General features: G+C 40.4%; 86 protein-coding genes, 3 tRNA genes, 3 rRNA genes, 1 pseudogene and 2 riboswitches (2 of these 95 only partly in view). Of the genes and pseudogenes, 71 read left to right on the top strand and 22 right to left on the bottom strand.

Features of this window, described 5'->3' with window-relative positions:
* From I7804_RS17170 to I7804_RS17150, 5 genes are all read left to right on the top strand, one after another.
* Positions 1–745 carry the final stretch of a methyl-accepting chemotaxis protein gene (locus tag I7804_RS17170; protein WP_248404289.1) on the top strand. 1,283 nt of this gene lie to the left of the window's left edge, so the window shows 745 of its 2,028 coding nt (coding positions 1,284–2,028); its start codon lies off the left edge, out of view; the stop codon is at positions 743–745.
* A gap of 198 nt (positions 746–943) precedes the next feature.
* Complete coding sequence (gene dapF, locus I7804_RS17165) at positions 944–1,807, top strand: diaminopimelate epimerase (protein WP_248405987.1); 864 nt, start codon at positions 944–946, stop codon at positions 1,805–1,807.
* A gap of 638 nt (positions 1,808–2,445) precedes the next feature.
* Positions 2,446–2,901, top strand: coding sequence for an ACT domain-containing protein (locus tag I7804_RS17160; protein WP_248404288.1), 456 nt, complete (start codon positions 2,446–2,448; stop codon positions 2,899–2,901).
* 112 nt (positions 2,902–3,013) lie between these two features.
* Positions 3,014–4,258, top strand: a complete 1,245-nt coding sequence (locus tag I7804_RS17155) for a homoserine dehydrogenase (protein WP_331477828.1) — start codon at positions 3,014–3,016, stop codon at positions 4,256–4,258.
* Between the two features lie 14 nt (positions 4,259–4,272).
* Positions 4,273–5,592: an aspartate kinase gene (locus I7804_RS17150; RefSeq protein ID WP_110072753.1), complete on the top strand. Its 1,320-nt coding sequence runs from the start codon at positions 4,273–4,275 to the stop codon at positions 5,590–5,592.
* Positions 5,593–5,813: 221 nt separating this feature from the next.
* Here the strand turns inward: I7804_RS17150 and I7804_RS17145 are convergent, their stop codons facing one another.
* Complete coding sequence (locus tag I7804_RS17145) at positions 5,814–6,716, bottom strand: hypothetical protein (RefSeq protein ID WP_248404287.1); 903 nt, start codon at positions 6,714–6,716, stop codon at positions 5,814–5,816.
* A 689-nt stretch (positions 6,717–7,405) separates the two neighbouring features.
* On the opposite strand from I7804_RS17145, the gene I7804_RS17140 reads away from it, so the two are divergent.
* The 4 genes from I7804_RS17140 to I7804_RS17125 all read left to right on the top strand — a co-directional run bounded on the left by I7804_RS17140 (position 7,406) and on the right by I7804_RS17125 (position 12,305).
* Positions 7,406–7,924 carry a DUF6106 family protein gene (locus tag I7804_RS17140; protein WP_248404286.1) on the top strand — a complete coding sequence of 173 codons (519 nt, stop codon included), beginning with the start codon at positions 7,406–7,408 and terminating at the stop codon, positions 7,922–7,924.
* A gap of 97 nt (positions 7,925–8,021) precedes the next feature.
* Complete coding sequence (gene guaB, locus I7804_RS17135; RefSeq protein ID WP_022754957.1) at positions 8,022–9,479, top strand: IMP dehydrogenase; 1,458 nt, start codon at positions 8,022–8,024, stop codon at positions 9,477–9,479.
* 250 nt (positions 9,480–9,729) lie between these two features.
* Positions 9,730–11,424: a glutamine--tRNA ligase/YqeY domain fusion protein gene (locus tag I7804_RS17130; protein ID WP_027203168.1), complete on the top strand. Its 1,695-nt coding sequence runs from the start codon at positions 9,730–9,732 to the stop codon at positions 11,422–11,424.
* 14 nt (positions 11,425–11,438) lie between these two features.
* Positions 11,439–12,305, top strand: a complete 867-nt coding sequence (locus I7804_RS17125) for a DUF2225 domain-containing protein (protein ID WP_248404285.1) — start codon at positions 11,439–11,441, stop codon at positions 12,303–12,305.
* A 114-nt stretch (positions 12,306–12,419) separates the two neighbouring features.
* Here the strand turns inward: I7804_RS17125 and I7804_RS17120 are convergent, their stop codons facing one another.
* Complete coding sequence (locus tag I7804_RS17120; protein WP_248404284.1) at positions 12,420–12,707, bottom strand: hypothetical protein; 288 nt, start codon at positions 12,705–12,707, stop codon at positions 12,420–12,422.
* A gap of 159 nt (positions 12,708–12,866) precedes the next feature.
* Between I7804_RS17120 and I7804_RS17115 the strand changes: the two genes are divergently transcribed.
* From I7804_RS17115 to I7804_RS17065, 11 genes are all read left to right on the top strand, one after another.
* Positions 12,867–13,466 (top strand): TetR/AcrR family transcriptional regulator, encoded by a 600-nt coding sequence (locus I7804_RS17115; RefSeq protein ID WP_051199260.1) that lies wholly within the window; start codon positions 12,867–12,869, stop codon positions 13,464–13,466.
* A gap of 60 nt (positions 13,467–13,526) precedes the next feature.
* Positions 13,527–14,477 carry a carbohydrate kinase family protein gene (locus tag I7804_RS17110; RefSeq protein ID WP_027203166.1) on the top strand — a complete coding sequence of 317 codons (951 nt, stop codon included), beginning with the start codon at positions 13,527–13,529 and terminating at the stop codon, positions 14,475–14,477.
* A gap of 88 nt (positions 14,478–14,565) precedes the next feature.
* The gene (gene malQ / locus I7804_RS17105; protein ID WP_248404283.1) at positions 14,566–16,104 is read left to right on the top strand and encodes a 4-alpha-glucanotransferase; all 1,539 of its coding nucleotides are present in this window, start codon (positions 14,566–14,568) and stop codon (positions 16,102–16,104) included.
* A 275-nt stretch (positions 16,105–16,379) separates the two neighbouring features.
* Complete coding sequence (locus I7804_RS17100; protein ID WP_330369408.1) at positions 16,380–16,919, top strand: CYTH domain-containing protein; 540 nt, start codon at positions 16,380–16,382, stop codon at positions 16,917–16,919.
* A 76-nt stretch (positions 16,920–16,995) separates the two neighbouring features.
* The gene (tig, locus tag I7804_RS17095) at positions 16,996–18,450 is read left to right on the top strand and encodes a trigger factor (protein ID WP_248404282.1); all 1,455 of its coding nucleotides are present in this window, start codon (positions 16,996–16,998) and stop codon (positions 18,448–18,450) included.
* 365 nt (positions 18,451–18,815) lie between these two features.
* A complete protein-coding gene (clpP, locus tag I7804_RS17090) occupies positions 18,816–19,436 on the top strand; it encodes an ATP-dependent Clp endopeptidase proteolytic subunit ClpP (protein WP_022754966.1) in 621 nt (206 codons plus the stop codon).
* A gap of 25 nt (positions 19,437–19,461) precedes the next feature.
* Positions 19,462–20,727 carry an ATP-dependent Clp protease ATP-binding subunit ClpX gene (gene clpX / locus I7804_RS17085; protein WP_022754967.1) on the top strand — a complete coding sequence of 422 codons (1,266 nt, stop codon included), beginning with the start codon at positions 19,462–19,464 and terminating at the stop codon, positions 20,725–20,727.
* 99 nt (positions 20,728–20,826) lie between these two features.
* Complete coding sequence (gene yihA, locus I7804_RS17080; protein WP_022754968.1) at positions 20,827–21,414, top strand: ribosome biogenesis GTP-binding protein YihA/YsxC; 588 nt, start codon at positions 20,827–20,829, stop codon at positions 21,412–21,414.
* An 88-nt stretch (positions 21,415–21,502) separates the two neighbouring features.
* The gene (locus I7804_RS17075; RefSeq protein WP_027203161.1) at positions 21,503–21,796 is read left to right on the top strand and encodes a hypothetical protein; all 294 of its coding nucleotides are present in this window, start codon (positions 21,503–21,505) and stop codon (positions 21,794–21,796) included.
* A gap of 447 nt (positions 21,797–22,243) precedes the next feature.
* Positions 22,244–24,832, top strand: a complete 2,589-nt coding sequence (gene clpB / locus I7804_RS17070; protein ID WP_027203160.1) for an ATP-dependent chaperone ClpB — start codon at positions 22,244–22,246, stop codon at positions 24,830–24,832.
* Positions 24,833–25,010: 178 nt separating this feature from the next.
* Positions 25,011–25,205 carry a DUF4250 domain-containing protein gene (locus I7804_RS17065; RefSeq protein WP_074758059.1) on the top strand — a complete coding sequence of 65 codons (195 nt, stop codon included), beginning with the start codon at positions 25,011–25,013 and terminating at the stop codon, positions 25,203–25,205.
* Positions 25,206–25,538: 333 nt separating this feature from the next.
* Here the strand turns inward: I7804_RS17065 and I7804_RS17060 are convergent, their stop codons facing one another.
* Together I7804_RS17060 and I7804_RS17055 are read right to left on the bottom strand one after the other, a co-directional pair.
* Positions 25,539–26,294: a response regulator gene (locus I7804_RS17060; RefSeq protein ID WP_074758061.1), complete on the bottom strand. Its 756-nt coding sequence runs from the start codon at positions 26,292–26,294 to the stop codon at positions 25,539–25,541.
* Positions 26,295–26,395: 101 nt separating this feature from the next.
* Positions 26,396–29,575 (bottom strand): response regulator, encoded by a 3,180-nt coding sequence (locus tag I7804_RS17055; RefSeq protein ID WP_248404281.1) that lies wholly within the window; start codon positions 29,573–29,575, stop codon positions 26,396–26,398.
* 141 nt (positions 29,576–29,716) lie between these two features.
* On the opposite strand from I7804_RS17055, the gene glmM reads away from it, so the two are divergent.
* From glmM to I7804_RS17030, 5 genes and pseudogenes are all read left to right on the top strand, one after another.
* Positions 29,717–31,105: a phosphoglucosamine mutase gene (gene glmM, locus I7804_RS17050; protein WP_248404280.1), complete on the top strand. Its 1,389-nt coding sequence runs from the start codon at positions 29,717–29,719 to the stop codon at positions 31,103–31,105.
* A 209-nt stretch (positions 31,106–31,314) separates the two neighbouring features.
* The gene (locus I7804_RS17045) at positions 31,315–32,685 is read left to right on the top strand and encodes a replication-associated recombination protein A (RefSeq protein ID WP_248404279.1); all 1,371 of its coding nucleotides are present in this window, start codon (positions 31,315–31,317) and stop codon (positions 32,683–32,685) included.
* A gap of 94 nt (positions 32,686–32,779) precedes the next feature.
* Positions 32,780–33,307: a DUF4364 family protein gene (locus I7804_RS17040; protein ID WP_022754975.1), complete on the top strand. Its 528-nt coding sequence runs from the start codon at positions 32,780–32,782 to the stop codon at positions 33,305–33,307.
* 188 nt (positions 33,308–33,495) lie between these two features.
* A tRNA-Thr gene (locus I7804_RS17035) sits at positions 33,496–33,568 on the top strand.
* 394 nt (positions 33,569–33,962) lie between these two features.
* A pseudogene (locus I7804_RS17030) lies at positions 33,963–35,590 on the top strand (IS1182 family transposase).
* A 188-nt stretch (positions 35,591–35,778) separates the two neighbouring features.
* Here the strand turns inward: I7804_RS17030 and I7804_RS17020 are convergent.
* On the bottom strand, positions 35,779–38,529 hold the full coding sequence (locus tag I7804_RS17020) for a transglycosylase domain-containing protein (RefSeq protein ID WP_248404275.1): 2,751 nt from the start codon (positions 38,527–38,529) through the stop codon (positions 35,779–35,781).
* A 185-nt stretch (positions 38,530–38,714) separates the two neighbouring features.
* Here I7804_RS17020 and I7804_RS17015 point away from each other — a divergent pair, with 185 nt between their 5' ends.
* Entirely contained in the window at positions 38,715–39,371 is a 657-nt protein-coding gene (locus I7804_RS17015) for a YigZ family protein (RefSeq protein WP_248404274.1), read from the top strand.
* A gap of 125 nt (positions 39,372–39,496) precedes the next feature.
* Here I7804_RS17015 and typA read toward each other — a convergent pair whose 3' ends face one another.
* Complete coding sequence (typA, locus tag I7804_RS17010) at positions 39,497–41,347, bottom strand: translational GTPase TypA (RefSeq protein ID WP_027206883.1); 1,851 nt, start codon at positions 41,345–41,347, stop codon at positions 39,497–39,499.
* A 410-nt stretch (positions 41,348–41,757) separates the two neighbouring features.
* The gene (locus I7804_RS17005) at positions 41,758–42,942 is read right to left on the bottom strand and encodes a polysaccharide pyruvyl transferase family protein (RefSeq protein WP_248404273.1); all 1,185 of its coding nucleotides are present in this window, start codon (positions 42,940–42,942) and stop codon (positions 41,758–41,760) included.
* 625 nt (positions 42,943–43,567) lie between these two features.
* Positions 43,568–43,744: riboswitch (Lysine riboswitch) on the top strand.
* Between the two features lie 110 nt (positions 43,745–43,854).
* Between I7804_RS17005 and dapA the strand changes: the two genes are divergently transcribed.
* From dapA to hisA, 3 genes are all read left to right on the top strand, one after another.
* Positions 43,855–44,739 (top strand): 4-hydroxy-tetrahydrodipicolinate synthase, encoded by an 885-nt coding sequence (gene dapA, locus I7804_RS17000; protein ID WP_110072765.1) that lies wholly within the window; start codon positions 43,855–43,857, stop codon positions 44,737–44,739.
* A gap of 134 nt (positions 44,740–44,873) precedes the next feature.
* A complete protein-coding gene (dapB, locus tag I7804_RS16995) occupies positions 44,874–45,635 on the top strand; it encodes a 4-hydroxy-tetrahydrodipicolinate reductase (RefSeq protein WP_027203154.1) in 762 nt (253 codons plus the stop codon).
* A 16-nt stretch (positions 45,636–45,651) separates the two neighbouring features.
* Positions 45,652–46,425, top strand: a complete 774-nt coding sequence (gene hisA / locus I7804_RS16990; RefSeq protein ID WP_248404272.1) for a phosphoribosylformimino-5-aminoimidazole carboxamide ribotide isomerase — start codon at positions 45,652–45,654, stop codon at positions 46,423–46,425.
* Between the two features lie 329 nt (positions 46,426–46,754).
* Here the strand turns inward: hisA and I7804_RS16985 are convergent, their stop codons facing one another.
* A complete protein-coding gene (locus I7804_RS16985; RefSeq protein ID WP_022755461.1) occupies positions 46,755–46,955 on the bottom strand; it encodes a cold-shock protein in 201 nt (66 codons plus the stop codon).
* 280 nt (positions 46,956–47,235) lie between these two features.
* Between I7804_RS16985 and I7804_RS16980 the strand changes: the two genes are divergently transcribed.
* Positions 47,236–47,520 (top strand): YerC/YecD family TrpR-related protein, encoded by a 285-nt coding sequence (locus I7804_RS16980; protein WP_022755462.1) that lies wholly within the window; start codon positions 47,236–47,238, stop codon positions 47,518–47,520.
* 159 nt (positions 47,521–47,679) lie between these two features.
* Here I7804_RS16980 and I7804_RS16975 read toward each other — a convergent pair whose 3' ends face one another.
* Complete coding sequence (locus tag I7804_RS16975; RefSeq protein ID WP_022755463.1) at positions 47,680–48,117, bottom strand: bactofilin family protein; 438 nt, start codon at positions 48,115–48,117, stop codon at positions 47,680–47,682.
* 43 nt (positions 48,118–48,160) lie between these two features.
* Positions 48,161–48,955 carry a murein hydrolase activator EnvC family protein gene (locus tag I7804_RS16970; RefSeq protein WP_248404271.1) on the bottom strand — a complete coding sequence of 265 codons (795 nt, stop codon included), beginning with the start codon at positions 48,953–48,955 and terminating at the stop codon, positions 48,161–48,163.
* Positions 48,956–49,206: 251 nt separating this feature from the next.
* Here I7804_RS16970 and I7804_RS16965 point away from each other — a divergent pair, with 251 nt between their 5' ends.
* From I7804_RS16965 to I7804_RS16955, 3 genes are all read left to right on the top strand, one after another.
* Entirely contained in the window at positions 49,207–49,719 is a 513-nt protein-coding gene (locus tag I7804_RS16965; RefSeq protein ID WP_022755465.1) for an SEC-C metal-binding domain-containing protein, read from the top strand.
* A 446-nt stretch (positions 49,720–50,165) separates the two neighbouring features.
* Entirely contained in the window at positions 50,166–52,004 is a 1,839-nt protein-coding gene (gene thrS, locus I7804_RS16960; protein WP_248404270.1) for a threonine--tRNA ligase, read from the top strand.
* A gap of 307 nt (positions 52,005–52,311) precedes the next feature.
* Positions 52,312–54,372, top strand: a complete 2,061-nt coding sequence (locus I7804_RS16955) for a beta-galactosidase (RefSeq protein WP_248404269.1) — start codon at positions 52,312–52,314, stop codon at positions 54,370–54,372.
* 49 nt (positions 54,373–54,421) lie between these two features.
* Here the strand turns inward: I7804_RS16955 and I7804_RS16950 are convergent, their stop codons facing one another.
* From I7804_RS16950 to I7804_RS16935, 4 genes are all read right to left on the bottom strand, one after another.
* Positions 54,422–54,943 (bottom strand): flavodoxin family protein, encoded by a 522-nt coding sequence (locus I7804_RS16950; protein WP_022755468.1) that lies wholly within the window; start codon positions 54,941–54,943, stop codon positions 54,422–54,424.
* A 150-nt stretch (positions 54,944–55,093) separates the two neighbouring features.
* On the bottom strand, positions 55,094–55,792 hold the full coding sequence (locus I7804_RS16945) for a J domain-containing protein (protein WP_248404268.1): 699 nt from the start codon (positions 55,790–55,792) through the stop codon (positions 55,094–55,096).
* 52 nt (positions 55,793–55,844) lie between these two features.
* Entirely contained in the window at positions 55,845–56,693 is an 849-nt protein-coding gene (locus tag I7804_RS16940) for a DUF5685 family protein (protein ID WP_022756973.1), read from the bottom strand.
* Between the two features lie 17 nt (positions 56,694–56,710).
* Entirely contained in the window at positions 56,711–57,142 is a 432-nt protein-coding gene (locus I7804_RS16935; protein WP_022755471.1) for a Zn-finger containing protein, read from the bottom strand.
* 271 nt (positions 57,143–57,413) lie between these two features.
* On the opposite strand from I7804_RS16935, the gene trkA reads away from it, so the two are divergent.
* Both trkA and I7804_RS16925 read left to right on the top strand, forming a co-directional pair.
* Positions 57,414–58,778, top strand: coding sequence for a Trk system potassium transporter TrkA (gene trkA / locus I7804_RS16930; protein ID WP_022755472.1), 1,365 nt, complete (start codon positions 57,414–57,416; stop codon positions 58,776–58,778).
* 119 nt (positions 58,779–58,897) lie between these two features.
* Positions 58,898–60,349, top strand: a complete 1,452-nt coding sequence (locus I7804_RS16925; protein ID WP_330410445.1) for a TrkH family potassium uptake protein — start codon at positions 58,898–58,900, stop codon at positions 60,347–60,349.
* A gap of 66 nt (positions 60,350–60,415) precedes the next feature.
* Here I7804_RS16925 and I7804_RS16920 read toward each other — a convergent pair whose 3' ends face one another.
* A complete protein-coding gene (locus tag I7804_RS16920) occupies positions 60,416–61,282 on the bottom strand; it encodes a TraX family protein (protein ID WP_248404267.1) in 867 nt (288 codons plus the stop codon).
* A 101-nt stretch (positions 61,283–61,383) separates the two neighbouring features.
* On the opposite strand from I7804_RS16920, the gene I7804_RS16915 reads away from it, so the two are divergent.
* The gene (locus tag I7804_RS16915; RefSeq protein WP_248404266.1) at positions 61,384–62,253 is read left to right on the top strand and encodes an SEC-C metal-binding domain-containing protein; all 870 of its coding nucleotides are present in this window, start codon (positions 61,384–61,386) and stop codon (positions 62,251–62,253) included.
* On the opposite strand, the gene I7804_RS16910 is transcribed toward I7804_RS16915, so the two are convergent.
* The gene (locus tag I7804_RS16910; protein WP_248404265.1) at positions 62,231–62,881 is read right to left on the bottom strand and encodes a trimeric intracellular cation channel family protein; all 651 of its coding nucleotides are present in this window, start codon (positions 62,879–62,881) and stop codon (positions 62,231–62,233) included. The genes I7804_RS16915 and I7804_RS16910 overlap by 23 nt on opposite strands.
* A gap of 263 nt (positions 62,882–63,144) precedes the next feature.
* Here I7804_RS16910 and I7804_RS16905 point away from each other — a divergent pair, with 263 nt between their 5' ends.
* The 5 genes from I7804_RS16905 to I7804_RS16885 all read left to right on the top strand — a co-directional run bounded on the left by I7804_RS16905 (position 63,145) and on the right by I7804_RS16885 (position 68,876).
* The gene (locus tag I7804_RS16905; RefSeq protein ID WP_248404264.1) at positions 63,145–63,771 is read left to right on the top strand and encodes a cyclodeaminase/cyclohydrolase family protein; all 627 of its coding nucleotides are present in this window, start codon (positions 63,145–63,147) and stop codon (positions 63,769–63,771) included.
* A 21-nt stretch (positions 63,772–63,792) separates the two neighbouring features.
* The gene (locus tag I7804_RS16900) at positions 63,793–64,647 is read left to right on the top strand and encodes a bifunctional 5,10-methylenetetrahydrofolate dehydrogenase/5,10-methenyltetrahydrofolate cyclohydrolase (protein WP_248404263.1); all 855 of its coding nucleotides are present in this window, start codon (positions 63,793–63,795) and stop codon (positions 64,645–64,647) included.
* Positions 64,648–64,821: 174 nt separating this feature from the next.
* The gene (gene pyk, locus I7804_RS16895; protein ID WP_022755479.1) at positions 64,822–66,249 is read left to right on the top strand and encodes a pyruvate kinase; all 1,428 of its coding nucleotides are present in this window, start codon (positions 64,822–64,824) and stop codon (positions 66,247–66,249) included.
* 239 nt (positions 66,250–66,488) lie between these two features.
* Positions 66,489–67,703, top strand: a complete 1,215-nt coding sequence (locus tag I7804_RS16890; protein ID WP_248404262.1) for an EAL domain-containing protein — start codon at positions 66,489–66,491, stop codon at positions 67,701–67,703.
* 81 nt (positions 67,704–67,784) lie between these two features.
* Positions 67,785–68,876, top strand: a complete 1,092-nt coding sequence (locus tag I7804_RS16885) for an endonuclease/exonuclease/phosphatase family protein (protein ID WP_248404261.1) — start codon at positions 67,785–67,787, stop codon at positions 68,874–68,876.
* A gap of 95 nt (positions 68,877–68,971) precedes the next feature.
* On the opposite strand, the gene I7804_RS16880 is transcribed toward I7804_RS16885, so the two are convergent.
* Both I7804_RS16880 and I7804_RS16875 read right to left on the bottom strand, forming a co-directional pair.
* Positions 68,972–69,044: transfer RNA gene (locus tag I7804_RS16880), tRNA-Gly, on the bottom strand.
* Positions 69,045–69,087: 43 nt separating this feature from the next.
* Positions 69,088–69,160, bottom strand: a tRNA-Gly gene (locus tag I7804_RS16875).
* A gap of 241 nt (positions 69,161–69,401) precedes the next feature.
* Between I7804_RS16875 and I7804_RS16870 the strand changes: the two genes are divergently transcribed.
* The 5 genes from I7804_RS16870 to I7804_RS16850 all read left to right on the top strand — a co-directional run bounded on the left by I7804_RS16870 (position 69,402) and on the right by I7804_RS16850 (position 77,139).
* On the top strand, positions 69,402–71,003 hold the full coding sequence (locus tag I7804_RS16870; protein ID WP_248404260.1) for an MBL fold metallo-hydrolase RNA specificity domain-containing protein: 1,602 nt from the start codon (positions 69,402–69,404) through the stop codon (positions 71,001–71,003).
* A 231-nt stretch (positions 71,004–71,234) separates the two neighbouring features.
* A complete protein-coding gene (gene thyA, locus I7804_RS16865) occupies positions 71,235–72,272 on the top strand; it encodes a thymidylate synthase (RefSeq protein ID WP_022756030.1) in 1,038 nt (345 codons plus the stop codon).
* A gap of 135 nt (positions 72,273–72,407) precedes the next feature.
* The gene (locus I7804_RS16860) at positions 72,408–74,801 is read left to right on the top strand and encodes an EAL domain-containing protein (protein WP_248404259.1); all 2,394 of its coding nucleotides are present in this window, start codon (positions 72,408–72,410) and stop codon (positions 74,799–74,801) included.
* Between the two features lie 48 nt (positions 74,802–74,849).
* Positions 74,850–75,353 carry a dihydrofolate reductase gene (locus tag I7804_RS16855; protein ID WP_092043874.1) on the top strand — a complete coding sequence of 168 codons (504 nt, stop codon included), beginning with the start codon at positions 74,850–74,852 and terminating at the stop codon, positions 75,351–75,353.
* A 307-nt stretch (positions 75,354–75,660) separates the two neighbouring features.
* The gene (locus I7804_RS16850; RefSeq protein WP_248404258.1) at positions 75,661–77,139 is read left to right on the top strand and encodes a S1C family serine protease; all 1,479 of its coding nucleotides are present in this window, start codon (positions 75,661–75,663) and stop codon (positions 77,137–77,139) included.
* Between the two features lie 538 nt (positions 77,140–77,677).
* On the opposite strand, the gene I7804_RS16845 is transcribed toward I7804_RS16850, so the two are convergent.
* Positions 77,678–78,478 carry a class I SAM-dependent methyltransferase gene (locus I7804_RS16845; protein WP_248404257.1) on the bottom strand — a complete coding sequence of 267 codons (801 nt, stop codon included), beginning with the start codon at positions 78,476–78,478 and terminating at the stop codon, positions 77,678–77,680.
* Between the two features lie 1,014 nt (positions 78,479–79,492).
* Between I7804_RS16845 and I7804_RS16840 the strand changes: the two genes are divergently transcribed.
* From I7804_RS16840 to I7804_RS16830, 3 genes are all read left to right on the top strand, one after another.
* Positions 79,493–81,037: ribosomal RNA gene (locus I7804_RS16840) — 16S ribosomal RNA — on the top strand.
* A gap of 164 nt (positions 81,038–81,201) precedes the next feature.
* A 5S ribosomal RNA gene (gene rrf / locus I7804_RS16835) occupies positions 81,202–81,319 on the top strand.
* A 335-nt stretch (positions 81,320–81,654) separates the two neighbouring features.
* Positions 81,655–84,569, top strand: a 23S ribosomal RNA gene (locus I7804_RS16830).
* The 16S, 23S and 5S rRNA genes sit together here, the layout of an rRNA operon.
* A gap of 165 nt (positions 84,570–84,734) precedes the next feature.
* Here I7804_RS16830 and I7804_RS16825 read toward each other — a convergent pair.
* Positions 84,735–86,288, bottom strand: coding sequence for an alpha-amylase family glycosyl hydrolase (locus I7804_RS16825; protein ID WP_248404256.1), 1,554 nt, complete (start codon positions 86,286–86,288; stop codon positions 84,735–84,737).
* A 377-nt stretch (positions 86,289–86,665) separates the two neighbouring features.
* Here I7804_RS16825 and I7804_RS16820 point away from each other — a divergent pair, with 377 nt between their 5' ends.
* The 17 genes from I7804_RS16820 to I7804_RS16740 all read left to right on the top strand — a co-directional run bounded on the left by I7804_RS16820 (position 86,666) and on the right by I7804_RS16740 (position 109,483).
* A complete protein-coding gene (locus I7804_RS16820; protein ID WP_248404255.1) occupies positions 86,666–87,124 on the top strand; it encodes a haloacid dehalogenase-like hydrolase in 459 nt (152 codons plus the stop codon).
* A 140-nt stretch (positions 87,125–87,264) separates the two neighbouring features.
* A complete protein-coding gene (locus tag I7804_RS16815) occupies positions 87,265–87,546 on the top strand; it encodes a hypothetical protein (RefSeq protein WP_248404254.1) in 282 nt (93 codons plus the stop codon).
* Between the two features lie 77 nt (positions 87,547–87,623).
* A complete protein-coding gene (locus I7804_RS16810; RefSeq protein WP_248404253.1) occupies positions 87,624–88,361 on the top strand; it encodes an adenosylcobinamide-GDP ribazoletransferase in 738 nt (245 codons plus the stop codon).
* A gap of 339 nt (positions 88,362–88,700) precedes the next feature.
* Complete coding sequence (locus tag I7804_RS16805) at positions 88,701–90,131, top strand: zinc ribbon domain-containing protein (RefSeq protein WP_248404252.1); 1,431 nt, start codon at positions 88,701–88,703, stop codon at positions 90,129–90,131.
* Positions 90,132–90,541: 410 nt separating this feature from the next.
* Entirely contained in the window at positions 90,542–92,734 is a 2,193-nt protein-coding gene (locus tag I7804_RS16800) for an alpha-galactosidase (RefSeq protein ID WP_248404251.1), read from the top strand.
* Positions 92,735–92,822: 88 nt separating this feature from the next.
* Positions 92,823–93,851, top strand: coding sequence for a LacI family DNA-binding transcriptional regulator (locus I7804_RS16795; RefSeq protein ID WP_022758431.1), 1,029 nt, complete (start codon positions 92,823–92,825; stop codon positions 93,849–93,851).
* 263 nt (positions 93,852–94,114) lie between these two features.
* The gene (locus tag I7804_RS16790) at positions 94,115–95,560 is read left to right on the top strand and encodes an ABC transporter substrate-binding protein (protein ID WP_248404250.1); all 1,446 of its coding nucleotides are present in this window, start codon (positions 94,115–94,117) and stop codon (positions 95,558–95,560) included.
* Positions 95,561–95,765: 205 nt separating this feature from the next.
* The gene (locus I7804_RS16785) at positions 95,766–96,764 is read left to right on the top strand and encodes a carbohydrate ABC transporter permease (protein ID WP_022758433.1); all 999 of its coding nucleotides are present in this window, start codon (positions 95,766–95,768) and stop codon (positions 96,762–96,764) included.
* Positions 96,765–97,613, top strand: coding sequence for a carbohydrate ABC transporter permease (locus I7804_RS16780; protein ID WP_022755525.1), 849 nt, complete (start codon positions 96,765–96,767; stop codon positions 97,611–97,613).
* Between the two features lie 151 nt (positions 97,614–97,764).
* On the top strand, positions 97,765–99,024 hold the full coding sequence (locus I7804_RS16775) for an AGE family epimerase/isomerase (RefSeq protein WP_248404249.1): 1,260 nt from the start codon (positions 97,765–97,767) through the stop codon (positions 99,022–99,024).
* Between the two features lie 174 nt (positions 99,025–99,198).
* Complete coding sequence (locus tag I7804_RS16770) at positions 99,199–100,371, top strand: glycosidase (protein ID WP_022755523.1); 1,173 nt, start codon at positions 99,199–99,201, stop codon at positions 100,369–100,371.
* Positions 100,372–100,586: 215 nt separating this feature from the next.
* On the top strand, positions 100,587–101,609 hold the full coding sequence (locus tag I7804_RS16765; protein WP_027205091.1) for a glycoside hydrolase family 130 protein: 1,023 nt from the start codon (positions 100,587–100,589) through the stop codon (positions 101,607–101,609).
* 118 nt (positions 101,610–101,727) lie between these two features.
* Positions 101,728–102,912 carry an SGNH/GDSL hydrolase family protein gene (locus I7804_RS16760; RefSeq protein ID WP_248404248.1) on the top strand — a complete coding sequence of 395 codons (1,185 nt, stop codon included), beginning with the start codon at positions 101,728–101,730 and terminating at the stop codon, positions 102,910–102,912.
* Between the two features lie 34 nt (positions 102,913–102,946).
* Positions 102,947–105,244, top strand: coding sequence for a GH1 family beta-glucosidase (locus I7804_RS16755; RefSeq protein WP_248404247.1), 2,298 nt, complete (start codon positions 102,947–102,949; stop codon positions 105,242–105,244).
* Positions 105,245–105,452: 208 nt separating this feature from the next.
* Positions 105,453–106,067 carry a TetR/AcrR family transcriptional regulator gene (locus I7804_RS16750; protein WP_248404246.1) on the top strand — a complete coding sequence of 205 codons (615 nt, stop codon included), beginning with the start codon at positions 105,453–105,455 and terminating at the stop codon, positions 106,065–106,067.
* A gap of 25 nt (positions 106,068–106,092) precedes the next feature.
* Positions 106,093–106,812, top strand: a complete 720-nt coding sequence (locus tag I7804_RS16745; RefSeq protein ID WP_027205095.1) for an ABC transporter ATP-binding protein — start codon at positions 106,093–106,095, stop codon at positions 106,810–106,812.
* A gap of 1 nt (position 106,813) precedes the next feature.
* Positions 106,814–109,483, top strand: a complete 2,670-nt coding sequence (locus I7804_RS16740; protein ID WP_248404245.1) for an ABC transporter permease — start codon at positions 106,814–106,816, stop codon at positions 109,481–109,483.
* A 196-nt stretch (positions 109,484–109,679) separates the two neighbouring features.
* Here I7804_RS16740 and I7804_RS16735 read toward each other — a convergent pair whose 3' ends face one another.
* The gene (locus I7804_RS16735) at positions 109,680–110,048 is read right to left on the bottom strand and encodes a hypothetical protein (protein WP_248404244.1); all 369 of its coding nucleotides are present in this window, start codon (positions 110,046–110,048) and stop codon (positions 109,680–109,682) included.
* Positions 110,049–110,234: 186 nt separating this feature from the next.
* Positions 110,235–110,326: riboswitch (ZMP/ZTP riboswitch) on the top strand.
* Positions 110,327–110,479: 153 nt separating this feature from the next.
* Between I7804_RS16735 and I7804_RS16730 the strand changes: the two genes are divergently transcribed.
* The 5 genes from I7804_RS16730 to I7804_RS16710 all read left to right on the top strand — a co-directional run bounded on the left by I7804_RS16730 (position 110,480) and on the right by I7804_RS16710 (position 114,169).
* On the top strand, positions 110,480–111,190 hold the full coding sequence (locus I7804_RS16730) for an IMP cyclohydrolase (RefSeq protein ID WP_034454226.1): 711 nt from the start codon (positions 110,480–110,482) through the stop codon (positions 111,188–111,190).
* 146 nt (positions 111,191–111,336) lie between these two features.
* Complete coding sequence (locus tag I7804_RS16725; RefSeq protein WP_248404243.1) at positions 111,337–112,515, top strand: phosphoribosylaminoimidazolecarboxamide formyltransferase; 1,179 nt, start codon at positions 111,337–111,339, stop codon at positions 112,513–112,515.
* A 173-nt stretch (positions 112,516–112,688) separates the two neighbouring features.
* Positions 112,689–113,033: a phenylpyruvate tautomerase MIF-related protein gene (locus tag I7804_RS16720; RefSeq protein WP_073388567.1), complete on the top strand. Its 345-nt coding sequence runs from the start codon at positions 112,689–112,691 to the stop codon at positions 113,031–113,033.
* Positions 113,034–113,132: 99 nt separating this feature from the next.
* A complete protein-coding gene (locus I7804_RS16715) occupies positions 113,133–113,543 on the top strand; it encodes a peptide deformylase (RefSeq protein WP_022758447.1) in 411 nt (136 codons plus the stop codon).
* A gap of 98 nt (positions 113,544–113,641) precedes the next feature.
* Positions 113,642–114,169, top strand: a complete 528-nt coding sequence (locus tag I7804_RS16710) for an NUDIX domain-containing protein (protein WP_248404242.1) — start codon at positions 113,642–113,644, stop codon at positions 114,167–114,169.
* Here I7804_RS16710 and I7804_RS16705 read toward each other — a convergent pair whose 3' ends face one another.
* A protein-coding gene (locus tag I7804_RS16705) for an aspartate ammonia-lyase (RefSeq protein WP_248404241.1) crosses the window boundary here: on the bottom strand, positions 114,170–115,343 show its 3' portion. The gene runs 221 nt beyond the window's last position; the window shows 1,174 of its 1,395 coding nt (coding positions 222–1,395); its start codon lies beyond the right edge, outside the window — the gene reads right to left on this strand; its stop codon occupies positions 114,170–114,172.

Here is a 115,343-nt window from a genome sequence, read left to right as displayed (position 1 = left end):
AACAGAAGTATCCGATCTTACAGAAAAGGGACAGGCTGCCAACGGTACTGTAACTAATCTTGTAGAGAAAGCTAAGAACGGTAAAGAAGATATGGAAGCAGTTCAAAAAGGTATGAGTAATATCTCGGCTTCCATGACAGATATGAATGAAGTAGTAGAAGTAGTAAGAGACTCTGCACAGAAGATCAATTCTATTATCGAGATGATCACATCTATTGCAGAACAGACCAATCTCTTGTCACTTAATGCTTCCATAGAAGCTGCACGTGCAGGAGAGGCCGGCAAGGGATTTGCTGTTGTTGCTACAGAGATCGGTAGCCTTGCCACAGACTCTGCTGACTCCACGACTCAGATTGCCAAGATCCTTGAAGAGATAACCCAGCAGATCAATTCCCTGTCAGAGAAGTCTCAGGTCAATATGCAGGAGATCGATACCAATGTTGAGGCGGTGTCCAAAGCCGGCAATACATTCGCAGAGATATTCCAGAGTCTGGATGAGACCAGCGCTACTGTTAACGAGATGATCGACAAGATTGGTAAGGTTGATACTATTGCAACATCTATGGCAGCAATCTCGGAAGAGCAGTCAGCTAGTACTCAGGAAGTAAGTGCAACTGCCGAGAATCTTGCAGAAAGTGCTCAGGCAGTATCAGATAACAGTAAAGGTGTTGATGAAAGTGCAAGTACTGTTACTGAATCCGCCAACTCTATTGAAGGCTATGTAAGGAAGTTCATAATAAATTAAAATAATATATTGCGGTAGTAGCGATTAAATTCGCTATTGCCGCTTTTTTTATTACTTGTATAATATGACGTAAGGAATATGAAGAACAATCTGATCACTACACTGATATGTGGTGATCAGAAGATGGTTCGATTTGGACTTGCCCTGAACAAAATATATTAAAAATAATAAAAGGATGGAAATAATACTATGTCGTTGATTGAATTTACCAAGATGCATGGCGCCGGCAATGATTATATATATATCGATGGAGCCAAAAATGTGATACCTGAAGTTATAAAGCCTGAAGTTGTAAGGAAGTTGTCCGACCGGCATTTTGGTATCGGCGGGGGTGGTGTTATTTTTATAAACCCAATCGAGGGCGCCGATTTTGAGATGGAGATGTACAATGCTGATGGTTCAAGAGGTGAGATGTGTGGCAATGGTATCAGATGCGTTGCCAAGTTTGTTTATGATCATGGCATGACAGACAAGACCAAGGATCTTGCGATAAGTTCTTTTGGAAGGAATCGCTATCTTGATCTTACTGTAAGTGGTGGCAAGGTTACTATGGTAAGAGTCAATATGGGTGCTCCTATATTAGAACCTGCAAAGATTCCTGTAGAAGAGTCGAAGTTTCGTGATAAGGATAGAATAGTGGATTACCCTATACCGATTGAAGACAGGAATTTCAGAATGACCTGTGTATCTATGGGCAATCCTCATGCAGTTGTTTTTGTCACAGATCAGGATAATCTTAGTGAGTTCCCTTTGGAAAAATATGGAAAGAAATTTGAAAACCATCCTTATTTCCCGCAGAGAACCAATACAGAGTTTGTTCATGTAGATGACAGAAAAAATGTACATATGCGTGTATGGGAAAGAGGATCAGGAGAGACTCTTGCATGTGGGACAGGGTGCTGCGCTACAGCGGTTGCCTGCATTTTAAACAATCTTACAGAAGATGAGATTACGGTTCATGTTCTCGGCGGAGATATAATCTGCAGATGGGACAGACAATCAGGCAATGTCTATATGACAGGCCCTGCAGAAACAGTTTTTGAAGGAAGCGTTGAGATCTGAAATATAGATTGCAGGAACATAGCCATATTCAACCTTTGAACAAGCGTGATCAATTTGTATATTGTTAAATTTTTACAAAAAATTTATCAAAATTATGGAAACTTTGAAGTGCCAAAAAGTCTTGATTAGATGCAGATAATCGGTTACATTATAGAAGACGCTTATAGAAGAAAGCACGGATTGATCACCATCGTAGTGTACGGGTTGGGGAACCGGTATTAAGCGATGCAATCAGTTTCAGGACCAGGGAGGTATGAATGTTTATATAATTATCGCCTATGTAGTGGGTGGCGGTATCTATATATAAGTTGCATGGCAGCATGTAATGAATGACGTTTAAAGACCTGAAATACTGACTTACATCACGGGCATGGTGTTGATCTATAAGTTTGAAGGAGCACTTGCGACAGGGAGTTGCAAGATGCTTCTTTTTTTGTAATAGTTTCCTGTATATTCTACTTGAACACTGACTTTCATGTATCACATTCGGTTTTTTGGTCAATATTTATGTATCTTTATGCATTTTAAGAAAATGTTTGGACAATATTTCTGATTGCCTCTGTCACTTTAGTGTGATAGAATATCTTTCATGGACGTACAAATGTCCGCGTAGGACAAACTATCATGTAGGAGATATCATGAAAGAACATTCCGGATATTACATTGTTCAAAGACAGGCTATACCAGAAGTGCTTATTAAAGTCGTCGAAGCCAAGAAACTTCTTGAATCCGGCAGAGTCCGTACTGTTAACGAGGCAGTTGCCAAAGTTGATATCAGTAGAAGTTCTTTTTATAAATACAAAGACGATATATACGAATTCCATGATTCTCTTTCGGGATCCACATTCACACTTACATTTCAGATAGATGATGAGCCAGGACTTTTGTCAGATGTCCTGGGGATCATTGCAAGATCAGGAGCCAATATCCTGACCATTCATCAATCTATACCTATTGACGGAGTAGCATCTCTTTCTGTCAGTCTCCAGGTGATCGATGAAGGTGTTAGCGTCACGGATCTGTCTGCAGCAATAGGCCAAAGGCCCGGGGTACACAAGGTTCAGATAAGCGGACGTGGTAACGGTGTTTCCTAATAACTGTCATCTATTCAATAATTTAAATTTTTTTATATAAATATATCCTTATACAGTTTTTATGTGCTATACTTTCGGATTATAAGGATTTTTTACATTTTTTTGCATAAATATGCGTGGACATCCATGCGGATCAAAGGGAGGCAATATGGCCAAGGCAGCAGTATTAGGTTATGGAACAGTTGGAAGCGGTGTGGTTGAAGTCCTTGATACTAACAGCGCAGAAGTTGAAGCTAGTGCCGGCGAGAAAGTCGAAGTTAAGTATATTCTTGACCTTCGTGATTTCCCGGGAGACAAACATGAAAGTCAGATCGTTCATGATATAGAAGTTATTTTAAACGATCCTGAAATAGATGTTATCTGTGAGACTATGGGTGGCCTTGAACCGGCTTTTACCTTTGAAAAAAGAGCACTTGAGAAGGGTATTAGTGTATGCACCTCCAATAAAGAACTTGTGGCAGCACATGGTCCTGAGCTTGTAAGGATCGCCAAAGAGCACAACTGCTCATATCTTTTTGAAGCATCTGTTGGCGGCGGTATCCCTATCCTTCGTACACTTAATACTTCTCTTAAGCATGAGAAGATTGATTCTATTACCGGAATCTTAAACGGAACAACCAATTATATTCTGACAAAGATGGACAGAGAAAAGATTGGATTTGCAACTGTTTTAAAGGAAGCTCAGAACAAGGGCTATGCTGAGAGAAAACCTGAAGCAGACATTGAAGGATATGATGCATGTCGTAAGACAGCAATACTTGCTTCACTTATGTCAGGTCAGTATGTAAAGTATGAGGATATAGAGACAGAAGGCATTACCAAGATCACTCAGGAAGATTTTGCATATGCAAGAAGCCTTGGAATGTCCATTAAGCTTCTTGGAATGATCAAGAAGAACAATTCCGGCTTTTTTACTATGGTATCTCCATTTCTTATTCCATCAGAGAATCCGCTTGCATTTGTTAATGATGTATTTAATGCGATCGTAGTTCACGGCAATATGCTTGGAAGCACGATGTATTATGGTAAGGGCGCAGGCAAGCAGGCTACAGCCTCTGCTGTAGTTGCTGATCTTATAGATCTTGTGATCCATAAAGGAAGTCATATGGATGTTAACCTTACAGATTCTCCTGCAGACTTATCTGATAACGGAAGCTATGTTCACAGATTTTTTGTAAGGGTTGATGAGAATAGTGAAGATCAGGCCAAAGAGCTCTTTGGATCTTCAATTGAAGTTGTCGAGAGCAAGGACGTATTTGGAGAATTTGCATTTGTTACAGATTTGATCTCAGAAAAAGATTTTAAGGAAAAATATGCGCAGCTCGTGAAAGCAAAGGGATTCCTTCGTGAGCTTTAAGGAGAAGATATAAAATGAAAAAGGTAGTAAAGTTTGGCGGTAGTTCACTTGCCAGTGCACAGCAGTTTGAAAAAGTTGGAAATATTATCAGAAGTGATGAAGGCAGAAGGTATGTTATTCCTTCAGCTCCAGGCAAAAGAAATTCCGGTGACAGAAAAGTTACTGATATGCTCTATGCCTGCTATGCACTTGCAGAAGAAGGCAAGGATTTTAGGGTTAAACTTGCAGAAATAAAAGCACGTTATGATGAAATAATTACAGGTCTTTCACTTGATTTTTCTCTGGCAGAGGACTTTAAGGAAATTGAAGAGAAGTTCAAGAATAAAGCCGGAAAAGATTATGCAGCATCAAGAGGTGAGTATCTTAACGGTAAGATAATGGCTCAGTATCTTGGTTATACATTTGTAGATTCAGCCAGTGTTGTATGCTTTGATAAGAAAGGCGAGTTTGATGCAGAAAAGACCAACGAGAAAATGTCTGCAAAACTTTCTAAAACAGAGCGTGCAGTTATCCCGGGATTCTTTGGTGCTATGCCTGACGGAAGCATCAAGACTTTCTCAAGAGGCGGATCAGATATAACAGGTTCTATTGTCGCTCGTGCAGTTAAAGCTGATGTATACGAGAACTGGACAGATGTGAGCGGATTTATGATCGCTGACCCTCGTATTATAAATAAGCCACAGTCAATCGAGATCATTACATATACAGAACTTCGAGAGCTGGCTTACATGGGAGCATCTGTGCTTCATGAAGATTCTATCTTCCCGGTTCGTAAAGAGGGTATTCCGATCAATATCAGAAATACCAACAAGCCTGAAGATGAAGGAACCTGGATCGTAGAATCAACAGCCAGAAAGTCCAAGTATACTATTACAGGAATCGCCGGCAAGAAAGGCTTCTGCTGTGTGAACATATCCAAGGATATGATGAATTCCGAAATCGGTTTTGTAAGAAAAGTACTTCAGTCATTTGAAGATCATGATATATCCATAGAGCATGTTCCTTCTGGAATTGATACCATGACAGTATTTGTTCATGAGGATGACTTCATAAGTAAGGAACAGGCGGTAGTCAGTGAGATTCACAGACTTGCCAAGCCTGATATGCTTGAAATTGAGTCTGATCTAGGACTTATTGCAGTCGTAGGTCGTGGTATGAAGTCTACAAGAGGTACTGCAGGAAGGATTTTCTCAGCTCTTGCACATGCCAATGTTAACGTCAGAATGATCGACCAGGGATCATCTGAGCTTAATATCATCATAGGTGTTGAGAACAGAGATTTTGAAAAGGCTATAAGTGCTATCTACGATATATTTGTAGAGACACAGTTATGATAGTCCATAAGCCTTGAATGTAGTGGGCTTATGGCAGGTAGGTATATACCTTATAAATACCTACATCCTAATATTGTTAAGAACAATTTGATCAATTGATTCTTATATGCTTATTCCTAAAATGGCACCTTATCCGTGTTGGATGAGGTGCCATTTCGATGAGAAAGTTTGAGTTAAAAGCTGAATTTAAATAGTTTTACGCTGATCATTGCATAGAATTATCAGCTTTCTGAAGGTGCATATTCGCTCAAATATTCGAGGAACTTAATAGCCAGGTCTGTTCTACTGGAGTTTCCTATTATTCCAAATATAGGAACTGATCCTGCATATGTATTAGTGCTTTGCATGAAAGCTGTATCTGATAAGATGATGCCTACAGGAACAGGATCTTCCATACTGTCTGGATCCGGAAGTACGAAAGCCTCTTCTGAAACAATTGAGCTTGGAGATGATATTCCGAGCATATAGCTTATCTCTTCATCGGATATAGTTTCATCAGTAGCTGCAGAATTCGAGCCAGCTACTGAAGGATCATCTTGTGAGCCTTGGCTTTCATTATCTGCGGTGTTTTCTGAAGATGCTTGTTCATATGTTCCGTCTTCAATAGCTTTTAAGATAGCACCGTCTACATAATAGATATAGCCATCATATTTTTTGAGCTCATCTTCTGACATAAGATCACGAAGATCTGTCATATAGCTGTTTCTTGCATACTGCTCAAATACTGACTGATCCGCGATCATAACATCCAGATCACCTGCAGCGGTTATCGCCATGATACGTTCCTGAGTTGACACGTCATAAGTATTGTAAGAGCTTGTGCTAAGAGTCTGATTGGTATCGATAAGAACGTTGTAGCTACTTGTGTCAATTCCGGCGTATCCAGCAAAATCTTCTCCAATTACTTCTCCATCAGGATGCATTGTAGAATTGATCATCATTGCATAGAATCCGTACGGAAGGTTTGAAGCCATATCTCTTATAAGATAAAAAGAAAAAAGTGCGATCACAATAATAACTGCTGTAGGGACCTTATAATAATCCCAGAAATAAGAGGCCATTGCCTTGAATCCTTTTTTTCTTACCTTCTTATGCTGTTTTTTGATATCATCCCAAACTGCCATCTTATACCTCGCAACTACTATTCAGCAGTATATAGTGAACTGCGGAATAATTATTTATATATGAATTTCTATAATATGAATTATTAGAAGCTCTAAAAAAGACCTTTAGTCATAATAAATAAAATATCACTTATGGTCAATTAAAAAAATATGAATTCTTCAAAGGATTATATTCCAGTATCTAAAAACTTCCCACTTGGACTGACCAGCATCCGCAAAGACTTTACAGGGGGGAGGCAGTATATAAATCATTGCCACACTTTTTAATCGTTTTATTAAATTCATGAGCATGATAGATGGAAATTTTTATTCTGTCAGGGGTCTGTCTGTTTGAGCGTAGCGAGTTTCAGACCCTGGAATAAAAATTTTCAGATATCATGCCATGAATTATAAAACGATTAACAGTGTGGCAATGATTTATATACTACCTCCCCCCTGTAAAGTCTTTGCGGATGCTGGTCAGTCCAAGTGGGAAGTGCATGCTGTTATACATACAAATTACATAATAAAAACTGTTTTAAGATCGTTTATTTACAATTTTTATATAAAATTAATCAAAGTACGGCTATATCGAGTTGAAAATGCTTGCAAGTTTGGTTAAAGTAATATATCATTACTGTCAAATATTTTTTTGAACAAATATTCTAAAAATATTTGACAATAAAATATTATTACACGGAGATGCGACGATGAACGAACTGGATTATGTTGAATGTATGGTAAAGAGAAAAACATCACCACTTTTTGTTTTTCTTAAATTTGTATGTATTATTCTTGCTGTTATCAGTGCACTTGGCTTTATGACCGGAATAGGTGCGATTCTTGGTATGATCGTTACACTTGCATTAACTGTATTTTTTGGCTTTATGGCTTTTCTTTGCAACCTTAATTCCAATATTGAGTACGAGTACCAGTATTGTGAGAAGGAAGTTACTGTAGATAAGATTCTTAACAAGAACAGCCGTAAGCGTGTTGGTAAGTTTGAAACAGAGCGTATGGAAGCTTTTGGCCCCATTAACTCTTATCATCTTGACGAATTTAAGAACAAGAACTATCAGGTTCTTGATTTTTCGGATGGTGAAGTTCACCAGCCTGATACAAGATATGCTTTTTACTATGATGGACGTCAGAAGCTTATCATGAATCCTGACGAAAGACTGGTTGCTGCTGTATATCAGGTAGCACCTCGTAAGACATTTAAAGACTGATCACTCTAAGATGCAGGCGCACAGAACTATTGGCACCTGCATCATTCTTAAATAAAGGTAACAATTTAAGTTTATATATAAGAATTAGGAGAATAAAATGGGCAAAATTATCGGTGAAGGAATTACATTTGATGACGTATTACTGGTACCTCAGTATTCACAGGTCATCCCAAATCAGGTTCAGCTTGGAACACAGCTTACTAAGAGAATCCATCTCAACATTCCAATGATGAGTGCCGGAATGGATACAGTTACAGAACACGATATGGCAATTGCCATGGCCAGACAGGGTGGTATCGGTATCATCCACAAGAACATGTCAATTGAACAGCAGGCTGAAGAAGTTGATAAGGTTAAAAGATCTGAAAACGGTGTAATTACTGACCCGTTCTCATTATCTCCTGAACATACACTTGCTGATGCAGATTCACTTATGGCTAAGTTCAAGATCTCAGGTGTTCCGATCACAGAAGGCAAGAAGCTTGTAGGTATCATTACAAACCGCGATCTTAAGTTCGAAACAGATTACAGCCGTAAGATCAAGGAAGTTATGACTTCTGAGAATCTCATCACAGCTCCTGCAGGAACAACACTTGAAGAAGCAAAGAAGATTCTCGGTCAGTCCAAGAAAGAGAAGCTTCCTCTTGTAGATGAGAATTTCAACCTTGTAGGTCTTATAACTATCAAGGATATTGAAAAAGCAGTTAAGTATCCTCTTGCTGCCAAAGACAGCCAGGGAAGACTTGTATGTGGCGCCGGTGTTGGTATTACAGCCAATGTGCTTGACAGAGTACAGGCTCTTGTTGATGCCAAGGTTGACGTTGTAGTTCTTGACTCTGCCCATGGTCACTCACAAAATGTCCTTAACTGCCTTCGTATGATCAAAGAGAAGTTCCCTGATCTTGATGTTATCGCAGGTAACGTGGCTACAGCCAAGGCTACAAGAGATCTTATTGAGGCTGGAGCTGATGCAGTCAAAGTTGGTATCGGACCTGGATCTATCTGTACTACACGTGTAGTTGCAGGTATCGGTGTTCCTCAGGTTACAGCAGTTATGGAATGTTACTCAGTAGCAAAAGAGTATGGTATTCCGATCATCGCTGATGGTGGTATCAAGTTCTCAGGTGATATCACAAAAGCTATCGCAGCAGGCGGAAGCGTAGTAATGATGGGTTCAATGTTTGCTGGATGCGATGAGGCTCCCGGTGCAACAGAACTTTTCCAGGGTCGTAAATATAAAGTTTACAGAGGAATGGGTTCTATCGCTGCTATGGAGAATGGCTCCAAGGACCGTTATTTCCAGGAAGGTGCCAAGAAGCTTGTTCCTGAAGGTGTTGAAGGTCGTGTTGCTTATAAGGGAATGCTTGAAGATACAGTATTCCAGCTTATCGGCGGACTTCGTTCCGGTATGGGATATTGCGGATGTAGTACTATCAAAGAGCTTCAGGAGAATGCACAGTTCGTTAAGATCACATCTGCAGCTCTTCGTGAGAGCCATCCTCATGATATCCATATCACCAAGGAAGCTCCTAACTATTCTGTAGATGATAATTGATCAGTAACGCTGAAAAGGCGATTTACTGTAGATAATAGTAGCATGATTAAAGCGGACGGATGTTTATAAAGCATCTGTCCGTTTTTTCTCACTAATAGCAGGATCTAAAGATATTTGTTTTAAAATGTGTATTGCAAGTTGTTTTCTAAAAGTGACAAACGTGTTATGATAAAATAAGCTATGCATAACTGTTAAGAATATGGTCATGTATGGCGAAATATATTTATAGATAAGGATTGGATAATAGGAAATGGCAGAAGTAGTGAATAGTTCCGAAGAGTCAAAAGAAAATGCTCCTTCCAGGAACTTTATTGAAGCAGAGATTGACAAGGATTTGAAGGAAGGAGTCTATGATCACGTTCAGACGAGATTTCCTCCTGAACCTAATGGATTCCTGCATATAGGACATGCCAAGAGTATCATCATTAATTCCGGTATTGCTAAGGAATATGGCGGCAAGTTCAATATGAGATTTGATGATACAAATCCAACAAAAGAAAGATCTGAGTTCATGGATTCTATCATAGCTGACGTCAAGTGGCTTGGTGCAGACTATGAAGATCGTCTTTTCCATGCATCGGATTATTTTGATCAGATGTATGAATATGCAGTTAAGCTTATCAAAAAGGGTAAGGCTTATGTATCTGAGCTTACAGCTGAGCAGATGCGTGAATACAGGGGAACTCTTACAGAGCCCGGCAAGGATGATCCAAACAGAGACAGAAGTATAGAAGATAACCTTCGTATGTTCGAAGAGATGAAGAGCGGCAGCGTAGAAGATGGCGCTATGACACTTCGAGCTAAGATTGATATGTCATCACCTAACATTAACATGCGTGACCCGATCATATATCGTGTAGCTCATATGACACATGCACGTACAGGTGATAAGTGGTGCATCTATCCTATGTATGACTATGCTCATCCTATAGAAGATGCTATTGAAGGTATAACACATTCGCTGTGTACACTTGAGTTTGAAGATCACAGACCGCTTTATGACTGGGTTGTCAGAGAATGCGAATTTGCTAATCCTCCTCGTCAGATAGAGTTTGCCAAGATGTATCTTACCAATGTTGTTACAGGTAAGAGATATATCAAAAAGCTTGTAGAAGATAAGGTAGTAGACGGATGGGATGATCCTCGTCTTGTTACTATTGCAGCTCTTAGAAGAAGAGGTTATACACCTGAGTCTATCAGGAAGTTCGTAGAACTTCTTGGTGTATCCAAGGCTAACTCTTCAGCTGAGATGGCAATGCTCGAGTATTGTATCCGTGAAGATCTTAAGCCTACTGCTAAGCGTATGATGGCTGTCCTTCATCCTGTAAAGCTTATAATCGACAACTATCCTGAAGGACAGACAGAGAAAGTTACTATTGAATATAACAAAGAGAACCCTGAGATGGGAAGCCGTGAAGTTACATTCGGAAGAGAACTCTATATTGAAGCAGAAGACTTCATGGAAGAGCCTCCTAAGAAATACTTCCGTATGTTCCCTGGCAATGAAGTCCGTCTCATGAACGCTTATTATGTTAAATGCACAGGATGCGAAAAGGATGCAGATGGCAATGTGACAGTTGTTCATGCTGAGTATGATCCTACTACAAGAGGTGGTGACAGTGCTGATGGTCGTAAGGTCAAAGGTACTATCCACTGGGTATCTGCAGCAGGAAGCAGAGACTGCGAAGTTCGTCTTTACGAGAATCTTACAGATGAGGAAAAAGGCGTATACAACGAGGAAGACGGATCACTCAACTTAAATCCTAATTCGATTACTGTGATCAAAAATGCTAAAATAGAAGAAGAGCTTGTAAGTGCACAGAAATATGACAGATTCCAGTTTGTAAGAAACGGATATTTCTGCGTTGACAGTAAGGATTCCAAAGACGGTGAACCGGTATTTAACCGTATCGTTTCACTCAAGAGTTCATTTAAACTCAGTTAAAGGAGTGTGCTGCTATGTCATTATTTTCGGGACTTGAGAAATTCGGATTAGGTAGTCTAAAAGGTGAGAAGATATTCGACAATTCAGAAAAGAAAGTTGAAGAAAAGCCCAAAGAAGAGCCCAAAACAGTATCTGTTGCTGATGAGCTCCCTGAAGAAAAAACTCTGGTTTTTGAAAAGAAGTACGTATGTCCTGTGTGCGAGACCAGCTTTACATCGCTAACAGTCAGAACCGGTAAGGTTCATGTCAAGGAACAGGAGATAGATCTTCATCCTATCTATGATATTATGGATGAGATCAAATATGACATAGTTGCATGTCCGGCTTGTGGATATGCTGCTCTTGCCAGATATTTTGATATGATAACCAAAAGGCAGAAGGATGCTGTCCGCGAAAGGATAAGTCTGAATTTCAGACCTATAAAGCATAAGTATGAAATATATACATATGATGATGCTCTTGAGCGTTATCAGCTTGCACTTGCCAATGCTATAGTCAAGGATGCCAAGGCTTCTGAGAAGGCATATCTATGTCTTAGATATGCCTGGCTTATAAGGCAGATGCTCCGTGATCCGGTAACAATGTCGCTGCCTCATTATGATGAGCAGCGTCAGAAGGAACTTAAGGACGAAGAGAAAGAGCTTTTGAAAAATGCTCTTGAAGGCTTTGTTACAGCTAAGCAGAGTGAGTCCTTCCCTATTGCCGGGATGAATACTATCACGCTTGATTATCTTCTGGCTGCTCTTTATATGGAAAATGAAGATTATACTCCTTCATTGAAACTTATAGGAGAGATTCTTGTATCCAGATCTGCCAGCAATCATACCAAGGAGAAGGCACGTGATCTTAAGGATATGATAGAAGATAAGATGAGGGCATAATCTGTATTAAAATATATTAATGCTATAAGTAAAGTTAAAAATGATTTCAAATAATATAAAAGGCATCCGCTTTGTGCGGATGCCTTTTTGAGACTTTTCATGCAGGTAATAATATTATTTCTCATCATCGAAGAATTCTTCTGTTTCAGATTCAGCGGCTTTTTCCTCTTCTTTATCGTCTTCATTGGAAGCACGATCAAGGTTAACATATCCGCGTTCATTTGATGAGCCTTCTTCTATATCAGCATCATCAAAATCATCGAAATCATCGAAATCATCATCTTCGAGATCATCGTCGAATTCACTGTTCTTCTTGTTGAGGTAATAGTAAATACCTGCAGCGGCTGCAGCTGTAGCAGCACAAAACATTACAAATTTACCGAAACCGTGTGATTTAGACATTGTAAGCCACCTTCCTGTGCCACCGGGCACATTAACTTATTTCTACACGTGATTTTATTTTAATACATTTTGAGCAAATGGAAAAGAGGAAAAATCCTACCAAATTAACAGATTTGTGGCATAATGGTAATATAATTATAGATTTGGGAGATATAAGGCATGGACGATAAGTTTTTTGACCTGAAAAAAGAAAAACAGGACAGAATACTAAATGGGGCACTTAAGATATTTGCCTTGAATGGATATAAGAATGGAAGCACGGATGTGATAGTTAAGGAAGCCGGGATCAGTAAGGGCCTTCTTTTTCATTACTTTGGAACTAAGCAGGAACTTTACCGCTTTCTTCGTGATTATAGTATACGTTTTCTTCAATTGGAGATAAGGAGCAATGTATCTGCATCTGAGACAGACTATTTTACTATCTGGCGTCAGATCATTGCTTCAGAAGAGTCTATCATGGATCAGTATCCGTATATGATTGCTTTTTTGGAGTCTGCAGAAACTGAGACTGATCCTGATACATTTGAACCTGAAGATGAAAAAAAGAAAAGTCGTGATGTATATTCCAAAGCTTTGCAAAATGCAGATTTTGTTCACATAAATCCTGAAGTTGATATCAAGGCTATTGAAGAAATGCTCCACTTTACAAGGAACAATGTTCAAAGAAAACTCATGTTTAAAGATATGATGGATTCGGGAATATATGTACAGCAGGTATCTCACTATTTTGACATGATGGCTAAACTTACATACGTATGATACCGAAAAACATACTATGAGACTATGATCCGAAAACCGCTAATGGTGAAAGGAGTGGCCATGAGTAAAATTGTCATAGCAGGTATAACCCAGTTTGAAACTGTAATCAAGGTTGACAGTATTCCCTTTGACATGAATAGGATGATACACGATTCACCTATTTATGTCGGAGGCGGAGGCGATGCTATGAATGAAGCATTTGCCCTGACCACTCTTGGGGATCAGGTATATTTTATGTCTGTTGTCGGACAGGATCAGAATGTTGAAGTATTCAATCCGCCTGATTTTAAAGTTCATATTAATACGGATTATATACTTCCTGTTATGAAATCAACTCCTTCAGAGATTATCTTTTTTGATAATGATCAGCACCAGCTTATATTCCAGGATCTTAAGGATATAAGGGAAGCCAAGTATGATATGTCAATGGTAAGACCTATCATGGCTGAAGCTGACCTTTTACTTGTTTCTAATGCAAATTTCTGCAGACCTTTCATTCACTATGCTCTTTCAGCCGGCAAGAAGATTGCCCTTAATATGCGCTCATATTCCAAAGAAAAAGAAAAGTATAACGCTGACTTTTTGGAGAATGCAGACATCATCTATATAAGCGATGATACTATTGAAGGTGATCCATATGAATTTATAGATGACTTTGCAAGGCGCTATGATCCTGAGATCATAATCCTGGGTCAGGGCAAAACCGGTCTTATCCTCTATGATAGAGATAGGCATGTCAAATTCCACTACAATTCAGTCAAGACCAATGAAGTTGTCAATTCGCTGGGAGCCGGCAATGCTCTTATTTCCGGCTTTATTCACTATTATCTGGAAACTAAAGACAGCGTCAATGCCATCAAGAATGGACTATTATATGCTTCCTATAAGACAGGATTTATGAGAACCTGCGAAGGCTTCCTTACTCCTGAACAGGTTGAACAGTGGCGTGATCTTATATGGAAGACTCAGTCCGTAACAGATATGTATGGCATTGAAGTTCCTGAGAACTGATTTGGAAAATAATATTTGCAAATATAATGATATGTGATATTATACAAGAAAACGTTTTCCTAAAAATCTGAATGCAGGGGGTCATATAATGTCTAAAAAGACTGAAAAAACATTAAAAACAAGAAGGAGCGGAGTGCTGCTTCCTGTTTCAAGCATTCCTTCACCATATGGTATAGGTACCTTTGGAAAGGAAGCTTTTAATTTTATTGATTTTTTAAGTAAGGCCGGTCAGAGCTACTGGCAGATCCTGCCGCTTGGACCTACAAGCTACGGGGATTCTCCGTACCAGTCTTTTTCTACATTTGCAGGTAATCCTTATTTTATTGATATTGATATTCTTATAGAAAGAGGCTTTTTAAAAGTAGAAGATCTTAAGGGCTTTGACTTTGGCAAGGATCCTTCATGTGTTGATTATGAAAAGCTCTATAAAGGTCGCTTTAAGCTTTTGGAGATAGCTTTCAGAAACAGCGGACTTTCTTCCAAAAGTTCTAATAGTGCAGACCCAGCGTATGTAAAGAGATTTGCATCTTTTATTAAAACAAATGCATGGTGGCTTGATGATTATGCTCTTTTCATGGCGCTTAAAAATGTTCATGATGGTCAGGGCTTTAATAAGTGGCCTGATAATGAAAGATTAAGAGATAAGGCTACTATAGAAAAGTGCATGGACAAATACGATGACGAAGTTAACTTCTATCGCTTCCTGCAATTTGAATTTGCTATTCAGTGGGCAGAAATCAAAAATTATGCTCATCAAAAAGGTGTTGAGATAATCGGAGATATCCCGATCTATGTAGCTTATGACAGCGCAGATACCTGGGCCAATCCCAAGTTATTCCAGTTTGATAAGGATAATGTTCCTCTGGGAGTTGCAGGATGCCCTCCGGATTCCTTTAGTGCTACGGGACAGCTCTGGGGCAATCCTCTTTATGACTGGCCATATCACAAGAAGACAGGCTACGAATGGTGGATGAGGAGAATCAGCCACTGCTTCGAACTTTATGATGTAGTCAGGATCGATCATTTCAGAGGATTTGATGAGTATTATTCTATTCCTTATGGTGATCCTACAGCAGAGTTTGGCCATTGGGAGAAGGGACCTGGATATGATCTTTTCAAGACCATGAAAGATAAGTTTGGCGATAGCCTTCGCGTTATTGCAGAAGATCTGGGATTCCTTACACCTTCTGTATTAAAGCTGGTCCAGAAAACAGGTTTTCCCGGCATGAAAGTGTTACAGTTTGCATTTGACTCAAGAGAGGAGAGTGACTACCTTCCTCACAACTATCCTCACAACTGTATCGTATATACAGGAACTCATGACAATGAGACTACAAGGGGCTGGTATGAGACCTGCAATTCCAAGGACAGAGCTTTTGCCAAGAAGTATCTTGATATTCATACACGTAAGGATATTGCATGGATCTTCATAAGAAGTGCGATGGCATCCGTTGCAGATACCTGTGTTATTCCTATGCAGGATTATCTGAATCTTGATGATAGCGCCAGGATCAATACTCCTTCAGTGCTTGGTGGCAACTGGCAGTGGCGCCTTGGTAAGGATGCATGCACAGACGAACTTGCACAGCGCATGTATGATATGACCAAAACATATGGAAGAATCTGATCTTGAAATAAATATATAGAATGCTTGCCTTAGCGGCGTGGTATCCTCGATGGTTGTACAGGTGGATACCACGCCGCTTTTTACCTAATGTCGCGAGCAAAGCGAGTGACTAATGGTTCAAATTGATGGAGCTCGCGACATCAATTTGGGTTTGAAAGTGGAATACTTTCAAACTTTGACCTTTGCGTAAAGACATTATAAAATCAAATACGGCTGATGAAATGTTTGCAAGCAAAATAAAAAATAGTAACTGATTTTTATAAAGAGGTATATCTATGGGTATGGAAATTGAGAGAAAGTTTACAGTTAGAAAGCTCCCGGATGAGCTGGAAAAGTATGATTATCATTATATAGAGCAGGGGTATCTTAATGTACATCCTGCTATAAGGGTCAGGAAAGAAGATGATCACTTCTATATGACATATAAAGGAGCTGCCGGTGTTGTTGCAAAAAAAGAGTATAATATGGAGCTTGATGAATCTTCATATGATCATCTCCTGAAGAAGGCTGATGGTAATATTATTACTAAGAAAAGATATCTGATCCCAATCAATGAAGATGCATTTTCTAAAGAATATCTTGATACACATGCAGATGATGCCAAGGCTTTTTATGAGGGCGGGATCAAGATAGAGCTTGATATATTTGAAGGTTTTTTTGAAGGGCTTGTAATTGCAGAAGTGGAATTTCCTTCTATTGAAGCTTCAGAAAATTATAATCCGCCTCACTGGTTTAAAGAAGATGTAACAGGGCGTAAAGAATACAGTAATGCTCAGCTTACAAAGCTTGATAAATTTGTTGTGGAAAAAGCTTGACACATGTGGTACAATTCATAAATGGCTGTGTTTATGTTTATTATGCACATATTTTTAAGGAGGATTTATTCATAAAATGAGCGTACAGGTAGAAAAATTAGAAAAGAGCATGGCGAAGCTTACTATCGAAGTTCCTGCAGAAGAACTCGAGAAGGCTATTCAGAATGCTTATAATAAGGATAAAAACAAGATCCAGCTTCCTGGATTCCGTAAGGGTAAGGCTCCTCGTAAGATGATCGAGCGTATGTACGGTGTAGGCGTTTTCTATGAAGATGCTGCTAACGAGCTTATCAACAACGAATATCCTAAGGCTGCAGAAGAGAGCGGTGAGGCCATCGTATCTAATCCTAAGATCGAAGTTGTTCAGATCGAGTCTGGCAAGCCTTTCATTTTCACAGCAGAAGTTGCTCTTAAGCCACCGGTTGGTCTTGGAAAGTATAAGGGAATCAAGGTTTCTAAGCAGGATACAGAAGTAACAGATGCTGATATCGATGCTGAGATCAAGGCTGAGCTTAACAAGAATGCAAGAGTTGTAGAAGTTACAGATCGTGCTGTTAAGGCTGATGACCAGATCACACTTGACTTCGAAGGATTTGTTGATGATAAGGCTTTCGAAGGTGGTAAGGGAACAGATTATCCTCTTACAATCGGTTCAGGTTCATTCATTCCTGGTTTCGAAGATCAGCTTATCGGTGCTGAGATCGGCAAGGAAGTTGATGTTAATGTTACTTTCCCTGAAGAGTATCAGGAGAAGTCACTTGCAGGCAAGGCTGCAACATTCAAGTGCACTGTAAAGGGCATCAAAGAGAAGCAGCTTCCTGAATTAAATGATGAATTCGCTTCAAACGTTTCTGAGTTCGAGACACTTGCTGAGTACAAAGAGAGTGTTAAGAAGAAGCTTGAAGATAGAAAGAATGCAGAGGCTAAGGCTAAGAAGGAAGACGAGGCTGTTAAGGCTCTTATCGATGATTCAGAGATCGAGCTTCCTGAAGCTATGGTTGAGACACAGCAGAGACAGATCGTTAATGATTTCGCTCAGAGAATGCAGTATCAGGGACTTACAATGGAGCAGTATCTCCAGTACACAGGTACAACAGCTGAGAAGATGCTCGAGCAGGTAAGACCTCAGGCTGAAGAGAGAATCAAGAGCCGTCTTGTTCTTGAAGAAGTTGCTAAGGCTGAGAACATCGAAGTTTCTGATGACGAAGTTAATGCTGAGCTTCAGAAGATGGCTGATCAGTATCAGATGGAAGTTGAGAAGGTTAAGGAGATCCTTGGTGAGAATCAGATCAAGACTCTTCGTGAGGACCTTGCTGTACAGAAGGCTGCTGAGTTCATCGTAGAGAACGCTAAGGAGTCTGCTGCTAGAAAGACAACTAAGAAGGCTTCTGAGAAGGCTGACGCTGAAGAGGCTACAGAAGAAAAGCCAAAGAGAACAAGAAAGACTGCAGCTAAGAAGGCTGATTCTGAAGAGACTACAGAAGAAAAGCCAAAGAGAACAAGAAAGACAACAAAGAAGACAGAAGAATAATTCTTTGATTTCTTGAACTTGAAAAAAGTAATATAAAACATAAGATGATCCTCCATAAGTAGACTTCTTTATTTATATCTGCTTGTGGAGGTGATTTTGTATATTTGACTATATAAAAGGTAAAGTCAATGACTTGTAATGACGATATAATAATTGGTTTTATGCTGCTCGTGTACTAACTCATTCATATTTGATCAGAGTACCTGTCTTTAGCATAATTGTCAGTTATAGGTTTCGATTATTACGATTTTATAGTTATTTCATTGATTTAACCCCTTAGAAAGCGTAAACTGATATTGTGATGCTATAGTGCACCATTATTTTTATTTTACTAGTTGACATAAAAAGATTGGAGGACAATTAAAATGAGTTTGATCCCTTATGTCATTGAACAGACAAGCCGTGGAGAACGTTCATATGATATATATTCACGTTTGCTTGAAGACCGTATTATCTTTCTTGGCGAGGAAGTTAATGCTACATCAGCAAGTGTAATAGTAGCACAGCTGTTATTTCTTGAGGCAGAAGATCCTTCTAAGGATATCCACCTTTACATCAACAGCCCCGGTGGAGAGATTACATCCGGTATGGCTATCTATGATACAATGCAGTACATCAAGTGTGATGTGTCTACTATCTGTATAGGTATGGCAGCAAGTATGGGTGCATTCCTTCTTACAGGCGGTGCCAAAGGTAAGCGTCTTGCACTTCCTAATGCAGAGATCATGATCCACCAGCCACTTGGCGGAACTCAGGGTCAGGCTACAGAGATCGAAATTGCTGCTAAGCATATCATCAAGACACGTGAGAAGATGAATACTATCATGGCTGAGAATACAGGCAGAACATACGAAGAGATTGCAGCAGCAACTGAGCGTGATAACTGGATGTCAGCTGAGGAAGCGCTTAAGTTCGGTCTTATCGATTCTGTTGTAACTGCAAGAACACAGTCCGGTGAAGAGAAGGACAAGAAAGATAAGAAATAATTACTATCACTTATAAGGAGTAAGAATGGCAGGTAAAATTTCCGGAGAAATCAGATGCTCTTTTTGCAATAAGACTCAGGATCAGGTCAAGAAGCTTATAGCTGGACCTGCAGGTGTATATATTTGTGATGAGTGCGTTGAGATATGCTCAGATATAATTGAAGAGGAATTTGAAGAAGAGCCGGAAGAGAGCATTGATCACAATATCAATCTCTTAAAGCCGGTTGAGATCAAAGAGTTCCTTGATGAGTATGTTATCGGACAGGAAGAAGCTAAAAAGGTTCTTGCTGTGTCTGTATACAACCACTACAAGAGGGTCACAAGCCCCAGAAATTCTGTCGATGATGTAGAACTTCAAAAGAGCAATATCTGCATGATAGGACCTACCGGTTCAGGTAAGACTTATCTTGCTCAGACACTTGCAAAGATCATTAATGTTCCTTTTGCAATTGCAGATGCGACTACTCTTACTGAGGCTGGTTATGTCGGAGAAGATGTTGAGAACATTCTTCTGAAGCTGATCCAGGCTGCAGATTATGATATTGAGCGTGCTCAGTATGGAATTATCTACATCGATGAGATAGACAAGATCAGTAAGAAGGGTGAGAACGTATCTATCACCAGAGATGTATCAGGTGAAGGTGTTCAGCAGGCTCTTCTTAAGATTATAGAAGGTACGGTTGCAAGTGTTCCTCCTCAGGGCGGACGTAAGCATCCTCATCAGGAAGTGATTCAGATCGATACCAGCAATATCCTTTTCATATGCGGTGGAGCTTTTGATGGTCTTGAGAAGATCATTGAAGCCAGAATTGATCATAAGTCAATTGGATTTAATGCTGAAATCCTTGATAAGTCAGAACGTGAGATAGGACAGGTGCTTGAGCATGTAACACCTCAGGATCTTGTTAAGTTCGGTCTTATCCCTGAGTTTGTAGGTCGTGTTCCGATCACAGTAACTCTTGAAGGACTTACAGAAGAATCTCTTGTGCGTATTCTTAAAGAGCCTAGAAATGCTCTTGTTAAGCAGTATCAGAAGCTTTTCGGACTTGATGATGTACAGCTTACATTTGAAGATGATGCGATCATGAAGATAGCTTCTATGGCTCATGAGAGAGCTACTGGTGCTCGTGGCCTTCGTTCTATCATGGAGAAGGCTATGATGGATGTTATGTACAAGATTCCATCTGATGAGAATGTAGAAGAGTGTATCGTTACGAAAGCAGCAGTTGAAGGTGAGAGCCAGCCGCTTCTCGTCTACAAGGATCAGAAGAGACTTAAGACTGCTAAATAATAGCACAGCCTGATTGCGAATATTGGCAATGCAGACAGTGCAGGTGACTGATAATACAGGCAGGGGTGCAAGCTCCTGCCTTGTTTTTGGAGAAATATAATGGAATTTAAGATCAAGAATGCTGAACTTGAGATAGTATGTGGTATAACCAGTAAGCTTCCTAATAACTCTCAGCCTGAATTTGCTTTTGCTGGTAAGAGTAATGTTGGTAAGTCTTCACTTATCAACGGACTTATGAATCGTAAGAATCTTGCTCGTACGAGTGCAGAACCCGGCAAGACGCAGACTATCAATTTTTATCATGTTAATAATGAATTTTATCTTGTGGATCTTCCTGGATATGGATATGCCAAGAGAGCCAAAGGTGAGGTTGAAAAGTGGGGTAGGATGATAGAGAACTATCTCCATACATCCAGAGTTCTTAAGAATGTATTTCTTTTGATAGATATAAGACATGAGCCTTCTGCCAATGACATCCAGATGTATGAATGGATAGTTCATCAGGGATTTGAGCCTATCATAATTGCCACTAAAGCTGATAAGCTCAATAAGTCGCAGCTTCCCAAGGCTATCAAGCTCATACGTCAGACACTTAATATGCCTGAAGATGAACTCCTCATTCCATATTCAGCTGTTACCAAAAAGGGGAGAGAAGAAATCTACGATATCATAAATGATAGAATGTAGAAAATAATATGTTAAAGCGTTATAATTATTTTAATAAGAGTATTATTTTATAGAATCCGGATTGATTCCAGGGAGAAAGGAAGCATTTATGAGATGTATCAGAACTCCTATTAAATCAACAGTCTATAAGTATGAGCTTGGCAAAGGCTTTGAGGATGGTTTTGAACCATATTCTGAAGTTGTGACCAAAGGCTGGTTCGTGACAGATAATCTTGTTAAAGTAACGCGTGATAACGGTCTTATAGTATGTCCATACATCAATCACAGGAGAGGTCGTACTTTTGTCTGTGAGAATGATTATGTAATAGTCGATGATGACGGTACCAAGCATCTATGCGGTCATGATAAGATCTTTGATAGGTATGATATCATTGAAGAGTAGTCTGGATTATGCATAGGCATGAGCAAAGTAGCACGTAGTGCGGATTTGCGAATGTTTGAGGGCGCAATACATCCGGGGGATGTCTGCTTTGCGCCGACCGGAGTGGAACGTAGATGTGAGAGTTTCGAAGAAACGGAACAATCCGGTAGTCATATGGTGTCAAAAGGAACTTTTGACACCTGCCTCATAGGATGTATAATTTCAAAAAAGCAGTTATTTATGCGGGAGCACGAAAGTGTTTCCGCTTTTTTTATATTTATTTTATTGACTACAGATGTTATAGTGTTATAGTTGATATAGAACAAATGGAACGGATATGGTTTGTACTATGAGCCGGCAACCAGTATCCATAGAAGAGTTGTTCAAGATCATGGTAAACATAAGAGCTATTCAGAATTATGATAAACTCTTCAATTTAGTATAGGCTCGTAGCATGAGGGAGATATTATGAATATTCAGAAATTCACACAGAAGTCTCTGGAAGCTGTTAATAATTGTGATAGTGTTGCAAATGAATATGGCAATCAGGAGATAGAGCAGGAACACCTTCTGTATTCGCTGCTTACAATTGACGATAGCCTTATTGCTAATCTGATGGAGAAGATGGATATTGATCTGGATGCTCTTATAAGTAGAGTAGAAAGATCTATTCAAAAGCGTCCTAAGGTTCAGGGTGGCCGAACTTATGTGGGTGAAAACCTTAATAAGGTTCTGATCAACGCCGAAAATGAAGCTAAGGCATTAGGAGACTCTTTTGTGTCTATAGAATGCTTGTTTTTGGCACTGCTTAGATATCCTAATAAAGAGATCAAAACAATATTTAAAGAGTTTGATATTACAAGGGAATTATTTCTTAAAGCTTTGTCGGGAGTAAGAGGCAATAGAACAGTAGACTCTGATAATCCGGAAGCTACATATGATACTCTGTCAAAATATGGTGAAGAGCTTGTGGAGAAAGCAAGAAATCAAAAACTGGATCCTGTAATAGGCAGAGATTCAGAGATCAGAACAGTCATCCAGATCCTGTCACGTAAGACTAAGAATAATCCTGTACTGATCGGTGAACCCGGTGTTGGTAAAACAGCAGTTGTAGAAGCCCTTGCACAGCGTATAGCAAATGGAGATGTACCGACATCTTTAAAAGACAAGAAAATCTTTTCCCTTGATATGGGTGCTCTTGTTGCAGGAGCTAAGTACAGAGGTGAATTCGAAGAAAGACTTAAGGCTGTTCTTGAAGATGTTGCAAAGTCTGATGGCGAGATAATCCTCTTCATTGATGAGCTTCATACGATCGTTGGCGCAGGTAAGACAGATGGCGCTCTTGATGCGGGTAATATGCTTAAGCCTATGCTTGCAAGAGGAGAACTACACTGTATTGGTGCGACAACTCTTAATGAATACCGTCAGTATATAGAGAAGGATGCTGCCCTTGAAAGACGTTTCCAGCCTGTAATGGTAGATGAACCAACTGTAGAAGATACAATTAGTATACTCAGAGGTATCAAGGAACGATATGAGGTTTTCCATGGTGTCAAGATCATGGACAATGCTCTTGTTAGTGCTGCGGTACTATCGAATAGGTATATATCAGACAGGTTTCTTCCTGATAAGGCCATAGACCTTGTGGATGAGGCTTGCGCCCTTATTAAGACTGAAAATGATACAAAACCTGTCGAGATAGACGAGCTTACCCGTAAGAGAGATCAGCTTGAGATAGAAAAGACAGCTCTTGAAAAGGAGGATGATTCTCTTTCTAAAGAACGTCTTGAAAATCTTAAGAAAGAGCTGGCAGAGCTTAATGATAAGCTTTCAGTTCTTAATTCAAAATGGGAGAATGAGAAGCATCTGGCAGATCATCTTTCACAGCTTCGTGAACAGATTGAAGCAGCAAAGTCTGAAATAGAATTTGCTAAGAGAAATGGTGATCTTGCAAAAGCAGCTGAACTTCAGTATGGAAAGTTGCCTTCACTTGAAAAGGAACTTGAAACAGCAGAAGAAAAAGAGCAGGAAAAAGAAAATTCTATTATAAGCAGCAGGGTCTCCGAAGACGAGATAGCCCGCATAGTATCCAAGTGGACAGGAATTCCTGTAGCCAAGCTATCTGAAAGCGAGAGAAGTAAGACCCTTCACCTTGCTGATGAACTTCACAAGAAAGTTATAGGTCAGGATGAAGCGGTAACTAAAGTTTCAGAAGCTATCATGAGATCCAAGGCCGGTATCAAGGATCCATCCAAGCCTATAGGTTCATTCCTTTTCCTTGGACCAACAGGCGTTGGTAAGACAGAACTTGCCAAGTCCCTTGCTGCATCACTTTTTGATGATGAAAACAATATGGTAAGGATCGACATGAGTGAGTATATGGAGAAATACTCAGTGTCAAGACTTATAGGAGCACCTCCCGGATATGTTGGATATGAAGAAGGAGGTCAGCTTACAGAGGCAGTTCGAAGGAAGCCTTTCTCAGTAGTTCTTTTTGATGAGATCGAGAAGGCACATCCTGATGTATTTAATGTTATGCTTCAGATACTTGATGATGGACGAGTTACAGATTCTCAGGGACGTACTGTTGACTTTAAGAATACGATCCTTATCATGACATCTAACCTTGGCGCGCAGAGCCTTCTGGAGGGTATTAGAGACGATGGCACGATAGAAGAGAGTGCTCAAAACGAGGTTATGAATGAACTTCGTATGCACTTTAGACCGGAATTTCTTAACAGACTTGATGAGATCATTATGTTCAGACCTCTTACCAGAGACAATGTTTTTGGTATAGTTGATCTTATTGTGGATGATCTTAACAGAAGACTTGAGGAAAGAGAGATAAGTATCAGGATTACAGATGCTGCCAAGAAGTATATAACAGATCAGGCGTATGATCCAAGCTACGGAGCTAGACCTCTTAAGAGATATATACAAAAAAATGTTGAAACAATGTCTGCAAAGCTTATACTTGAAGATAAAGTAAAGCCTAAAGATGTGATAACATTTGATGTATCAGATGGCCAGCTTACAGCCTGGGCAGAACATGAGTAAAGTAGCATATAATGCGGATTTGCAAATGATTGAGAATTGTGAGAGTTTTTAAGAAAAGGAACAATCCGGAAGTCATAAGATGTCAAAAGGAACTTATGAACACTGCATCATCTGATAATACAATTTTAAGTATAATACTGCCGGCTATAGATTCCGGCAGTATTTATAAGGAGAACATATGTCACTTGAAAATATCCCAAAAGATCCTGTAATGCTCATGTCTTTTTTGAACATGAAGCTAAGAGACCACTATTCATCTCTGGAAGCCCTTGCAGATGATATGGACATAAATGATCAAGAGCTAAAGAATATACTAGACAAACTACAAAACGCCGGCTTCACATATAACAATGCCAGAAACCAGTTTGTGTAATACCACTTGACAAGTGCAGTATCCTCAAGTTTTTTGCGGGGGCGTAGATTTTGGGCGAGCAGTATATAAATCATTGCCACGCTTTTTAATTGGTTTATAAAATTCATGAGCGTGATAGATGGGACTTTTTGTTCTGCAAGGGGTCCGCATGTTTGAGCGAAGCGAGTTTCGGACCCCAGAACAAAAAGGGCCAGATATCATGCCATGAATTTATAAAACAATTATAGCGTGGCAATGATTTATATACTGCTCGTCCAAAATCTACGTCCTCGCAAAAAACTTGAGGATACTGCACCTCACAATCGCATCTCACAATCGCTCCAACCAAAGGTCCTAAGACCTTCCTTCAAAGAATTCATTGATCTGTTGTACGAGTTCCGGTGGCGGCATTGATTTAAGCAGGTATTTTTCGGGCTTAAGTGCCGCTACTTTTAGTACGGATGTTTTATCACTCTTGGCTGTGAGGAACATAACAGGTATGCTCTTGGTCATAGGGTCATTTCGAAGCATTGCAAAGACCTGAGGACCTGATACTACAGGCATCATATAATCAAGAAGTATAAGATCCACTTTATTATTTGCAAGGAAAGTGATGGCATTCATTCCGGAATTGGCGATATATACTTCGTATTTTATTGAAAGCCATTCTTTGATGGTCCTAAGCATTACGCCGTCATCATCTACGACCAGGATTCTCTTTTTTTCTGAAGTAGTATCCAGAAGTGAATGAACTACCAGGTCATTCATCGCACTTGCAAGCATTTTGACATTAAGAGGGCGCTCGAATTTACGGGTGATCTTAGCTTCAGGGATCACCTCAAAGGCTGAATCGAATTCGTTATTGCTGCCAATAAGGAACAGCATGATATGATCAGTGTCTATGAGTTCACGAAGCACTTCCATAACATCGCCAGGGACAGGATCTTCCAGATACATTATATAAAGCGGAGTACGTCCCGTCGTTGCTTTGATAAGGTCAGGCTCAGGATTAACGCCTATAACTTCATACCCTTCGGCCTCAAGCCCTTTGACAACAGCTTTGACCATGAACTTTTTGGAATCGCCTATTAGAATAGCCTTCTTTTCCATGGAGTGTTTCCTTTCAGAAAAGGCACAATAGCTATATTTTCATAAAGTGTTGTACTATAATCTATGATACCATATTTTGACAGCTTGATGACGCGATTTTGTTATTTTTGCAAAATCTTAAGAATCCCGTCGCGGTTGACTGCCTGAAGCATTATCCTTATTTTTTCAAGTAGTTCTTTGGAATCTTCAGGAATTTGATAGTTTTCGTATAGTTCGTTTATAGCAGCATCTGCGCTGTCAAAATCGAATGCCTCTACAAGTTCTCTTATTCCGTCTTTATATTCTTTTAGTTCTTTGTCTGATATCAAAGGAAGTTCATTATTATCATGATTGTCACTGTTTTCTTCGTTTAGTATAGGAGATAGTTTGTCTTTGTATCCATAGAATAGAGCCAGAAGTTGGGGTGTCTTTGCAACTATCTCACTTTCGTTCTTTTCATCACCACATTTTTCCAGATATTCTGCATCCTTCGAAAGTTTCAAAGCTCCTATAAGCCTGGATGAGCTCTTAAGAGAATGAACCTGAATAGTGTAGTTCTCATAGTCTTTGGCCTTGGCATATTCTTCAATGAGCTTACCTTTGTCTTTAATTGATGAATAGAAATCTTTTATAATTTTTAGTAATATATCAGGGCTCCCGCAGTTTTGAATAGCAACCTCAATGTCGATCCCTGCAGAAGCTCCAAGACTCTTTAAATCTTTAAGTGGATATTTTCGTCCGTTTATTATGATATATTCAGCATCGTTTTCATCTGATGCTTTGACAGGGGCTTTTTTCATGTCTTGAATATCAGCTGCATATTCAGGAGTTCCGAACATATGAACGTATTTGGCAGGTAGATAGTCGATAAGCATTTTTTCCAGCTTTAGAGTATCAACCGGTTTTGACAGATAATCTGAGAATCCGGCTTCAAGGTATTCTTCTCTTGCTCCAGCTATGGCGTTGGCGGTAAGGGCTATACAAGGTGCATTAATAGACAAGTTGCGCTCTCCCATATTCCTAAGCCTGTGAAGTGTCTCGACGCCGTCCATCTCCGGCATTCTATGGTCGATAAATATTATGTCATAAGGACACTTTTGAACCATCTCAAGGCACTGTGCACCCGAAGATGCTGTATCAACGGTGATCTGAGTATCTTTTAACAGGCCTACTATCACAGTCAGGTTCATAGCAGTATCGTCAACAACAAGGATCTTTGCATCAGGTGCATGGAAAGCGGTGTGGTATTTCTTGTGGGATGATACATTCTTTTTAAAGGACTGCGCTATATCACCTATAGGTTCATTTGATATGACTCTTTGCTTTATGGCAAAATAGAATTCACTTCCTACACCGTACTGGCTGCTGACTTCAATATGTGAATCCATCATCTTTAGAAGATTCTGAACGATACTTATTCCAAGACCGGTGCCTTCTACTGTACGGTTTTTGATCTCATCCATGCGCTCAAAAGGAGTGTACAGGCGGCTCATTTCTTCTTCTTTCATGCCGATGCCTGTATCTTTGATCCTGATCTTAAGTGTGATGTTCTCAGTGTCAGCTTCTTCATAATCAATATACAGGGTAACGGATCCTTCATTGGTATACTTGACAGCGTTGGTTAGGATATTCACTATACACTGCTTGATCCTTATATCATCACCGTAGAGAGTGTTGGGGATATTAGGATCCACATGTATTATAAAGTCAAGGTGCTTCTCCTGAGCTCTTATGGAGATCATATTATAAAGGTCTACGATCATGGAACCAATATCATATTCGACCGGTATGATCTCCATCTTACCGGCTTCTATCTTGGAGAAGTCAAGTATATCATTGACCAGCGACAACAAGGTTCGCCCGGACGACTGTATGCTAAGGGCATAGAGAGTCAGATTTTCATCGTTGTCATATTCTCTGAGTATCATCTCATCCATTCCAAGGATGACATTGATAGGCGTTCTAAGCTCATGAGACATGTTTGATAGAAAAGAGTTTTTGGCAACATTGGCCTGAGTAGCAACTCTAAGGTCTTCTTTTAGCTTTTGCTCCTGACGCATTGAATTGACATAGTTCACAAGATATTCTGTGGTCTTTTCAATGCTGTGATACAGACCTTCTACTTCGTTTCCTGTATCAATATTCAGTTCATGTATAGCGTTGACTTTTTCGACTATGTTATGGTCATATTCACCTTTTATATCAGATCTTATTTCAGAGCCTGTAACCTCGTTGTCATAGGAGTCATCCACGAAATCGGATGTAGCTTTAGTCAGTCGTACAATAGGAGCGGCTATCCTTTTCTGAGAAAAATAATTTGTAAATATACCGGTAGGTATTGCTATGTTCATGATGAACATGATGAGTCTTATATTATAGGCAATACCATTTCTGTTATATACAAAAGTGTTGTAAGAAGTGGGTTCAAGAACATTGGACAGATTAAAAGTAGCTCCGTTGTCGTATAATTCTGCGTTGTTTATATCATCATTATTATAACCGGCTCTGTCAGAGCTCATGTCAAGAACATCAAGGATTCCGCTTACAGCCCCTGCTTTCTCGGAAGGAACTATAACATCCGGTTCGATTGAAGGGATCAAAAATGCAGAAGCAAAAGCAGCGCCAAAACTGAATATGATACAGTCAAGAGCTATAAGGGTTGTAAGATGCGTACTTATAGTAGACTTCTGGATAGTCTGATAATCTTTGTTGGTATAGTAGACTCCGTAAGGAATCTTGGATTTAAGAAAGTCAGGAAGATACTTGAAGATCTGATGCAATAAGGCAAAAGAAATAAGAGCTTCAGGCAGTGCTCCGATCATATAAAGAGCATATGTTTCGGACATGGGCCTTAGAAGCTGTATATTTCTGATCCTGCATACCAGAAACCACCATAAAGGACCGAGGTTGAATGCAGTGATAAGAGCACCGATAAGAGCAACAGTTCTTTTTAAAAACCATCTGTGGGATGACATATATCCTATTGCAAAAACTGTCGCAGTAAAAATAAACATCATGTAAAGGTATCTTGTATCTGAAATCGCTTTATAGATGAAAATAGTATATACAAGAAGTATTCCCCAGAAATAACCGTGAAGACCAGTAAGGAGTATAAGAGGGATATCTTTGAATGTGATCTCGAAGGTTACTTTGCCAAGATCTACCGGTATCCCGGAATCAACAAAGCAGATAGAGATGATCGTAGCACAAATATAGCAAATAAAACTGATAAAGTGCTTCAGTATTTTTTGCTTATCGATCGTACCTATTATGTCAAAAATCAGTAGTCTTCTATTAGACATGCTCGCTCCAATTATAAAATAATAGATGGATCAGATATTTTATCGGCATTTTTTTCCAAAAAGAATAGTGTGTGGTATAATCGCTTAGTGAGATGATGTTCTCGCAAATTGTTTTCTAAACGAGAAAGGATGTTCATAAAAATGGGCAGATATTTTGGTACAGATGGTTTCAGAGGAGAAGCTAACGTAGGTCTTACTGCTGATCATGCATATACAGTAGGACGTTTTCTGGGTTGGTATTACGGCGAGCTAAAGCGCCAGAAGGGAGATACTTCAGCTCCCAGAGTTGTCATCGGCAAGGATACAAGACGTTCAAGCTATATGTTTGAGTACAGCCTTGTAGGCGGACTTGTTGCTTCAGGCGCAGACGCATACCTGCTTCACGTAACAACTACTCCTTCAGTAGCCTATGTTACTAGAGTTGATGAATTTGACTGCGGAGTAATGATCACTGCCAGCCACAATCCATTTTATGATAATGGAATAAAGCTTTTAAATGGCAACGGAGAGAAGATGGATGAGAAGACCATCGGACTCGTAGAAGATTATATTGATGGTAATCTGACAGCATTTGACAAGAAGTGGGATACTATTCCTTTTGCTACCAAGGATTCCATTGGATGTACAGTTGACTATGTATCTGGAAGGAATCGTTATGTAGGATACCTTATCTCTCTTGGTCTTTATTCATTTAAGGGCATGAAGGTAGGTCTTGACTGTGCTAATGGTGCTTCCTGGAATATTGCTAAGAGCGTATTTGATGCACTTGGTGCTACAACTTATGTTATAAATGATGAACCTAACGGAACCAATATCAACAACAATGCCGGCTCTACTCACATTGAAGGCCTTCAGAAATTCGTTGTTGAGAAGGGGCTTGATGTTGGATTTGCATATGACGGCGATGCAGACAGATGTCTGTGTGTTGATGAAAAGGGCAATGTTGTAAACGGTGATCATATTCTTTATGTATACGGTAAGTATATGAAGGATAAGGGCGAGCTTGTAAATAACACAGTTGTTACAACAGTAATGTCCAACTTCGGTCTGTACAAGGCTTTTGATGAAGCTGGTATAGATTATGCCAAGACAGCAGTTGGTGATAAGTATGTATATGAATATATGACTGAGAATAACTGTGTAATAGGCGGTGAGCAGTCAGGTCACATCATCTTCAGTAAGTATGCAACAACAGGTGATGGTATCATGACATCTATTAAGATGATGGAAGTAATGCTTGCAAGGAAGAAGAAGATGTCAGAGCTTTGCTCTCCTCTTACTATCTATCCTCAGGTACTTGAGAATATCAGAGTTACTGATAAGACAGCAGCTCAGAACGATCCTGATGTTGTAGCTAAGGTTGATGCTGTAGCCAAGGATCTTGGTGACAGCGGCAGAATCCTTGTACGTGAATCAGGTACAGAGCCTGTAGTACGTGTCATGGTTGAAGCTGAGGACAAAGAGACTTGTAGGAATTATGTAGAATCCGTAATCCGAGTTATCAAGGATAAAGGATACGCTGCAAAATAAAACGGGTAGATTATATCTGTCAGATTTACTTATTTCGGGCCATTAGATTATGTCTAATGGCCTTAACATGAGGTTGGTGTGAAAAATTGTATCGATATGAAAATTTTTCACACGGCTATTTGAGACGAGCCCAAATAGCCATGGTGGCAAATCCGAATCTGATATTCGGATTGCACGACTTACACAAGTGCTCGTCATGAAGGAATAATATGGATTTATTTGAGTATGCAAGGGCTAAGACTGCTGAGTCAGAATCGCCTCTTGCTGCACGTATGCGCCCTACAACTTTGGAAGAGGTAGTAGGACAGCAGCATATAATAGGACATGATAAGCTTTTATATCGCGCGATCAAGGCTGATAAGATAAGGTCTATCATTCTGTACGGCCCTCCCGGAACCGGCAAAACTACACTTGCCAAAGTAATAGCCAATACGACTAAGGCTGAATTTATGCAGATCAATGCTACAATTGCCGGCAAGAAGGACATGGAAGATGTTGTAGCCAAGGCCAAAGATAATTTTGGCATGTATCAGAAGAAGACCATTCTATTTATAGACGAGATACACCGTTTTAATAAAGGGCAGCAGGATTATCTCCTTCCTTTTGTAGAGGACGGGACAGTTATCCTTATAGGAGCTACAACAGAGAATCCTTACTTTGAAGTTAATGGAGCTTTGCTGTCAAGATCAGTCATCTTCGAGCTAAAGCCTTTGTCCAGAGAGGATATTGCGGTACTTATAAAACGTGCTGTATATGACAATACCAAAGGCATGGGTTCTTTTAATGCAGTGATAGATGATGATGCTATAGAATTTCTGTCAGATATGGCAGATGGGGATGCAAGACATGCCCTTAATGCGGTAGAGCTTGGTATCATGACTACAGACAGAAGTGAAGATGGCAAGATTCATATCACACTCGATGTGGCAAGAGAATGTATTCAGAAGAAAGTTGCCCGTTATGACAAGGATGGCGACAATCATTATGATACGATATCAGCTTTTATCAAGAGCGTACGAGGATCAGATCCGGATGCTGCTGTATACTATCTTGCAAGGATGATAAGCGCAGGAGAGGATCCTAAGTTTATCGCAAGACGTATGATGGTCCTTGCTTCAGAGGATATAGGCAACGCAGATCCTCAGGCTCTGCAGGTCGCAGTTGCAGCTTCACTTGCTGTAGAGAGGCTTGGAATGCCTGAAGGAAGGATAACTCTGTCTCAGGCTGCCAGCTATCTTGCAACAGCACCTAAGAGCAATGCTTCTATTGTAGCAATAGATGATGCAATGAAAGAAGTATCGGATACCGGCAATCTGCAGATCCCGTCCCATCTTCAGGATGCTCATTATAAGTCTGCATCCAAGCTTGGACATGGAATAGGATATAAGTATTCGCATGACTATCCCAATCATTATGTGAAACAGCAGTACCTTCCGTATGAGCTTAATGGCAAGGAGTTCTATTCACCCACAGGTAATGGTTATGAACTCAAGATAAGGGACCATATGAGGGCTTTGAAGGCAGCAGAAGAAAAGCGCCTTAAGGAAACTGAAAAAGAATCAGAAAAGTCATCAGAATAGTCGTAGGAAAAGTAATCATATAAAGTGATCTATAAATACTTTTATTAAAGTAAGTTAGTAGTTATAGAGTTTAAAATATTCAGGAGATATACATTTGGCATCGCAGTATTTAACGTTATACAAAATAATAGTTCTGTATATGCTTAAAAGATCAGACGTAGAGCTTTCCAAGTCTCAGATATATGACTTTATACTTGGAAATGAATATACCACGTTCATGACCCTCCAGGAGGCTTTTGGAGAGCTTAGCGATCAGAAACTTATAAATGAACACAAGAAGCGTAACAGGACCTTCTTAGAGCTTACAGAGGCTGGAGAAGAGGCATTGCACTTCTTTATAGGTCAGATGAATCCTGAGATTCGTCTCCAGATAGATGCTTATCTTAAGGAAAACAAGATAAAGCTTCGTAATGAGTCATCTATAATCGCGGATTATAACAAGCGTGCAGATGGACAGTACGTTGCAAGACTCGTAGTCAAGGAGATGGGAGAAGATCTTATCAATATAGAGCTTACTGTTCCTACTGAGAGCATGGCAGATCGTGTATGCGCAAGATGGCATGACAAGAGCTCAGGCATATACTCATATATTGCTGATCAGCTCCTTAATGACTCTGACTAAGGAATCTAATGATAGTAGCAGAGGTTCTGCCAATTGGCCTGGGCGTGAATTTTTAGATACTAACAATATGAGATGAGATGAATTTAGAGTTTTTCAAACTTTCAGTTTGACATTGCTCTAATCTACTAGTATAATAACATTCGTGGCTTGCAAAGAGAGGATTTATCCTAGATTTGCATATGTGCCAAGCTGTTGTAGCACAGTCGGTAGTGCGTCGCATTGGTAGTGCGGAGGTCACGGGTTCGATTCCCGTCAGCAGCTTTATTTTTTTGCTCTATAAGCTCAGTATTCATAAGACTTTTTATAAGTCGTATGAATACTGAGCTTTTTGTTTTTAAGTATGACTTCTTGAACGTAAATTACAGAAACACGCATTTACTGCGTGTTTCGTGATTCAATGAATCTGTTGGCAATAGAGCCTTCACCGAAGGTGAACTCAACCTGCTCTATTGCTGCATTTTTGAATCTTTGATTCAAAAATGTATGATTTCTTGGACTTTATGTTCAAGAATGTATATTTTGATGAAATGAGTATTATCATTTTGCATAATAAAAGGGGCTGTCGCACTAAGTAATTAGTGCTCAGCTCCCTGTTTATGCCCAAAACACAAAAACCAGGCTTCGAAAAGCCTGGTTTTTGCTGTAAAATATGTTTATGCGACTAAACCAAATCTTACAAGGAGATTATACAGTATCTTCCTTGTATCATCAAATCAAACTTCCGCTAGACATAGAAATATCTATTCCATCTGATGATCCGGTACGCCTGGTTAGTGCATTTGTGGAGGAGATGAATCTTTCTGATCTTTATGAGACTTATGACAGAATCAGAAAGAGTCAGGCCTCACCGCGTCAGATGCTTAAGATTGTTATCTATGCAGCAATGAACAGAATCTATTCCAGTCGTGATATTGAATCATCCTGCAAAAGAGATATCAATTTCATGTATCTTCTTGAAGGTGCACCCGCACCCGATCATTCTACATTAGCAAGATTTATTTCCCTACATCTCTCACAATGTTCAAAGTCTGTAATGTCGCAGGTTGGAACTATACTTCTGGATCTTGGAGAGATATCAGGTGAGAATATATTTATCGATGGAACAAAGATTGAATCTGTTGCCAACAAATATACTTTTGTATGGAAAAAAGCCGTGACCAAGAACATGGCTAAACTTGCAGAGAAAATCTGTATGTTCTGTGCGGAATGCGAAGAACTCTATGATTTTAAGGTTGTATATAAAGACCAGATATCACTTCGCACTTTGAAACGATTAAGAAAGAAGCTTTACAAGATCAAAAAAGATGAGGCTATCGAGTTTGTACATGGCATTGGTAAAAGGAAAACAATGCTTCAACGCTCAATCGAAAAACTTGAAGAATATACAGAAAAGCTTAAAGAATACACAAACAAGCTTTATAAATGTGGCAGACGAAATAGCTATTCTAAAACGGATAACGATGCCACTTTCATGAGAATGAAAGAAGACGCTATGCTTAATGGTCAGCTTAAACCTGCATACAACCTGCAGCATGGTGTTGATGCAGAATATGTAACCTGGCTCGGCATTTACCCGAATCCAACAGATACTCTTACTCTGATACCTTTCCTAAAAGATATGGAAGAACATCTTCCCTTCAAATATAAAAACATAGTTGCTGATGCCGGTTATGAAAGTGAAGAGAATTATGTTTTCATTGAAAACAACGATCAGACCGGATATATAAAACCACAGAATTATGAACTGTCAAAAACAAGAAAGTTCAAAAAAGATATCAGTAAACGAGAAAACATGGACTATGATTCTGAAACTGACAGTTATACTTGCAAGAATGGAAAAAGCTCTTAGCTGTATCCAAAAGAAAACAAAAGACAGCGACCAGTTACCAACGTGAAGTAACAATATATGAGTGTGAAAGTTGCCATGAATGCCCATTCAAGAAAGACTGCATAAAAGGCAATAACTGTAAAACTCCATTTGAAGATAGGAAAAAGGTTCTTTCTGTATCAAGAAAAATGGAAGAAAAACGTGCAGAATGTCTTGAACGAATAACTAGTGATTATGGAACACAGCTACGAATGAACCGTAGCATACAAGCAGAAGGTTCGTTTGCAAACGTGAAAGAAGATATGAATTTCAGACGATACCTTTATAAAGGAAGTGAGAATGTTCTGGCACAGAGTACACTTTTGGCAATAGCTTTTGACATCAACAAACTCCACCATAAGATTATGTCTGAGCGAACCGGAACACATCTATTTGAACTGAAAAAAGTGTCATAAATTTTGAATTTTAAAATAAAAAATTTGTATCAGCGTCGATAATTCAATCGGCTTATTAAAGTACGCCCAAAGACAGAGTATATAAAAATATATAGTAAAAAGCCGTTTTTAAGGCATGAAAAAGGGGCCTCGCCCAGATGATCAAATCATCTAGTGCGACAGCCCCTTTTGTGTGATCATAAAGACGATCAACCGCCGTTTTGTTGATCATCAGTAGGAGGCGTAGCCTCTGTTGTGGCTGGTTCCGGAGTTGTTCCTGTTGCATTTGGATCTGTAGTAGCTGCATTAGGATCTGCTGCTGCATTTGGATCTACCGTGGCATTCGGGTCTACACCGGCAGCAGCGGCATTTCTGTTTATTATCTCCTGATTCTGCTGTACCAGGATTTCCTGTGCATTGGGCTGTGCGAAGAAGCTCTCGTTATGAGGACATAGTACATTAGGATCTACCAAGGTAGAGGAGCCTGCACCACTTCCTGCTGATTGCTTCAATATGTCCGGTTCTTCAGGAATTACAGTTACAACCTGCTGCACCTTGAAAGGACACAGATCTGTTGCAGCAAGACCTGAATAGTTACATATTGTCTGATAGATATGTACGTTACAGCTTTCTGTAGGAACTGTACCATTTTCAAAGTATTCAGTTCCAAGTGAACCATCGCACAGGCCTGATGTAGGTAGAAGTCCGGAGTCCTTACATACAGTAGCTGTAGTTATACCGCTTGGCACTGAGAATGAAGCTGATGGAAGATCTTCATGTATCTGCGACATAACCTTACGCCAGAGAGTTTTGGCAAGGTGTGTCTCTTCAGAAGTAGAGAGGTCTTCGTTGTTATCATAGCCTGCCCAGCAAGTAGCTGTGTAGTAGTTAGTAAATCCGCAGAGCCATACATCATTCTCATCAGATGTAGTACCTGTTTTGGCTGCTATAGCTGTTCCACCGAAGTTTACTGCAGTACCTGTACCGGATGTTACAACATCCTGCATGGCACTTGTCAGAAGGAATGCAGTTGTTTCCTTTAATACCTGTTCACCTTCTATAGATGTATTATCGATGATAACATTGCCATCATGATCCACAATCTTGGTATAAAGCTTAGGCTTAATGTAATATCCGCCGTTGGCGATAGTAGCGTAGGCAGAATTGATCTCGATATTCTTGACACCATATGTGATACCGCCAAGACACAGTGTCTGCTGTATGTCTGAGTATACCTTGCCGTTGCGTTCCTCACGTTCTACAAGAGTAGAAATATGGAATTTGTTGACAAGATAGTCATAACCAAGCTGCGGAGTTATAAGTGTCATAAGTTTTACTGTTACAACATTCATGGAATCACGGATACCGGATCTTAATGTAGAGAGTCCGCGATAACTGTTGTACCAGTTTCTTACAGGTGTTCCGTTGGAATAATTGAACGGAGCATCATTGATAACTGTTGCAAGTGTATATCCTGCACTATCAAGAGCCGGAGCGTATGCTGCAAGAACCTTGAAGGCTGATCCGGGCTGTCTCTTGACATCTGTAGCTCTGTTAAGGGTTCGGCTGGCTGTCTTAGTTCCTCTACCACCTTCCATAGCTACAATATAACCGGTAGCCTGGTCTTCAATAGTCAGAGATACCTGAGGCTGAGGTGTCAGAGTATACTTTTCATCAATGATAGTTTCATCTTCGCCTACAACTTCTGCTTTGTACTGCTCGATAGCTTCTTCTGCAGCTTCTGTAGAAGAGAAAGTCAGGTCAAAAGACTTGTTAGACTGCTTGAAGTAGGTCTCCATCATCTCATCGCTGTAGTTTATATATTCTCCTGCAGCGTTCTTGGTGGTAAGAGCATAATCAAGAAGATAACTTGTGTTTGAAGGGAAGTTGGATTCGTCCTGGAAGACTTCATCACATATTCCCTGAATCTTTGGATCCATAGTTGAATAGATCTTAAGACCACCGCTGTAGAGAAGTGAATAAGCCTGTGTTTCTGTATATCCGGCTTCTACAAGATCATCAAGTACGACATCTGTAAGAGCATCTACAAAGTATGAATTAACTGTATTGTCTTCAGTTTCAGAATCTACAACCTGAATTCTGGAGTATGGATCATCAGCCATGGCTTCGTCATATTGAGTCTGAGTTATGAATCCGAAGTCCAGCATATTTCCAAGAACCTTTTCACGTCTTTCTGCATTCTTGTCAGGGTGAGTTATTGGGTTGAATTTACTCGGGTTCTGAGTGATACCGGCGATAACAGCACATTCTGAGAGAGTCAGCTCACTGACAGATTTATTAAAATATCGAAGTGAGGCTGCCTGAACACCAAGCGTGTTCTGACCAAGGTTGATGGTGTTCATATAGTTTAGAAGTATATCTTCCTTGGACATTGTTTTTTCAAGCTGGATAGCAAGGTATTGTTCTTGTATCTTACGCTTGAACTTGGCTACAAGGGTGTCCTCTTCGGTCCAACCAGTGAAGACATTGTTCTTGATAAGCTGCTGTGTGATAGTCGAAGCACCTTCGGAAAAAGATCCTGTAGTTACTGCAACATATCCGGCACGGATGATACCTTGGATATCAATTCCGTTGTGATCATAAAAACGAGCATCCTCGATAGCTACAAAAGCATTCTGAAGATCCTTTGGTACCATATCCAGAGTTACAGGAATACGGTTTGAATCTGTAGATACGAGCTTAGCTATCTGATTACCTTCAGAATCATATACGAATGTACTGAATCCTGAAGGAGTTACATCAATATTGCTTATATCAGGGGATGAATCAATGATACCCTGAAATGCGCCAAGGCCGGCACTTATAAGTAATATAACTACAGAAAGTATAGCAAGCAGGAACACTTTGAACAAAATAGTTCCGAACTTTTTGCCCCATCGTCCGGTTCCGTTACGAAGCGCAGATTCTTGCTTTCTGACGCCTTCTTTACCATAATTCATAATAAAATTCCTCCAATTTATCAGTCTATTATAGCAAATATGGGCGCATGAATAAAGAAGGTAAGCCCAAAGTTCATAATTTATGGATATTTGGTATATTTTTGATATATTTTCTTCTTGAAAAAACTAAAGATTATTGTATTTGAGCCTTGTTTTCATATCTTGTGTTCGTTTACTATATCTGTATGGACAAAAATAACGAAAATGAAAAAACATACAAAATAATAGTTGAAGGCGGAAGCGACGAGATAGAGATCAAGAAATCCCGCTTCATAGGACAGGCCTATCCCATACAAGGTGCACAGGATGCAGAGACTATCATTAAATCTGTGGAAAAAAAGTACTGGGACGCCCGTCATAATTGCTATGCCTATATACTTGGCGAAGGAAGCGAAGTGCAGCGTTTTTCTGATAATGGAGAGCCCTCAGGAACAGCAGGAAAACCTATACTGGAAGTGCTTCAGGGAGCAGGACTTACCAATACTCTTATAATTGTCACAAGATATTTTGGAGGAACGCTCTTGGGAACAGGAGGCCTTGTAAGAGCTTATACCCAGGCATCTCAGGCTGCCATAGCTGCATCTAAAACTGCTGTCATGACCTATGGACAGAAGATAACTTTTAATATCGGTTATGATATGGTAGACAAGATCCAGCATGCATTTGGGCAGATGGGGATAGAACTTGGCAATCCCGTTTACGGAGCAGATGTAAGCTACGACATAGTGGTCAGCGCAGGCAATATTGATAATGTAATAGATAAGATTACACAGATAACAAGTGCAAGAGCAGTGATAACAGAAGGTGAGAAGGGATATTATCCGATTACCTGTGCAGAATAATTACTAACTCAAATTAAATAGTATAATAAAAAACCATCGATGTATTCAAAGTTTTCTTTGAATATCCGATGGCTTTTTTGTACTAAATAAACTGACTAAAAATATTAATCAAGTAATTGTTATGATTACTTATTCTGAGCCTTGTTCTTGGCAGCGATTCCTGCTCTCTTACGCATTGTAGGATCAAGGATTCTCTTACGAACACGAAGTGTTGTAGGAGTTACCTCAAGAAGCTCATCTGTATCGATGAATTCGATAGCTTCTTCAAGAGACATAACCTTAGGTGGTACAAGACGAAGTGCTTCATCTGAAGATGATGTACGTGTGTTAGAAAGGTGCTTGGTCTTACATACGTTAACTTCGATATCTTCGCTCTTACCGCTTGAACCGATTACCATTCCTGAGTAAACCTTATCACCTGGCTTTACGAACAGAGTACCACGCTCCTGAGCATTGAAAAGACCATATGTTACAGCTTCACCAGACTCAAATGCGATAAGTGAACCCTGCTTACGATAAGAGATCTCTCCCTTGAATGGAGCATATCCTGAGAACTCTGTATTCATGATACCGTTACCCTTGGTATCTGTCATGAAGTCATTTCTGTAACCGATAAGACCACGTGAAGGGATGTTGAACTCAAGACGGCTGTATCCGCCATTAGCTGTTCCCATGTTTACAAGCTCGCCTTTACGCTCTGAAAGTCTTGAGATTACTGTACCTGAGAATTCTTCAGGAACATCTACATAACATTTTTCCATAGGCTCAAGCTTCTTGCCGTTCTCGTCTGTCTTATAGATAACCTCAGCCTTAGATACTGCGAACTCATAGCCTTCACGACGCATGTTCTCGATAAGAACTGAAAGGTGAAGCTCACCACGTCCTGAAACTTTGAAAGTATCAGTTGATTCTGTATCTTCAACTCTGAGAGATACATCAGTATTAAGCTCTCTGTAAAGACGATCTCTGATCTGGCGGGAAGTTACGAACTTACCTTCCTGACCTGCAAGAGGAGAGTCGTTGACGATGAAGTTCATGCTGATAGTAGGCTCTGAGATCTTCTGGAAAGGAATAGCTACAGGATTCTCAGGAGCACAGAGAGTATCACCGATCTTCATATCGCCTATACCTGAAATAGCAACGATAGAACCGATACCGGCTTCTGTTACTTCAACTTTGTTAAGACCATCGAACTCGTAGAGTTTGCTGATCTTGGTTTTTACAAGTCTGTCAGGCTCATGGTGGTTGACGATAACAACCTCATCATTAACCTTAACCTTACCGTTATCAACCTTACCAACACCGATACGACCTACATATTCGCTGTAGTCGATTGTAGAGATAAGAACCTGAGTATTAGCTTCAGGATCACCCTGCGGTGCAGGAATATAATCTACTATTGTATCAAGAAGAGGCTTCATATCTGTTCCCTTGTCATCAAGTGACTTGGAAGCAACGCCTGCCTTAGCTGATGCGAATACGAACGGGCAGTCAAGCTGTTCGTCGTTGGCACCAAGATCCATAAGAAGTTCAAGAACTTCATCTATAACATCATTAGGACGAGCTTCAGGACGGTCAATCTTGTTGATACATACTACAACAGGAAGACCCAGCTCCATGGCCTTACGAAGAACGAACTTGGTCTGAGGCATAGGACCTTCGAAAGCATCTACAACAAGTACTACACCATTAACCATCTTAAGTACACGCTCAACCTCGCCGCCAAAATCAGCATGGCCGGGAGTGTCGATGATGTTGATCTTAACACCGTTATATGAAATGGCTGTATTCTTGGACATGATAGTGATACCACGCTCTCGCTCGATATCATTAGAGTCCATGACTCTTTCTGCAACTTCCTGGTTCTCACGGAAGATTCCGCTCTGATGTAAAAGAGCGTCAACAAGTGTTGTCTTACCGTGGTCAACGTGAGCTATAATGGCAACGTTTCTAATGTCATCTCTTGTCTGTATCATACTGGTACTCCTTAAAATATCCATGAGCCCTTGATGGTGCGTGTAACTTACTTATAAAAAACAGTCATCACACTTACAAGGACCGTATTCATCTAGTATGCAGTCTGCGTTCTGGCGCTTTCTGATACCTAAAACAGTAACTTTAACTCTTGATCTGTTAATTCAAAACCAACATATTTTAGCACTCATAACAGAGCGATGCAACAATGATATCAAAAAAACATTCATAAATCGATGTAAAATATACACTAACTATGATCAAAATACAAGAATATATTATACAAAATAACGTGTAGTAGCAGTTATAACTATACCAATATTTCATATTTACCAAATATACGCCACCCATTAAGGCATCTGCACTGCCTCAATGGGTGGCGTATGTTTGGTAAATGCGAAGTCAGAATGTATTATTGATTGAGCAGATCCATTACAGCGCTTCCATTTCGTCTTGCTTTGATAATATATTCAGGAACTGATTTTTTAAGCTTTTGTGTAATGTCATCAGCATGGTCATTTAGCCATTCATAGCCTTCGATAAGCTGCTCTGTAGTTTTTAGATCCTGAACAGGAAGTACGTATTTATCCTCTGTTCCGAACAGATCTCTTGCTATGCCCCTTGCTTTTACTGAATATCCTATTACAAGAGTAGGAACACATGATGAATATGCAGCGATAGTTGCATGAGTTCTGGCTCCTATAAAGAGTCTGCATCTGGCAATAAAGCCTTTGAGCTGAGTTGCATTATGGTCCTGTAACAGAATAACCCGTCCTGTATCCTTGAACTTCTCATAAAGGCTTGTAAGTGGTATGAAGTCGTTGCTCCTATCCCAGACAACATGAGGGATAAGAGCTATATTATTGTCTGTGGTATCGATGATATGCTGTATAAGACCTTCGTAGCATTTTAGTGCGATATCTTTATCCTCAGCATACATACCTATAAGAGGACTTAGGTTTAGACCTATCATCTTACCTTCTTTCCAACCATCCGGGAGAGGGAGATATTGCGTATCAAGAGTGAATGCAGGATCTGGAGCAAGCTCAAGCCTTTCTTTTGAAACTCCGGCGTCTAACAGAGCATTATAAGTGATGCTTTCTCTTGCAAGAATCTTGTCATAAAGCTTCATGTCAGCTGCAACATCACTTCTTTTGACAAGCTCAGGTTCAACGCTGCATCCAAGGAGTATAGTCTTTGTACCGAGCTTATGAAGCATACTGTTGGTAAGCATTATCTCTTCAACCATATAGTCGTAGCAATAAGTATCTCCGCCTATCGACACACCTACCTTCGGGGGATTCTTGTACATATCCTTGAATCTGTATCTAAGGAATGATTCCTTATCCTTTGTTATCATGCGGTAAACATAATAAAGAGTATGATTTATGACATTCCTGTCCATATGCTTTTCTTCTACAAAATGGCATATATCTTCAGGAACATACTTAAGATCCTCTGCTCTGTCATTGGTCATGACATCCGGTTTAATCGAAGGATCCTGACTATTGATAAGCCCTGTAAGAGACCTTACTATAGCCTCGCATCCATGATTACCACTTCCTGAATGCATATATAAAGTAACTTTATTGTTCATAAGTAAATGCCCAGAATATTCCGGCCGTTCCTTTCTTGTTTTTTGATAAAAACTTATGTTGTATGACGTATCGAACGTAAATTACAGAAACGCGCATTTACTGCGTGTTTCGTGATTCCATGAATCAGTTGGTAATAGAGCCTTCGACGAAGCCGAACTCAATTGGCTCTATTGCTTCATTCTTGAACTTTATGTTCAAGAATGTATCTAATATTTTAATTGTTATAATGTAACTTTTGACCTTTACGTCATATTATAGCATAGAGTAGAGAGCCGTTTTACCAAAATCCTAAATTGTGATACATGACAGCTGTTCTATTAGATAATATCTCTTTCTAAGCGATAACTTCCAGTTCGGAGATTTGATAATGATATTATAAGCCGATTTTGAAAATGTTCTTGATTTTACTTAGGGGCTTCGAAGCTGCAGTATAGCATGTCCACGAAAGCTGAGAAGCCCCTTAGAAAAATCAAGGTTATTTTCACATGAGACTTATGATATCATTATCAAATCTCCGAAGGCAAAACCTCCATAAAAGCGATAGCCAATCCACCTATTGCGCTATACTTGGCAAATCATGCGTTCGTGTTGACACTGTAAAGTGGCAGTGTTATGATGTTGCTGTTTAGAGATAGAGGTTGCGTGTTTTATAAGTACATTCTTGGATGCTGCAGCAGTAAAAGAAGAGAATGGAAAGGAAAGCGCGCCGAAAGGTTCGGAAGCAGCTGCATTCCGGATTCTTGGGCATACATTTAATAGGTGTATGACTGTCATCAGTAATGATGGGGCGCTATCCGATAATCCGTATTTGGACGATTGTAGGGTGAGCGCACAAAGGGCGCTCACCCTTTTGTGTAGATTGGCCGGGATTTAGAGCAAGGCCCGGTAGTTTTATTATTAAGGAGGCCACTATGGCAGTATTTAAGGGAGCAGGAGTTGCTATAGCAACACCATTTTATCAGGATGGATCAGTTAACTATGATGAGTTCGGACGACTCATCGAGTTCCAGATCTCAAACGGAACAGATGCTATCATCGTATGCGGTACAACGGGAGAAGCTGCAACCATGAGCGAGCAGGAGCATATGGAAGTCGTTAAATTCTGTATCGACAAAGTTGCTCATCGCATTCCTGTTATCGCTGGTACAGGTTCTAATTGTACACATACAGCTGTTCAGCTTTCTAAGGAAGCTGAAGAGTATGGCGCTGATGCAGTTCTTTCTGTAACACCATATTATAACAAGGCAACTCAGGACGGACTTGTAGCTCATTTTTCTGCAGTTGCAGACGCTATCAAGATCCCTGTTATCATGTACAATGTACCAAGTCGTACAGGCTGCAATCTGCTTCCTTCCACAGTGGCAAAACTTGTTAAAGACAAGGCCAATATCGTTGGTATCAAGGATGCAACAGGCAATATCTCCCAGACAGCTGAGATGATGCATCTTACACAAGGCAATATAGATCTTTATTCCGGCAATGATGATCAGGTTATTCCTGTTATGTCGCTTGGCGGAATCGGTGTTATTTCAGTTCTTTCTAATGTAGCACCAAAGAAAACTCACGAAATGTGTGAACTTGCTCTTAAAGGCGATTTTGCAGGTGCAGCAGCTATTCAGCTTAGTGCCATCCCGCTTATCAAGGCTCTTTTTTCAGAAGTAAACCCTATTCCTGTAAAGAAGGCTCTTGAGTATATCGGCTTTGAAGCAGGCCCTCTTCGCCTTCCTCTTACTGAGATTGGGCAGGAGCATGCAGCACAGCTTAAACAGGCTATGCAGGAATTTGGCCTTATCTGATAGTTAATATAATGATTGAGAATAATGAGGTATAAAAGTTTGAAAGTGTTCCACTTTCAAACCCAAATTGGTGTCGCGAGCTCCACCAATTTGAACCATTAGTCACTCGTTTCACTCGCGACATGAGGTTAAATATGATCAAAGCTATAATGAACGGCTGCAATGGCCGTATGGGACATGTTATTGTAGATATAGCAGGTAATGACAATGATATTGAGATTGTTGCAGGCGTAGATAAGTTTGGCGAGAACAATTATTCTTTTCCTACATTTAAGAGCCTTGCTGAGGTAGATGTAGAGTGTGATGTAGTCATAGATTTCTCTAATGCATCAGGAGTAGATGAGCTTCTTGATACCTGTGTTTCCAAGAATCTTCCTGTAGTACTGTGTACTACAGGCCTTTCTGAGCAGCAGATAGCTCATGTCAAGGAAGCATCTTCTAAGATTGCTATTCTTAAATCTGCCAATATGTCTGTTGGCGTCAACGTACTTATGAAAGTTCTCAAAGAAGCTGCTAAGACTCTGGCAGGATCAGGCTTTGACATGGAGATAGTTGAGAAGCACCACAATCAAAAGCTCGATGCTCCCAGTGGAACAGCTATGTCACTTGCAGAAGTTATCAATGAAGCTGCCGGTGGAGACTATGAGTTCGTTTATGACCGTTCTTCAAGAAGAGAAAAAAGACCCGAGAAAGAGATCGGTATCTCTGCAGTAAGAGGCGGAACTATAGTAGGAGATCACGATGTTATCTTTGCAGGAACAGATGAAGTAATAACATTCTCACACAGAGCATATTCACGTGCTATCTTTGGTAAGGGTGCTGTAGAAGCTGCTAAGTTCCTTGCTGGCAAGGCCGCCGGAATGTATGACATGGCAGATGCTCTTTATCTTAACTGATATAAAGGAGCCATAGATGATATTCAGACCCTGTATAGATGTTCATAATGGCAAAGTAAAGCAGATTGTAGGTGCCAGCCTAAGTGACAGTCATGATGCGGCTCAGGATAACTATGTGTCTGAACAAGACGGAGCATATTATTCTGATATGTATTATGATATGGGGCTTAAAGGCGGCCATGTCATAATACTTAATGCTAAGGACAGCCCTTTTTATGAGGAAAGTAAAGATCAGGCAATAGCTGCTCTCAAAGCTCATCCCGGGACACTTCAGATAGGTGGAGGGATAGATCCTGATAATGCAGAGATTTTCCTTAACGCAGGAGCGTCCCACGTAATAGTAACATCCTATGTGTTTAAGAATGGTCTGATTGCCTGGGACAGGCTTGAAGCAATGAAACATACTGTGGGTAAGAAAAGACTTGTTCTTGACCTCTCCTGTAAGAAAAAGGGCGATGACTATTATATAGTCACTGACAGATGGCAGAAGATGACAGATACAAGACTATCTATAGAAACTCTTGATGATCTGGCGGACTTTTGTGATGAATTCCTGATCCATGCAGCAGATGTCGAAGGTAAGCAGGGCGGAATTGAAGAAAATGTCGCAAGGCTTTTGGGGAGCTGGGGCAAGATTCCTGTAACATATGCAGGAGGTGTTCACAGCATCGAAGATATTACCAGGCTAAAAGAAATCGGTAATTCCAAAGTTGATGTCACAGTAGGATCAGCCCTTGAGATATTCGGTGGAAGCTTAAGCTTAGAAGATGTAATAAATGCTTGTGGCTGATCGGATGTAAACCGGTTCAGTGAATCATATTTACGTTCAAGAAGTCATACATTTTTGAATCAAAGATTCAAAAATGCAGTAAATAGGCCAATTGAGAATGCCTTCGGCATTGGGCCTATTTACCAACCGATTCATTGAATCATATTTACGTTCAAAAAGTCGTACTCTTGCTATTTGATGAATAAGTTCTTATAATACAAAACCGGAGCAGCTTGGCTGCTCCGGTTAATTGTTGGAGTAAAATAAATCTTTGCTTTATGTTAAGGCGGACCTTACTTAAAAGCTAACATCCGTACTATAGATGGGATGTCTTCGATATTATTTTAATATCAAAGCTTGTTTACGTTTACTGCCTGAGGTCCTTTTTCGCCCTGGATTACATCATACTCTACAGAAGCGCCTTCGTCGAGAGACTTGAAGCCTTCCATGTTGAGTCCTGAATAGTGTACGAATACATCGTTACCAGCTTCATCAGAGATGAAACCATAGCCTTTCTGATTGTTGAACCACTTAACTGTACCTTTGTTCATTGTAATACCTCCACTGGATAATAAAAAAGTAATCACTACGCTGTCTGATGTTTGTATAAAGTCTATAGCCAACATACTTACTCAAACAACAAATCTAGGTTATCACAAATATAAACAAAAGTAAAGATGATTTTTGCATCTTTTTAGAAAATTATAACAAAAGAATAAAGTAATAACCTAAAACAGCTCTTGACTTTACTTTACAACTTTACTATGTTAAAATATTCAAGGAATAAAGCACATAATAATCAAGTAAATCAAATTGGAGGAATACCAAAATATGAATAAGAAAATTCATACCGATTCTGTAGATCATCTGTTTGAAGCAATTCTTTGCTTGCAGAATAAGGAAGAGTGTTATAGCTTTTTCGAAGACCTTTGTACTGTGAATGAACTGTTATCTCTTTCACAGAGATTTGAAGTAGCATCAATGCTCAGAGACAAAAAGACATATCTTGAGATTGCAGAGAAGACAGGCGCTTCTACAGCTACAATAAGCCGTGTTAACAGATCACTTAATTATGGCGATGACGGATATGAGATGGTCTTTGAAAGACTTCAGTGATTTGACAGAGTATGTCAGCACAATCTTGATGTAATGCTATATGCTATATAAAAACCAAAAAGAAGACCGGTCAGGTCTTCTTTTTGGTTTTTATGATTATAATGTCTTATCTTTGTATTGAAGCGCTATATATAAATTAATCCGGTTTTGATATATAGCTTAGTTCTTGTCAGCAACTGTAGCTGCAGCTCTTTCTTTGGCAGTAGTTGCTGAGTTGATATCTGTAGTCATGGTACATTTGCCCTGGAAGATAGCATTTTCATCGATTACGATGCTCTTGGTCGTGACATCGCCTATAAGCTTGCCGCTGTCACTTACTTCGAGTTTGCCTGAGTTACAGTCGATGTTGCCGTTGATCTCTCCTGCAAGGAATACATTCTGGGCTGTTACATCACCGTTGATCTTGCCGCTTTGGCCTACGATAAGACTTCCCTCGATATGCACAGGACCATTTATGGTTCCGTCGATCCTTGTGGTGTCACGCGCGCTGAAAGCTCCTTCACAGGTTGCGCCAGAGCCTATCAAAGTTACAACTTTCTGAGCTTCATCCTCATAGGTACTGATGGGGGGTGTCTTTGTTTTACTACTGTTGAACATTTTATGTTCTCCCTTCACTTAGTCTTTACTTTAGATTTAGCCGTTAACCGTTGATCTCGATCATATCTTCCGGGTTAACATATTCATCGTTGTACTGGATCTGATAGCCGAGTGTAGTCCCTTTGTCCCCTATAAGGAAAAGAGCAGTACCGCGGCTCACAGTATCGCCTTCTTCTACAAGCACAGTGCCGGATAGACGGTATATACTTTTGTATCCGTTGCCATGATCTATAGTGATACATTTGCCATATTTGGAATCTGATGTAATAGTCAGAACTGTTCCTGTACCGGAAGCTACTACATGAGATCCTGCACTTGCATTAAATACAAGAATAGGATTGCCTTCCTTGGCAGTATCTTTGGAGTCAGAAGACGGATCATCTATGCGGGACTCATATGATGCCTGACTCGATAGAGGGAAACCTTTTGGAAGAGCGGCTTCTATCTGTGCAGCTTCATTGGCTTCCTCATCGTCAACCATTATATTAAGAGCTTTGCTGACCTGCTCATATCCTGCCTGAAGTTCAGAATTGGCAGTCTGCAGACTTGAATTCTGAGCAGACAGATCACTTATCATCTGCTGCTGATTATCTATAACTGCCTGCATACTTGACAGAGTTTGAGAATTAGAACTTTGTAAATTTTTAAAACGAAGCGTAATATATGCGATATAACATACGATTGCAACAAGTATTGCAAAAAGAGAAAATGCCAGCACCTGTGTTGCCACATGCCCCAGATGAATCTGCTTGCTTTTCCTGTCAGAATCACCAGAAATGATCATAAATGTATAGTGTCTTTTATGGCGGTGCTTACGCGGCTGTAGTACTTTACCCATCACTCATTAACCTCCACCCTTACGGACCTGTAGTTCGTATTCTAGCACACGTCAGGGGTTATGGCAACAAATCGTAAATTTTATGTAATAATGTCATAAAATTTCGACTGTTTTTTAGGCAGTTTGTAGGGTGAAGTTATAGGTTGTTGATATTTTGAGTTTAATAGAGTATGATAATGAAAGCCTTAATGTGGGACATTGTCTACAGGCGAAGATTATCAAAGATTATATAAGAAAGCAGGTTACAGAATATGGCATTACTTAAACAGTGGAGAGACATGGCTTATTCAGAGACAGCCAATAAGGGTGATCTCCAGAGATTATGGACAGATTATTTTGGCAAAGAAAAAGATATTTACGCACAGCTTCTTAAGAACCCTGATGAAGAAGTAAAGGGAACAGTTAAGGAACTCGCTGACAAATATGGTATTGATATTATGACAATGACAGGTTTCCTTGATGGTATCGATGAAAGCCTTAAAGTTGCCAATGATATCGAGAACATGGAAGAGGATACTGTTGTAAGCCTTGCATTCGATAAAGAGAAGCTTTATAAGAACATGGTTGCAGCAGAAGCTGACTGGCTCTATGGTCTTCCTGAATGGAATGATATCTTCGATGAAGATAAGAGAAAAGAGCTTTACAAAGAGCAGAAGAACTCACGTACAGTTCACAATGCTCAGAAAATCTATCCTAATGATCCATGTCCATGCGGAAGTGGCAAGAAGTATAAGAAGTGCCATGGAAGAAACAAAGCTGAATAATAGCTAACCTTTTAGCTTTTTATAAAGCTGAATTAAAAAGCTTATGATGATGCCTTTACAAATGAATTTTAAGGGCATATAATCATAGAAATTCAAAATATAGTTTCAGTATATGTATATTGAACTGTATTATTAAATCGTTGACGAGAAGAGTAAGTTGCTGTAATTCCTCAGAGAATGACACCGGGATCTCCCGTGCTGTGAGTGTCTGGAAGGAGGCTGTCTGAAAACTAACTCTGAGAGGCCCCAATCCGGCACGGTGATTCCGTTATAATCCCAATGAGATATCCTTTTTAGGATAAGCAAGGTGGAACCGCGTTAAATACGCCCTTTGCATTACGTAACAGTAGTGCAAAGGGCTTTTTTAAGCTTAAAGATGATCCTCATCTTAGCAAAGATCATCCCTTGCACTCGAAACACACAAAGTGCAGAAAAGGAGATTTAGAATGGAAAAAGAAGAATTCCTGCAGGTATATCGTCATTCACTGGCTCATATTCTTGCAAAAGCAGTTATTGAAATCTATGGCAAAGAAAATGTTCAGTATGCTATAGGACCTCAGATTGATGATGGTGCTTATTATGATTTCGTTCTTAATAAGTCAATAAGCCCTGATGATTTCAAGACTATCGAAGACAAGATGCGTGAGATCATCAAGAGAAGAGAAGACTGGACTAGAAAAGAAGTCTCAAAGGCAGAAGCTCTTGAAATTTTCAAAGATCAGAAGTTCAAGACAGAGCTTATCCAGGATCTTCCTGAAGATGAGACAATCACAGTTTACTATACAGGTGAAGATTATGTAGACCTTTGCCGTGGACCTCACGTTGCCAACTCTCAGGAGCTTATGAACTGCTCATATCAGGTTAAGTCTGTATCAGCAGCTTACTGGAGAGGCGATGAGAAGCGCGATCACATGCAGAGAGTATACATCTATGCATTCCCTGATAAGAATCAGCTCAAGGCTCACCTTGCTATGATCAAGGAAGCTATGGAGCGTGACCACAAGAAGATCGGTAAGGACCTTGATCTGTTCATGTTCAATGAGACAGCACCGGGTATGGCTTACTGGCTTCCAAGAGGTTGGAGGATGTATCAGGAACTCCTTAAATTCTCAAGAGAGATCCAGGAAAAGCATGGATACACAGAGATCTCTGCTCCACTTATCAACAACAAGAAGCTCTGGCTTATCTCAGGTCACTGGGCTCACTATGTTAACAACATGTTTATGGTTCCGGGTATTACAGACGGAACTAAGGCAGAAGATACAATCTCAAGTGATGAAACAGCAGCACGCTTCTCACTTGAAGCAGAAGATACAATGGCTGCTAAGCCTATGAACTGCCCTAACGCTATGATGGCTTATAAGAGAACAAATCACTCTTATAAAGAGCTTCCTATCCGTTACAGTGAGTATGATGTACTTCACCGTAAAGAGAAGTCAGGCCAGATGAACGGACTCTTCAGAGTACAGGAGTTCCGTCAGGATGATGACCATACATTCGTAACAGAAGAGCAGATCAAGTCTGAGATCAATGATGTTATGAATATAGCTGATGAGATCTATGGAACATTCGGTATCACATATCGTGCAGAGTTCTCTACAAGACCTGATGACTTCATGGGCGACATAGAAGTATGGAACAAGGCAGAAGCTGCACTTAAAGAGATCCTCGATGACAAGTACGGCGAAGGCGGTTATGAGATCAATGCCGGCGACGGTGCTTTCTATGGTCCTAAGATCGACCTTCAGATCAAGGATGCTCTTGGACGTGAATGGCAGTGTGGTACTATGCAGCTTGACTTCCAGCTTCCTCACAACTTCGAGCTTACATATCAGGACAAGGATGGCACAATGAAGCAGCCAGTAGTAGTTCACAGAGCTATCTATGGTTCACTTGAGCGTTTCATCGGTATCATCACAGAGCACTTCAAGGGCGCATTCCCATTCTGGCTCTCACCTTATCAGGTTGGTATCGTTCCGATCAGAGAAGAGCACAACGAGTATGCAACTAAGATCGCTAATGAGCTTACAGCCAACCATGTTCGTGTAGAGCTTGATACAAGCGATAGCAACATGAAAGAGAAGATCAAGAAGTTCAAGAACTACAAGGATCCGTATATCCTTGTAATCGGTGACAAAGAAGCCGCTGAAGGAACAGTTTCTATCAATGTTCGCGGTTCTAACAAGCAGATTCAGAATGTACCTTTCAAGAAGTTTGTTGAGATGTGCAATAAGATGAATCTCGAAAGATCACTTGAACTTATCCAGTCTCTTGATGAAGAGTAATGATCATAGATAAGTAAAAATTTGTAAAGACATTGAGCACAGCTGTGTATATGGCTGTGCTCTTTTGGTGTGCAGAAAAAACACTTTCCCAATATACGTTTTCTTTGCAGCTACGATCCTGCGGACAGTATTGCAAAGCCCTCACAACACGGTATTTACGTATTGTAGATAAGACCTTAATGGATGTAAAATTATTTTAACCTGGTGCGCTGGTTTGTTTATATTTGATCAAATATGAATGAGTCAGTACACTGATAAGTAACTTAGTCGTATATTCTAAATGCCGTTTATTACAAAGGGGAGACATATGAATTCATTACTTGATGGAAAGAAGATTACGATTGGAACCTGCTATTATCCTGAACACTGGCCAAAAGAAATGTGGGAAGATGACCTTTTTAGGATGAAGAAAACAGGTATTGAAGTTATAAGAGTAGGAGAGTTCTCATGGAATCTTACAGAACCGGTAGAAGGAACTTATGTTGATGATTTCTGGGATGAGTTCCTTGATCTGTGCAGCCGCACGAATATGAAGGTCATATTCTGTACTCCTACAGCAACACCTCCTGCATGGCTGACTGAGAAATATCCTGAAGTACTGAATGCAAAGAGAGACGGAAGTCTTGTCTATCATGGTGAGAGATGTCATGTTAATCACAGCAGCATAATATACAGACAAAAGACCGCCCTCATAACAGAGCATCTTGCCTCTCACTTTGCTTCCCATCCTGCGATCATCGGATGGCAGATTGATAATGAGATTAACTGCGAAACCGATGAATTCTACTCTGAAAGTGATGATGCTGCATTCAGAAGCTGGGTACAGAATAAGTATGAAAATCTTGAATCTCTCAATGCTGCATGGGGCACCAGATTCTGGAATCAGACATATTCTTCTTTTTCTGAAGTACATATCCCACGTCAGACCAACCACAATGTAGGTAACCCGCACCAGAACCTTGATTACAGAAGGTTCGTATCAGATACTGCAAGAAGCTATATTAAGCTTCAAAGTGATATTATCCGCAAGTATTTAAAAGAAGGAGATTTTATCACTACCAATGGAATGTTCAACCTTGATAATCATGCGATGAACAAGGAGTCACTTGATTTTTATACTTATGATTCATATCCTGATTTTGCATATGATGAATATTATGAGAAAAGAAGCTCAAGAGATATCCTTGATCGTATGTGGAGTAAGAATCTTACTGAAGTAAGAAGCATCTCACAGCCTTTTGGAATAATGGAACAGCAGTCGGGAGCCGGCGGATGGACTACCAGAATGATAATGCCATGTCCAAGACCAGGTCAGATAAGACTGTGGACCATGCAGTCTATTGCACATGGTGCGGAGTTTGTTTCATATTTTAGATGGAGGACATCTACTATAGGAACAGAGATATATTGGCATGGAATACTGGATTATTCAAACAGGGACAATCGCAGGATCAGGGAGGTAAAGCATGTCTGCGAGGATGTTAAGAAGCTTTCAAGAATATGTGGAAGCAGATATGTTGCTAAGGTTGCTGTTGTCAGGACCTGGGATAATCAGTGGGATGCGCAGTGTGACAAGTGGCATAGTATGCTTGAAGATATAAGCCAAAATGGCATATATGCTGCAGCTGCAAGGACTCATACACCTATAGACTATATCTATCTGGAACCGGATACTTCTGCAGAGAGTCTTGAGAAGTATGAACTGCTTATATTCCCTCATGCCGTAGTTGTTGATGACAAAGAAGCAGGTATACTAAAAGAATATGTTCGAAATGGTGGAAAACTCCTTCTTGGCTGCAGGGCAGGACTCAAGACCAAGGAAGGTCATGTGACTATGGACGATCTCCCCGGAGTGTTTAAGGAGATGACAGGATGTATCGTTACAGAGTTTACACCTGAAGCTCCGGATGAAGAGAATATATATGTTGTCAAACAAGGTGACAGTCCCCAGAAATACAGGATTCCTGCCAAGTGCTTCTTTGATCAGTTTATGGTTACATCCGATACAGCGCAGATTAAAGGTGTATATGACAGTACATATATAAAGGATGAGCCGGCGCTTATTAAGAATATATATGGCAATGGTCGTGTTTACTCATTTGGAAGCACATTCTCAGAAGAGGCAGCAATGGGACTTTTTAAAATGTTAGGTGTAAGCAGTCCCTTTGAAGAATTCATAGATGTTCCACAGGAATGCGAGCTGGCAGTCAGAACTGACGGTGCATGGAACTGGCTCTTTGTTCTTAATTTTGACAAGTCAGATGCTACTATTGAACTAAAGCAGGATATGGTAGATGTCCTTAATGGTCAAAGCGCAAAAGGGGCATATAAACTTCCGGGGTACGGAGTAGCTGTGTTCGAAATATAGAACAATACAAAAAGACAATGCTTACATCTATTTATAAGCATTGTCTTTTTTAAAATGATTTTATTTTTTTGATCATCTCACATGTGAATACGTTGGCTTTTAATAGATCCTGTCTGTCTGGATGTGCTTTTGCCTTATCATAAGCATCTATCACTATCTGAAGCTGCTCATCAGAACATCTGCCACGGCAGGCTTCATATTTTTGTCTGAATTCAACAGGCATTCGCCCCTGACAAAAATATGATCCTAGAACTCTGTTATCGCTTGGAAGCCAGGTGGTAGCTGCAAGTTCAAGCTTCTTGTAGTAAGCATCTGTATTGCCAAGACCACATGTTCCGAATATAGCGACGTTTTTGCCATGAAGCGAGGACAGAAGATCTATTATCTCCATGGAACAGGTTCCGCAATTGGCCCAGTATCCGATAAAATAATTCTCAGCTTCATGAAGACCTACAAAAGAGCGTACATTGATCATCTCTTTGCGGGTATCCGGTATGGCTTTATATATTTCCTCGGCAATTTTCTGAGTATTGCCGGTTTCGCTTGCATAAGCGACAAGATATTTAAGCATTTAAGATCACCTCTTCTATATCATGTCACAGTAATTACCGTATATTTCTTTGATCAACTATATAATGCCTTATCTTTTGTAATTTGACCAAAGACTAATGTACTGATTCGTTCGCTTTTGATCAAACATGAACAAGTCAGTACACTAGTATCAGATGCAGAAAAACGGGACGAAGCAACCGCCTCCTCCGCAGCATACATTACAAAGTATCATGGTCATGCAAAGCCTTGAACAGTCAACGCTTCCTCCAAATGGATAACCATAGGAAGAACTCTTTTGCATATACCAGCTACCGCCTGAACTTAAGATCTGTACAAGTTCCTGATAATTGCGATTACCGGGCTCCATATTAAGAGCTGTCTGGGCATGCTGCAGGGCAGTAGCATTGTTACCCACACCGTTATTGGCAACTGCACTGTAGTAGTACCACATTGCAGATCTGTTTCTTATAGTATCAAGTACATTTAGAGCTTCTCTAAAATGACGGCCTTGTATATAATTGACTGCTGCTCGAAGGTGGATAGCATCTTCATCATCTTCACCGGCAGCTCTCTGATTGTTAAAACCACCAAATCCAAAGTCGCTAAAATCTCCAAAACCACCAAATCCGCCGTATCCTGATCCGTATCTTCCGGATGGATCGGAACTTGAATAATCTCCGGATCTTTCTTTCATGATCTGCTGGTAAGCCTGTTGTACAAGCTTGAACATTTCCTCGGCTTTGTCTTTATTGGGATTATTTATATTGGCATCGGGATGATATTTTCTGGACATGTTTCTGTAGGCTTTTTTGACCTCATCATCACTGGCATCTCTTGTTATTCCCAACACCTTATAAGGATCTGACATTATTCTTAGTATTCTCCTGATAGTTTTTTATACGCATATAAAAGTAGCATAATCAGCTGTTTTTTGAAAGCTTTTTGATTCTGGTTCCATGAATTACTTCGTATTTGACCCAGACACCTGAGTACAGAATATTACGAAGTATAGTAACATTCTCAATTATAGGTAGCATTTCAAAAGCTTTACAGCACTCCGAGATCATCATAGTCAGAAGCTCAGAGCAGAATGTATCGAAATTCTCAGGATCTTTTTGCCACATTTCTTTGAAAGGATTGTAAGTTCCTTTTTCCATATCCTTCTCTATGTCATCGCAGGCATCTAATATGTATATGAACTTTCCCAGGAAAAAGCCTATTTTTCTGAGAGCAGAAGCCCAGTCGTCCTCTTCATAGCAGAAAATCTCGGCGAATATCTCACCAAATAATCCGGAGATCTTATCGACATTCTGTTCGCCTGATTCTTCGCATTCATTGATGCGGCGAAGTCCTTCTTTGATAAAAGAGGCTTTCTGTGGATACCTTTGTTCGGCTTTATGAACGGCACTTAGAAGGAGTTTTGAGTATAGAAGCTTGGATACTTTGTGCTCATCCTCCCAGTCATCTCTGCATTTGTAGTAGGCAAGGAGGACATTCATATCAGCAGCATATGTGGAGAACTTGTTGATCCTTGTTGATTGCTTGACTATAGGATGAACTATGCAGTGTGTCTGACCGATCTTTTCTTCCGGCTCATATAAACCTGACAAGAGCATGATAAGAAAAGTAAGGTCATAAGTAAGCGTAGCCTGACCGGACAAGCCGTACTCTTTTTTGAGTATACGGCAGAATCCGCAATAGTAAGCATGATATATATCAAACTCTTTAAACTTGATCTCGGGTTTGTTTATGGTAATATAACCGAACATAGATGATCTTTCCGGGATTATGCCCTTTTCTTGAATTCAGTATTACATTTTGGACATCTTACCATTATGTTGCCCTTGCCGCGTGGGATACGTATCTTCTGACCGCAACCTGGACACTTGTAGATGTGATAGTGTCTTGCCTGATCAGCATTGTATCTGAAGTTCTTGAAAAAACCTACTACCTTGTTCCTGATACTGATATACTGCTCATTCTCTTTATACCTTTCAGGTATTTTCTTGGAAAGAAGCCGATAATAACAATATATGATGAGGAAAAGAGTAATAAGACTTATAATTCCGCTTGAAGCTATTATATTTACGAATATGAGTATCAGAGTAATTCCAAACAAAAATTTGGAAAGGGCATCGTAGCCATATGTTATGTATCTTCCCTGCATATGGGTATACATGAAATTGTTGAATTTAATAAGATAATCCCTAAATCGCATTTATATTAATCACCTTTCTGATATTTGCAGACAAACCCCTGTGGTACTATAATGACGTATGGACTTAAAATATCAGTTTTTCTTTTGTATAAGAAATATAGGAAAAATCATTAAGTACCAATAAAAAAGCAGTTGTTTAATACTTTTTTCTATAACAAATTCTATAATTCATATGTATAAAATACAATGATACAAGAATAAATAAATATAAAAAAACGCTAAACACTGTGCTTGAATATCAAGAATGGATAAAAGGGAGCATTGTTAAAAGATGCAGATAGTAATTGTAGGATGTGGTAATGTAGGACGTTCACTTATCGAGCAGCTTAGTAAAGAAAACCACAATATAACTGTAATAGAAGAAGACAGCGATGTAATACAGAATGTTGTCAATAATTATGATGTAATGGGAATCGTTGGCAATGGTGCCAGCTATTCTATCTTAAAGGATGCAGGTATTGAATCTGCAGATCTTATGATCGCTGTTACAGACTCTGATGAGATCAACCTTTTATGCTGCCTCATCGCAAGGAAGACAGGACATTGCCACACTATAGCCAGAGTACGTAATCCTGTATATTCACGTGAGATCGATTTTATCAAAGAAGAACTTGGTCTTTCTATGGTCATAAATCCTGAAGAAGCCTGTGCCAATGAAGCAGCAAGACTTTTGAAATTCCCATCCGCCAATAAGATAGATACCTTTGCGAAAGGAAGGGCAGAGCTTATAAGACTTACTGTTTCCGATGATTCCAAGCTTTGTGACAAGTCTGTCAAGGATATTGCTCAGGAACTTAAGCTTCCTGTTCTTATTGGTATAGTAAGAAGAGGAGATGAAGTATTTATTCCAAACGGATCTTTTGTCATAAGAGCCAAGGATGAGATATCCGTAATAGGAACCCCTAGGAAGATGCTTGCATTCTTTAAAAAGAACAATATGCCTACAGCAGGAGTCAAATCCACTATCATAGTAGGCGGTGGCCAGACCTGTTACTATCTTGCTCAGCAGCTTATTACATTTGGCATTGACGTTAAGATATTTGAATCAAATGCAGATAGATGTGATGAACTTGCATCTCTCCTTCCCGAAGCTCTGATAATCCATGCAGATGGTACAGATAGAGCCGAGCTTTTGGAAGAGGGTCTTGTAGGTGCAGAGTCATTTGTAGTTCTCACCGGTGTTGATGAAGAGAATATAATGCTCTCTTTGTACACAGCGACTGTTTCTAAGGCTAAGCGTATCATAAGAGTTCACAGAGCAGGATACAACGAGCTTATAGGAACTCTTGACGTTGGAAGCGTATTAAACCCAAGAAACATTACTGCTGACAAGATCGTTCAGTATGTAAGAGGCATGACCAACTCAATGGGATCTCAGCAGCTGGAGTCTCTCTACAAGATGGATGATGATAAAGTAGAAGCACTGGAGTTCATCATTCCTGCAGGCAGTCCTGTTATAGGAATACCTCTCCAAGAGCTTCCTCTTAAGAAGGGTACACTTATTGCATGTATCAATCATCATGGTGAAATAACACTTCCTACCGGTCAGAGCCAGATCCAGGAGGGTGATTCAGTGATCATCATTACAACATGCACCGGATTTGATGAGATAGAAGATATTCTTGCGGACAGATGATGGATTTTTTGCATAATAGTTTCAATTATATTTGATTACTTATGTTATGAACGAGGAGGACGCACCTTGATATAGGTGCCACAATCATGAACTTTTCTGTTATAAGATACATTTTATGTATGCTGGTAGAATTTATGGCAGCGCTGCTTGCTGTTCCAACACTTGTGTGCCTTTTTTACGGTGAATGGAAGGATGCTCTTATTTTTGCCGTGATAGCACTTTTGTGTTTTTCATTTGGCTTTGTGTTCGGTTATCTTAGAAAACCTGTCAACAGAACGTTCTATGCAAGAGAAGGCTTTGTTATTACAGCTCTTGCATGGATCATACTTTCACTTATAGGAGCAGTTCCTTTTACAGTAACAGGAACTATTCCCAATTATCTGGATGCTGTATTTGAGACTGTATCAGGATTTACTACAACAGGTGCTACGATCATGACTGATGTCAACTCTCTTACAGATATGCATAAGGGAGTTCAGTTCTGGAGATGTTTCACTCACTGGGTAGGAGGTATGGGAATTTTGGTATTCATGCTGGCTATACTTCCTATGGCAGGCGGATATTCTATGCACCTTATGAAAGCAGAAAGCCCGGGACCTTCAGTCGGTAAGTATGCGCCCAAAGTCAAGGATACAGCCAAGATCCTGTACAGTATATATATTGCGATCACACTTACTGAGATGATATGTCTTAAGATAACAGGACTTTCTGTATATGAGTCTATGACGCTTACTTTCTCTACAGTAGGAACCGGTGGATTTGGTCTTCTTGGAAGTAGTATTTTGGAATATTCCTATGCGACTCAGACTGTGATCATAGTATTTATGGCACTTTGCGGTGTTAATTTCAGTGTATATTATTTCCTTCTTACTAAGAAGTTCAAAGAAGCGTGGCATATAGATGAGATGCGCTGGTATTTTATCGTAATGTTTGGAGCATCCGTTCTTATTGCCTGGAACGTTGTAAGGAATGGTGTAATTGGCTCTTTTGGCGAGGCTTTTCATCATTCGCTCTTTACAGTTGCATCTATTATGACAACTACAGGATTTGCGACTCTGGACTATAATGTATGGCCGCAGTTTTCAAGAACTATGCTGTTCCTCCTTACCTGTATAGGAGCGTGCGCAGGATCTACAGGTGGTGGTTTTAAGTTCTCCAGGATCATAATACTTATAAGAAATGCCAAGAATGAAGTCATTAAGACTATCCATCCCAAGAGCGTACAAAGAGTATATATGGATGATCATGTTGTGGAAGATACAACTGTCAAGGGCACCAATGCTTATCTTGCTATATATACTATTACCTTTTTGACTTCATTTTTGCTTATTGCATTCTTCGAATCTTTCAACGTTATAGACCTTGAAGTATTTGACTTTGAAACTAACCTTACGGCAGTTGCAGCTACTCTCAACAACGTAGGCCCTGGTCTTAACATGGTAGGCCCTACCGGAAGCTTTTCTGAATTCTCATGGGCTTCCAAGGTGGTTCTTATTTTCGATATGCTTGCAGGAAGACTTGAACTTATGCCTGTTCTGATCCTCTTTTACAGGAAGACGTGGCGCAGGTGATCCAAAACTTGATCCAAAACTTAGATGAACGTGCCAGATAATGTTCTGACACGTTCATAAGATTTTTTAATGAAGCAGAAAGTACCTTAAGAAGAAAATAAGTAGTAAATGTGCGGGATAGAAAATATAGAAAAAGTATTTAAAGTTTTTCTTTATAAATCCCCTCTGACCATTATACAGATTGATGATCATAAAGGCGGGAAGTGACCATTCTTCCATGCCTCCGTTTATTGGCGTTGACATAGTAAACGTAAGGAAAATATAGGCAAGAAGTGTTGCCAATATGCATATACTGTGGAAGTAGTAAAGTATGGCTATAACTGCTATGCCGCAGGCATTGTAGTCGGTTTTCATATAATATGCTAGCCATGCTGCAAGTCCGAAAGGTATTGTAGAAGCGGCATAGGCAAGGACTATATTGATGCCTTTTAACTTCTTTAAGATACTGTCAGCAGCCCACATTGCTATAACACCTAGAGCCAGAGTGAAGTATACATTCTGAGATTCCCAGATCTGTGTTTCGTACTCTGTATAGATATTATTAAGATTCAAAGTATCATAGGCTTTATAAGTTATAAGTCCAAGATCAAAAGGAATCTCTGATATAAGAGCAAAGGCTGCAAGTGTGATAGAATATCTGGCTTTACTATGGGTATGCATGAAGCCTTCTACCAATAGATAGCAGAATATCGGAAAAGCCTGTCTGCCCACACCTCTTAGAAAGACATAAATCTGTATCTCAAGATCAAGTGTAACATCGATACCAAAACGGCTTAGAAAGTCGTACATATCACCTGAGATGATGGAAGGAAGTACGAGACCTGCCGCAAGATGGTCTATCAGCATTATCACTATGGCGCATATCTTTAGGAATGAGCCTGATAAGCACTTATAATTTAGTTTGTTTTGATCAGAGTAAGTGGAATAATTCAAAGACGCCTCCCAAAATATAAAGATTTATATACATTCTAGAATTGAAAAGATTGTTTTGCAACCAAGAAACAGCCTAATGGCGCCGGTCACGGAGGAATAGTATGAGCTTTGCAAGCGAGATAAGAAGGCATTTTGGCAAAGAAGATGAAAGCGGGATCAAAAAGCTGCAGGAAGATATACGAAAGATATATAAGGATATAAATGATGAGAAAAAAAGTGATTGTATATCTGATATAGAGAAAGTATGCAAAGATCTCAATGAAATATACATGGATGAAGATACTGAAAACATGGTGATAGAGACTATAAGATCACTAAGCTTTTATCAGAATCTCCCATGGTTCAGGGAAGCTTTTAAAAGACTTTTGTCTTTCCTTGAAGAAGATTATTATCTTAGAACAGATGCTATGAGGAATGTCCTTGACAGCGGATGGGCATCCAATGAATCCTATGTTTTTTCTGAGGATGACAGAGGAGATGCTTTTATCAAAAAGTTACTCCCTGATATAGTAGAAGAATTTTATCTGGATCTGCCTGAGGATGTTCTTGAAGATGAGCTTTTGAATCTAAAAAGAGACGCATTTATCAAGCGCTTTTTTCTTGGAAGATATATATTTAGAAATCCGGATAGCCTAAAAATACTGGAAGATGAGTATCAGTATCTATATAAAGTTGTGGAAAAAGAGATACAGCTTATCAAAGACAGACCCGGAAGTTATGAAAAAAAGCTTATGGAAGATATCTTAAGGATATCTCAAAAGATTGCGGATGCAGAAGGCATAAGGACATATAGCAGTATATCAACACTTCAGGAAAGCCTTATAGATACATATTACAAGAATCTTATAGCAGAATATCCTGATGAAGCAGATGATCTTAGAGATGAACGATCCAAATGGCTTAAAATAAGGGGCAATGACACCTGCCCCTGTGGTAGTGGCAGAAAGTTCAAGAAATGTCACGGTGCCTGATACGTGGCAGATTCCACTGATAGTGGATTGCAAGAAGCCTTATGATTATAACAGTCGCAGTGCCTATGAGCGTTGCGGCTTCCTGCCCTGAGAAATCCCATAACAGTGCGCAGATAAGTGCACCTGCAATAGAAGCACAGGCATATATATGTTTACATAAGATATATGGCTTATCGCCAACAAGAAGATCTCTGATGATGCCGCCACCTACACCGGTTATAGTACCAAGGAATACTGTCAAAAAGAGCTTTGGCCCATCACCTGCCTTAAAAGCAACTTCTACGCCCAGTACAGAGAATGCAGCAAGACCTACAGTATCAGCAAGAAGAACTATCTTCTGAAAAGCTGCCCCTGATATCTTTTCAAATCCGGATGCTCTGAAATACACATATGCAAATACAACAATAGCTGTAATAAAAGCAATCAGAACATAAGAAGGATCAGTAAAAGCGTCGGGCGGGATCTTGCCAATGATGATATCACGCATGATACCTCCTCCTACAGCTGTTACTGCGCCTACAATAGTTACTCCCAAAAGGTCCATTTCCTTCCTTATGGCAGTCATAGCACCGGATACAGCGAAGGCGACTGTCCCTATTATATTCAGAATCAAAAGAAGTTTATCCATTTATATTCCCCCATAGATTTCTTTATACTTTGTGTTTATTATCTTAAGTTTAGGATCTTCGTTAGCAAATGACAGGTAAAGACTTAATTTACCTGTCACTTGTAGTTTATCATATTTAAATTAAGATATATTATCTCAATCATGGTATTTTATGCTATTATTATTCAGGCAAGTTAAAACGTTTCATTATGATCATATAGATTGGACCCAAAGAAGCCTGGGTATAGTATTTGGTCTATGAATATATTGGGGAGGACTTGTATATGGATAGCAGGATTACAGATTACAGCTGCAACGAATTTGCAAGGCAGCTGTCTGATAAGGTATCGGTTCCCGGAGGAGGCGGAGCTGCAGCGCTGGTAGGTGCTCTTTCTATGGCGCTTTGTTCTATGGCCGGTAATTTTACAGTTGGCAAGAAGAAATATGCCCAGTATGAAGATGAACTTAAGGCTATATTAAAAGAAGCAGATGATATAAGAGCTGATCTTTTAGCCCTTGTAGAAGAGGATGCCAAGATGTTTGAACCTCTTTCTAAAGCCTATAGTATTCCGAAGGATGATCCTGATAGAAATGATAAGCTTCAAAAGGCTACCCTTGATGCACTGGTTCCGCCAATGGAGATGATGCGCATGATCAAAAGGGTTATAGAGCTTTTGGAGCGTATGGAGAAGATAGGTTCTGTCATTATGATATCTGATGTCGGATGCGGAGCTACTCTTGCAGAAGCAGCGCTTAAAAGCGCAAGTCTTAACGTTTTTATCAATACAAGATCTTTAACAGACAAGGATAAAGCCTTAGAGTTTGAATCCGAAGCTGATGCTATATTAAAAGAGTATTCTCAAAGAGCTGCTATAGTATTTGAGAATGTAGATCGAAGACTCAGACAATAAAGCTATATAGGGAGGAGTTAAATGGCAGAACTATTAAAGGGTAAGCCGGTAGGAGACTTACTTGATGAAACTACCAAAATTAAGGTTACTATGCTTAGAGACAAGGGTATAACACCTACTCTTGCAATCCTTAGAGTTGGTGAGAGGCAGGATGATCTGTCTTATGAGCGCGGTGCTACCAAAAGATGTGAGAAAAACGGCGTAGCAGTAGTTAATAAAATACTACCTGATACCTGCAGTCAGGAAGAACTTATGACAGCTATCAAAGAGCTCAATGAAGATGACAATGTTCATGGTATACTAATGTTCCGTCCACTTCCCAAGACTCTTGATGAGAAGGCTGCCTGCAATGCGATCCTTCCTTCTAAAGATGTTGACGGGATCACACAAGGTTCTATGGCTTATATATACAGCGGCCAGGGCGATGGATATGCTCCATGCACCTCTCAGGCAGTTATGGAGATCCTTAAGTTCTATGGTATAGATCCTAAAGGAAAAAAAGCTACAGTAGTAGGAAGAAGTCTTGTTATAGGCAAGCCTGTATCAATGCTCCTTATGAACGCCAATGCAACAGTTACTATATGTCATTCCAGAACAGAAAATATGGAAGATGTAACACAAAATGCCGATATAGTTGTAGCGGCACTTGGCAAAGCTGAAATGCTTGGAAGAGAGTATTTCAAAGAAGGACAGACAGTTATTGATGTTGGTATCAATTATAGCGAAGAAAAGCAAAAGCTTGTAGGTGATGTAAAACTTGATGAAGCCGAAGGTGTGGTATCAGGAATTACCCCTGTTCCCGGAGGCGTTGGCTCAGTTACAACGGCAGTACTTGTAAGTCACGTTGTTGAAGCGGCTCAGAAGAGTGCTTTATAGTTTTTTGAAAAAATAAGTCTTATAAAAAGAATTGTTATAAAAAAAGCACTATTAAGAAAGCACTATTAAGAAAGCTCTATTAAAGAAGCTCTATAAAAAAGCAAATAATGAAGTTTTAATTAGGGGTTAATTTTTGAAGTATTTTATATAAAAGCAATAAAAGGAGTAATGCTAATGCGTAAAACAAAAATCATATGCACAATCGGTCCTGCAAGTTCATCAGAAGAAGTTCTCACACAGATGTGTGAAGCCGGAATGAACGTTGCAAGACTTAACTTCAGCCATGGTGATCATGAGGAGCAGCTTGGCAAGATCAAGGTTATCAATAAGGTTCGTGATAAGATGGGACTTCCTATCGCTATCATGCTTGATACTAAGGGACCTGAATATAGAATCGGTGTCTTCAAGGATCATAAGGCTACACTTGAAGAAGGCCAGGAGTTTACTTTTACTGTAGATGACATAGTAGGTGATAATCAGAAGGTATCTGTAAGCTATAAGGGCTTTGCACAGGATCTTAAGAAGGGCGATACTATACTTGTTAATAATGGTCTTGTTATCTGCGAAGTTACAAAAGTTAAAGGCAACGACGTAATTACCAAGGTTATCGCAGGTGGAACATTATCAGATAAGAAGAGCATGAACTTCCCTGGTAAGGTCCTCAAGCAGGCTTATCTCTCAGATCAGGACAAGGCAGATCTTCTCTTTGGTATAGAACATGATATTGACTATGTAGCAGCATCATTTGTATCAACACGTCAGGATGCTCAGGATCTTCGTGACTTCCTTGATAAGAACGGCGGAAGAGATATCGACATCATCGCCAAGATCGAGAACAGATCAGGTGTTGAGAATATAGAAGAGATCTCTGAAGTAGTAGATGGCATCATGGTTGCTCGTGGTGACCTTGGTGTTGAGATTCCATTCATGGAAGTTCCTTCTGTTCAGAAAGAGATCGTTCAGAAGTGCAGACTCCTTGGTAAGAGAGTTATCATCGCAACAGAGATGCTTGAGTCTATGATAACTAATGTACGTCCTACAAGAGCAGAGATATCTGACGTAGCTAACGCGGTATATGACGGCGCTTCGGCTATCATGCTCTCAGGCGAGTCAGCTGCAGGTAAGTACCCTGTAGAAGCTGTTAGGACAATGTCAGAAGTTGCAGAATATACAGAACAGCACATCAACTATACCAAGAGATTCAAGAACATGGACTTCAGCATCAGAAATAACCTTGATGCTATAAGCCATTCTACATGTTCTATGGCTATAGACGTTGATGCCAAGTGTATCGTAGTAAGCTCTATCAGCGGCCTTACAGCCCGTATGGTCAGCCGTTTCAGATGCCCTGTCGAGATCATCGGCATGACAACATCTGTTAAGGCATTTAGAAAGCTTGCACTTTCATGGGGCGTATATCCTCTGCTTTGCGACGAGTTTGAATCACTTGATGTTTTATTCTTCCACGCTATGCAGCAGGCTACCAAGATTCTTGACCTTAAGATGGGAGATAATGTAGTCCTTACAGGTGGTAAGATCGGAGGAACATCAGGCCATACTAACATGATCAAGGTTGAGACTATACATAAGATCTATTCTTGATCAAAGACATATAGCAATGCATTTAACATTGAGGGAGCAGATCATGCAGGATCTGCTCCCTCGAACTATATAAAAATATATCTGATGGGCTTTGTTTTGTGTCTTAATTATATTGTATTTAAACCTTAAACATCACGGTAAACGTAAATGCGATAAAATAATATTGACATATCATAATCATCATATTATAATCAAAAATCGCGTCAACAAATTATTGTTGTGATTTTTAGAGGTTGATGATGGAAAAGAAATATCTGCTAAATGATATTGTAGATGCTATGGAAACAGGTGAGCTGCAGGCTTATTACCAGCCGCAGTACAATGCTAAGAAAGGTGTTATAGGCGGAGCTGAAGCACTTGTAAGATGGATCAAAAAAGATGGAACAGTGGTTCTTCCGGGAGAGTTTATACCTGTCCTTGAAGAAGCAGGACAGCTTTCACTTGTAGACTGGTTTGTCGCAGAGGATGCCTGTAAGACTATAAAAGAACTTAGCGATAAAGCTATACGAATAAGTGTCAATTTTGGCAGAGAACATGCCAAGGATGATCAGTTCGTAGATAAATTAAATAAGCTTGTCCAGTCCTATGGCATAGACAAGAACTTTTTTGGCGTAGAGATCACAGAATCAGACGTTGTAGCTGACAAGAAAGAAGTTGTAGAATGGGTTTGCAAAATAGAAGCAGCAGGATATATGGTTTCTATTGATGACTTTGGTTCAGGTATGTCTTCCCTTTCTTTTGTCAAAGATGTTCCTGCAAGAGTACTTAAGATCGACAGATCATTCCTGAATGATAACTGCCTTACAGAAAGAGGCAGGATCACCTTGGAGTCAGTATTTTATTTTGCCCACAGACTTAAGCTTCTTACAGTGGTTGAAGGCGTAGAAACTCAGGAACAGCTGCAGTATATAAATACCTGCGACTGCGATTATATACAGGGATTTCTTTTTTCAAAGCCGGTTCCAAAGAGTGAATTCTTATGGATGTGCCGCGAAGAAGCACCTGTTGAGATTGAAGCAATTGATCCTTTCGATAGCCAGTCTGCAGTATTCGAGCAGGTCAGAGTTATGATCGAGTCTGTGTACAAGAAATTCCAGCTTGTGAAGTTTGCTAATATCAGCAAGAATTCATATACGCTGATGAGACGTGACAATTTCCTTGGTACAGAAATACCTGAAACCGGAACGTATGATGATTGCCTTAAGCAGATCGTTGATAAGACAGTTCCGGAATCTCGAGAAGAAGTGGAGAATGCCTTTAATAGAAAGAGTCTTCTTGATGCATATGCTGCCGGCAAGAAGAAAGTCCTTCGCATAGCGAAGCAGTTCGATGAGAATGGAGAGATTCACAGAGTAGGTATAGAAGACTATTTTATGGAGAATGAAGGAAGCAAGGATGTATTTATAGTGTCATTTTTGCAGATTCTGGATTTTGATGATAGTACTTATGTTTAATTGTTGAATATATGATAAAATGTAAAAAAAGCCGGAGATATTTTTCCGGCTCATTTACTGTGTAGATAAGGAGGACTATTGGTGACTGGAGATAACAAGAATAAAAGTTTTGCAAAAAAGATTATAAAAGCCCTGCTTAGTATAGTTTTGATATTTGTCATTGTAGTAGCAGCCGGAATAGGTGTTTTGACTGTTTTTGAATATAGACCGGAAGATAAGGAAGATATTGAACTTATAGGAACTGCAGAAAAGACTTTATCTGCAGGAGATTCATTTACTGTTCTGACTTGGAATACCGGATATGGAGCACTTTCAGATGATTCTGATTTCTTCATGGATGGCGGTACTATGATATATACTGCTGATAAGGACAGGGTACAAGAGAATCTTGAACAGATGGCTGTAGAGATAGAAAGTATAGATCCTGACATAGTATTCTTGCAGGAAGTAGATAAGGTAGCTGACAGATCTTATAAGATTGATGAGGTATCTTTTTTTCAGGAAAGTAATAATGATAAGGTAAGTTCATATGCTCTTAATATGGATGCAATATTTATTCCATATCCTATTCCGCCTATTGGAAGAGTAAAGGTTGGAATACAGACATTATCTGCATACGAAGTATCATCATCTACAAGATTATCACTTCCTGTGCCATTTAAGTGGCCGGTTAGTACCTGTAATTTCAAAAAATGCCTTAATGTATCAAGAATACCTGTAGGGGGAACTGATAAGGAACTGGTGCTTGTGAATCTGCATCTTGAAGCTTATGACAGCGGAGAAGGCAAGATGGCACAGACCAATATGCTAAGACAGGTCCTTCAGGCAGAAGTTGATGCAGGTAATTATGTGATCGCTGGTGGTGACTTCAATCAGGTATTCTCCAATACTGATACTAGTGCATATCCTGTATATGATGGCTTATGGCAGCCTGGAAGTATAGATGTAGAAGAATTTGGCGATGACTTTACATTTATTACAGACAGTAGCGTGCCAACATGTAGGTCCCTTGATAAAGTATATCTTGGAGCCGATAAGGACAGCTTCCAGTACTATATTATTGACGGATTTATAGTATCAGGAAACATTGCGATAGATTCCTGCAAGACCCAGGATCTTGGATTTGTATGTTCTGACCACAATCCTGTTGTTCTTGAAGTGACGTTAAAGTGACAAGAAAATCATAGAGGGTACTGTAGTACCAGGATTGTAAGCTAATATAAAGAGCACTACGAAAAAGGACATCCAATCGGATGTCCTTTTTGAAGAGCGATAGACGGGGCTCGAACCCGCGGTCTCGACCTTGGCAAGGTCGCGCGTTACCAACTACGCCACTATCGCGTTTATTAAGTTGAACAAACAAAAGATAAGCTTTTATTTGAAGAGCGATAGACGGGGCTCGAACCCGCGGTCTCGACCTTGGCAAGGTCGCGCGTTACCAACTACGCCACTATCGCATTTACTCTGTCGCAGATCACCTCAGCGACAAGTAAGATGATAACTCAATTAACAATTGTTGTCAACGGATTTTTTTATTTTATCACAAAAACTTTTTCTTCTTATTTTCTTCTTAGCCTAAGCTTAACACAAGATATGTTTTGCATATGACGATAAATACATATATTATTAATATTAGAAGTGTTGTACGCTGATTAGTATTGAGGGCTTTAAAACGTCATCATAGTGGAGGCATTGCTTATGAAACTGACATTTGTAGGTGCTGATCATGAAGTTACAGGAAGCTGTCATTGCCTGCAGGCTTGTGGCAAGACGATTCTGGTAGACTACGGTATGGAGCAGGGACGCAACATATTTGAAAATGTACCTCTTCCGGTTGCTCCGGCTCTTATCGACTATGTGTTCTTGACACATGCGCATGTAGATCACAGCGGACTTATACCGCTACTGTATGCCGGAGGCTTTAGAGGCAAGATCTATGCAACAACGGCTACAGCTGATCTGTGTGATATCATGCTAAGAGACTGTGCCCATATTCAGATGCAGGAATCTGAATGGCGCAGAAGAAAAGCAAAACGTAACAGTAAGTTAGAAGGAGCAGAGCCTCTTTATATTATGGAGGATGCAGAAGGCGCTATACGTCAGTTTATTCCATGTGAATATGATGAGATCATAGATGTATGTGATGGTATAAAGATCAGATTTACCGATATAGGTCATCTTCTCGGAAGTGCCAGTATAGAGGTCTGGCTCGAAGAAAAAGGCCAGAAGCGCAAGATAGTATTCTCAGGAGATATTGGTAATACCCGTCAGCCTCTTATCAAAGACCCTAAGTATACTGAAGAAGCCGACTATGTTGTCATGGAGTCAACCTATGGAGATAGGCTCCATTCTACCGAAAGACCTGATTATATCAAGGATCTTACGGATGTTCTTAACAGAACTTTTGAAAGAGGCGGCAATGTTGTGATTCCGTCTTTTGCCATAGGCAGAACCCAGGAGATGCTATACTTCTTCAGACAGATCAAAGAAGAGCACCTTGTCACAGCTGTAGAAGACTTTGACGTATTCGTTGACAGCCCTATGGCAGTCAGTGCTACAGGTCTTTTTGCTGATCATGAATATACCTGCTACGATGAGGAAGCTATGTCCTTTGTCAAAAGAGGTATAAATCCCATATCATTCCGCGGTCTTAAGCTGTCTATAACCCAGGAAGAGTCTGTTGCCATCAACTTTGATGATAAACCCAAGGTAATCCTTGCAGCTTCCGGCATGTGTGATGCAGGACGTATCAAGCACCATCTCAAGCACAACCTATGGAGACCTGAGAGTACCATATTGTTTGTGGGTTATCAGTCGGCAGGAACTCTTGGACGAGCTATCATAGACGGAGCCGAGAGAGTCAGGCTCTTTGGTGAAGAGATTGATGTCAGGGCTGAGATTACCAAGATAGAAGGACTTTCCGGTCATGCAGACAGAGACGGACTTGCAGCCTGGCTTAATGGCTTTACCAAGAAAAGACCAAGGAAGGTCTTTATCGTACACGGAGAAGATACCGTTACAATTGCATTTGCTCAGTATCTGAAAAATGAATACGGCTATGATACATATGCGCCTTATAGCGGTACTGTCTTTGATCTTGTGTCAGGACAATTCGACAAGGAAGGCGTACCTGTACCTGCTGCTAAGAAGGCTGAAGCTATATCTGATGTATATGCAAGGCTTAAAGCTGCAGGAGCTAGGCTTATCGCAGTTATAGGTAAAGTCAGCGGCATCAGCAATAAGGATAAGGCTAAGTTCGCTGATCAGATCAATGCCCTGTGCGATAAGTATGATAGATAGTCACTTACTTTGCTCGCGGCATAAGGTTATTTATGATGGCCATGAAGACTCTCCACATGGATGTTACAGCGTCCATGCGGAGAGTTTTATAAGGTGATCTTTATGGCCTTGGGGATTAAAATTATTACCGGAAAAAGTCAAAATTGATAAGATTTGTTATCTTTATACATATATTTATGCGTACAGATAGATTATAATGATTGAAGTAATTAATTTGATGGGGGATTCTTTATGTCCAAAGCAGACGAAATTTTTATACAGATGTGCAATGATATCCTGACAAACGGTACTACAACCAAAGGTCAGGCTGTTCGTCCTCATTGGCCGGACGGTGAGAGCGCATATACTGTCAAGATCTTCGGTCAGGCACATACATACGATCTTTCTAAGGAGTTCCCGCTTATGACTCTTAGAAAGACAGGTATCAAGACTGCAACAGATGAAGTGCTCTGGATATATCAGAAGAAATCTTCCAATATTAAAAATCTCAAAGGCTCTATCTGGGATGAGTGGGCTGATGAAGACGGATCTATCGGCAAAGCCTACGGATGGCAGATAGCTGCAAAGTATTCTTATAAAGGAGTAACAGAAGAGGGAATAGACAGAGCTTTCCCTACATGGAATAAAGAAGTTGAAGGCAGCAAAGTTATGTACAAGTATGTCCCCGGCCCTGGTATTCCATCTATGGAAGAACGTCTTGTTCCGGGAACAGATGCATACGAAAGACTATCTGAGCCTGATATTGTTTTTGACAGAGAGTCAGGAACTGCTGTAATGGATCAGATGAATAAGGTCATATACGACCTTAAGATAAATCCATTCTCACGTCGTATTATGACTACAACCTGGAATGTATCAGAACTTTCTCAGATGAACCTTGAACCTTGCGCATATAGCATGACCTACAATGTGACTCAGGATGAGAATGACGGAAAACTTGTACTTAATGCTGTACTTAATCAGCGTTCTCAGGATATGCTTGCAGCCAATAACTGGAATATTGTCCAGTATTCTTCACTTGTGCACATGCTGGCACAGGTTTGTGACATGAAGGTTGGTAAGCTCCTTCATGTTATCGCAGATTGCCATATTTATGACAGGCATATTCCTTATATTAAAGAACTTATTGGAAGGACGCCTCTTCCGGCACCAACCTTCCATTTGAATCCTGAAATTAAGGATTTTTATGATTTTACAAGAAATGACGTTAGTGTAGAAAACTATGAGGTAGCAGGAGACCAGTTCAAAGATATACCGATAGCAATCTAGTACCATAGGGCTACCTGGTCTTAAATATTGTAAATGAAAAAATTGCTGAAAAAAAAGTATCTAATATGCAGGATCGTAGCAACGATCCTGATTGTGTTGACCGCGGGAATATTTATTTATGCATCTGCAAATCCGGTGGATGATTTTAGGTTACATTATAAGTACTCGGATTTTTTCTCAGAGAGATGGCAGAACGAGCCGGATGGTGAGCTTATAAGTGATGATTATATTAATATAGCTCCCGGTGAGACTGTCCGTTTATATCACAGGTTACCTTATACGATCGCTCCTGATGAGGCGATAGCTATCTATGATCCCGGGATTTATGTGGCTGTATATGCCAATGGTACTTTTTTGGGAGATTTTGCCAAGGGTACTACAGATACCATCGGCATGGAAGTTGGGAATTCATGGTTCATCATAGGTATTCCAATGTTCGCTCATGGCAAAGATCTGACGCTGGAACTTAAAAATACCACTCATAAAAATAAGCGCTTTTATTATTATAATGCCATATTCGGGCAGCGCAATGACCTCAACAATGCGATATTTATTAAGAATATGAGCGCTTTTCTGAATGGATTCATGTTCATCATAATTGGATTTGTTCTGGTGATCTTTACTATTTTCTTATTCAAATATCAAATAGAATCTATGAAAAAACCGGCTGCATATATGGCGGTTATATCACTTTTGTCCGGAATCTGGTTTTTGATAGACTCTAATCTGCCTCAGTTCATAAGTGGATCTGTTTCGATCAGGTATCTGTCATCTTTTTACCTGCTTATGATACTTCCGGTGTTCCAGCTTCTGTTCTTCTTGGAGTACCTTAATAATGGCAAAAATCTGATACAGTATATGTTACTGACATATATGGCATTTATGGCCGTTGTTGTCATATTGTATGTTGCAGATATCGTACATATTGCTATAGGATTTTTTGCACTGATGTCATATCTGTTTTTTATAACTGTCGTGATTATGGCACTCGAAGTCAGAGAGTTCTTCATAACAGAGAGCAGGTACTTGTTTGCATCTGTTCTTGGGACGACTTTTCTGGTGGGAGTAACGGCCAGGAGCTTTTTAAGGTACTATTTGGACAAGGAAGTTGATAATTCCAACTCATTCAGAATAGGATACAGTGTATTTCTGATAACGCTTACGCTTACGGTCCTTCTTAAATCTTTCCATGATATAAGAGGTGAGATGAATCTTAGAAGGCTCAAAGAGCTTGCCTACGTAGACACAGTAACAGGTGGCAATTCACTTGCATATCTTAATGAGAAGTTCTCTGAGATATCCTCAGAGCAAAGAGATGAATACTGGCTTTTGTATATGAATCTTGTGGGATTTAAAGCTGTAAACGAGATCATAGGCTGGGAGAATGGTAACAGGCTTTTAAAAGAGCTCTATGAAAAAAACCAGCTATCCCTTGAAGATGGAGAATCGCAAGGAGCTATGGGTCAGTCCAGCTTTGCAATGCTTATAAAAAGTGATGATAAAGCTCAGAATGTAAGAAGAAAGTGCTCTATGCTACGTGAAGGACTTGAAAAGCTTCTTAGGGACAATTATAAGTCGCTATCTGTAAGAGTGGAATTCTCAGCATGTCCTATAAGTGCCGGAGATGATAATTTCAAAGCGGTACTGGATCTTGCCAGAATCGCGTACAGGAATTCGGCAGCAGCTTATGACCTTGCATCAGACTGCTGGTTATATACTGAGATGTGCAAAGACAAGCTTCGCGTAGAAAAGACTATGGAAAACAGGCTTGAGAAAGCTCTTTTGAATAAAGAAATGGAACTCTTTCTCCAGCCCAAGGTTGATCCTCATACCGGCAAAGTCTCAGGTGCAGAAGCTCTTGTAAGATGGAGAAGAAATGACGGATCTGTACTAGGGCCGGTATATTTCATACCTGTATTTGAAAGAAACAGAATGATCGCAAGAGTTGATCTGTTTATGTTCAGAGAGACCTGTCTTTTTATAAAAAAGTGGGTTGATGAAGGCAATGAACCTTTTAAGATATCTGTTAACCTTTCAAGATACAGTATCCTTAATGCAGACAATTTTGAAAGTTATGAGCAGATCATAAGAGAGATAAAGCCACCTATAGAACTTATAGAATTTGAGATCACGGAATCCATGGCATACAATAACGAAAACGATATATCAGAGATCATCGACAGGATCCATGATCTTGGAGCAACAGTATCCATGGATGATTTCGGAAGTTCTTATTCTAATCTTGTAGCTATTCAGAGGCTTCAATTTGATACGGTTAAGATCGACAGAGGGATCTTCACTCACGGATTCCCTGACAATGAGAAGAGCTTCCAGATGGTAAGCGCTCTCATGCGTATGTTCACTACAATAGGTATATCTGTTGTAGCAGAGGGAATAGAATCGGAGAATCAGGTACAGGCGCTTAGAAAGCTTGGCTGTCATTCCATACAGGGATACTATTATTCAAGACCTCTGGATATAGCCAAATTCAAAGAATTCTTCGATGTTACCAATCGGAATGTATCGTGATTGGTAAGATATATCAAAAAAATACATTTATAGAAACGGGGATAAAATATGAAAGCAATAGTAGCAGTAGATAATAACTGGGCAATAGGATATGGCGGTAATCTTCTTATAAGTATACCGGCTGACCACAAGATGTTCCGTAATGAGACTAAGAATAAGGTTGTGATCCTAGGAAGGAAGACACTTGCAACATTCCCGAACAGTCTTCCGCTTGATCAGAGGGTTAACATCATTCTTTCAGCTAATCCTGACTATACAGTTAAGAGTACGTCAACAGGAACTGCAATAATGGCAAGAAGCGTTGATGAAGTTCTTAAGATAGCATCAGAATATGATACTAATGACGTATATGTAATCGGTGGAACAAGTGTGTATACTCAGCTTCTTCCATATGTAGATACTTGCATTGTAACCAAGGTGGATAGAGAGTTTACAGCAGATGCATACTTCCCTAATCTTGAAAAAGATCCTGAATGGGAGCTTGCAGAAGAGAGTGATGAACAGTACTACTTCGACAACTGCTACACCTTCCAGAGATGGGTACGTAGGTAATAGCAAATAGATTAAGTATCTCTATCCGTCGGTGTGTAATCCCCGAAGTTAGAGTTATAACAAATAGCATAGTAGTAATAGCGGACATATTTGCAAGGCAGTTCTTGTTTTGGATTATAAACAAAATGAGAACTGCTTTATTTTTTTATAAGAAAGAGAACACAATTTTAGCATAAATAGAACACAGATTCATCACAATTGAATCCTAAACTGTAAAACATAAAAGAAAGACAGACAAGCCACATCAATATAAGTAGTAACGAAACCGTATTAAATAAAGCTATAGGGCTTAGAAAGAGGTAGAGATATGAATGATAATGAATTGTTTAATAATCTAAATACCGACAACACAAATGAGCAGACCGGTAGTGATAATGACACTATGAATAAGAAAACTAAAAAGAAAAACAAAGTAAAAAGTAAAAAGGCCGGTAAGGTAGCAGGTGCGATCGCACTTGCGGCAGTATTTGGAGTATGTACAGGTGCTGGAATATATGGAGCACAGAACTTTACATCACTATCGCTTAGCGATGATGCAAGCTCTTCAATCAGTATAGCTTCAACTCAGACAGTAAGTGATGATTCGGATTCACAGCTCAAGGTTACGACAACAAGTAATACTCAGGTAGTTACTACAGATGTTACAAGTGTAGTTGCAGCAGCTATGCCATCTATCGTATCTATCAATGTTAAGGCTACAACTACAACAACAGATTTCTTCGGTCAGTCTTATCAGCAGGAATCGGAAGGTGCAGGATCAGGTATCATAATAGCCCAGAGTGATTCAGAACTTATAATTGTTACCAACAATCATGTAGTGTCAGGCGCTAACTCTATGGAAGTATCTTTTGCAGATGGCAGCACAGCTACAGCTTATCTAAAGGGCACAGAATCTTCTGTAGATATCGCTGTTATAGCAGTAGAACTTGAAGATCTGTCCAAGGACACTCTTTCTGCTATAAGCATAGCTACACTTGGAGATTCCAACTCACTTACAGTAGGAGAGAGCGCTATAGCTATAGGTAATGCACTTGGATATGGACAGTCAGTAACGACAGGTGTCATCAGTGCTCTTGATAGAGAGATAGAGACTGAAGACGGAGAGACCAATACTTTCATTCAAACAGATGCTGCAATAAACCCAGGTAACTCTGGCGGAGCACTTCTTAATGCAGCAGGTGAAGTAATAGGCGTTACCTCCAGTAAGATCGGAGCTACAACTGTAGAAGGTATGGGCTTTGCAATTCCGATATCTGATGTTATAGATCTTATCAATGATCTTATGAATGAAGATACCAAGATCACTGTAGCAGAAGGCCAGCAGGGAGCTTTGGGAGTATCAGTAATGACTCCTACAGGAATAGATGGAGCATACGTAGCAGCAGTAGGTGACGGAAGCGCTGCGCAGAAGGCCGGAATACAGGCAGGTGACCTTATCACATCTTTTGATGGCAATGACATCACATCCGCATCAGATCTTACAAGCCTTATGTCCTACTATGCAGAAGGAGATACAGTTACAGTAACAGTTCTTAGAAGAGTAGATGGTCAGTACCAGTACGTAGATATAGAAGTGACTCTTGACAATGCATCTACACTTTCAAGTTCTTCATCTACTGATGGAGGCAATACTCAGAGCTATGAATATGGTATGCCAGGTCAGTCAGGGGAAGAGCAGCAGGACAATGGCCAAGGTGAATCAAAGTCAGGATCAGCTTCTGATGATCAGCAAGGTTCCCAGCCGGAATCTAATGGTAATGGATTCGGATTTTCCTTCGGCGGCTGATCATATAGCTACAATTAACTTCGCTTAAAATCGCTAAAAATAATCTCCCCGATTACATGATGTAGTCAGGGGATGTGCGATTCCCCCGATTACAGGATGTAATCAGGGGATGTCCAGAAGTACATGGATGTACTATTCCCCCGATTACAGGATGTAATCAGGGGATGTCCAGAAGTACATGGATGTACTTCTATCCCCCCCTCCACGCGATTTTAAAATAAATCCACAAAACAACACGACAAAAATGGGCTGTGCAAACAGCTCATTTTTGTTGTACATTTCAGGATATCCTGCTGGGATGCTTTGTGCAATTACCAAACGGAAGAAGAAGCTGTAGAAGCACTTCAAAAGGTTAATGATGCTATTGAGCAGGGCACGACTTTAATTGAATTATAATGTGTGAATCCAAACACACCATCACACAAAAAGAAGGCATTCTGTGCGAAGAACTTCTTTTTGTAGTGCGCCGCTAGGCGCACAACTAAAAAACCGGGTTAATTGAAATAGCTCAATTAACCCGGTTTTTAAGTCGGTAAAATTACTTTTTCTTAGCAACTATAAGATATCTGTGAATTGTTCCTTTGACAAAACCTTCTTTATCAATTATATCTTGCATCTTTAGAAGCTTGTCAAAACACTTCTCTACAGAAAAGTCCGGAAACTCCCATTCGATGATGCGCGCAAACCAGACAAATGCTCCTACATCGTAGAATCTGATCGGTCTGAAAGCTTCTTCGGCGCGGATGATCTCAAATCCGGCTTCTTCAAATTTCTTCTTCTGAATAGATAATTCAAGTTCCGGGAATGGCTCCGGTGTTCCGGGGAGAACTATCTCAACAAGGTCTCTGTCGTTTCTGGCGCCTACCTGCTGTGTGATGAAGAGACCGCCTGTTTTAAGGAGCCTGTGCGCCTCAACAGGATCAAAGCTTCCGTGTCTGTTGATCATTATGTCAAAAGAGTTATCGGCAAAAGGAATATCAGACTCATTGTCGCAAGGCTTAAAGTCAATTCCAAGCGGCAGGAGAGTTTTCTTGCACAGCTCCACATTTGGTGGAAATCCTTCGGTAGCAGCGGTGTTCTTATAAGGATGACCTAAAGATAAGAGGAACTCACCACCACCTGTATCAAAGTCCATAAGCTTCATGTCAGGGAGAAGATACTTGTCGATCTCAGTTTTGTAATCCCATGGAAGATCCTCTTCCTCGTCGTATCTGTCATGAATATGGGAGAAGTCCCATCCGCGGATATGAGCTATCTTTTCCTCAGCTTCCCACTCTTTTCTTAAACTGCTTATTCGATCTGCATTTATTGCCAATTCTGCATTCATTTCTGTATTCATATCTGCTCCTTTTCGAATCAATGATGTTTTTGCAAATATGTGTCAAAAGTAAAAAATGCCTTTGCTACTTTTTCTCTGTAAATTAGATCAATCATTCAATCGGTGCAGTATGTGACAGCATGTAAGGACTTTTTCTATATATAAAGTCGTATAAATAAATCAATTGATTAACCTCGGTACAACCTGCTGTCAGCATTATAACTGCACCGAGTAATTACCTCGCATTTTCAAACTAACCTCCAATGTGATCTCTGAATACCACAGCACATCACGTTTTCCAGCATATCAGAACATGAGCACCTTGTAAATAAGCGTTGTTACAGAACTAAGGGATAATTTCTATAAATACTAACTATTTAACTCAGCAAGCCATGAGTCAGATTATGAATTGTTATGGCGCAAAAAAATTATGTAATTTATGGTTAAGTCATTCAAGATTGGATCCGATAAACTATTAGCTTGTGAATGAACGTTTTTTTGTAAAAATAGTGATAAAATGGTTAAAACATCATCTATAATAAACTAAATAACGATTTATTCAAAAAATGTTTGACATCCGGCTTGTAACATCATATAATCAATTTCGCTGTCGTAAACAGCAGCTTTACCTGAGGGTCGGGAGACCGCTTATATAGCTGCAAGGATAGCAAAAAAGATTATAAAAAAGTTCTTGACAATTACAAAGCAGCGAGTTAAGATATAACACGTTGCGGCGAACGAAAGCCAAGACACAAAAGCTTGAAAGCCAGAAGGCAAGAGCTTTTGAAAGCACTTTGACAACTTAACAGTAATGCAACCCTGAAAATTCCAGTTCTTCTTTTTAAAGAAGGACAGAATGTTCAGAAGAACAAAAACCAAAAGTAAATTTTTGATGGTTTAGCCACCATCAAGCTGTTAGAAATAACAGTGGAGCAGAATTATTCTGATTAAGTCAGCATAAGTCTGAACCGGCGAACTCGGAATCACGAAGTGATTCCAAGCGAAAGAAGATCATTTATGATCTTTGTCGCATTTTAAAGTGAGAGTTCGATCCTGGCTCAGGATGAACGCTGGCGGCGTGCCTAACACATGCAAGTCGAACGGAGTTTAGCGCTGATGAAGCTTCGGCAGATTCTTGTTAAACTTAGTGGCGGACGGGTGAGTAACGCGTGGGTAACCTGCCTCATACAGGGGGATAGCAGTTGGAAACGACTGATAACACCGCATAAGCGCACAGGATCGCATGATCTAGTGTGAAAATATTTATAGGTATGAGATGGACCCGCGTCTGATTAGCTAGTTGGTGAGGTAATGGCCCACCAAGGCGACGATCAGTAGCCGGCCTGAGAGGGCGGACGGCCACATTGGGACTGAGACACGGCCCAAACTCCTACGGGAGGCAGCAGTGGGGGATATTGCACAATGGGCGAAAGCCTGATGCAGCGACGCCGCGTGAGTGAAGAAGTATTTCGGTATGTAAAGCTCTATCAGCAGGGAAGAAAGACCTCGTAAGAGGGGATGACGGTACCTGAGTAAGAAGCCCCGGCTAACTACGTGCCAGCAGCCGCGGTAATACGTAGGGGGCAAGCGTTATCCGGATTTACTGGGTGTAAAGGGAGCGTAGACGGTGTATCAAGTCTGAAGTGAAACCCCACGGCTCAACCGTGGGCTTGCTTTGGAAACTGGTAGACTAGAGTACTGGAGAGGTAAGCGGAATTCCTGGTGTAGTAGTGAAATGCGTAGATATCAGGAAGAACATCAGTGGCGAAGGCGGCTTACTGGACAGCAACTGACGTTGAGGCTCGAAGGCGTGGGGAGCAAACAGGATTAGATACCCTGGTAGTCCACGCAGTAAACGATGAATACTAGGTGTTGGGAGACATAGTCTTTCAGTGCCGGCGCTAACGCAATAAGTATTCCACCTGGGGAGTACGTTCGCAAGAATGAAACTCAAAGGAATTGACGGGGACCCGCACAAGCGGTGGAGCATGTGGTTTAATTCGAAGCAACGCGAAGAACCTTACCAGATCTTGAGATCCAGATGAATTATGGGTAATGCCATAAGACCTTCGGGACATCTGAGACAGGTGGTGCATGGTTGTCGTCAGCTCGTGTCGTGAGATGTTGGGTCAAGTCCCGCAACGAGCGCAACCCTTGTCCATAGTAGCCAGCAGTAAGATGGGCACTCTATGGAGACTGCCAGGGATAACCTGGAGGAAGGTGGGGATGACGTCAAATCATCATGCCCCTTATGATCTGGGCCACACACGTGCTACAATGTCGTAACAAAGGGAAGCAACCCTGCGAAGGTGAGCAAATCCCAAAAATAACGACCCAGTTCGGACTGTAGGCTGCAACCCGCCTGCACGAAGCTGGAATCGCTAGTAATCGCAGATCAGAATGCTGCGGTGAATACGTTCCCGGGTCTTGTACACACCGCCCGTCACACCATGGGAGTCGGAAATGCCCAAAGTCAGTGGCCTAACCGTAAGGAGGGAGCTGCCTAAGGCAGGTCGGATAACTGGGGTGAAGTCGTAACAAGGTAGCCGTAGGAGAACCTGCGGCTGGATCACCTCCTTTCTAAGGAAAATATAGAAGGAAGAAGTAGGGAGTTGCATTACTGTTTAGTTGTTAAGGTTATTTATTAACTAAAAAGCAAAGAAAAGTCTTTGAAAAATCAAGCTTGACAGGCGAAAGACTGCAGAGTAAGATATCAAAGCGCTGAACATTAACAACAAAACATTTCTGGTGGCGATGCGCTTGGGGGAAACACCCGTTCCCATCTCGAACACGACGGTTAAGACCTAAGCGGCCGAAAGTACTATACTGGTGACGGTATGGGAGGATAGGTGGCTGCCAGATTTATAAAAAAAGTTTGAATGATGATGAGAGATCAGAAAACAAAAGTCTTCCGATTTCTGATGACTGTTCAAACAGTCAGACTTAGATCGTGATCGAAGATCATGAATAAGGTAATTGTTCCTTGAAAACCGAATACTGAAATATAGATTATATCAAGATCCAAAAGATCAAAGATATGTTCTATGTCCAAACCAAAATCAAGACATCAAAAAATGATGAAGAAATTCATCAAGACCATTTCAAAAGAAATGGGTCTTATCTAACTCATATCGCTGTGAGAAAGATAAGAAGAGAATCCAGATGATCGAAAGATCAGGACTGATTCCTGCATAACAGGTTAAGTTATGTAGGGCGCAGGGCGGATGCCTTGGCACTAAGAGCCGATGAAAGACGTGATAAGCTGCGAAAAGCTGCGGGGAGAGGCAAATACTTCAAGATCCGCAGATATCTGAATGGGGCAACCTAACCAGGGAGACCCTGGTTGACCTTAACTGAATCCATAGGTTAAGGCCGGGAACCCGGTGAACTGAAACATCTAAGTAGCCGGAGGAAGAGAAAACAAAAGTGATTCCGTAAGTAGCGGCGAGCGAACGCGGAAGAGCCCAAACCGGAGAGCTTGCTTTCCGGGGTTCGGACTGCATGATCGATTCAAATCTGCTAACAGAAAGGTCCTGGAAAGACCTGCCAGAGAACGTGAAAGCCGTGTATGTGAAAGTGGAAGAGACGAGGCAGAATCCAGAGTAGGACGAGACACGTGAAACCTTGTCTGAAAGAGCGGGGACCACCCCGTAAGGCTAAATACTACTTAGTGACCGATAGCGCATAGTACCGTGAGGGAAAGGTGAAAAGGACCCCGGGAGGGGAGTGAAAGAGAACCTGAAACCCTGTGCCTGCAAGCTGCGAAAGCTCTATATACGAGTGATCGCGTACTTTTTGTAGAACGGTCCGGCGAGTTATGTATACCGGCAAGGTTAAGTGTTTAAGACACGTAAGCCGAAGGGAAACCAAGTGTGAATAGTGCGAATAGTCAGTATACATAGACCCGAAACCGGGTGATCTATCCATGGACAGGATGAAGCGGCCGTAAAAGGCTGTGGAGGTCCGAACGCACATCCGTTGAAAAGGGTGGCGATGAGCTGTGGATAGGGAGAAATTCCAATCGAACTCGGAGATAGCTGGTTCTCCCCGAAATAGCTTTAGGGCTAGCCTTGTAGCGTGCCTGTTGGAGGTAGAGCACTGAATATCCGCGGGGGCTTCACCGCTTACCAAAGATTATCAAACTGCGAATGCCAGTCAGGTTTAGCACAGGAGTCAGACTGCACGAGATAAGTTGGGCAGTCAAAAGGGAAACAGCCCAGATCTACGGCTAAGGTCCCAAAGTACGTGTTAAGTGGAAAAGGATGTGGGATTTCATAGACAGCTAGGATGTTGGCTCAGAAGCAGCCACCCATTCAAAGAGTGCGTAATAGCTCACTAGCCGAGAGGTCCTGCGCCGAAAATTACCGGGGCTAAAACACGACACCGAAGCCTAGGGATTGCTTGTATCTACGGGTATAAGTGATCGGTAGGGGAGCATTCATAAGAGCGTAGAAACTGTACCGATAAGGAGCAGCGGAGCGTTATGAAGAGAGAATGCCGGAATGAGTAGCGAGATGAGGGTGAGAATCCCTCAGGCCGAATATCCAAGGATTCCAGGGTAAAGCTGATCTGCCCTGGGGAAGTCGGGACCTAAGACGAGGCCGAAAGGCGTAGCCGATGGACAGCAGGTTGATATTCCTGCACCAGATATCATCAGAACTGTGGGGACACAGGTGATAAGGACAGCCCGGGAGAGCAGCCCGGGGCAAGCATGGCAAGAGGAAAGGGAGAAATCCCCTTTCGGGATCGAGCTGTGTGACGCGGAGCGAAATAAAGTAGTGAAGTGTCCGGAGGACCTGTCGAGAAAAGCCGCTATAGTGTGATATCTGCCCGTACCGTAAACCGACACAGGTGGATGAGGAGAGAATCCTAAGGCCGACGGAAGAAGCATTGCTAAGGAACTCGGCAAAATGTACCCGTAACTTCGGGATAAGGGTAGCCCTCATGTATGAGTATATGAGGGCCGCAGAGAAGAGGCTCAAGCAACTGTTTAGCAAAAACACAGGTCTATGCGAAACCGAAAGGTGAAGTATATGGGCTGACGCCTGCCCGGTGCTGGAAGGTTAAGAGGAGAGGTTAGAGCAATCGAAGCTTTGAATTTAAGCCCCAGTAAACGGCGGCCGTAACTATAACGGTCCTAAGGTAGCGAAATTCCTTGTCGGGTAAGTTCCGACCCGCACGAAAGGCGTAATGATTTGAGTACTGTCTCGGCAATGCATCCGGTGAAATTGAAGTGCCAGTGAAGATGCTGGCTACCCGCGCCAGGACGGAAAGACCCCATGGAGCTTTACTCCAGCTTGATACTGGGATCCGGTATTGTATGTACAGGATAGGTGGGAGGCTAAGAGATTGTGGCGTCAGCTGCAAAGGAGCCGCTGTTGGGATACCACCCTTACCGTACTGGATTTCTAACCATGGACCGTGAAACCGGTCCGGGGACAATGTCTGGCGGGGAGTTTGACTGGGGCGGTCGCCTCCGAAAGAGTATCGGAGGCGCTCAAAGGTTCCTTCAGGATGGACGGAAACCATCCGAAGAGTGCAAAGGCATAAGGGAGCCTGACTGTGACACCGACGGGTGGAACAGGTACGAAAGTAGGACTTAGTGATCCGGTGGCAGAACGTGGGATTGCCATCGCTCAACGGATAAAAGCTACCCTGGGGATAACAGGCTTATCACTCCCAAGAGTTCACATCGACGGAGTGGTTTGGCACCTCGATGTCGGCTCATCACATCCTGGGGCTGTAGCAGGTCCCAAGGGTTGGGCTGTTCGCCCATTAAAGTGGTACGCGAGCTGGGTTCAGAACGTCGTGAGACAGTTCGGTCCCTATCCGGCGCGGGCGTAGGATATCTGAGAGGAGCTGTCCTTAGTACGAGAGGACCGGGATGGACGGACCGCTGGTGTATCTGCTGCGAAGGCAATCGCATAAGGCAGGGTAGCCAAGTCTGGCAGGGATAAACGCTGAAGGCATCTAAGCGTGAAGCCCCCCTCAAGATGAGATATCCCCACGCAAGTGGTAAGACCCCTTGGAGAGTACGAGGTTGATAGGCACAAGGTGTAAGAGTGGTAACATTCTCAGCTGATGTGTACTAATAGGTCGAGGACTTAACCAAAAAAGTTAAGATAAGTTTGGAGATTCAGTGTTCGGTTTTGAAGGAATGATCAAGGCTCTGTGTGTTGCACAGAGCTTTTTTTGTGCTATAAGATAATAAAATAAGATAATAAAATATTAAAATACCCTCCTAAGATTTAGAAACTGCATCTTGGGAGGGCATTTTTTATTTAAAGATCACAAATGACTGAGGTCCCATTACAATAGAATCTCCTGATCCTGAAACAGAACCTTCGCCTATCTTATAGATAGTCTCGTTAGTCTTTTCTCCATTTAAAGGAGCAGTAACTTCTTTTTCAGAAGGATTAACTGCGACTATAAGGTTTCCTCTCTTATATACAAAAGGGAATGTCTCTTTTTCAGCATATATTACTTCAAAGCTTCCGTCTGCTTTGAGGTCATCTTCTTTATGTCTTAAAGCTATGATCTCTCTTACTGTATGGATGAGAGAGTCAGGATCGCTTTCAGCGCTTTCAACTGTTGGAGCATCAGCTGCCTTATCTACAGGAAGATAGAGCATGTCGCTTTCTGCTTCAGAGAATCCGAGGTTCTTGCCGCTGGTCCACTGCATAGGTGTTCTTGAACCTGTACGCTGGAATCCGCCTTCTTTAGTAGGCTGACCCTTAATATATTTCATTCCGATCTCGTCGCCGTAGTATAGGAATGGAACTCCCGGCATACTGAAAAAGAAGGAATAAGCTAGCTTTAGTTCTCTAATAGAAAGAGAAGCAGTCTCTCTTGGAGTATCATGATTACAGGTAAAGAAACTTATGTAGCCATTACCTTTTGTATTATTATATTTGGGAAGGTAATCATCTAAAAAGCGCATGATATCGCCGCCTGCTCCGCACTTAAAGAAGCTGTGATCACCGCCTTCTGTCTCATAGTCACGTACGAGAGTGTTATAGCCGTTATAGTGATGATCGAGATAGAAGTCCATGTCAAAATGAGCAAGATTAAGAGCTGAAGTAGGATTGCACCACTCAGATACCATAGCAGCTTCCGGATAATCTTTTGCCAGCATCTCATTGATATCAGCCCAGATAGCGCTTGTAGCAGACTTTACTTCGTCATCTTCTTTGACCAGAGAATCTGCCATATCTACGCGGAAGCCGTCGCATCCATGATCAAGCCAGAATCTCATGATATCTTTGAGAGCTTCTCTGGTAGCAAGACATGCCGGAGCGTCAGGAGCCATCTGCCAGTTTTCGGTCCTGTTAAGGAAGCCGTAGTTAAGAGCAGGCTGACACTTAAAGAAGTTGAGCATATATACGCCGTCTCTATCGCTGTCACCGGCAATATAAGGGTGATTACCTATTCCCTGCCATACAGAATTGGTCCATACATAACGGTCTGAATATTCATTTCGCTCTGGTTTAGCGCTTTGCTTAAACCATTCGTGTTCCTCTGATGTATGACCGGGAACAAGGTCAAGGAGTACATGAATGCCCTTTTCATGAGCCTTATCAAAAAGCTCATACAGATCTTCGTTGGTTCCGTATCTTGGAGCAACCTTCTTATAATCCCTTACATCATAACCGGCATCCTTGAAGGGAGAGTCGTAGCAGGGATTGATCCACAGAGCATTGCATCCAAGGCTCTTGATATAATCGAGCTTCTGGATGATTCCGTTTATATCACCGATTCCATCAGCATTAGTATCATAGAATGACTGAGGATAAATTTCATAGAAGACTGCGTCATTAAGCCACTTAGGCATAGTCACCTCTTTCTGCGCAGGCGCGCTAAATAAAATAAAAATGTAGTTAACCGCTTAAGCATTTATAATTTTAGCATGCAATTAATACTTGTAAACCGCCTCGTACAAGTTTCGTTAGAAGTTTCGCAAAAAAGATTTGATATGTAAAAAATTCTTTTATCTAAAAAGAGACGTATTATCTATACTATATGCGGATTTTTGTTTGGTATGGATGTTATAGTGGCTTGTCTTTGTTACATTCAAAGTAAATCTGCAGCGTAATGCTTATAAATAAATGTTATGAATACTTAAATATGATATACTTAGTAACAGGAAGAATTGCATAAAATTTTTTTGGCGATTCACGTATCAAAACAAAAGTTTCGTAAAGGTATACTATGGATATTAAGTACAATAGAAAAACAAAAGAAGATCTTCCGGTAGTTGCAATATGCTATGACTTTGATAAGACTCTGTCACCTGATGATATGCAGGCTCAGGGGTACATCCAGTCAGTTGGATATGATGTTGCCCAGTTCTGGAAGGACACTAATGATTTTGCAGAGCAGAATGATATGGATGTGAACCTCGCTTACATGTTCAAGATGGTTCAGGAAGCAGAAGGTAAGCTGATATTTAATAGAGACAAACTCGCTGAGTATGGCTCTAAAGTTAAGGTATTCCCTGGAGTTGAGACCTGGTTTGAAAGAATCAGGGAATACGGAAGACAAAAGGGCGTTATTGTAGAGCATTATATTATCTCTTCAGGACTTAGAGAGATGATCGAGGGAACAGCTATGGCTGATTCCTTTACAAGGATATATGCTAATTCTTTTTCTATAATGAAAAGGGAATAGCTCAGTGGCCTGCTCTTGTAGTTAACTACACTAATAAGACCCAGTTCCTGTTCAGGATTGAAAAGGGAGTTCTTGATGTTAACGATCCTGGAGTTAATGAGTTCTATAATCCGGAAGATCTTCGTGTTCCTTTCAGGAATATGGTCTATATCGGAGACAGTGATACAGATATTCCTTGCATGAGACTTGTCAATTCTCTTGGCGGACATTCAATAGGTGTTTATAACCCTGAGACCAAGGACAAGACCAAGGTCTATAAGATGATCCGTGACAACAGGATCAAGTACTTTGCAGCTGCTGATTATAATGAGGATACAGAGATAGACCTTCTTGTTAAGGCTATCATAGACAGAACAGCTATTAATGAAAAGCTTGAAGCAGAGCATGTCAAGTCTGTAGAAGAGACCAAAGCCAATATGTGAATTTTGTAATTGTCAAAATGTATAGATTCCGGTTTTTCTGAAGAAGAACCGGAATTAATATTAAGGGAGAGCAGATTATGCTTAGAAGCCTTGCTATAGCTATTTCCATGTATTCCAGAATACCAATGCCCCAGTTCGAATGGAAAGAGAAGGATATGAAGTATGCTATATGCTTCTTTCCTGCTGTTGGGCTGATTATAGGCATTATAGAATTCCTGGTTTATAGGCTTTATAAAAGCTTTTATATAAGCGCTGAGCTTGGGACCTGCCTGTTTATAGCTGTTCCGCTGATCATTACAGGTGGTATACATGCTGATGGATTTATAGATACTTCAGATGCTTTCAGCTCTTATAAGTCAAAAGAAGAAAAGCTTACTATATTAAAAGACCCACATGTTGGAGCATTTGGAATCATCAGGTTTGCAACGATGCTGCTTTTATATTATGGCTTTACATATGAAGCGTTTTTAGCATGTACCAAGAGGCAGTTTGCATGTATTTTTATTTCATTTATCCTGGCAAGATCGCTTAGCGGACTTGCTGCTGTTACAATTCAGAATGCCAGAAAAGGTGGGACACTGCAGAGCTTTGTCAAGGATTCCAATAGGAATATGGCTGCAGGAATTCTGGTCTTTCAGGCAGTCGTTTTGCTTATTTTGATGCTTTTTATAAACTGGAAGACTGCGATTGGATTCGCAGTATGTTCTCTTTTATGTATATCTATTATATACATAAAGCTTTCAAGCAGCTTGGTGGCATTACCGGAGATCTGGAGGGCTGGTATTTGTGCATTCAGGAGTTTGCATATATGGTAACTGCACTGATAGTGTGGCATATTTCTATGATGTTTATATGAAAATATTTGTTTTGGTATATAGATTTTTTTGGAAAAAAGTGCATAGCTATTATTTCAGCTTTTTAGATACTCGAACTTCCCACTTGGTGATACTGCGCCGACCAAGTGGGAAGTTTGATTTAGATATTAAAAGTCTTGCTATGATACAAGATGATAATTACATATAGATGCATTCTATCTGATAAAAATGATTGTTCGTCAATTTTATGTTTGATTTAAGGTATTATGAGTTATAATAAAAGACAAGGTGTCTAAAGTCATAAAATAATATGCATTCACAATAAAAGGAGATTATAGTATGAAAAAGAAAAACGCTCAAAATCCGCAGCAGTTTCAGGCTGCACCACCCAAGAGGGGGATGAGACTATCAACGATAATTGATGTATTCATGTTCATCACAGGAATACTTCTTACAGTGATGTTCTTCCTTCCTGTTTATAAGGACACAGTAAGCTACAATAAAGATTTCTTCAAGCTTGATAACCTGCTTGGATTCTTCCCTGACAATGCAGCTTCTTATTTCGGTCTTGCAGGAAAATTCCTTGATGATCGTAATGTAGCTGTTACAGTCATGATCTTTGCATTCATGTTTGTAATGCCTATACTTCTTGCAGTACTTACATTCCCTAAGCTTAGAAAGCTTTCCGGACTTGCGATCATCCCGATCATCGTACTTGTAAGCGGACAGTTCTTCTTTGGCGCAGGATTTGTCATCGAGCAGAAGGCTCTTGAACTTGCACCTATCGGATTCTGCTACAGCGTACTTATATTCCAGCTTCCTGCGTTGTATATCATTTATATAATCCAGTCAATCATCGAAGCTGGCAGACTTAAAAAAGAATTAAAGAATGCTCCAAATATGGGCGCTCCTGCACCTGCATTTGGACAGCCTATGGGTGGACAGCAGTTCGGACCACAGGGTGGATTCCAGCCTATGAATGATCAGCAGTTTGGACCACAGGGTGGCTTTGGACAGCCTGCAAATGACCAGCAGTTTGGACCACAGGGTGGCTTTGGACAGCCTGCAAATGATCAGCAGTTTGGACCACAGGGCGGCTTTGGACAGCCGGTTAACGACCAGCAGTTTGCTCCACAGGGCGGATTTGCACAGCCTGCAAACGATCAGCAGTTTGGACCACAGAACGGATTTGCACAGCCTACAGCTGATCAGCAGTATGGAATGCCTCAGGAACAGTTCCAGCAGGCACCTGCATTTGAACAGCCACAGAACAATTCATTTGCAGAAGCTCCTGTAAATGAGATTCCTGCACCATCCTATTTTGAACAGGCACCTGTTAATGAGGCTTCTTCATTTGATAATGCTGCAGAAGCTGCTCAGAATGCTACTGAGAACTTTGAAGAAGTTAATGAGACAGCCGGTGCTGCATCAGAGGCTGTTGATAACGGATCTGATAATGCATTTGATAATTCATCCGAGAACGAAGCTGATAATTCTTTTGGTAATGTTTCTGATGATTCTTCAGAAAATGTAGCTGGAAGTACCACAGAGTTTGAATCACAGGCGCCTGTAGCTGAAACTTCCAATACAGCTCCTTCTTATGCAGAGCCAGCTCCTGAAGCTACTCCTGAACCGGCTCCTTTCACAGCACCTGCACAGGAAGCTCAGGAACCTGTTAAGATGCAGCCGGCATTTTGCCAGCACTGCGGTGCTAAACTTGAACAGGGCGCACTTTTCTGCATGCAGTGCGGCGCTCCGATCAAGGCATGATAGGGAGTGCAGATTTACGAATGGAAGATTAAGTTATTGTATAAAAACTAGTAATAAAGCCTTTCGCCAGGTCTTTCAACTTTGGCGGAAGGCTTTATATTTTTGTTTGTTATGAAAATAGTACTGCCGCAGTATATAGATGTATATTGCGGCATTTTTTTGCAAAAAAGCAAAAATCAATAAAAAGAAAGCAAGAAGATAGTAAAATTACTATTGAAATTTAGCTAAAATTAGTTAAAATCAAGTTAATAAAATATGATATGCTAATTTGAAAATTAGCTGAGCCTGTTTTAGGAATATTTAGATATCAGGTTGTTTGCATACAGACAAAGCATATTTACTCAGTACAGTTATTATTCAAAAAGGTATTTACTAAGTACAGTTATTATTCAAAAATGGAAGGGGCTTTTATGGACATCAAGTATTTAGAAAAAGACAGACTATTTGTTTTGGAAACCGATAATACAAGCTATGTTATGGCAGTATTGGGAGAGGAGGGGCTTCTTGGACATCTGTATTTTGGAGACAGGATAGAAGCAGGCGATGCTGCATATCTTATTGGATTTCCACAGAATCAGGATATTCCTACGCCTACTATGCGTGACAGAAGTTCTTTTCTGGATATATATCCATTTGAATATGCATCAAGTAATGTTGGAGATTACAGGAAGAGCGCTGTAGATATAACAGAGCATAACGGACACACATCACTTCTTCTGTGTTATGAGTCTCATCAGATATTTAAGGGCAAGAAGAAGCTTGAAGGCCTTCCTGCCACTTTTGGAACAAATGATGATTCCATGACTCTTGAAATAGTGCTTCGCGATAAGGTAGTGGGTCTTAAGGCAGTCCTTTCTTACAGCATCTTTGAAGGTCTTGATACTGTCATCAGATCTGTAAGGCTTGAGAATGATTCTGACAATGATTTGTTTATAGATAAAGTGATGTCCATGACTATGGATATGGATCAGGAGGATTATAAGCTTCTGACACTTCACGGATCCTGGGCTCGTGAGAGAATGATGGACTTTAGGGAGATAGGATATGGACAGACTTCTATAGAATCTTTTAGAGGTGAGTCTTCTCATCAGTTCCAGCCTTTTATGGCGCTTGTCCAAAATGGCGATTCTCAGGATACAGGTAAGGTATATGGATTTTCTTTGGTCTACTCTGGTAATTTTGAGGCAGGTGTATGCAAGGATCAGTTTGACAGTCTCAGACTTTATATGGGTATAGGTTCTAAGAACTTTAGATGGAAACTTGAAAGCGGCGCATCTTTCCAGGCTCCTGAAGTTGTACTTACATATTCATCAGAGGGTCTTGGCCATATGACCAGAACTCTTCATGATCTGTATAGGGCTCATCTTATCAGAAGTAAGTACAAAGATATGGAGCGTCCGATACTTATCAATAACTGGGAAGCTACATATTTTGACTTCGATTCGGACAAGCTCCTTGCAATTGCAAGGCAGGCCCATGAGAGCGGAATCGAGATGCTGGTCATGGATGATGGCTGGTTTGGCGAAAGAAATGATGACAACTCAAGCCTTGGTGACTGGTATGTCAATGAGAACAAATTAAAGGGCGGGCTTAAAAAGCTTGTGGATGATGTCAATGCTATAGGCATGAAGTTTGGAATCTGGATGGAGCCTGAGATGATATCACCAAAGTCAAAGCTCTTTGAAGCTCACCCGGACTGGGCTATTCAGATCCCGGGAAGAGAGCCTTGCAGAAGCCGTAACCAGTACGTTCTTGACCTTACAAGGAAAGAGGTTCGTGACTATATATATAGCAGGATCAAGGAAATCCTTGAAAGTGCTAATATAGAGTATCTTAAGTGGGATATGAACAGGCAGCTGTGTGATCTTGGATCATATGATCTTGCAAGCGATAAGCAGGGAGAGCTCAGTCACAGATATATGCTGGCTGTATATGAACTTCAGGAAAGACTTATAACAGATTTTCCTGACCTTCTCTTAGAGAACTGTTCAGGAGGCGGAGCAAGATTTGATGCAGGTATGCTCTACTACAGCCCTCAGATCTGGTGTTCTGACGATACAGATGCTATAGAGAGACTTAAGATTCAGGAAGGCACAAGTCTTATTTTCCCTCTTAGTACTATGGGAGCTCATGTATCAGACTGCCCTAATCATACAGTTGGAAGGACTACGCCTTTTAAGACAAGAGGAGATGTGGCCCTTGCAGGAACTTTCGGATATGAGCTTGATATCACAAGGATTCCTGAAAGTGACAGGCAGGATATCCCTCGTCAGGTTGAGACTTATCATAAGTATAATCATCTTGTAAGAGGCGGAGACTATTACAGACTTTCATCCTATCAGAGGAATCACGAGATGGATGCATATATGGTCGTAAGTAAGGATAAGAAAGAAGCGCTTGTAACTTATGTGCAAGTGATCGCAAGACCTAATCCTGCAAGACGTGTATTAAAGCTTAAAGGACTTCTTCCGGATGCTGTTTATGAGATTGAGGGAAGTGATATCAAGGTTAAAGGAGCCACATTGGAAAAAGCTGGAATCGTACTTCCAAAACTTCCCGGAGATCATCAGTCACAGCTTATACATCTAGTGGCTGTAGCTTAGGCTTATTCGTAGTTTAGTGATTGAATGCTAATCATATACTTGGTAAAAGCAGAGTTTGAATAAATACAATTATCAGGAGATTTGATCTATGTCTAAGAAAATAACAATGTCGGATATCGCCAAGGAACTTGGAATAAGTACTGTAACTGTATCCAAGGCTCTGTCAGGGCAAAAGGGCGTTGGAGAACAGATGCGTCAGAGAATCATAGAAATTGCCAATGAAAGAGGCTATCAAAAGTCAGTATCTATTGAAGCCAATGAAAGCTATAAGATAGGAGTTCTTATAGGTTCAAGATACGTTGGTAATATTGACTCTTTTTACGGGCATATGTATCAGATTTTCTCTGCCAAAGCGGCTAAGATAGGCTCTTTTACCATGCTGGAGATACTAAGCGATGATGATGAGAAGAACCTGGTATATCCCAAGATAATAGGTGATGGCAATGTCGATGCTGTAGTTATAATGGGGGCTCTTGGCGAAGAGTATCTTAATATGCTTGATGAAAAGCTTGGAACCCCCACCTTCTATATGGACTTTACTGATAGAAAACATAAAAAAGATTCTGTAATATCAGGCAGTTTCTATGGCTCGTATATTCTGACCAATTATCTTTTTGATAAAGGACATACCCAGATAGGATATGTAGGTACTGTCCTGTCGACGCCTTCTATAACAGACAGATATCTTGGATATGTCAGAGCTATGATGGAACATGGTATTGATATCAAAAAGGAATGGATCTTAAATGACAGAAGCATCAACAATGACAAGGTGGATATTGAGAACAATCTGGTGCTTCCTAAAGGTAAGCTCCCTACAGCTTTTGTATGTAACTGCGACTTAACTGCCAATGTGTTCATGCAATATCTTAAGGTTAAGGGATATAAGGTACCTGAAGATATATCTATTGTTGGTTATGATGACTTCCTCTTTGCAGACGTGTCATCCATAGGCATCACCACTTACAAGGTTGATATGGATGAGATGGTCAAGAGAACACTTAAGAGGATAACCCACGTACTTAGAGGTGAGAAGTACCGCGGCGGACTTAGTATCGTAGAGGGCTACCTTATAGAACGAGACAGTGTCAAAGACCTTAACAGAAGCAAGAAATGACCCCTTTACCTCCGCCCCTAGGGGTCATTTTAGCTAATTAGCTAAAAACTCAAAAAGCCACACAATTCCAAAAAGCTGTCAACTACGCCGATTGATGTAAACTAGAGCGATTTGCAATAGGAAATATATCCTAAAAGCAAGTCGCTCTTTTTGTTTATTAAGTAGAAGTTAATTAAAATATTAGCTAAAATATTGATTAATAAAAATAAAACTATAAAATATTAATTAGCTAAAAACTATATTGAATTTTTAAGGAGGACATTATGAAACAAAAAAGATTATTGGCACTTCTGACAGCTATGACTATGACGGCTTCTCTTATGGGATGTTCAGGTGCTTCTAATGAAGGCTCTGGAGCAGATGATACCACAGGCAGCACTGCAGCTGATACAACAGGCTCATCTACTGATACAGGTAGTGACGCTGTAACATCCGGTGATGGAAGCGGACTTTCTTACACTTCTTTAAATCTGGATGATTATACAGATCTTACAGCTTCCATTAAGTTCCTTCATCACAAGACAGACCGTCAGGAAGATGGAACTATGGATTCAATGATCGCTGCTTTTAATGAGAAGTTCCCTAACATAACAGTAACTACAGAAGCTGTTACAGACTATGCTGAGGATGCACTTCTTCGTCTTTCTACAGGTGACTGGGGCGATGTCATGTTTATCCCTGCAGTTGATAAGACAGATCTTTCTACATATTTTATGCCTCTTGATACACTTGATAACCTGTCACAGGAGCTTAACTTTGTAGATGCATGGGAGTTTGGTGGTAACTGCTATGGTATTCCATATATGGCCAATGCTCAGGGAGTTCTTTATAACAAGAGTGTATTCGAGGCGGCAGGTATTAGCGATCTTCCGACAACTCCTGATGAACTCATAGCTGATCTTCAGCTTATTAAGGACAATACAGATGCTATACCTCTTTATACTAACTATGCTGCAGGCTGGACTATGGGTGCCTGGGATGCATATGTTGGAATCGTATCAAACGGCGACAACACTTACATGAACCAGAAGCTCGTTCATACAGCTGAGCCATTTACAAATCCCGGAGACGGAACAGGCGCTTACAGCGTATACAAGATCCTGTATGATGCAGTAGAACAGGGACTTATCGAAGATGACTATACAACAACTGACTGGGAAGGCTGCAAAGGCATGCTCAACAGAGGTGAGATCGGTGTCATGGTACTTGGATCATGGGCATATGCTCAGATGCAGGAAGCAGGAGATAAGCCTGAAGATGTTGGATACATGCCATTCCCTATCACAGTTAATGGTACACAGTATGTAAGCGCAGGTGGCGACTACAACTATGGTATCAATGTTAACTCATCAGATGAGAACAAGCTTGCATCACTTGTATTTGTAAAGTGGATGGTTGAAGAGTCGAACTGGTGCTACAACGAAGGCGGCTACACAGTAGTTAAGGGAGGCGAGAATCCTGAGATGTATGCTGCATTTGATGGATGTGAAGTTCTTTCAGATCAGCCTGCACTTTCAGGTGAAGAGACATTCCTTAATGATATGAATGCAGAGTCTGAGCTTTCTATCAATGCGGGCGGCAATGACAAGGTTCAGAGAATCGTAGAGGCAGCAGCTACAGGTTCAGAGAGCTTTGATGATATCATGGCTGACTGGAATCAGAAGTGGCAGGATGCTCAGGAAGAGCTTGAAATTGAAGTGCTCTATTAAATATATTGATCGTACTGAGCTGACCTTTGATCATTACGTCATATAAATATGTTACTTATATTCTCATAAAAAATATAAAACCCTTTTTATAAATCTTATTATTTTCCAGGCCGGGGGGTGATCTTCCCCCGGCTCTATCTTTCAGTGCAGGTGCGCACATATATCACTTTAGGTTTATAGAACAAGTCTGGATGGAGTTTAGATTATGAAAAAAAAGAGGACATTTAAACAATGGCTAAGTAGCAGAGACGGGCAGAAAGTTCTTGTAATGTTCGCATTTATGGTTGTTCCGCTGCTTCTTTTGTTTGTTTTTACATATCTGCCTTTTGGCAAGATGTTTAGTTTTAGTTTTTACAACATGAAATATGTCGGAGATAGGAAGTTTGTTGGTTTTAAGAACTATCTCAAAGTATTTGAAAGAGACGACTGCTTTGGAGCATTGAAGCTTAGTTTGTACTATATGCTGGGTTCTGTTGTTCAGCTGGTTCTTGCTTTATATCTTGCAACTATACTCAGCTTTAAGGTTAAGGGAGGCAATATTTTCAAGGGCTTTATGTTTTTTCCCTTCCTGATAAATGGTATTGCTATCGGCTTTATCTTCAAGTTTTTCTATACAAGGGGATTCGTATTCGATACAGTCCTTCAGTGGTGCGGTTTCAATCTTGATAACCTGCCTTACTGGCTCAAAGATCAGAGCATCAATAACTTCTCGCTGGTGGGAACATCCGTATGGAGATACTTTGGTCAGAATATGGTCCTGTTCATAGGTGCGATCATGTCTGTCGATGCAGAACTCTATGAAGCTGCAATGCTTGATGGAGCTAATAGATTCCAGCAGTTCAGGTATATCATCATGCCAAGTATCAAGACGATCATAACACTTAACGTGATTCTCTCCATCACAGGTTCACTTAGTGCCTTCGAGCCGCCTTTTGTTATCACAGACGGTGCCAATGGTACAGGAACATACTTTATCGTAATGCATCAGATCGCTCATACTCAGCAGAAGGTTGGTCTTGCATCTGCTATGGCTATCGTCCTTCTTATCATCATATTTATAGTGACGATCCTGCAGAAACTCTTCTTTAAATATGTATTCAGGAATGCAGAGGACGAGGATCCCAGGGCAGCAAGGAAAAGAGAAAAAGCCATCGCAAGAAGTATCAAAAGACATTCCGGTAATGTAAGTGCGGGAGGAAGATAAATGAACGTGATCTATAAACTGGGAAGAAATATCCTGACCTTTTTAAAATATCTATCGCTTGTATTCTTTTCATTTGCAGCGGTACTTCCTGTAGTATCCTGTTTCATCACAGCTTTTAAGACTGATCAGGAATACCAGACAACCAATGTAATGACTATGCCAGCTAACTGGTTTAACTTTGACAATTTCGTGCAGGCTTTTCAAAAAGCAAACATGGGCAGAGCATTTATAAACTCAACAATCATACTGATCTGCGTACTCTTTTTCTCAGTAATGATAGGAACTCAGCTTGCTTATGTCCTTAACAGGTTCAAGTTCTTTGGCAATACTATCATAAGAGCGCTGTTCTTGTTTGCATCCCAGCTTCCCGGAGTTGCTATGCAGATCGCCGTATACGAGATCATGTACAAGCTTGGATTCATCAATTCACTTGTCGGATACATCATCATGATGTGCGGTACAGATATCATATCGATATACATATACATCCAGTTTTTTGAGAATATCGACTATTCGCTTGATGAATCTGCGATCATAGACGGAGCCAATTACTTCACTATCTTCTATAAAGTGCTGTTCCCTCTGTTAAAGCCTGCTATAGTTACAAGTTGTATATTAAAAGGCGTAGGAACATACAATGAGTATTATTGCGCCAGCCTGTATCTTCAGGACAAGAACAGATACGCAACTGTCGCAACCTCCCTGTATACCTTCGTAGGACCTCTTGGAAGTAAATATAACCTTATATGCGCAGGCGTTATCATATCACTTCTTCCTGCACTTATAGTATTCATCCTGTGCCAGAAGCAGATATATTCCGGACTTACAGCGGGAGCGGTTAAGGGGTAAAAACCAGAATAAGTTTCAAAAAGTAAAATAACAAAATGGACTTAGATAATTAAAAAGCTAACTATGAAGGACTTAGAAAAAAGGTAACATAAAAAGGCAAAGATAAAGTCCCTAAAAAATAAAGTCCAATAAAAATAAAGAAGGAAATACGATGGTAGATAGAATAAGACAGCATCTGACACATGACATCATTCCTTTCTGGAAGAGCCTTAGAGATGATGAATACGGCGGATATTACGGATTTCTTGACTATGATCACAACCTGGACCGTAAAGCTGTGAAAGGATGCATATTAAACAGTAGGATCTTATGGTTTTTCTCAAGTGCATATACTCTTTTAAAGGATGAATCACTTCTTGATGAGGCTCGTCATGCTTATGAATTCATGACAGAGCATTGCATAGACAAGACCTATGGCGGGATCTACTGGTCCATGACCTATGAAGGGGATGTGTTTGATGCTACCAAGCATACATACAATCAGGCTTTTGCCATATATGCGCTGTCAGCATATTTTGAAGCATCCAGAGACGTAAGAGCTCTAGACCTTGCTGAGGAACTTTTTAACTTAATTGAGACTAAATGTAAGGATAAAATTGGTTATAAAGAAGCATCCAATGAGAAGTTTATTGAAGCTAAAAATGATAAACTATCTGAAAACGGAGTTATGGCTGACAGGACTATGAACACACTTCTTCATGTTCTGGAAGCATACACAGAGCTTTACAGAGTTGGAAGAGATATTAAGGTAAAAAAGTGTCTTGAGGACATCCTAAGCTTATGGGCTGATAAGATTTATAATCCAGAGCTAAAAAGGCAGGAAGTTTTCTTCGATAATAATTACAGGTCACTAATAGATCTGCATAGCTATGGACATGATATCGAAACCTCATGGCTTATAGACAGGGCAGTGGAAGTTATTGATGAAGACCACAAGCTTTGTGACAGGATACAGCCTATAACCAAGGCCCTCTGCGATAAGATCTATGAAGTAGCTTTTGACGGACATTCTCTTGCCTATGAGAATGACAGAGGCAAGGTCAATACAGGAAGAGTCTGGTGGGTTCAGGCTGAGACTGTAGTAGGCTTTATAAATGCTTATCAGAAGTCAGGAGAGCTTGATACTAAATATCTTGACGCGGCTAAAAACTGCCTTGATTTTATATTCGATCACGTCGTTGATAGAAGGACTGACTTTGTAACAGGTAGCCTGGATGCAGATGATAAACTGTCAGGCAAGGCTCATAACGGCGGAGATAGTGAGATATCCTCAATAATAAAAGGCACAGAGTGGTACTACGAGGTTACGCAGGATGGCGATCCTGTTAAGAATCTTCCAATAGTAGAGCCTTGGAAGTGCCCCTATCACAACGGCAGGATGTGCATCGAGATTATAAGAAGGATGCAATAGATGCAAAAGGCAGATAAGCAAATATAGACGGTTGTAATAGCTGCCAAAAGTTGGATCAGTGAATAAAGACGGATCTTCGACAGACAATGTCTTTGAAAAGTTAGATCTTTCAAAAGAAAAGATCAGAAAAGGATATCCGCGCTGCCGGATTCAAATACATTCAAGGAGAAAGTTATGATACACGAAAAATATTATGAACTTCTCAAAGAGCAGGAAGAACTGATTAATAGACCTAATAAAAAGAGTTCTTTTTATAACGGGATCTATGACAGATATGAATATCCTGTTCTTACAAGAGAACATGCACCTATCTTCTGGAGATATGACTTAAACAAAGAGACCAATCCATATTTTATGGAAAGACTTGGTATTAACGCAGTCATGAACTCAGGTGCCATATATCTTAACGGCAAGTACTACCTTGTAGCAAGAGTAGAAGGTGCTGACAGAAAGTCTTTTTTTGCAGTAGCAGAGAGTGATAAGGGAACAGAGGGCTTTAAGTTCTGGGATTATCCGGTAGTCCTTCCTGATACTGTGGCAGATGAGACCAATGTATATGATATGAGACTTACCCAGCACGAAGACGGCTATATCTACGGAGTATTCTGCTCTGAGTCCAAGGATACTACAAGTAGCGATCTCTCTGCAGCTGTAGCTCAGGCAGGAATAGTCAGAACCAAGGATCTAAAGACCTGGGAGAGACTTCCTAACCTTGTGACAAAGCGCTCACCTCAGCAGAGGAACGTGGTCCTTCATCCAGAATTTGTAGAGGGCAAGTATGCATTCTATACAAGACCTATGGACGACTTCATAGAAACAGGATCAGGAAGCGGTATAGGATTTGGACTGTGCGAGGATATAGAACATCCTGTTATCGATGAAGAGAAGATGACCAGCATCAGAAGATATCATCAGATAACTGAAGCTAAAAACGGAGCAGGTGCTGTGCCTATTAAGACAGATAGGGGCTGGATCCACATAGCACACGGCGTAAGGAATACGGCAGCAGGTCTTAGATATGTCATCTACGCATTTGCAACAGATCTTCATGACCCGTCCAAAGTCATCGCTGAGCCGTCTGGCCTTCTCATAGGACCAAGACAGGGAGAGAGAGTCGGAGATGTCAGCAATGTAGTATTCACTAATGGCGCTATTGTTAATGAGAAAAATGAAGTATATATCTACTACGCTTCATCTGATACAAGACTTCACGTTGCTACAACTACAATTGATAAGCTTATCGACTATGTATTCAATACGCCTCAGGATCCGGGCAGAAGCCCTGACTGTGTGAAGCAAAGATGCGGACTTATAAGCGAGAATTTAAAGCTACTTGGTAAGGAATGAATGGAACAGTGAATATCTATACAAAAGAAAATATAGATTAGAGATATAGATTGTATATAGAGATCATATACAAATCAAATATATAGATTATATATAAATCAGATATATAGATCATAAATATATATTATATATTCTAAGTATAGATAATAAATTTATATCGATAATATAGATAGAAATACAAAGATGATATACGAGTAAAAAAGGAGACAGATACCATGTCAAAATATAAAATGATCAGTGAACCATTAAAAAACATCCCATGGCAGGAAGGACCTGAAAAGTTCGACGGTGCACCTGTTTGGAGATACAAAGAGAACCCTATTATAAATAGGAACCCTATTCCGGGTGTTGCACGTATTTTTAACAGTGCTGTTATGCCTTATGAAGGCAAGTTCATTGGAGTATTCAGAGGAGAGCAGACCAACGGTATCCCTTATATATACCTTGGACATAGCGAAGATGCAATTCACTGGGATTTTGAAACCAATAAGATCCCATTCGTAGACAAGGATGGCAATCCTTTCATGCCAAGATATGCTTATGATCCAAGACTTGTTAAGGTTGAGGATACCTACTATATCATCTGGTGCCAGGATTTCTACGGCGCATCTATCGGCATGGCTAAAACCAAGGATTTCAAGACTTTCGAAAGACTTGAAAACCCATTCATTCCTTTTAACAGAAATGCAGTTCTTTTCCCAAGGAAAATAAATGGAAAGTTCATGCTGCTCTCAAGACCATCTGACAGCGGACATACACCATTTGGCGATATCTTCCTGTCAGAGAGCCCTGACATGGAATACTGGGGACACCACAGACATGTTATGGAGAGATCTCCTGAGTGGTGGGAATCAGTTAAGATCGGCGGAGGCGCAGCTCCTATCGAGACTTCAGAAGGCTGGCTTATGTTCTATCACGGCGTTAGCAGCACCTGCAACGGTTTCGTATATTCTATCGGCGCAGCAATCCTTGATATCGACAACCCTTCTAAAGTTAAGTACCGCTGTGAGACATTCATCTTAACTCCTGAAGAGTGGTATGAGGAGAGAGGCTTTGTTCCTAACGTATGCTTCCCTTGTGCTACACTTCATGACAGCGAGACAGGCAGGATCGCTATCTACTACGGCGCTGCAGACAGCTACGTAGCACTTGCGTTTACTAGACTTGACGATATCATTGATTATGTCAAAGAGCATTCTGTAGTTCGTGAAAGCGACACAGAGCTTGGAATAAGATAAGGCTTAAGTCAAAAGAGTCTTTTGATGCCATACGATGATTGGATTGTTACGTTTTTTGAAAATCGCACAATTCTTACGTCATCAGATTATAATCTTAGATTGAGATAAGGATGATCCAATGATTACATTTGATAAAGAAAATGCCATAGCAGATCATGGCGATACCAAAAGAATGCGCAGGCTTTTTGAAAAGCTTGAAGAAGGCAGGAATGTAACAATATGCTTCCTTGGGGGATCCATAACTCAGGGAAGCCTTTCATCAAAACCTACTACCTGCTATGCCTATAAAGTATACGAATGGTTCAAGGGGAGGTTCCCTAAAGCTGACATAGAGTATGTAAATGCAGGAGTAGGCGGTACTACTTCAGTATTTGGCGCAGCAAGAGCTGACAGAGATGTACTCTCATATGATCCTGATCTTGTAGTTGTAGAGTTCTCTGTCAATGACGAGTGCAATGAATATTTCATGGAAAGCTATGAAGGCCTTATAAGAAAGCTTTTATATAGTAAGAGCGAACCCGCTGTTATATGCCTTTACAATTTTTTCTATGAAAATGGTAAAACAGCTCAAAGGCTTCATTCCAAAGTAGCAAGGCACTATCGTCTCCCTGCGGCATCAATGCAGGGTGCTATCTATCAGGATATATTAAGCGGCAAGATAGAAGATATAGCGTTATTATCTCCTGACGGACTTCATCCCAATGATGAAGGACATGATCTTGTAAGCCGCGTTGTTATAAACCTCGTGCAGAGTATATACGAAGAATACAGTGAGAGTAGCTATAATGCAGGCATGGTATCAGATGATGGTGAATCTGGTAATGAAAGTGCTGATAACAACGTAACCGGGACTTGCTATGCTCCTTCGCCGCTTACCGCAAACTCTTTTGAATCAGCCAGAAGGCTTGATAACAGAGACTACGAACCTGTCCTTCAGGGCTTTGATACTGATACAACGCCTCAAACCTGCGTTGCTGACTGCTTCAAGAACGGATGGCTGGGGAAGTCTAAGGGTGATAAGATCATCTTCGATCTAAGCGGCGAGTACGAGTGTACAGGTATAGCAGTTCAGTATGCTAAGACTATGAAGCGTCCTGCACCTGTTGTAGAAGTAAGAGTAGACGATGAGAGCTATGTGATTGACAGCGCTTTTGACGAGACCTGGGGAGATCTTCTTGATATCAGACAGCTCTTTGTACATAGAGATAAGAAGCCCAGGAAGTTTGAAATCGAAGTAATAGATGATAAAAATGGAAAAGCTGTTCCATTTAACCTGGTTTCGATTATAATAACTATGCAGTGATTTTGATTATTTGTAAGTACAAGGATGGTTTTAAATGTTTAGAGATGATTTTGTCTGGGGAGTTGCAGCAAGTGCATATCAGACCGAAGGTAGAGATGTAAACGACGGCGCAGGTGTCAGTATCTGGGATACTTTTGTCAGGAAAGGAAAGATCGCTGACGGATCCAATGCAGATGTTGCCTGCGATATGATACACAGATACAAAGAAGACTTCGCTATCATGAAGACTATGGGAGTTAAGGCTTATAGATTCTCTATAAGCTGGAGCAGGCTCATACCTGATGGCATCGGAGAAGTGAATGAGGCAGCAGTCTCTTTCTACAGGGATATGCTCATTACTATGAGAGAAAATGGCATAAAGCCTTTTATCACACTATTTCATTGGGAGTACCCACAGGCTCTTGAAGATAAGGGCGGCTGGGTGAATCCTGAAAGTCCAAAATGGTTTGAAAGATATGCTCAGGTAGTTGGAGATAACTTCGCAGATCTATGCGACGACTTTATAACATTCAATGAGCCTCAGTGTACGATCAACCTTGGATATGTAAGAGGATATCATGCTCCTGGCAAGGAACTTCCTCTTAAGGATACACTATTTGCAGCTCATAACCTTCTTAAGGCTCACGGCCTTGCTGTTAAGGTATTAAGACAGAAGGCTCCAAATGCCCGCATAGGATATGCTCCTACCTGCGGCGTAGCCTATCCTGCAAGTGATGCTCCTAAAGATATCGAGGCTGCTAAGAGAAGGTACTTTGGATTCGATGAAGATCTTGCTAACTGGGGCTGGAATGTATCATGGTTCCTGGATCCCGTGATCCTTGGAAGATATCCTCAGGAAGGCATAGATCTGTTCAAAGATGACCTCTTCGAGATAACCAAGGAAGACATGGAGCTTATATCTCAGCCCATAGACTTCATAGGCCAGAATATCTACAATGGATATCCTATCAAGGCCGGAGATAAGGGCGAGATAGTATATGAAAAAAGAGATAGAGGCTATAACCAGACAGCAATGGGATGGCCTATAACTCCTTCTTGCCTGTACTGGGGACCTAAGTTCCTCTATGAGAGATATCACAAGGACATCCTCATCACAGAAAATGGCATGGCATGCTGCGATTATCCAGCTCCTGACGGTGCTATTCATGACGGCGAGAGGATAGCTTTTCTTGATAAATATATCAGTAACCTTCAGAAGGCAGCAGATGAGGGAGCTTCCATCATGGGATATTTCCACTGGAGCTACTGTGACAATTTCGAATGGACTGACGGATACACTAAGAGATTTGGACTTGTATATGTGGACTATCCAAGCCTTAAGCGTACTATCAAGGATTCAGGCTTCTGGTTCAAAGAAGTAATGGAGACTAATGGTAAGAACCTGTCTATTAATAACAGCTGTAAGGAGCCTCTTTTCTTAGAGCCGCACTTCACTCACAATATCTGGGGCGGAACTAAGCTAAGAGATGTGTTCGGATATAACATAGAAGGCGACGATATAGGCGAGTGCTGGGGCATAGCAGCTCATCCTAACGGAAAATCTGTTGTTAAGAGCGGAACATTTAGAGGTGTAAGTCTGGATGATCTGTATAGAGATCATAGTGAGCTTTTTGGTACAAAGCATGATAAGTTCCCGCTTCTTACCAAGATAATCGATGCCAAGTCAGATCTTAGCATACAGGTACATCCTGATGATGAGTATGCAGATGCCAATGAAAACGGCTCTCTTGGTAAGACTGAATGCTGGTACGTCCTTGACTGCGATGAGGATGCAAGCCTTGTAGTAGGACACAATGCAGCTACAAGACAGGAACTTGCTGATATGATGGATCAGGGCAGATGGAGCGAACTTATAAGAGAAGTTAAAATAAGTAAAGGCGACTTCATCCAGATAGATCCAGGTACAGTACATGCTATAAAGGGCGGAGTAGTAGTCCTTGAAACCCAGCAAAACAGCGATATAACCTACAGACTCTATGACTATGACAGAATCTGGAACGGATCTAAACGCGAGCTTCATGTTGATAAATGTAAGGATGTTATAACAGTCCCTGCCAAGGACCTTTCAGATGCCATAATACATGATACTGACAAGGAGCAGGGCATAAGGCTCCTAAACAGCTGCAAATATTATGAAGTTTCAAGAGTTAATGTAACTTCTAAGCTTGATATTGAAGTAAGCGACAAGTACCTTCTCTTCTCAGTAATAGAAGGCACAGGCCTTCTTGGAAGTCATCCTCTTAAAAAGGGCGATCACTTCATCCTTCCTGTAGGATTTGGAACTGCAAGATTTGCAGGTGATATGAAAATGATCATGTCTTGCGAAGCATAAAATAATAGACTATTATCTGTGACAATCATACTCCCGATCAAGATCAGGTGTCTAAATGACAGCAAACTGATTTTGATCGGGAGTTTTTATGCCTATGGCGCTTATAAATCAGGATATATGAGAATTTTGTTTTGACAAAAATATTTTAAGGAGTTAAGATAACAGTGTTATGTACATAACACTGTTATCTATTTTTAGGGAGGCCTACATGTCTACAAAAGAAAAGGAAGAAACCAGAGCCAAGATCATGGCTGCAGCAAAAGAAGAGTTTTCAGAATATGGTTTTGAGAAAGCATCTTTAAGAAGAATATGCTCAAAAGCCGGATGTACTACGGGCGCAATTTATTTTTTCTTCAAAGATAAAGATGAACTTTTTTGCGAAATAGTAAATCATGTGCTGATTCCGGTACAAACTGCCGTTGCAGAACATATTTTGGAGGACAAAGAAAATAGTAGCCATATCTTGGTAGAGTCTGATTTTGAACATGAAATTGCCTTGGCAGATAAGCTTGTAGATATCTTATATTCTCACCGCGAAGAAGCAATGATACTGCTTACCAAATCTGCAGGCTCATCTTTGGAGAAGGCCCCGGATATGATCATTGCAGAACTTGAAAAAGAATATGGTGAGCTGGCAACAGTCTATGCAAGGCAAGAAGGCAAAAAGGTAGATGAATACATGGTACATTGGCTGTCACATCTACATGTGGAAGCCTATATACATCTTGTTACTCATGAGGAGGACGTTAAGGCTGCCAAGAAAAGAACCCGCAAGATCATGCTCTTTTTAGTCAGAGGGTGGCTGGACTGTATACTGATGTAATTACCGGAAGTGAAGGAGAAAGGAAGTGAATAAAGTAGTGAATAAAGTGTCTTTAAGAAATGTGTCAAAGATTTACAACGTGGGTGAGAAGGAGTATCGAGCTCTTGATCATGTTGATCTGGATATAGAAGAGGGCAAGCTTGTAGTAATACTTGGTCCTTCAGGTGCTGGTAAATCCACACTTCTTAACCTGATAGGCGGTATGGATACACCTTCTGAGGGGGAAGTAATCGTTAATGGTGAGAATATAACAGGGTATTCCGAGAACAAGCTAAGCGATTTTAGAGCTAAGTCTGTTGGATTTATATTCCAGTTCTATAACATTCTTCCATCTCTTACCGTAAAAGAGAACGTTGAGCTTATCAATGAAATTGTTAAAGATCATCTGGATGCTGCTGAAGCTCTTGAGGATGTGGGCTTATCAGAGCATATGTACAAGTTCCCCAATCAGCTTTCAGGCGGTGAACAGCAGCGCGTATCTATTGCAAGGGCTATAGCCAAGAATCCTGCGCTCCTTCTATGCGATGAGCCAACAGGAGCCCTTGATTCTCAAACAGGTGTGATGATCCTTAAGATATTAAAGAAGCAGACTACCAAAGAAAGAGGCAATAACACAGTTATTATCGTTACGCATAATGCTCTTATTGCTGATATCGCTGACGTTGTTATACGTGTCAAGAATGGCAGGATAAAGAGTGTTGAGAAGAACTTAAACCCGGCAAACATAGATGAGGTTCAATGGTAATATGCTTAGGAAAAAAATATTCAGAGATATAAAAAGAAACTTTGGACAGTTTTTTACTATTTTTGCCATGGTATTTTTGGCGATCATGGCTTTTTCAGGAATAAGTGCTTTTTCAGATGGACTTAAATACTCATCAGTTGAGTTCTATGAGAAGAATAATCTTGAAGATCTATGGCTTTATAGCGAGAATTTTACCACTGATGATATAGATACAATAAAAGCTTTAGATAATGTAACTGACGTAGAAAGATATCTGACTATGCCAGGCTCAGTAGATATTAACAGTAAGGAAGGCTCTGAACCTTTGAATATTCAGATGGAGCTTAATTTCCTGGATGGCGAAGATGATGTTAAGAATATATCATCGATGTATCTTAGAGATGGTGAAGAATATAGCCCTGACAAAGATGGCGTTTGGATAGGATACTATTTTGCCAAAGCAAGGGGGATTAAAGTTGGTGATGAACTTACATTTTATGTTGAAGGTTATGAATTTACTGAGACAGTAAGAGGAATCGTATCATCTCCTGATCACGTATATACAGTATCTGATTCCTCTGTTATATTCCAGAATGCCGCAGACTTTGGATGGGCATATCTGTCAATAAATGAGTTCCCTAAAGAATACCTCTATGATGAGATTCTAAAAGAAGATGATGTTGCAGAAATGCTTGATAGCGCAGCTGACATTCAGGAGGCTGTAGATGCATATACATCAATGGGAGCTGATATAGATTTTGTCAAAGGTGAGCTTGATATAGATGAGGATGTGGATCTTGAGACAGCTTTGGACAAAGCTGAACTTATTAATTCCGGGAAGGCTTCTGTATCAGATAAAGAGGCATTCATTAAAGCTTTAGATCCTGATTTTAAATTGGAAGACTGCTATGTTTATCCAAATGCTATAGTTGATGTTACAGGCACCGCGCCAAATCCATATATTGATTCTAAAGAATTAATACAATTCGAAGATAAACTTAAATCTGTAAAAAATGAAATCTATGAACTTGATGATACTTCTATAAGTGCAATTACTGATAGAGACGTGTGGGGATCTTATGCGTCATTAAAGGCTGAGTCAGAAGAGGGTGATACATATTCCGGTATGTTCTCATTCTTGTTTGTATTTATCGCCGGGCTTTCTGTAGTGACAACAATGAGCAGATTTGTTAAGAAGCAAAGAGTACAAATAGGAACCTTAAAGGCACTGGGATTTAGAAACGGGAGAGTTACAATCCATTATATCGCGTATGGCTTTTGGGTAAGCCTTATGGCGGCTGTTTTGGGACTTGTAATAGGAGGCCCTGTACTAGGTCAGCCATTTCTGAATATGGAACTGTCTATGTTTGACCTGCCCGGTGCTCACAGATGTATTCTTAGTAAGAACTATATTATCGCTATAATGATCGTGGCAGCTATTACGATAATAACTTACCTGTCCATAAAGAGTATCTTGAAAGAATCTGCTGCGCAAACTCTCAGACTTGAAGTCCCACATATTAAAATAAAAGCCAAAGAAGGCGGCAAAGGATTAAGCACAAGACTTCCATTTTCTGTAAAGTGGAACTTAAGAGATATCCTTAGAAGCAGATCCCGCAGCATTATGGCTATAGTTGGCGTTATGGGTTCAACTTTACTTATAGTAATGGCATTTGGTATGCAGGATTCTCTCAATCATTATCTTGAATGGGAGTTTGATAATATACAGGCTTATAACTATAAACTCACGCTCTCAGAGAATGTTTCTGATGATAGACTAGGAGAACTGTTTGATGCATATGGAGATGCAAGTAGCCAGACAGTTGCAATTGAGTATAAAGATACTGATGGCAATATCATTACATCAGCAATAACTGTCAATGATTCTGATGGCTATCTCAGAGTATCCGGCCATGATACATCAACTTATGATATTAATGATGGAATCTCGGATAATACTAAAGGCGATATTAATGAAGAAGGAGCCTTATATGCCACAGAAAAGCTCCTTAAAGAAAACAATCTGTCATTAGGAGATACTCTGACTTGGAGGATCATGGGAGAGGATGACTGGTATGAAACCAAGATCGTATCCGCATACAGAGATCCTCAAAACCAGCAGTTCTCTATGACAAGAGCTGCATTTGAAGGTCTTGGTGAGACTTACGTCTGCGATACGATCTACACAGATGATGACCTTAGTGATATCACGGATTCTGACATAGACGGAGTATCTACGATCACCTCTATTGAGTCTATGAAAGAGCAGATGAATTCTATGTTAGAAATGATAAGCAGTATGATAGTTCTACTTATAGCCATATCAGCGATTCTTGGCTTTATCATAATCTACAACATGGGAATCCTTGCTCTAAGCGAGAAGATGTACCAGTTTGCAACACTTAAAGTGCTGGGATTTAAATTCCGCAAGCTTGCACTTATATATACCCAGCAGAATCTCTGGCTTACGATAATAGGTATCATACTAGGGCTCCCCCTAGGCTATGAATTTACTGATTTTATGTTCAAATATGCCATTGGTGATAATTACGATTTCTTCGCCAATATAGACCTGTCAGCTTATCTGATCGCTATAATAGGTACCCTTATGATCATGCTTGTAACAAGCATAGTATTGTCACGCAGCCTTAAGAAGGTAGATATGGTTGCAAGCCTTAAGGCTAATGAGTGATAAAATGTGATTCTTGTTGATTGTAATAATCATAATAAAAGGAGCCTTTCTGAGGCTCCTTTTATGTATAAGTCAAATTTTTGAAGAAGAATTTCACATATATAAACCAAGATATCTTTCGTGTGGCCAAATAGATCGCGCTTTTATTGAAAAAAGATTTATTAAAGGTACGTAAGGTTCTATGAAGGGAGGCCTGTTAATTACTGTCTCCTATCGATTCAGCTGTAATTCCTTTTTCTTTAAGCAATGCTAGAAGACGGGCATTTTCTTCAGCAAGGGTATTGTTTTCTTTTGCAAGATTATAGATTTCTTTAGTAAGATCTTCATTTTCTTTGGTGAGTTTTTCTAAACACTCTTTCTGATACTTCTCATGAGCAATGTTATCTTCTCTGACTCTGCATTGTTCCCTTATGGCATAATCAGAGTTTGACAAAAATATAGTTTCTGCTGTGGAATTCATGGATGGATTTTCTTTAGTTATCATCTTGATTTCCTCCCAGGTAGTTGCTTTGAAAAGTTTGGCCCAAGTGTCAACTTTTTGCTTCTTATCTTCAAGTCTAGCCATGTCTGTGTGATTTAATTCTATCACAAAGAGATTAAATTTGGCAGTGTACAGATAATTGTCAGCAGCATTTCGAAGCTGGTATCTAGCAAAGAATTCCGGGTGATCTTCGAAAACTCTCACAATCCTAAAACATTCTATCTAGTTTGTAAAAATGACTTGCACTTTTTGTGACAATCGTGTATAGTTTAGGTGCTGTACAACTGGCGGAATAAAATGGCGCAAAAGCCATGGGGAGTACGGCCTAAGTTTGAATTATGTCGACCGCCTGGGCAACCTGTATTTGGGATGCTCAGGCGGTTTTTCTATATTGTAATTCCGTTGTGATGCATTCAGTTAACCTAAGAAGAGTGATGATATTCGCTCACACGGCTTGTACTGCGAGCTATGCAGGCTGTGCTTCTAACTTTTTCACTCGCAAAGAGAGGACTATCATGACAGATTTACAGAAAGAACTTTCAGGCAATTCTTATCCGGGACGTGGTATTGTTATTGGCACAAGTGCTGATGGCAAGTATGCTGTATGCGCATATTTCATCATGGGCAGAAGTGTTAACAGCCGTAACCGCGTATTCGTAACAGACGGAACAGGAATCCGCACACAGGCATTCGATCCTTCCAAGATGGAAGATCCAAGCCTTATCATCTATGCACCTGTAAGAACATACGGTTTTTACACAATCGTAACTAACGGTGATCAGACAGATACTATCTATGATGGCCTTTCAACAGGCAAGACTTTTGAAGAGTCACTCAGAAGCCGTGAGTTTGAGCCTGATGCTCCAAACTACACACCTCGTATATCAGGCCTTATGCATGTGATCACAGGTAAGTATGACTATGCTCTTTCTATTCTTAAGAGCGATCACGGCGATCCATCCAATTGCCAGAGATTCACATATTCTTATGAAAATCCTAAGGCTGGCGAAGGTTATTTTATCCACACATACATGGGTGATGGCAACCCGCTTCCAAGCTATGAGGGAGAGCCTACACTTGTAAACATCGAGGGCGATATCGACACATTCACAGAGAATGTATGGAATGCTCTTAATGAAGATAACAAGGTATCTCTTTTCACAAGATTCATCAATATCGCAACAGGCGAGTATGAGACAAGGATCGTTAACAAGAATAAAGACTGATAATAGTAAAAAAATATTTTTGGAAATGCATTTCATTTATGTGACGTAAGGGTCAAAAGAAGCTTTTAAGACTATGTCTTTTCTATTGTTATATTTGAATAAGTAACATTGAATGATAATGCGTATGAGAGAATGGGAGAATTAATATGAACGAATTACAGTTAAAATATGGTTGCAACCCTAATCAGAAGCCTTCCAGAGTATACATGGAGGATGGAAGTGATCTTCCTATCGAAGTTCTTAACGGCAAGCCCGGATATATCAACCTCCTTGATGCATTTAACGGCTGGCAGCTGGTTTCTGAGCTTAAGAAGGCTACAGGACTTCCTGCAGCAACATCTTTTAAGCATGTATCACCTGCAGGAGCAGCAGTAGGACTTCCTCTTACAGATATTGAGAAGAAGATCTACTGGGTAGAGGATATGGGAGAGCTTACACCTATAGCATCTGCATATGCAAGAGCCAGAGGCGCTGACAGAATGTCTTCATTTGGAGATTTCATCTCACTTTCTGACAAGTGCGACCTTGCAACAGCAAAGCTTATCAAGAGAGAAGTATCTGACGGTGTCATCGCTCCTGACTACGATGATGACGCTCTTGAAATTCTTAAAGCTAAGAAGAACGGTAACTACGCAGTTATCAAGATAGATCCAAACTATGTACCTGCACAGCTTGAGAAGAAGCAGGTATTTGGAGTAACATTCGAGCAGGGACACAACTTCATCGAGATCGGTGACGATATGCTCTCTAACATAGTTACTGAAAACAAGGAGCTTCCTGAGCAGGCTAGGATCGATCTTATCATCTCTCTTATCACACTTAAATATACACAGTCTAACTCTGTATGCTATGTTAAGGGCGGCCAGGCAATCGGTATCGGAGCTGGTCAGCAGTCACGTATCCATTGCACAAGACTTGCAGGTAATAAGGCTGATAACTGGTTCCTTCGTCAGTGTCCTAAGGTTCTTGAGCTTCCTTTCCTTGATTCTATCAGAAGAGCAGATAGAGACAATGCTATAGACCTTTACATCGGTGAGGACTATATGGACGTACTTGCAGAAGGCAAGTGGCAGAACATCTTCAAGACCAAGCCTGAAGTATTCACAGCTGAGGAAAAGAGAGCATGGCTTTCCAAAAACACAGATGTAGCTCTTGGCTCAGACGCTTTCTTCCCATTTGGTGACAACATCGAGCGTGCCTTTAGAAGCGGTGTTAAGTATGTAGCTCAGCCTGGCGGATCTGTACGTGATGACAACGTTATCGAAGCTGCTAACAGCCACGATATGGTTATGGCATTTACAGGAATGAGATTCTTCCATCACTAATTGGAAGTTTTGGGAAAAGAAATATAGATTTTTGGAAAAGGATCGGTATGTATTTCCGGTCCTTTTTTGTATACAATAGTAGATGTTGACTACATCTAAATCCAATAAGGAATCAAAAAACAGTAAATAAGTATTTATAGTAAGAAGCCAAAAGGTACTAAGGAGGACTAATTATGCCATTCATTTCAACTAAAACTAACGTAACAATATCTAAAGAAAAAGAAACTCAGCTCAAGGAACGCCTCGGTCAGGCAATATCAATCATCCCTGGAAAGAGCGAGAGTTGGCTTATGCTGGCGATTGAGGGAGATATTCCTATGTATTTCAGAGGTGATGGATCTGAGCCTACAGCATTCATTGAAGTTAAGATATACGGAAGCGCATCATCTGATGTTTATGACAAGATGACTCAGGAACTTACAGGGATATATGGAGACGTTCTTGGCGTAGCTCCAGACCACATGTATATCAGATACTTCGGATCAGATGATTGGGGATGGAATGGTAATAATTTCTGATTCGCAAAAATGGAAAATATTTAAATTTGCGAAATGAAAATTATGAGTCAGTCACACTTAATTGGCTTTAAAGGCTCATAAAATAGGAGATTTCAAGATATGGTTAAACAGATAGTTAAGGATCCTTTTTTCTTACAAAAGAAATCTGAAAAAGCTACAGAAGCGGACAAGCAGGTAATAGAGGATCTTCTTGATACATTAAGAGCCAATCAGGACAGATGCGTTGGTATGGCGGCGAACATGATCGGCGCCTGTAAAACGATTATAGTGGTAGCTATGGGGCCATTCCATGTTGCTATGGTCAATCCCGTAATTACTAAGAAAAGCGGAGCGTATCAGACCCAGGAGAGTTGCCTGTCACTAGAAGGTGTAAGGCCATGCACCAGATATAAAGAGATCGAGGTAGATTATCTTGATAAGGACTTTAAGCCGCAGCACGGAAAATATAAAGATTTTACTGCACAGATAATCCAGCATGAGATTGATCATTTTTCGGGAATTCTTATTTGATTTACGTAAAGGACAAAAGTTACATCAAATAGAAGATGCTCGAGATTGAATAATATTATACGCTGCACATATATACTAAATGAAACGAGATAATAAAAATGGAATACATAGACATCTTTACAAGGGACGGACAATACACAGGAGTAACAAGACCCAAGCATGATCCTAAAAAGCGCGGGGAATATTACAGACATGTACTCGTGATCATGAAGACAACAGACAGCCCTGCGCCGGGAGAAGGCGAGGGGCTGTATATTGTTCAGCAAAGATCTCTCAAAGCCAGATTCTATCCCGGTATGTGGGATATGACAGGAGGCGCTGTGATGGCAGGAGAGCTGCAAGAGGCAGCAGCCATCAGAGAAGTCAAAGAGGAACTTGATATAACTATTTCTCCTGAAGAGCTGAAACTTGGTTTTGAGAGGATCGTTGATTGGGACGATGGCACAGGACTTCTTTTGTCTGTATTTATGTGCAGAGTAGATGTTCCTGAGAACGGCTTTAAGTTTGATCCCCATGAAGTCAACGATGTGAAAGTTATGCCATTCCATGAATTTCTCTATCATGTGTCGGATCACAACGACGAGGACTTCTGTAATGGCCTTAAAGAGATCGAGAAAAAGCTATGACTATGCTGAGCGGATCATTCCGACCATGCTCATAGGGTCAAGAATCACATCGAGTTTTTCAGGATCCATGAGCTTTTGTTCAAGTACGATTTCTCTTATGGTCTTTTCTTCGTGGAGGGCTTGTTTGGCTATACTTGCAGATTTTTGATATCCAAGTATAGGACTTAGAGCTGTAGCAATACCTACACTTCCTTCTTCAAGCTCTTCACAATGATCTGAGTTTGCAGTTATTCCTTTTATACAATTATCTATTAGGGTTGTTACAGCATGAGTCAGAACTGTAATGGACTCGAAAAGCTGGTAGAAAACTACAGGTTCAAAAGCGTTAAGCTCAAGCTGCCCTGCTTCTGCCGCCATGGCAATTGTTGTATCATGACCTATAACAAGAAAAGCCGCCTGAGTCACTACTTCGGGAATAACAGGATTAACTTTTCCCGGCATTATGGATGATCCATTCTGCTTGGCTGGAAGATTTATTTCATGAAGACCACATCGCGGGCCTGATGAAAGAAGCCTTAAGTCATTGCACATTTTGGAAAGGCTTACAGCACAGGCCTTTAGTGCGCCTGATATTTCTACAAAACTGTCAAGGTTCTCTGTGGCATCAAAAAGATCTGCGGCTTTGGTAAGATAATGACCGAATTCTTTGCTGAGAATCTTGGCTATATTTCTCTCGTAATAATCTGATGCATTTATGCCGGATCCTATTGCAGTAGCACCTATATTTATTGTATGCATCTCAAGACAGGAATTTTCCAATCTGCTACAGCACCTGTCTATCATAGATGCATAGCCACCAAAACTTTCTCCCAGAGTCATGGGGACGGCATCTTGAAGCTGTGTTCTTCCCATCTTGATAACATATCTGAACTGTAATGCCTTTTCATACAGAGTGCTTTCAAGTCTTCTAAGTTCATCAGTTAAAGGCTGCATAAGCCTGATCACAGTCATTTTACCTGCTGTTGGGATAACATCATTGGTTGACTGCGCCATATTTACATGATCATTTGGATGGATCTTATCATAATAGCCAAGCTTTCCACCAAGAAGTTCATTAGCCCTGTTGGCGATCACTTCGTTCATATTCATATTTGCGCTGGTTCCTGCGCCGCCCTGAACTGCATCTACGATAAAATCATCTTTAAAATATCCTTTTATTACTTCTTCAGCTGCG

Source organism: Butyrivibrio fibrisolvens, assembly GCF_023206215.1.
Lineage (GTDB): Bacteria > Bacillota > Clostridia > Lachnospirales > Lachnospiraceae > Butyrivibrio > Butyrivibrio fibrisolvens_C.
The sequence above is the reverse complement of the archived record's forward strand: the minus strand, read 5'-3'. Positions and strand labels throughout refer to the sequence as shown.

Bases quoted from the DNA above. Each gene is read 5' to 3' on its own strand.
- I7804_RS17005 (WP_248404273.1), bottom strand. From the start codon at position 42,942: ATGAACAATAAAGTTACTTTATATATGCATTCAGGAAGTGGTAATCAT.
- I7804_RS16950 (WP_022755468.1), bottom strand. From the start codon at position 54,943: ATGCTTAAATATCTTGTCGCTTATGCAAGCGAAACCGGCAATACTCAG.
- I7804_RS16780 (WP_022755525.1), top strand. From the start codon at position 96,765: ATGAACGTGATCTATAAACTGGGAAGAAATATCCTGACCTTTTTAAAA.
- I7804_RS17145 (WP_248404287.1), bottom strand. From the start codon at position 6,716: ATGGCAGTTTGGGATGATATCAAAAAACAGCATAAGAAGGTAAGAAAA.
- dapA (WP_110072765.1), top strand. From the start codon at position 43,855: ATGGCAGTATTTAAGGGAGCAGGAGTTGCTATAGCAACACCATTTTAT.
- dapB (WP_027203154.1), top strand. From the start codon at position 44,874: ATGATCAAAGCTATAATGAACGGCTGCAATGGCCGTATGGGACATGTT.
- I7804_RS16730 (WP_034454226.1), top strand. From the start codon at position 110,480: ATGACAGATTTACAGAAAGAACTTTCAGGCAATTCTTATCCGGGACGT.
- I7804_RS16785 (WP_022758433.1), top strand. From the start codon at position 95,766: ATGAAAAAAAAGAGGACATTTAAACAATGGCTAAGTAGCAGAGACGGG.
- malQ (WP_248404283.1), top strand. From the start codon at position 14,566: ATGTCTAAAAAGACTGAAAAAACATTAAAAACAAGAAGGAGCGGAGTG.
- I7804_RS16715 (WP_022758447.1), top strand. From the start codon at position 113,133: ATGGTTAAACAGATAGTTAAGGATCCTTTTTTCTTACAAAAGAAATCT.
- I7804_RS16845 (WP_248404257.1), bottom strand. From the start codon at position 78,478: ATGAATACAGAAATGAATGCAGAATTGGCAATAAATGCAGATCGAATA.
- I7804_RS16940 (WP_022756973.1), bottom strand. From the start codon at position 56,693: ATGTTCGGTTATATTACCATAAACAAACCCGAGATCAAGTTTAAAGAG.
- I7804_RS16910 (WP_248404265.1), bottom strand. From the start codon at position 62,881: ATGGATAAACTTCTTTTGATTCTGAATATAATAGGGACAGTCGCCTTC.
- I7804_RS17045 (WP_248404279.1), top strand. From the start codon at position 31,315: ATGGATTTATTTGAGTATGCAAGGGCTAAGACTGCTGAGTCAGAATCG.
- tig (WP_248404282.1), top strand. From the start codon at position 16,996: ATGAGCGTACAGGTAGAAAAATTAGAAAAGAGCATGGCGAAGCTTACT.
- I7804_RS16985 (WP_022755461.1), bottom strand. From the start codon at position 46,955: ATGAACAAAGGTACAGTTAAGTGGTTCAACAATCAGAAAGGCTATGGT.
- I7804_RS16760 (WP_248404248.1), top strand. From the start codon at position 101,728: ATGATTACATTTGATAAAGAAAATGCCATAGCAGATCATGGCGATACC.
- I7804_RS16815 (WP_248404254.1), top strand. From the start codon at position 87,265: ATGGTCTATATCGGAGACAGTGATACAGATATTCCTTGCATGAGACTT.
- I7804_RS17020 (WP_248404275.1), bottom strand. From the start codon at position 38,529: ATGAATTATGGTAAAGAAGGCGTCAGAAAGCAAGAATCTGCGCTTCGT.
- glmM (WP_248404280.1), top strand. From the start codon at position 29,717: ATGGGCAGATATTTTGGTACAGATGGTTTCAGAGGAGAAGCTAACGTA.
- I7804_RS16790 (WP_248404250.1), top strand. From the start codon at position 94,115: ATGAAACAAAAAAGATTATTGGCACTTCTGACAGCTATGACTATGACG.
- I7804_RS17100 (WP_330369408.1), top strand. From the start codon at position 16,380: ATGGGTATGGAAATTGAGAGAAAGTTTACAGTTAGAAAGCTCCCGGAT.
- I7804_RS16795 (WP_022758431.1), top strand. From the start codon at position 92,823: ATGTCTAAGAAAATAACAATGTCGGATATCGCCAAGGAACTTGGAATA.
- I7804_RS16925 (WP_330410445.1), top strand. From the start codon at position 58,898: ATGCTGGTAGAATTTATGGCAGCGCTGCTTGCTGTTCCAACACTTGTG.
- clpP (WP_022754966.1), top strand. From the start codon at position 18,816: ATGAGTTTGATCCCTTATGTCATTGAACAGACAAGCCGTGGAGAACGT.
- I7804_RS16870 (WP_248404260.1), top strand. From the start codon at position 69,402: ATGAAACTGACATTTGTAGGTGCTGATCATGAAGTTACAGGAAGCTGT.
- clpX (WP_022754967.1), top strand. From the start codon at position 19,462: ATGGCAGGTAAAATTTCCGGAGAAATCAGATGCTCTTTTTGCAATAAG.
- yihA (WP_022754968.1), top strand. From the start codon at position 20,827: ATGGAATTTAAGATCAAGAATGCTGAACTTGAGATAGTATGTGGTATA.
- I7804_RS16955 (WP_248404269.1), top strand. From the start codon at position 52,312: ATGAATTCATTACTTGATGGAAAGAAGATTACGATTGGAACCTGCTAT.
- I7804_RS17055 (WP_248404281.1), bottom strand. From the start codon at position 29,575: ATGTCTAATAGAAGACTACTGATTTTTGACATAATAGGTACGATCGAT.
- I7804_RS16805 (WP_248404252.1), top strand. From the start codon at position 88,701: ATGAAAAAGAAAAACGCTCAAAATCCGCAGCAGTTTCAGGCTGCACCA.
- I7804_RS16935 (WP_022755471.1), bottom strand. From the start codon at position 57,142: ATGCGATTTAGGGATTATCTTATTAAATTCAACAATTTCATGTATACC.
- I7804_RS17160 (WP_248404288.1), top strand. From the start codon at position 2,446: ATGAAAGAACATTCCGGATATTACATTGTTCAAAGACAGGCTATACCA.
- I7804_RS16735 (WP_248404244.1), bottom strand. From the start codon at position 110,048: ATGGCTAGACTTGAAGATAAGAAGCAAAAAGTTGACACTTGGGCCAAA.
- I7804_RS16725 (WP_248404243.1), top strand. From the start codon at position 111,337: ATGAACGAATTACAGTTAAAATATGGTTGCAACCCTAATCAGAAGCCT.
- I7804_RS17015 (WP_248404274.1), top strand. From the start codon at position 38,715: ATGGACAAAAATAACGAAAATGAAAAAACATACAAAATAATAGTTGAA.
- I7804_RS16890 (WP_248404262.1), top strand. From the start codon at position 66,489: ATGGAAAAGAAATATCTGCTAAATGATATTGTAGATGCTATGGAAACA.
- I7804_RS16765 (WP_027205091.1), top strand. From the start codon at position 100,587: ATGTCAAAATATAAAATGATCAGTGAACCATTAAAAAACATCCCATGG.
- thrS (WP_248404270.1), top strand. From the start codon at position 50,166: ATGGAAAAAGAAGAATTCCTGCAGGTATATCGTCATTCACTGGCTCAT.
- clpB (WP_027203160.1), top strand. From the start codon at position 22,244: ATGAATATTCAGAAATTCACACAGAAGTCTCTGGAAGCTGTTAATAAT.
- I7804_RS16800 (WP_248404251.1), top strand. From the start codon at position 90,542: ATGGACATCAAGTATTTAGAAAAAGACAGACTATTTGTTTTGGAAACC.
- I7804_RS16750 (WP_248404246.1), top strand. From the start codon at position 105,453: ATGTCTACAAAAGAAAAGGAAGAAACCAGAGCCAAGATCATGGCTGCA.
- I7804_RS16945 (WP_248404268.1), bottom strand. From the start codon at position 55,792: ATGTCAGATCCTTATAAGGTGTTGGGAATAACAAGAGATGCCAGTGAT.
- guaB (WP_022754957.1), top strand. From the start codon at position 8,022: ATGGGCAAAATTATCGGTGAAGGAATTACATTTGATGACGTATTACTG.
- I7804_RS17120 (WP_248404284.1), bottom strand. From the start codon at position 12,707: ATGTCTAAATCACACGGTTTCGGTAAATTTGTAATGTTTTGTGCTGCT.
- typA (WP_027206883.1), bottom strand. From the start codon at position 41,347: ATGATACAGACAAGAGATGACATTAGAAACGTTGCCATTATAGCTCAC.
- pyk (WP_022755479.1), top strand. From the start codon at position 64,822: ATGCGTAAAACAAAAATCATATGCACAATCGGTCCTGCAAGTTCATCA.
- I7804_RS16970 (WP_248404271.1), bottom strand. From the start codon at position 48,955: ATGGGTAAAGTACTACAGCCGCGTAAGCACCGCCATAAAAGACACTAT.
- I7804_RS17130 (WP_027203168.1), top strand. From the start codon at position 9,730: ATGGCAGAAGTAGTGAATAGTTCCGAAGAGTCAAAAGAAAATGCTCCT.
- trkA (WP_022755472.1), top strand. From the start codon at position 57,414: ATGCAGATAGTAATTGTAGGATGTGGTAATGTAGGACGTTCACTTATC.
- I7804_RS16770 (WP_022755523.1), top strand. From the start codon at position 99,199: ATGATACACGAAAAATATTATGAACTTCTCAAAGAGCAGGAAGAACTG.
- I7804_RS17060 (WP_074758061.1), bottom strand. From the start codon at position 26,294: ATGGAAAAGAAGGCTATTCTAATAGGCGATTCCAAAAAGTTCATGGTC.
- I7804_RS16905 (WP_248404264.1), top strand. From the start codon at position 63,145: ATGGATAGCAGGATTACAGATTACAGCTGCAACGAATTTGCAAGGCAG.
- I7804_RS16720 (WP_073388567.1), top strand. From the start codon at position 112,689: ATGCCATTCATTTCAACTAAAACTAACGTAACAATATCTAAAGAAAAA.
- I7804_RS16900 (WP_248404263.1), top strand. From the start codon at position 63,793: ATGGCAGAACTATTAAAGGGTAAGCCGGTAGGAGACTTACTTGATGAA.
- I7804_RS16825 (WP_248404256.1), bottom strand. From the start codon at position 86,288: ATGCCTAAGTGGCTTAATGACGCAGTCTTCTATGAAATTTATCCTCAG.
- I7804_RS16915 (WP_248404266.1), top strand. From the start codon at position 61,384: ATGAGCTTTGCAAGCGAGATAAGAAGGCATTTTGGCAAAGAAGATGAA.
- I7804_RS16775 (WP_248404249.1), top strand. From the start codon at position 97,765: ATGGTAGATAGAATAAGACAGCATCTGACACATGACATCATTCCTTTC.
- I7804_RS17150 (WP_110072753.1), top strand. From the start codon at position 4,273: ATGAAAAAGGTAGTAAAGTTTGGCGGTAGTTCACTTGCCAGTGCACAG.
- I7804_RS16820 (WP_248404255.1), top strand. From the start codon at position 86,666: ATGGATATTAAGTACAATAGAAAAACAAAAGAAGATCTTCCGGTAGTT.
- I7804_RS16850 (WP_248404258.1), top strand. From the start codon at position 75,661: ATGAATGATAATGAATTGTTTAATAATCTAAATACCGACAACACAAAT.
- thyA (WP_022756030.1), top strand. From the start codon at position 71,235: ATGTCCAAAGCAGACGAAATTTTTATACAGATGTGCAATGATATCCTG.
- I7804_RS17155 (WP_331477828.1), top strand. From the start codon at position 3,014: ATGCGTGGACATCCATGCGGATCAAAGGGAGGCAATATGGCCAAGGCA.
- I7804_RS16980 (WP_022755462.1), top strand. From the start codon at position 47,236: ATGAATAAGAAAATTCATACCGATTCTGTAGATCATCTGTTTGAAGCA.
- I7804_RS17075 (WP_027203161.1), top strand. From the start codon at position 21,503: ATGAGATGTATCAGAACTCCTATTAAATCAACAGTCTATAAGTATGAG.
- I7804_RS17125 (WP_248404285.1), top strand. From the start codon at position 11,439: ATGTCATTATTTTCGGGACTTGAGAAATTCGGATTAGGTAGTCTAAAA.
- hisA (WP_248404272.1), top strand. From the start codon at position 45,652: ATGATATTCAGACCCTGTATAGATGTTCATAATGGCAAAGTAAAGCAG.
- I7804_RS16810 (WP_248404253.1), top strand. From the start codon at position 87,624: ATGCTTAGAAGCCTTGCTATAGCTATTTCCATGTATTCCAGAATACCA.
- I7804_RS16965 (WP_022755465.1), top strand. From the start codon at position 49,207: ATGGCATTACTTAAACAGTGGAGAGACATGGCTTATTCAGAGACAGCC.
- I7804_RS16710 (WP_248404242.1), top strand. From the start codon at position 113,642: ATGGAATACATAGACATCTTTACAAGGGACGGACAATACACAGGAGTA.
- I7804_RS16855 (WP_092043874.1), top strand. From the start codon at position 74,850: ATGAAAGCAATAGTAGCAGTAGATAATAACTGGGCAATAGGATATGGC.
- I7804_RS16975 (WP_022755463.1), bottom strand. From the start codon at position 48,117: ATGTTCAACAGTAGTAAAACAAAGACACCCCCCATCAGTACCTATGAG.
- I7804_RS17065 (WP_074758059.1), top strand. From the start codon at position 25,011: ATGTCACTTGAAAATATCCCAAAAGATCCTGTAATGCTCATGTCTTTT.
- I7804_RS17140 (WP_248404286.1), top strand. From the start codon at position 7,406: ATGAACGAACTGGATTATGTTGAATGTATGGTAAAGAGAAAAACATCA.
- I7804_RS17110 (WP_027203166.1), top strand. From the start codon at position 13,527: ATGAGTAAAATTGTCATAGCAGGTATAACCCAGTTTGAAACTGTAATC.
- I7804_RS16740 (WP_248404245.1), top strand. From the start codon at position 106,814: ATGCTTAGGAAAAAAATATTCAGAGATATAAAAAGAAACTTTGGACAG.
- I7804_RS17115 (WP_051199260.1), top strand. From the start codon at position 12,867: ATGGACGATAAGTTTTTTGACCTGAAAAAAGAAAAACAGGACAGAATA.
- I7804_RS16755 (WP_248404247.1), top strand. From the start codon at position 102,947: ATGTTTAGAGATGATTTTGTCTGGGGAGTTGCAGCAAGTGCATATCAG.